At 55.2% G+C, this 115,343-nt stretch carries 96 protein-coding genes, 1 tRNA gene and 1 CRISPR repeat array (2 of these 98 only partly in view); of the genes, 53 read left to right on the forward strand and 44 right to left on the reverse strand.

The genetic code is table 11. From position 1 onward, the window contains the following. The 6 genes from H6F57_RS18585 to cheB all read right to left on the reverse strand — a co-directional run. Nucleotides 1-1,064 carry the start of a hybrid sensor histidine kinase/response regulator gene (locus H6F57_RS18585; RefSeq protein ID WP_190626220.1) on the reverse strand. 1,915 nt of this gene lie to the left of the window's left edge, so the window shows 1,064 of its 2,979 coding nt (coding positions 1-1,064); its start codon is at nucleotides 1,062-1,064; its stop codon lies beyond the left edge, outside the window. A 117-nt stretch (nucleotides 1,065-1,181) separates the two neighbouring features. Further along, nucleotides 1,182-2,585 (reverse strand): methyl-accepting chemotaxis protein, encoded by a 1,404-nt coding sequence (locus H6F57_RS18590; protein ID WP_313933580.1) that lies wholly within the window; start codon nucleotides 2,583-2,585, stop codon nucleotides 1,182-1,184. Between the two features lie 138 nt (nucleotides 2,586-2,723). Then, entirely contained in the window at nucleotides 2,724-3,737 is a 1,014-nt protein-coding gene (locus H6F57_RS18595) for a chemotaxis protein CheW (protein ID WP_190626222.1), read from the reverse strand. A 355-nt stretch (nucleotides 3,738-4,092) separates the two neighbouring features. Next, entirely contained in the window at nucleotides 4,093-5,631 is a 1,539-nt protein-coding gene (locus H6F57_RS18600) for a protein-glutamate O-methyltransferase CheR (protein WP_190626223.1), read from the reverse strand. Nucleotide 5,632: 1 nt separating this feature from the next. Beyond that, the gene (locus H6F57_RS18605; RefSeq protein WP_190626224.1) at nucleotides 5,633-6,472 is read right to left on the reverse strand and encodes a pentapeptide repeat-containing protein; all 840 of its coding nucleotides are present in this window, start codon (nucleotides 6,470-6,472) and stop codon (nucleotides 5,633-5,635) included. Between the two features lie 349 nt (nucleotides 6,473-6,821). Next, complete coding sequence (gene cheB / locus H6F57_RS18610) at nucleotides 6,822-7,892, reverse strand: chemotaxis-specific protein-glutamate methyltransferase CheB (protein ID WP_190626225.1); 1,071 nt, start codon at nucleotides 7,890-7,892, stop codon at nucleotides 6,822-6,824. 23 nt (nucleotides 7,893-7,915) lie between these two features. On the opposite strand from cheB, the gene H6F57_RS18615 reads away from it, so the two are divergent. The 6 genes from H6F57_RS18615 (at nucleotide 7,916) to H6F57_RS18635 (ending at nucleotide 13,248) form a co-directional block, all read left to right on the forward strand. After that, nucleotides 7,916-8,068, forward strand: coding sequence for a hypothetical protein (locus tag H6F57_RS18615; protein ID WP_190626226.1), 153 nt, complete (start codon nucleotides 7,916-7,918; stop codon nucleotides 8,066-8,068). Between the two features lie 691 nt (nucleotides 8,069-8,759). Then, entirely contained in the window at nucleotides 8,760-9,875 is a 1,116-nt protein-coding gene (locus H6F57_RS18620; RefSeq protein ID WP_190626227.1) for a PAS domain-containing protein, read from the forward strand. Beyond that, nucleotides 9,842-10,279 carry a response regulator gene (locus tag H6F57_RS18625; protein WP_190626228.1) on the forward strand — a complete coding sequence of 146 codons (438 nt, stop codon included), beginning with the start codon at nucleotides 9,842-9,844 and terminating at the stop codon, nucleotides 10,277-10,279. Before H6F57_RS18620 ends, H6F57_RS18625 begins: the two co-directional genes overlap by 34 nt. A gap of 33 nt (nucleotides 10,280-10,312) precedes the next feature. Beyond that, entirely contained in the window at nucleotides 10,313-10,957 is a 645-nt protein-coding gene (locus H6F57_RS28410; RefSeq protein WP_190626229.1) for a cold shock and DUF1294 domain-containing protein, read from the forward strand. 33 nt (nucleotides 10,958-10,990) lie between these two features. Then, on the forward strand, nucleotides 10,991-11,125 hold the full coding sequence (locus H6F57_RS28085) for a hypothetical protein (protein WP_277873718.1): 135 nt from the start codon (nucleotides 10,991-10,993) through the stop codon (nucleotides 11,123-11,125). A 305-nt stretch (nucleotides 11,126-11,430) separates the two neighbouring features. Beyond that, nucleotides 11,431-13,248 carry an ABC transporter ATP-binding protein gene (locus H6F57_RS18635; protein WP_190626230.1) on the forward strand — a complete coding sequence of 606 codons (1,818 nt, stop codon included), beginning with the start codon at nucleotides 11,431-11,433 and terminating at the stop codon, nucleotides 13,246-13,248. An 81-nt stretch (nucleotides 13,249-13,329) separates the two neighbouring features. On the opposite strand, the gene H6F57_RS18640 is transcribed toward H6F57_RS18635, so the two are convergent. From H6F57_RS18640 to H6F57_RS18650, 3 genes are all read right to left on the reverse strand, one after another. Then, nucleotides 13,330-13,581 carry a hypothetical protein gene (locus H6F57_RS18640; protein ID WP_190795024.1) on the reverse strand — a complete coding sequence of 84 codons (252 nt, stop codon included), beginning with the start codon at nucleotides 13,579-13,581 and terminating at the stop codon, nucleotides 13,330-13,332. 64 nt (nucleotides 13,582-13,645) lie between these two features. Then, a complete protein-coding gene (locus H6F57_RS18645; protein WP_190626232.1) occupies nucleotides 13,646-14,131 on the reverse strand; it encodes a MerR family transcriptional regulator in 486 nt (161 codons plus the stop codon). Nucleotides 14,132-14,356: 225 nt separating this feature from the next. Then, nucleotides 14,357-14,614: a MoaD/ThiS family protein gene (locus H6F57_RS18650; protein WP_190626233.1), complete on the reverse strand. Its 258-nt coding sequence runs from the start codon at nucleotides 14,612-14,614 to the stop codon at nucleotides 14,357-14,359. Between the two features lie 183 nt (nucleotides 14,615-14,797). On the opposite strand from H6F57_RS18650, the gene H6F57_RS18655 reads away from it, so the two are divergent. Together H6F57_RS18655 and H6F57_RS18660 are read left to right on the forward strand one after the other, a co-directional pair. Next, a complete protein-coding gene (locus tag H6F57_RS18655; RefSeq protein ID WP_190626234.1) occupies nucleotides 14,798-15,751 on the forward strand; it encodes a DUF4349 domain-containing protein in 954 nt (317 codons plus the stop codon). Between the two features lie 86 nt (nucleotides 15,752-15,837). Next, nucleotides 15,838-17,175 carry an FAD-binding monooxygenase gene (locus H6F57_RS18660; protein WP_190626235.1) on the forward strand — a complete coding sequence of 446 codons (1,338 nt, stop codon included), beginning with the start codon at nucleotides 15,838-15,840 and terminating at the stop codon, nucleotides 17,173-17,175. A 20-nt stretch (nucleotides 17,176-17,195) separates the two neighbouring features. On the opposite strand, the gene pheT is transcribed toward H6F57_RS18660, so the two are convergent. Continuing rightward, complete coding sequence (pheT, locus tag H6F57_RS18665; RefSeq protein ID WP_190626236.1) at nucleotides 17,196-19,634, reverse strand: phenylalanine--tRNA ligase subunit beta; 2,439 nt, start codon at nucleotides 19,632-19,634, stop codon at nucleotides 17,196-17,198. A gap of 387 nt (nucleotides 19,635-20,021) precedes the next feature. Here pheT and H6F57_RS18670 point away from each other — a divergent pair, with 387 nt between their 5' ends. After that, the gene (locus H6F57_RS18670; RefSeq protein ID WP_190626237.1) at nucleotides 20,022-21,614 is read left to right on the forward strand and encodes a serine/threonine-protein kinase; all 1,593 of its coding nucleotides are present in this window, start codon (nucleotides 20,022-20,024) and stop codon (nucleotides 21,612-21,614) included. Here the strand turns inward: H6F57_RS18670 and H6F57_RS18675 are convergent. After that, nucleotides 21,611-22,801, reverse strand: a complete 1,191-nt coding sequence (locus H6F57_RS18675; RefSeq protein ID WP_242024833.1) for an AI-2E family transporter — start codon at nucleotides 22,799-22,801, stop codon at nucleotides 21,611-21,613. The two genes, H6F57_RS18670 and H6F57_RS18675, sit on opposite strands and share 4 nt — an antisense overlap. 216 nt (nucleotides 22,802-23,017) lie before the next feature. Here H6F57_RS18675 and H6F57_RS18680 point away from each other — a divergent pair, with 216 nt between their 5' ends. Both H6F57_RS18680 and H6F57_RS18685 read left to right on the forward strand, forming a co-directional pair. Then, a complete protein-coding gene (locus H6F57_RS18680) occupies nucleotides 23,018-23,728 on the forward strand; it encodes a GDSL-type esterase/lipase family protein (protein WP_190626238.1) in 711 nt (236 codons plus the stop codon). A gap of 28 nt (nucleotides 23,729-23,756) precedes the next feature. Then, nucleotides 23,757-25,175 carry a DUF2252 domain-containing protein gene (locus tag H6F57_RS18685; protein WP_190626239.1) on the forward strand — a complete coding sequence of 473 codons (1,419 nt, stop codon included), beginning with the start codon at nucleotides 23,757-23,759 and terminating at the stop codon, nucleotides 25,173-25,175. A gap of 4 nt (nucleotides 25,176-25,179) precedes the next feature. Here H6F57_RS18685 and H6F57_RS18690 read toward each other — a convergent pair whose 3' ends face one another. Then, the gene (locus tag H6F57_RS18690; RefSeq protein ID WP_190626240.1) at nucleotides 25,180-25,686 is read right to left on the reverse strand and encodes a RidA family protein; all 507 of its coding nucleotides are present in this window, start codon (nucleotides 25,684-25,686) and stop codon (nucleotides 25,180-25,182) included. Between the two features lie 224 nt (nucleotides 25,687-25,910). Between H6F57_RS18690 and H6F57_RS18695 the strand changes: the two genes are divergently transcribed. From H6F57_RS18695 to H6F57_RS18715, 5 genes are all read left to right on the forward strand, one after another. After that, complete coding sequence (locus H6F57_RS18695) at nucleotides 25,911-26,891, forward strand: sugar ABC transporter permease (RefSeq protein ID WP_190626241.1); 981 nt, start codon at nucleotides 25,911-25,913, stop codon at nucleotides 26,889-26,891. A 39-nt stretch (nucleotides 26,892-26,930) separates the two neighbouring features. After that, nucleotides 26,931-27,788, forward strand: a complete 858-nt coding sequence (locus H6F57_RS18700) for a carbohydrate ABC transporter permease (protein WP_190626242.1) — start codon at nucleotides 26,931-26,933, stop codon at nucleotides 27,786-27,788. Nucleotides 27,789-27,927: 139 nt separating this feature from the next. Next, nucleotides 27,928-29,031: an ABC transporter ATP-binding protein gene (locus H6F57_RS18705; RefSeq protein WP_190626243.1), complete on the forward strand. Its 1,104-nt coding sequence runs from the start codon at nucleotides 27,928-27,930 to the stop codon at nucleotides 29,029-29,031. A gap of 120 nt (nucleotides 29,032-29,151) precedes the next feature. Continuing rightward, nucleotides 29,152-30,771 carry a diguanylate cyclase gene (locus H6F57_RS18710; RefSeq protein ID WP_190626244.1) on the forward strand — a complete coding sequence of 540 codons (1,620 nt, stop codon included), beginning with the start codon at nucleotides 29,152-29,154 and terminating at the stop codon, nucleotides 30,769-30,771. A 157-nt stretch (nucleotides 30,772-30,928) separates the two neighbouring features. Next, nucleotides 30,929-32,224 (forward strand): ABC transporter substrate-binding protein, encoded by a 1,296-nt coding sequence (locus H6F57_RS18715; RefSeq protein WP_190626245.1) that lies wholly within the window; start codon nucleotides 30,929-30,931, stop codon nucleotides 32,222-32,224. 209 nt (nucleotides 32,225-32,433) lie between these two features. On the opposite strand, the gene H6F57_RS18720 is transcribed toward H6F57_RS18715, so the two are convergent. Next, nucleotides 32,434-32,856, reverse strand: coding sequence for a thioesterase family protein (locus tag H6F57_RS18720; RefSeq protein ID WP_190626246.1), 423 nt, complete (start codon nucleotides 32,854-32,856; stop codon nucleotides 32,434-32,436). A gap of 95 nt (nucleotides 32,857-32,951) precedes the next feature. Between H6F57_RS18720 and H6F57_RS18725 the strand changes: the two genes are divergently transcribed. Beyond that, complete coding sequence (locus tag H6F57_RS18725) at nucleotides 32,952-33,563, forward strand: TetR/AcrR family transcriptional regulator (RefSeq protein WP_190626247.1); 612 nt, start codon at nucleotides 32,952-32,954, stop codon at nucleotides 33,561-33,563. Between the two features lie 92 nt (nucleotides 33,564-33,655). On the opposite strand, the gene H6F57_RS18730 is transcribed toward H6F57_RS18725, so the two are convergent. Together H6F57_RS18730 and map are read right to left on the reverse strand one after the other, a co-directional pair. Further along, nucleotides 33,656-34,198 carry a Uma2 family endonuclease gene (locus H6F57_RS18730; RefSeq protein ID WP_242024834.1) on the reverse strand — a complete coding sequence of 181 codons (543 nt, stop codon included), beginning with the start codon at nucleotides 34,196-34,198 and terminating at the stop codon, nucleotides 33,656-33,658. A 59-nt stretch (nucleotides 34,199-34,257) separates the two neighbouring features. Then, a complete protein-coding gene (gene map / locus H6F57_RS18735; RefSeq protein WP_190626249.1) occupies nucleotides 34,258-35,064 on the reverse strand; it encodes a type I methionyl aminopeptidase in 807 nt (268 codons plus the stop codon). Between the two features lie 338 nt (nucleotides 35,065-35,402). On the opposite strand from map, the gene H6F57_RS18740 reads away from it, so the two are divergent. Together H6F57_RS18740 and H6F57_RS18745 are read left to right on the forward strand one after the other, a co-directional pair. After that, on the forward strand, nucleotides 35,403-35,573 hold the full coding sequence (locus tag H6F57_RS18740; protein ID WP_190626250.1) for a hypothetical protein: 171 nt from the start codon (nucleotides 35,403-35,405) through the stop codon (nucleotides 35,571-35,573). Between the two features lie 27 nt (nucleotides 35,574-35,600). After that, nucleotides 35,601-35,978 (forward strand): GNAT family N-acetyltransferase, encoded by a 378-nt coding sequence (locus H6F57_RS18745; RefSeq protein ID WP_190626251.1) that lies wholly within the window; start codon nucleotides 35,601-35,603, stop codon nucleotides 35,976-35,978. Here H6F57_RS18745 and H6F57_RS18750 read toward each other — a convergent pair. Together H6F57_RS18750 and H6F57_RS18755 are read right to left on the reverse strand one after the other, a co-directional pair. Beyond that, a complete protein-coding gene (locus tag H6F57_RS18750) occupies nucleotides 35,975-37,102 on the reverse strand; it encodes an aldo/keto reductase (protein ID WP_190626252.1) in 1,128 nt (375 codons plus the stop codon). The genes H6F57_RS18745 and H6F57_RS18750 overlap by 4 nt on opposite strands. Nucleotides 37,103-37,191: 89 nt before the next feature. Then, nucleotides 37,192-37,716 (reverse strand): bifunctional nuclease family protein, encoded by a 525-nt coding sequence (locus H6F57_RS18755; RefSeq protein WP_190522910.1) that lies wholly within the window; start codon nucleotides 37,714-37,716, stop codon nucleotides 37,192-37,194. A 310-nt stretch (nucleotides 37,717-38,026) separates the two neighbouring features. Between H6F57_RS18755 and ribE the strand changes: the two genes are divergently transcribed. Together ribE and H6F57_RS18765 are read left to right on the forward strand one after the other, a co-directional pair. Next, complete coding sequence (gene ribE / locus H6F57_RS18760; RefSeq protein ID WP_190626253.1) at nucleotides 38,027-38,686, forward strand: riboflavin synthase; 660 nt, start codon at nucleotides 38,027-38,029, stop codon at nucleotides 38,684-38,686. 80 nt (nucleotides 38,687-38,766) lie between these two features. Beyond that, nucleotides 38,767-39,261, forward strand: coding sequence for an ATP-binding protein (locus H6F57_RS18765; protein ID WP_199289643.1), 495 nt, complete (start codon nucleotides 38,767-38,769; stop codon nucleotides 39,259-39,261). A 5-nt stretch (nucleotides 39,262-39,266) separates the two neighbouring features. Here H6F57_RS18765 and H6F57_RS18770 read toward each other — a convergent pair whose 3' ends face one another. After that, on the reverse strand, nucleotides 39,267-40,676 hold the full coding sequence (locus H6F57_RS18770) for a phospholipid carrier-dependent glycosyltransferase (protein WP_190626254.1): 1,410 nt from the start codon (nucleotides 40,674-40,676) through the stop codon (nucleotides 39,267-39,269). An 11-nt stretch (nucleotides 40,677-40,687) separates the two neighbouring features. Continuing rightward, nucleotides 40,688-41,350: a glutathione S-transferase family protein gene (locus H6F57_RS18775; RefSeq protein WP_190626255.1), complete on the reverse strand. Its 663-nt coding sequence runs from the start codon at nucleotides 41,348-41,350 to the stop codon at nucleotides 40,688-40,690. Nucleotides 41,351-41,432: 82 nt separating this feature from the next. Between H6F57_RS18775 and hisC the strand changes: the two genes are divergently transcribed. The 3 genes from hisC to coaE are packed head-to-tail and all read left to right on the forward strand — an operon-like array spanning nucleotide 41,433 to nucleotide 44,701. Further along, complete coding sequence (gene hisC / locus H6F57_RS18780) at nucleotides 41,433-42,491, forward strand: histidinol-phosphate transaminase (RefSeq protein ID WP_190626256.1); 1,059 nt, start codon at nucleotides 41,433-41,435, stop codon at nucleotides 42,489-42,491. A gap of 6 nt (nucleotides 42,492-42,497) precedes the next feature. Further along, entirely contained in the window at nucleotides 42,498-44,117 is a 1,620-nt protein-coding gene (gene cobA / locus H6F57_RS18785; RefSeq protein WP_190626257.1) for a uroporphyrinogen-III C-methyltransferase, read from the forward strand. Next, complete coding sequence (gene coaE / locus H6F57_RS18790) at nucleotides 44,093-44,701, forward strand: dephospho-CoA kinase (RefSeq protein ID WP_190626258.1); 609 nt, start codon at nucleotides 44,093-44,095, stop codon at nucleotides 44,699-44,701. The genes cobA (H6F57_RS18785) and coaE overlap by 25 nt, the downstream gene beginning before the upstream one ends. On the opposite strand, the gene H6F57_RS18795 is transcribed toward coaE, so the two are convergent. From H6F57_RS18795 to H6F57_RS18805, 3 genes are all read right to left on the reverse strand, one after another. Beyond that, the gene (locus H6F57_RS18795; RefSeq protein ID WP_190626259.1) at nucleotides 44,645-46,720 is read right to left on the reverse strand and encodes a DNA methyltransferase; all 2,076 of its coding nucleotides are present in this window, start codon (nucleotides 46,718-46,720) and stop codon (nucleotides 44,645-44,647) included. The genes coaE and H6F57_RS18795 overlap by 57 nt on opposite strands. A 5-nt stretch (nucleotides 46,721-46,725) precedes the next feature. Further along, nucleotides 46,726-47,175: an SRPBCC family protein gene (locus H6F57_RS18800; RefSeq protein WP_190626260.1), complete on the reverse strand. Its 450-nt coding sequence runs from the start codon at nucleotides 47,173-47,175 to the stop codon at nucleotides 46,726-46,728. 213 nt (nucleotides 47,176-47,388) lie between these two features. Continuing rightward, entirely contained in the window at nucleotides 47,389-48,336 is a 948-nt protein-coding gene (locus H6F57_RS18805; protein ID WP_190626261.1) for a class I SAM-dependent methyltransferase, read from the reverse strand. A gap of 103 nt (nucleotides 48,337-48,439) precedes the next feature. Here H6F57_RS18805 and H6F57_RS18810 point away from each other — a divergent pair, with 103 nt between their 5' ends. After that, complete coding sequence (locus tag H6F57_RS18810; protein WP_190626262.1) at nucleotides 48,440-49,234, forward strand: class I SAM-dependent methyltransferase; 795 nt, start codon at nucleotides 48,440-48,442, stop codon at nucleotides 49,232-49,234. Nucleotides 49,235-49,316: 82 nt separating this feature from the next. Here H6F57_RS18810 and H6F57_RS18815 read toward each other — a convergent pair whose 3' ends face one another. Together H6F57_RS18815 and H6F57_RS18820 are read right to left on the reverse strand one after the other, a co-directional pair. Beyond that, nucleotides 49,317-49,925, reverse strand: coding sequence for a heme-binding protein (locus H6F57_RS18815; RefSeq protein ID WP_190626263.1), 609 nt, complete (start codon nucleotides 49,923-49,925; stop codon nucleotides 49,317-49,319). Between the two features lie 67 nt (nucleotides 49,926-49,992). Beyond that, entirely contained in the window at nucleotides 49,993-50,667 is a 675-nt protein-coding gene (locus H6F57_RS18820; RefSeq protein WP_190626326.1) for an HAD family hydrolase, read from the reverse strand. A gap of 223 nt (nucleotides 50,668-50,890) precedes the next feature. On the opposite strand from H6F57_RS18820, the gene H6F57_RS18825 reads away from it, so the two are divergent. Further along, a complete protein-coding gene (locus H6F57_RS18825; protein WP_190626264.1) occupies nucleotides 50,891-51,595 on the forward strand; it encodes a TVP38/TMEM64 family protein in 705 nt (234 codons plus the stop codon). Between the two features lie 37 nt (nucleotides 51,596-51,632). On the opposite strand, the gene H6F57_RS18830 is transcribed toward H6F57_RS18825, so the two are convergent. The 4 genes from H6F57_RS18830 to H6F57_RS18845 form a co-directional block, all read right to left on the reverse strand. Continuing rightward, nucleotides 51,633-52,385 carry a glucose 1-dehydrogenase gene (locus H6F57_RS18830; RefSeq protein WP_190626265.1) on the reverse strand — a complete coding sequence of 251 codons (753 nt, stop codon included), beginning with the start codon at nucleotides 52,383-52,385 and terminating at the stop codon, nucleotides 51,633-51,635. A 252-nt stretch (nucleotides 52,386-52,637) separates the two neighbouring features. Next, nucleotides 52,638-53,048 carry a VOC family protein gene (locus H6F57_RS18835; protein ID WP_190626266.1) on the reverse strand — a complete coding sequence of 137 codons (411 nt, stop codon included), beginning with the start codon at nucleotides 53,046-53,048 and terminating at the stop codon, nucleotides 52,638-52,640. 105 nt (nucleotides 53,049-53,153) lie between these two features. After that, nucleotides 53,154-54,902, reverse strand: coding sequence for an ABC transporter ATP-binding protein (locus tag H6F57_RS18840; RefSeq protein WP_190626267.1), 1,749 nt, complete (start codon nucleotides 54,900-54,902; stop codon nucleotides 53,154-53,156). A 215-nt stretch (nucleotides 54,903-55,117) separates the two neighbouring features. Further along, nucleotides 55,118-56,281 (reverse strand): ElyC/SanA/YdcF family protein, encoded by a 1,164-nt coding sequence (locus H6F57_RS18845; protein ID WP_190626268.1) that lies wholly within the window; start codon nucleotides 56,279-56,281, stop codon nucleotides 55,118-55,120. Between the two features lie 224 nt (nucleotides 56,282-56,505). Here H6F57_RS18845 and H6F57_RS18850 point away from each other — a divergent pair, with 224 nt between their 5' ends. Further along, complete coding sequence (locus tag H6F57_RS18850) at nucleotides 56,506-58,170, forward strand: iron ABC transporter permease (RefSeq protein ID WP_190626269.1); 1,665 nt, start codon at nucleotides 56,506-56,508, stop codon at nucleotides 58,168-58,170. A 58-nt stretch (nucleotides 58,171-58,228) separates the two neighbouring features. Continuing rightward, entirely contained in the window at nucleotides 58,229-58,840 is a 612-nt protein-coding gene (locus H6F57_RS18855) for a Uma2 family endonuclease (protein ID WP_190626270.1), read from the forward strand. Here H6F57_RS18855 and H6F57_RS18860 read toward each other — a convergent pair. Then, nucleotides 58,817-58,957, reverse strand: coding sequence for a hypothetical protein (locus H6F57_RS18860; RefSeq protein ID WP_190626271.1), 141 nt, complete (start codon nucleotides 58,955-58,957; stop codon nucleotides 58,817-58,819). The two genes, H6F57_RS18855 and H6F57_RS18860, sit on opposite strands and share 24 nt — an antisense overlap. 211 nt (nucleotides 58,958-59,168) lie before the next feature. Here H6F57_RS18860 and H6F57_RS18865 point away from each other — a divergent pair, with 211 nt between their 5' ends. After that, complete coding sequence (locus tag H6F57_RS18865; protein ID WP_190626272.1) at nucleotides 59,169-61,274, forward strand: leucine-rich repeat domain-containing protein; 2,106 nt, start codon at nucleotides 59,169-59,171, stop codon at nucleotides 61,272-61,274. A 159-nt stretch (nucleotides 61,275-61,433) separates the two neighbouring features. On the opposite strand, the gene H6F57_RS18870 is transcribed toward H6F57_RS18865, so the two are convergent. Further along, entirely contained in the window at nucleotides 61,434-62,507 is a 1,074-nt protein-coding gene (locus tag H6F57_RS18870; RefSeq protein WP_190626273.1) for a Fe(3+) ABC transporter substrate-binding protein, read from the reverse strand. A gap of 306 nt (nucleotides 62,508-62,813) precedes the next feature. Here H6F57_RS18870 and H6F57_RS18875 point away from each other — a divergent pair, with 306 nt between their 5' ends. Beyond that, nucleotides 62,814-63,569, forward strand: a complete 756-nt coding sequence (locus H6F57_RS18875; protein ID WP_190626274.1) for a hypothetical protein — start codon at nucleotides 62,814-62,816, stop codon at nucleotides 63,567-63,569. 239 nt (nucleotides 63,570-63,808) lie between these two features. Here the strand turns inward: H6F57_RS18875 and H6F57_RS18880 are convergent, their stop codons facing one another. Beyond that, on the reverse strand, nucleotides 63,809-64,027 hold the full coding sequence (locus H6F57_RS18880; RefSeq protein WP_190626275.1) for an NblA/ycf18 family protein: 219 nt from the start codon (nucleotides 64,025-64,027) through the stop codon (nucleotides 63,809-63,811). A gap of 294 nt (nucleotides 64,028-64,321) precedes the next feature. On the opposite strand from H6F57_RS18880, the gene H6F57_RS18885 reads away from it, so the two are divergent. Both H6F57_RS18885 and H6F57_RS18890 read left to right on the forward strand, forming a co-directional pair. Continuing rightward, on the forward strand, nucleotides 64,322-65,056 hold the full coding sequence (locus H6F57_RS18885) for a GAF domain-containing protein (protein WP_190626276.1): 735 nt from the start codon (nucleotides 64,322-64,324) through the stop codon (nucleotides 65,054-65,056). A gap of 316 nt (nucleotides 65,057-65,372) precedes the next feature. After that, on the forward strand, nucleotides 65,373-66,719 hold the full coding sequence (locus tag H6F57_RS18890) for a D-alanyl-D-alanine carboxypeptidase (protein ID WP_347279976.1): 1,347 nt from the start codon (nucleotides 65,373-65,375) through the stop codon (nucleotides 66,717-66,719). On the opposite strand, the gene H6F57_RS18895 is transcribed toward H6F57_RS18890, so the two are convergent. Together H6F57_RS18895 and H6F57_RS18900 are read right to left on the reverse strand one after the other, a co-directional pair. Next, entirely contained in the window at nucleotides 66,689-67,948 is a 1,260-nt protein-coding gene (locus tag H6F57_RS18895; RefSeq protein ID WP_190626277.1) for a lipid-A-disaccharide synthase-related protein, read from the reverse strand. The genes H6F57_RS18890 and H6F57_RS18895 overlap by 31 nt on opposite strands. Before the next feature lie 129 nt (nucleotides 67,949-68,077). Then, a complete protein-coding gene (locus H6F57_RS18900) occupies nucleotides 68,078-68,713 on the reverse strand; it encodes a DUF2726 domain-containing protein (RefSeq protein ID WP_190626278.1) in 636 nt (211 codons plus the stop codon). 206 nt (nucleotides 68,714-68,919) lie between these two features. On the opposite strand from H6F57_RS18900, the gene H6F57_RS18905 reads away from it, so the two are divergent. Then, the gene (locus H6F57_RS18905) at nucleotides 68,920-73,074 is read left to right on the forward strand and encodes a PAS domain S-box protein (RefSeq protein ID WP_190626279.1); all 4,155 of its coding nucleotides are present in this window, start codon (nucleotides 68,920-68,922) and stop codon (nucleotides 73,072-73,074) included. A gap of 144 nt (nucleotides 73,075-73,218) precedes the next feature. Here the strand turns inward: H6F57_RS18905 and H6F57_RS18910 are convergent, their stop codons facing one another. Continuing rightward, nucleotides 73,219-73,998: a hypothetical protein gene (locus H6F57_RS18910; protein ID WP_190626280.1), complete on the reverse strand. Its 780-nt coding sequence runs from the start codon at nucleotides 73,996-73,998 to the stop codon at nucleotides 73,219-73,221. A 452-nt stretch (nucleotides 73,999-74,450) separates the two neighbouring features. Here H6F57_RS18910 and H6F57_RS18915 point away from each other — a divergent pair, with 452 nt between their 5' ends. Further along, a complete protein-coding gene (locus H6F57_RS18915) occupies nucleotides 74,451-75,413 on the forward strand; it encodes an alpha/beta hydrolase (protein WP_199289645.1) in 963 nt (320 codons plus the stop codon). Nucleotides 75,414-75,514: 101 nt separating this feature from the next. Here H6F57_RS18915 and H6F57_RS18920 read toward each other — a convergent pair whose 3' ends face one another. From H6F57_RS18920 to H6F57_RS28090, 4 genes are all read right to left on the reverse strand, one after another. Then, nucleotides 75,515-75,862 carry a DUF5615 family PIN-like protein gene (locus H6F57_RS18920; RefSeq protein ID WP_190626281.1) on the reverse strand — a complete coding sequence of 116 codons (348 nt, stop codon included), beginning with the start codon at nucleotides 75,860-75,862 and terminating at the stop codon, nucleotides 75,515-75,517. Next, the gene (locus tag H6F57_RS18925) at nucleotides 75,859-76,140 is read right to left on the reverse strand and encodes a DUF433 domain-containing protein (RefSeq protein WP_190626282.1); all 282 of its coding nucleotides are present in this window, start codon (nucleotides 76,138-76,140) and stop codon (nucleotides 75,859-75,861) included. The genes H6F57_RS18920 and H6F57_RS18925 overlap by 4 nt, the downstream gene beginning before the upstream one ends. A gap of 157 nt (nucleotides 76,141-76,297) precedes the next feature. Further along, nucleotides 76,298-77,608 carry an SGNH/GDSL hydrolase family protein gene (locus H6F57_RS18930; protein WP_190626283.1) on the reverse strand — a complete coding sequence of 437 codons (1,311 nt, stop codon included), beginning with the start codon at nucleotides 77,606-77,608 and terminating at the stop codon, nucleotides 76,298-76,300. 600 nt (nucleotides 77,609-78,208) lie between these two features. Then, nucleotides 78,209-78,343 (reverse strand): hypothetical protein, encoded by a 135-nt coding sequence (locus H6F57_RS28090; RefSeq protein WP_277873717.1) that lies wholly within the window; start codon nucleotides 78,341-78,343, stop codon nucleotides 78,209-78,211. Nucleotides 78,344-78,353: 10 nt separating this feature from the next. On the opposite strand from H6F57_RS28090, the gene H6F57_RS28095 reads away from it, so the two are divergent. After that, nucleotides 78,354-78,485: a hypothetical protein gene (locus H6F57_RS28095; RefSeq protein WP_277874301.1), complete on the forward strand. Its 132-nt coding sequence runs from the start codon at nucleotides 78,354-78,356 to the stop codon at nucleotides 78,483-78,485. Between the two features lie 56 nt (nucleotides 78,486-78,541). Here H6F57_RS28095 and H6F57_RS18935 read toward each other — a convergent pair whose 3' ends face one another. The 3 genes from H6F57_RS18935 to H6F57_RS18945 all read right to left on the reverse strand — a co-directional run bounded on the left by H6F57_RS18935 (nucleotide 78,542) and on the right by H6F57_RS18945 (nucleotide 81,871). Continuing rightward, nucleotides 78,542-79,855, reverse strand: a complete 1,314-nt coding sequence (locus H6F57_RS18935; RefSeq protein WP_199289647.1) for a peptidoglycan-binding protein — start codon at nucleotides 79,853-79,855, stop codon at nucleotides 78,542-78,544. Between the two features lie 79 nt (nucleotides 79,856-79,934). Beyond that, nucleotides 79,935-80,750 carry a uroporphyrinogen-III C-methyltransferase gene (cobA, locus tag H6F57_RS18940; protein WP_190626285.1) on the reverse strand — a complete coding sequence of 272 codons (816 nt, stop codon included), beginning with the start codon at nucleotides 80,748-80,750 and terminating at the stop codon, nucleotides 79,935-79,937. Between the two features lie 101 nt (nucleotides 80,751-80,851). Continuing rightward, nucleotides 80,852-81,871 carry a sirohydrochlorin chelatase gene (locus tag H6F57_RS18945; RefSeq protein ID WP_190626286.1) on the reverse strand — a complete coding sequence of 340 codons (1,020 nt, stop codon included), beginning with the start codon at nucleotides 81,869-81,871 and terminating at the stop codon, nucleotides 80,852-80,854. Between the two features lie 249 nt (nucleotides 81,872-82,120). Here H6F57_RS18945 and H6F57_RS18950 point away from each other — a divergent pair. Further along, nucleotides 82,121-82,191, forward strand: a tRNA-Gly gene (locus tag H6F57_RS18950). Between the two features lie 311 nt (nucleotides 82,192-82,502). Continuing rightward, a CRISPR array of direct repeats spans nucleotides 82,503-82,832; the repeat unit is 37 nt; unit sequence CTTTCAACCTCCCCTAGCCAGGGTGGTTGATTGTGAC. A 526-nt stretch (nucleotides 82,833-83,358) separates the two neighbouring features. On the opposite strand, the gene cas12k is transcribed toward H6F57_RS18950, so the two are convergent. Beyond that, nucleotides 83,359-85,248: a type V CRISPR-associated protein Cas12k gene (gene cas12k, locus H6F57_RS18955; RefSeq protein ID WP_190626287.1), complete on the reverse strand. Its 1,890-nt coding sequence runs from the start codon at nucleotides 85,246-85,248 to the stop codon at nucleotides 83,359-83,361. 121 nt (nucleotides 85,249-85,369) lie between these two features. After that, nucleotides 85,370-85,582 carry a helix-turn-helix transcriptional regulator gene (locus tag H6F57_RS18960; RefSeq protein WP_190626288.1) on the reverse strand — a complete coding sequence of 71 codons (213 nt, stop codon included), beginning with the start codon at nucleotides 85,580-85,582 and terminating at the stop codon, nucleotides 85,370-85,372. A gap of 96 nt (nucleotides 85,583-85,678) precedes the next feature. Between H6F57_RS18960 and H6F57_RS18965 the strand changes: the two genes are divergently transcribed. The 8 genes from H6F57_RS18965 (at nucleotide 85,679) to H6F57_RS19000 (ending at nucleotide 95,138) form a co-directional block, all read left to right on the forward strand. Further along, nucleotides 85,679-85,984: a hypothetical protein gene (locus H6F57_RS18965; protein WP_190626289.1), complete on the forward strand. Its 306-nt coding sequence runs from the start codon at nucleotides 85,679-85,681 to the stop codon at nucleotides 85,982-85,984. Nucleotides 85,985-85,986: 2 nt separating this feature from the next. Next, nucleotides 85,987-86,232 (forward strand): hypothetical protein, encoded by a 246-nt coding sequence (locus tag H6F57_RS18970; RefSeq protein WP_190626290.1) that lies wholly within the window; start codon nucleotides 85,987-85,989, stop codon nucleotides 86,230-86,232. 203 nt (nucleotides 86,233-86,435) lie between these two features. Beyond that, nucleotides 86,436-87,914 carry a restriction endonuclease gene (locus tag H6F57_RS18975; protein WP_199294819.1) on the forward strand — a complete coding sequence of 493 codons (1,479 nt, stop codon included), beginning with the start codon at nucleotides 86,436-86,438 and terminating at the stop codon, nucleotides 87,912-87,914. Nucleotides 87,915-88,041: 127 nt separating this feature from the next. Continuing rightward, entirely contained in the window at nucleotides 88,042-91,260 is a 3,219-nt protein-coding gene (locus H6F57_RS18980) for a DUF499 domain-containing protein (RefSeq protein WP_190626291.1), read from the forward strand. A 38-nt stretch (nucleotides 91,261-91,298) separates the two neighbouring features. Beyond that, complete coding sequence (locus H6F57_RS18985; protein WP_190626292.1) at nucleotides 91,299-91,727, forward strand: hypothetical protein; 429 nt, start codon at nucleotides 91,299-91,301, stop codon at nucleotides 91,725-91,727. A gap of 35 nt (nucleotides 91,728-91,762) precedes the next feature. Further along, nucleotides 91,763-92,503, forward strand: a complete 741-nt coding sequence (locus tag H6F57_RS18990) for a hypothetical protein (protein WP_190626293.1) — start codon at nucleotides 91,763-91,765, stop codon at nucleotides 92,501-92,503. A 1,403-nt stretch (nucleotides 92,504-93,906) separates the two neighbouring features. Continuing rightward, a complete protein-coding gene (locus H6F57_RS28415) occupies nucleotides 93,907-94,284 on the forward strand; it encodes a transposase (protein ID WP_190626294.1) in 378 nt (125 codons plus the stop codon). Between the two features lie 32 nt (nucleotides 94,285-94,316). Beyond that, nucleotides 94,317-95,138 carry a hypothetical protein gene (locus H6F57_RS19000; RefSeq protein WP_190626295.1) on the forward strand — a complete coding sequence of 274 codons (822 nt, stop codon included), beginning with the start codon at nucleotides 94,317-94,319 and terminating at the stop codon, nucleotides 95,136-95,138. A gap of 18 nt (nucleotides 95,139-95,156) precedes the next feature. On the opposite strand, the gene H6F57_RS19005 is transcribed toward H6F57_RS19000, so the two are convergent. Continuing rightward, nucleotides 95,157-95,438: a hypothetical protein gene (locus H6F57_RS19005; RefSeq protein WP_190626296.1), complete on the reverse strand. Its 282-nt coding sequence runs from the start codon at nucleotides 95,436-95,438 to the stop codon at nucleotides 95,157-95,159. A gap of 357 nt (nucleotides 95,439-95,795) precedes the next feature. On the opposite strand from H6F57_RS19005, the gene H6F57_RS19010 reads away from it, so the two are divergent. From H6F57_RS19010 to H6F57_RS19050, 9 genes are all read left to right on the forward strand, one after another. Beyond that, complete coding sequence (locus H6F57_RS19010; RefSeq protein ID WP_190626297.1) at nucleotides 95,796-98,615, forward strand: DUF1156 domain-containing protein; 2,820 nt, start codon at nucleotides 95,796-95,798, stop codon at nucleotides 98,613-98,615. A 102-nt stretch (nucleotides 98,616-98,717) separates the two neighbouring features. Next, a complete protein-coding gene (locus tag H6F57_RS19015) occupies nucleotides 98,718-100,418 on the forward strand; it encodes an ATP-binding domain-containing protein (protein WP_190626298.1) in 1,701 nt (566 codons plus the stop codon). Between the two features lies 1 nt (nucleotide 100,419). Beyond that, entirely contained in the window at nucleotides 100,420-101,403 is a 984-nt protein-coding gene (locus H6F57_RS19020; protein ID WP_190626299.1) for a hypothetical protein, read from the forward strand. Then, nucleotides 101,403-103,061 (forward strand): RecQ family ATP-dependent DNA helicase, encoded by a 1,659-nt coding sequence (locus H6F57_RS19025; protein WP_190626300.1) that lies wholly within the window; start codon nucleotides 101,403-101,405, stop codon nucleotides 103,059-103,061. The genes H6F57_RS19020 and H6F57_RS19025 overlap by 1 nt, the downstream gene beginning before the upstream one ends. Nucleotides 103,062-103,091: 30 nt before the next feature. Then, nucleotides 103,092-106,256 (forward strand): helicase-related protein, encoded by a 3,165-nt coding sequence (locus H6F57_RS19030; protein ID WP_190626301.1) that lies wholly within the window; start codon nucleotides 103,092-103,094, stop codon nucleotides 106,254-106,256. A gap of 163 nt (nucleotides 106,257-106,419) precedes the next feature. Continuing rightward, nucleotides 106,420-107,631, forward strand: coding sequence for a WYL domain-containing protein (locus tag H6F57_RS19035; RefSeq protein WP_190626302.1), 1,212 nt, complete (start codon nucleotides 106,420-106,422; stop codon nucleotides 107,629-107,631). 166 nt (nucleotides 107,632-107,797) lie between these two features. Further along, on the forward strand, nucleotides 107,798-110,281 hold the full coding sequence (locus tag H6F57_RS19040) for a hypothetical protein (protein WP_190626303.1): 2,484 nt from the start codon (nucleotides 107,798-107,800) through the stop codon (nucleotides 110,279-110,281). A gap of 14 nt (nucleotides 110,282-110,295) precedes the next feature. After that, nucleotides 110,296-111,231, forward strand: coding sequence for a hypothetical protein (locus H6F57_RS19045; RefSeq protein WP_190626304.1), 936 nt, complete (start codon nucleotides 110,296-110,298; stop codon nucleotides 111,229-111,231). A gap of 19 nt (nucleotides 111,232-111,250) precedes the next feature. After that, nucleotides 111,251-115,343, forward strand: the 5' portion of a protein-coding gene (locus H6F57_RS19050) for a DEAD/DEAH box helicase (protein WP_190626305.1). 2,177 nt of this gene lie beyond the right edge of the window; the window shows 4,093 of its 6,270 coding nt (coding positions 1-4,093); it begins with the start codon at nucleotides 111,251-111,253; its stop codon lies off the right edge, out of view.

Consider the following 115,343-nt stretch of genomic DNA (forward strand, 5'->3'; position numbering starts at 1 on the left):
GGGATGGGGGCAGGGGAATCTAGGAATAATTCTATGGAGTGATTGAGTAACTCAGAGGCTGGGGGAGGGGCACTAAGGGCTTCAGTCGTAGGGCTAGCGGGTTTGGGGCTGGAAGGTGCGCCCATGAGTTCGGCGAGAACGTAGAACAGGTTGACGCCGGTGGGTTTGCCAGTGGTGGCTTCGTGCACTAGCTGCTTCATGGCAGTTAGGCCATGGGAGAGGCGATCGCATAGCTCCGCCGAGAGTGTGATTTCGCCGCGCAGGAGGTTGCCGAGAATGTGCTCGATGTGGTGAGCGACCTTGCCGAGATCGGTGACTCCGAGCATGTTGCCATCGCCCTTAAGGGAATGGGCCTCGCGCATGAGGGCTTCGAGGGTGGCTGAGTCGTCGGGATGCTTTTCAAGGTGGAGCAGCCCGTCGTCGAGGGCTTGCAGGCGCTCTTCGCTGGCGGTCTTAAAAATATCGCGCAGTTCGCCGTCGGTAATGTAGCGATCGCTGAGGCCAGGCGCGACTACAGAGTCATTGGTTGGTGCCGTACCGCTTTGACTGCTTGACTCCCAGATCTCCAACAACTGAGCTGGGGCGGCTTGGTTAGCGCTGACACCATTGGTGCTTATAGGGGCGATCGCGCGATCGAAAATATCATCGTCCACATCTAGGGCCAGTGCGGGAGCAGGTAAGGCGGCTTCCGCTCCCATCAGCTGAGCCAGCACATAAAACACCTCCACCTCGGCGGCTTCTCCCGTCACCGCTGCGTGGACGAGCCTGCGCATGGCCGCTACGCCATGGGCGAGGCGGTCACACAGATCAGTGCAAAGGGCTTGCTCGCCTCGGCCGATCGCCCCAAAAATGTGCTCAATTTGGTGAGCGACCTTACCCAAGTCGGTAACATCGAGCATGTTGCCGTCGCCCTTGAGGGAATGGGCTTCCCGCATGAGGGCTTCGAGGGTCGCTGAGTCGTCGGGGTGCTTTTCAAGGTGGAGCAGCCCGTCGTCGAGGGCCTGCAAGTGTTCCTCGCTGGCGGTTTTAAAAATGTCGCGGAGTTCGGTGTCGTCAATCATCATGGCAGAGCGCTTCTCTCCGATGGGGGCGTGGGTTGCAGAGGCAGGTGAGTAGGCACAACCTATGGAGATGTCTTCTCCCCAGCCCTCGACGTTTATCCTCAGGGAGGGGAAAGCAGCTTAAATAGCCACTTTGAGCTGTAGGGCACTCTCGTTGAGTTGATGGGTGCCAACCTTAATTTGGGTAATGCCGTGGGCGGTTTCTTGGGCTCCGGTGTTGAGGCTGTTCATGGCGCTCACCACCTGCTGAATGGCAACCGCCTGCTGCTTCACGTTGAGAGAGATCTGCTGGCTGTTGAGCACCACGTTGTTAACCGCCTCGGCCACCCCTGCAAATGCATCGGCGGTTTCCTCAGCAATCTTGACTCCCTCTTCGACGGTTTTGGTGCCCTCGTCGGTGACCATCACCGTCGAGTTGATGGCGGTTTGAATGTCAGCTACCAGGGCGTTAATCTTCTCGGCCGATTTTTTGCTTTGATCGGCCAGCTTGCGAATTTCGCCAGAGACGACCGCGAAGCCCTTGCCGTGCTCGCCTGCGCGCACCGCTTCAACGGCGGCATTGAGGGCCAGCATGTTGGTTTGATTGGCCAAATCGCTGACCAAGCTAGAAATACCGCCAATTTGATTGGTTTGCGCGCTCAAACGGAGGATTTGATCGGCGATCGCATCCACTTTCTCTCTAAGGTCGCCCATGCCATCGAGGCTACGCTCAACAGCGCGAGTGCCACCTTCGGCCAAGGCTAGAACTTGTTGGGCACCGGCAGCGGCGGCTTCAGCCTGCTCTGCTGACTGCCGTGACGAAGCCCCTAGCTCATCCATTGTGGTGCTGGTTTCGCTCACCGAAGCGGCCTGTTGGCTGCTGCTGCGCTCCTGCTGCTCAACACTGGTGGCGATTTCGCTGGCTGAGGTAACAATGTTGCCTGCCGCCTGGTTCATAATGCGTGAGGCTTTGATGATCACCAAGGTGCCAATTAGAGTCGACAGCAGTAATGAGAGGGTGGCTGCTGTCAGCAGCGTAAATTGCAGCCGTCGCAGGGCGGCCACCTGAATCGCTTCTTCTCGAGCGACAATCCCACCTTCAAGGTCTTCCATATCGGTCAACAAACTGGCGATATCGGCAGTTAGAGCGCGCCCGTCGCTTTCTCGCCAAAATTGCACGCCTGCTGTGGTCTGATTTTGGTTGACCAGGTCGATCATGCCTTGATGGAGAGTAATAAACTGATTGATTAAAGTTGTAAGCCGAAATAGGTTTTGCCGCTGTTCTTCATTTGCGACTTGAGCATCTAGCTCAGCAACCACAGTCAAGTAGTCTGTTTTAGCTGCATTAAAGTCTAATAAAGAGGTCGGATGTTTCTGAAGTAAATAGCCACGGGTAGCACGGGACATAATTTGAACGTTGAGGTTGAGATGGTCAACCTTTTCGTGAACTTCCCACGCACGTTTGAGTTCTCCAGAGATAATGACAAGCTGGCGCACGTTAACCACGGCTATGCCCGCAGATACGATAAGCGCGAGTACTGGCACAGCGTAGCCTAATACAATCCAGTGACGTAGCTTCCAAAACTTGCGTTTGTTCACGATATCTCTCTGTAGCGCGGATGAAGAAAAAAGGCCAAACGGATTGAGTTTAGAGTTTAATTCTAAGGAGTTTTTCATGATTAACTAGTCTGAATAATCGACAACGAGTTCGTCTGCAGTCAGCAGTTTTGGCAGATCTATAAGGGTGAGCATAGAGTCGCCGTGTTGAGCAAATCCTTTGAGGTATGGGTTGTTGCTAGAGTGAACGGTGGTGGGCGTTGCTGCTATCTCCGCAGCATGCAAATAAATCACATCGAAAACATCATCGATAACAACTCCCGCCACTAGGGAGCCTATCCGCATAATCACCGCTGTTTTAGGTTGGATAGGGGCTGCTGGTGCCAAATTCAGAAAGTGACGCACATCTATTAGGGTTAAAATTTCACCGCGCAGATTTATGTTTCCCACAATGTGCGCCGGGCAGCAGGGAATGGAAGTAATTTGAGGCACTTCAGTAAATTCGTGCACGCTCTCCAATCCCAGGGCAAAGCGCTCGCCTTCTAGGCCGATGACTGCTAGGGCTGACAGATCCGACGTGTTTTCGCTGGCAATTAGCTGAGTTAACCCAGCGGCGCGAGCCTGGAGCACCTGTCGATCGGCAGGGCTAAACTGCTCTATGAAGGGGCTGGTCTGAACCTCTGCAACTGCAGAAGACGGGGCCAGACTGTGGGAGCCTTGCCCCAGGGCCACTGGGTCGATCAAGATAATGACGGTGTCTCCCCGGCGGGCGAACCCCATTGTTAAAGGGTGCTCCCCACAGCCAAAGTAAGAGGTTTCTTGGGCCGCAGTGATGCTGCTAGGGTCGATCGCCTCTACGTTTTGAATTTGGTCTACGACTAGACCAAGCTGTCGACGGCGGCCCTGCACCACAATGACAGCCTGGCTGAGGGCGTTGGGCTGCTGGGGATAGCCCAGGCACACCCTGAGGTTGATGACCGGCAGCAACTGACCGCGCAGATTTAGCATGCCAGCGACTTCTGGCCCCGATTCAGGTACCGAGATCAGGGCGGGCAGCAAAAACATTTCTTGTACGGCCTCAGCGGCTAGCCCGTAGTGGGCACCGTCTAGCGTAAACAAGAGGTAGGAGGTTGGGGTCATCACGGGTTACTGCCCAGAGGATAAAGCACGGCAGGGTAGAATGCAGATCCCTTCAGCCGACCCGATTAAGTCTGGGTTAGAGAGAAATCAATGCTTCGGGCTTAGCATTCCCCCATGGAATGAGTTATCCGCAATTCAGAGAAAATGTCTGGGCTACAGCCGTTGCTAGAACAATGAGGACATTGCATATACTCTTACAGCGATGGCGATACGCCGCTGTGCCGTGCCAGTTTTCGCTAATGGGAGTTGGTATTTTTAGCATGTAACCATCGCTATATTTTCAGCGCGCCGCTCATGGCGCAACTATTGAGCCATCTTACAAAAACCGTGATTTTGCTCTGTGATGGAGACGAGATCACTCTTGAGGTGACTGGCGATCGCCGCCTGCGATCTGCTGCTTGAGATGCGCCTGCCATTGGGCAACGGTGGCATCGCTATGGTCATCTAATACGGTGCTGGGGGGCAGCTTTGCCAATAGAGTGAGAGCATGCTCACGGGTTGTTTTAGCTTTTTCAGGCTGCCTGGCGCGCGCGTAAATGCTAGCTAGATCGAGATAGGCTTTAACGAAGTCAGGGTCTAGATAAATAATTTTACGCAGATGCTCTTTAGCAATTTCTAAATCATTTTCATCTTCAGCAATTTGGGCCAGCAGATAGTGCATGTCGAGGCTGAGGGGATGGTCACGGATCACCCGCTGGCAGAGTTGTTTGGCCTGGCTGTAGCAGCCAGTGTTGGCGTAGGCCCGAGCGGCAATCTGGTGCGCGGCGGTGCAATCTGGATGGGTAAGATAGAGCTGTTTGGCGGTGCGAATGGCGCTGGTGTAATCGTTTTGTTGGAGAAATGTGGTTGCCGCTTGCAGGGCTGCTGTCAAGCTGTCATCAAGACTAGCATCAACACTGGGGGATGCGGCTTTAGGGGCAAGCCGAAGGGGCTGTGGGCTGGCTGTGCTTTGCCATTGAGCGGCTGGGAGCGATGCCGTGGGAAGAGGTAGAACGGTCTGGGGTGGTTTTTGATAGACCACGGTTTCGGGGAAGCTAGTGACCTCAAACGGGCTGGTGTTTTGGCCATAAAGCTCGGTGTGGCCAGTGAGCAAGTAGCCCTGGGGAATGAGAGCGCCGTGAAATTTTCGAATAATTTGACCAATTGCCTGGCGATCGAGATAAATAAATACGTTGCGACACAAGATTAGGTCTAGGCCGCCTGGCCCTTGCCCGAAATTAGGACAAGGGTCTTTGAGCAGATTGCCGACCTCAAAAACCACATGCTGCTGAAGGCGATCGCAGATCCTATAGGCCTGGCGATCGACCTGAAAATAGGTTTGCTGTAGAGCTGCGGGTGTTTGCCGAAAGGACCAGCTGCTGTAAAGCCCCTGACGAGCGCTATGGACAGCGGCGGCGCTGATGTCGGTGCCAATCAGCTGCACATCCCACTGGTGCCACGCAAAGTTGAGCTGGTCGAGGGCGATCGCGATTGAGTATAGCTCTTCCCCAGTGGAGCAGCCGGCACTCCAAATGCGCAGGCTGGGTTTGGAGCCCAAGGGGGCCGCGGCCTGCTTGCGCTGCATGATTTCGGGAAGGAGGCGATCGCTCAGTAGCCTGAGCTGGTTGCTGTCTCGAAAGAAATAGCTCTCATTGATAGTCAAGATAGAGTACAGCTCTTGCCACTCAGACTGCTGCTGGGGCAGGCTAGGTCGAGCTTTGAAGCTATCTAGGCCGCGAGAACTGTAGTCTAAGGCCTTGAGGTAGTCATGGTAGTCAGCTAAGGTCGTTAACCCCAACGCTTTGGCCCGCAGCCAAACCTTGTCTGACAAAAGCTGAAAATCTTGGGGACGAACATATAGACCAGAATGGTCGGCGATGAGATCGCTAATGCGCTTTAGGATCAGATCGTCCATGCTAGTTGAGGGCGCTAGAGTCAATGGTGATGGCATCTCTGTCATGGCCGGGGTGGGTCAAAATTAGCTGACCCAGGTTGACGCGCCATAGGTTGGTCTTTTTGAAGTTGGCCCCCGCCAACTGAGCATAGTCGAGGCAAGCCTCAGAGAGGTTGGCTCGAAACAGGTTGGCATTTTCTAACGAGGCGTTGCTCAGATCGGCTAGCCGCAGCACCGCTTCGCGCAGATCGGCTTCGGTTAGGTCGGCACCGCTAAGCACCGCTCTAAACAGATTCGTGCCTACGCAACTGGCCCGCCTGAGGTTGGCTTTAGCCATATTGGCTCCCATCATGCTGGCGCAGTTCAAATTGGCTTGACACAGGTTAGCGTTGCACAGATTGGAGTAATAAAAAGTGGTTCTGACCAAGTTGGCCGATTGCAGAATGGCCTCTCGCATATCGACTTCGTAGAAGTTAGACTCGCCCAGATCGGCATCGTTGAGCAGCGTCTCTTGCATATCTGCTTTGTAAAAGTGTGAGTGGCGCAGATTGGCGTGACTCAGATTGGCGGTGTAAAGGTTGGTTTTATAAAAGTCGACCATGCTGAGGTTCGCCCGCCTCAAATCAGCCATGCACAGATCACAGCGGTAGAGGGTTGACGACTCAAAGTTGGCCCGAGTGAATACACTTTCTCTTAGGTTGGCTTCGTAAAAATTGGCGTGGCGGAAGTCGATGCCAGGCAGGTGCAATTTGCCTAAATCTGCCCCCTGAAAGTCTGGCCTAACACCGGGATTGTTGAGTCGCCAAGCATTCCAGCTTTCTACCCCTTTATTGAGAATGTCTAAATGTTCCGCATTTGCCATAGATAGGTGCTCCCGAAGTTACGCATGGAGGCCGCTTGACTAAAGGACCTTGCGCCAGGTGACGATGCTGAAAGAGGCGTTAACTAAGGGGGTAATGCGTTGGTGACTAAACTCAATACAGCCAAGGGCCGCTAGGTAAATTTTTGCCAAACCAAAAAATGCCTCAGCCCTTGGGCCGAGCAGTAGATCTATGACGAGCTCTGTAGCTAGCCTATAACCGTGCACAGCGGCCTACCCCAGTCCCAATTTGCCCCAGAGAGAGTGCTGGTTAACGCTTGTTCATATAGTTGGGTAATTTCCTCAGTCGTTAACGGCTAAAAAAACGGTAATAAAGTATCAAGCAATACTTCTAGGGATTAGCTGAGCCATTCACAAAGACCTGGCTGAGCAAAAATGGGGCGATCGCGCTTAGGGGTAGCACCTGCTGGGCAGCCCCTAGGGCGATCGCCTCCTTGGGCATGCCAAAGACCACACAACTTGCCTCGTCTTGGGCAATGGTGATCCCCCCCGCCTGAGACAGGGTCTGGAGTCCGTCGGCCCCGTCTCGGCCCATGCCCGTGAGCAGCACGCCCACAGCTGACCGGCGGTAGTAGGCGGCTACCGACCGAAACATCACCGTTACCGAGGGGCAGTGTCCGGCCACCGGCTCACCCTGAGAAAGTTGAATGCGCCCCCCCGCGTCGATTTCTAAGTGATGGCGCTCTGAGGGAAAGTAGACCACACCGGGCTGGGGCACAGTGCCCGGTGTGGCGATGGTGACCCGTAGGGCACAGCTGCTGTCGAGCCAGTCGACTAACCCCTGCAAAAACCCATTGCTGATGTGCTGTACGCACACAATCGGCGCCGGAAAGGTCTTGGGCAGCTGCTGCATAACCGCCAGCAGAGCCTGGGGGCCGCCTGTGGATGCACCCAGGGCCACCAGTCGGGGGCGTCTATCTGACGAAGCGGTGGACAGGGTGGGTACTGGCGGGGCCATGGGAACTGGGCTGCGCCGTCGGTGAGTGAACACCGACACCCCCGCCAAGACTCGAATTTTTGCCAGCAGCTCAGCCTTGGTTTTCTCATACTCTGAGGCTAGGCCGGTGCGGGGCTTAGGAAAGATGTCCAGCGCCCCTGCTTCTAAAATGCGAAAGACGGTTTGGGTATCTTCTTTTTGTACCGAAGCGCTGATCACCAAAATAGGGCAGGGGCAGCGGGCCATAACCTCTTCGGTGAGCTCTAGCCCATTCATTTTGGGCATGTGCAAATCGGTGCAGATCAGAGATGGCTTCACCGTTGCCATCATGTCTAGGGCCTCTTGGCCGTTGCGGGCCACCCCCACAACCTCCATATCGGGTGCCTCCCGCAAAATGCGCTGCAACAGGACTAAGGCAACGGGTGAGTCTTCTACTAGCAAGAGGCGAATGGGGCCAGAGGGCATCTAGGTCTTTCTCGGAGTCGTGGATGGTTGGGTTTAGCGTAATCTATGGCGGCATTGCCAGGGCGCTGTTGCTCAAAGACAGCGGGCTTAACAGCGCAGGACTGGGCAAGAACGCAGAGGCAGACGATCAGCGTGTGGATGTCAGCGAGTTAATCAGCGCTGTCCGCGAGGGGTGATGCTCTGGGCTGGCACTTTCTATTTCACATAGGTGCCCTTGGGCTGGGGTGGTGCCGCCATTGATGTCAAAGCAGTGGAGAGGCATTTTGCCTAGGCAGGCTGAGCGATTGAACCTACAGTACTGCGATAGCTTACTGATACTTAAATTTTCCCGCTTAGCGACGATGGCTATCGCCTAGTTGAACAACTACGCAATGGCCATGAGCCTTAGAAAATGGCTAGTTACCCAGAGAAAACGTTGTATAAATAAATACTTTGAGTAGAGGTTAAGACCTAGGCTTAACAATTTGTGAAAGGTTTTATTACCTGGGGTTAAAGCTCTAGGATAGAGCTGGGCCAATCGCCCTGTCACACCTTACCTTTGGGTCGTTTTTCCCCGGTCAGTGATCTAAAGAGCAATTCTTAAAATTTAGGCGGTGTAATTAAGCCCTGTATTAGCCTTGTAAACCTAGTGAGACGATGGTAATGGGCTTTATCTAATGTTTGGTGAAGGAGTGTTTTGCCCATGGGTTTAGGGCTGAATCACCGCTTAACAGGGTGCAGCATTTGGTTCCCAATATGATTAGTTTGCTGATTAGGCGTGTGCAGTAAAGAATGGCATTATCTAGTGGGCCGGCCTTTTTAAGCAACGGAGGAGAGACAGGATCTCTAATTCGCGCCCTTAATTGGTCAGATACGTCTTTAGGACCAATGGAAGCTTGGCCGCAAAGCTTGCGCATTGCGCTGCAAATTCTGCTTTCGTCTCGGTTTCCCATGCAGATTTTATGGGGGCCAGACTATATTCAATTTTACAACGATGCCTATATTCCCATCGCGGGGAACAAGCATCCTGCTGGTATCGGCCAACGAGCGGAGGAATGTTGGCAGGAAGTATGGGATTTCTCGGGGGTGCTTCTGGCGCAGGTTAGGGCGACGGGAGAGGCCACCTGGTCTGAGGATCAGCTCATGATTCTCAACCGCAACGGCCAAGCTGAAGAGGGGTATTTCACGTTTTCCTACACGCCAATTTGGGATGAGCCGGGCCAGGTGGGTGGTATTTTTATTGCCGTCAATGAGACCACTCAAAAAATTTTGGGAGAGCGGCGCGAGCGAGCTTTGCGAAATGCAGCTCAAGCGGCTGCCGAAAATTTGGAAAATCTCATAACTAGCATTAGCGATGAGCTCATGATGTTGGACTCAAACTGGTGCTTTACCTACGTGAACGATCGCGCTGTAGGCGCTCTGCAAAGATCTCGCCAAGATTTGCTGGGGCAGTCGATTTGGGCAGTGTTTCCGGAAGCGATCGCCACTCCCTTTTATGAGCAGTTACACCGGGCCGTTGAGGCTCAAACCGTTACCAGTTTTGAGCTGTTTTCTGCCACTGAGGGGCGTTGGCTTGAAAATCGGGTGTATCCCTTGAACAATGGCGTGTCACTGCTGCGGGTTGACATCACAGAGCGCAAAAACCTAGAGCAGGCTCTGCAAACCTCCCAAGAAGAGCTCCATAGCCTGCTCAACACCGCCCCAGCCTCGATCGCCCGCTGCCGCTTTTTTGCCGATCGCACCTACATCCTTGACTATCGTTCCGTGGGCTGTGAGGCGTTGACCGGCTACACCCTGGCCGAGATTACCCCCGACCTCTGGATGGCGCGCACATTTGCGGAGGATCAGGCCATAATTGCTGGTCCGGGTTGGCGATCGCCCACCAGATTGTTGAGCTGCACCACGGCACTATTGACGCCGAAAGCCCCGGCGAAAATCAGGGAGCCACCTTTACGGTGCGGTTGCCGATCATGTTTGATGCGGCAGAAACTCCAGCAGATGTAATCCCCCTTGAGATTCAGGGCAACTTACAAAATATTCACGTTTTGATTATTGAGGATGATGCCGACAGCCGCGATCTAATCATCACGACGCTTCAGCAATTTGGGGCTAGGGTAACGGCGTTTTCCTCAGCCGCCGCTGCAATTAAGGCCCTCTCCCAGATGAAACCCGACATTTTAGTCAGCGATATTGGCATGCCCGGCATGGACGGCTACATGCTCATGGAGCAAATTCGAGCGGTGACTGCCAATCAGCCTATTCCTGCCATTGCCCTGACCTCCTACGCCAGCGCCGTCGATCAGCAAAAAGTGTTAGCCGCTGGTTTTCAAAAGCATTTGCCAAAACCGATGGAGTCGGCCCAGCTGGTGGAGGCGATCGCAGCCCTAGTGCAACGTCGCCCGGTGTAGCCGAAGGAACGGCACTGAAGTTAGAATTCACCTATGAAATCTGACCTTCGCAGCGGCAAACTCACAAAATGGAATGACGATCGTGGGTTTGGCTTTATTCAACCGGCTGACGGAGGTAAAGATGTTTTTCTCCACGTGTCTGAGCTGAAGAACGCAACCCGTCGCCCTCGGGAGAATGACACGATTTACTACTATTGCCTGGTTAACCCAGACGGCAAAACCCGCGCCGTTGGAGCTTTTATTGCTGGTGCCAGGCAGCGATCGGAGTCTTCACTAGAGGCTTCAAGGGGCAACCGCATTGACAAAAAGTCGTACTCCCGAATGCCAACTGCTGAGCTATTGCTGCTGTTGGCTTTTCCTTTGGCGGGTGCAGCTCATTTTACCTGGCTGACGGGTAACCCACTGCCGTTGGTGCTTTACCCTGTGATGAGTGTCGTTACTTATTTTGTGTATGCCAACGACAAGAAGCGGGCTAAGCAGAAAGGGTGGCGAACCTCTGAACAAACCCTGCATTTCTATGAGTTGATTGGCGGTTGGCCTGGCGGGTTTGTGGCTCAGCAAGTATTGCGCCACAAGAGCCAGAAACAGTCTTACCAAACTGAGTTTTGGGCGATCGTTGTAATTCACTACCTGGCTTGGATAACCTGGCTGGTTTTAGGCAGAACGCTTATAGGTTAGCCAGCAAGTAGTCTGCTGCTGAACGGTGGGGCATTGCCGTCAATTTTTGGGCCGGAGGATGTCAACCAATTTGGCCTGCTCGATCATTTTGCCCGTGCCGTAGAGATTGCTCGTGGCCTGCGTCAGCTGTTTCCCGACGATTTTCACTGCGGCGATTGTCGAATTTGAGCGATCGTTCGGTATAAAAATGCTACATAGCTATTTTGATTTGGTAAGTGTAGGCATTGGTAGATGAACCTCAAAACGACATGTCTGATTCAAAAAAACCGAGTTTTTTTGAATCAGACATGTCGCCTATTGCGCTAGCGGAACGACACCGACATTTTCAGGAAGGTATTCCTTCGGGCAGCGTTGAACCCATACGGCAACTCGGCTAACCGCACGGCTTCCCTGACAAAACCCCTTGCGGAATCCAAGAACCTGTGTTGTAGTATTTATACTACAAAGTACTCGATCGCAGCACGGTTACCGTCATGGCCTCCTTTCAGCATGTTCTTCGATACTACAGTCGCTACCGCTGGGCCGCGATCTGGAGTATTACCGCCAGCAGCCTGTTTCAGGTGATGGATTTGGCGGTGCCCTACAGCATCGGCCAGCTGCTCAACGTTCTCTCAGACCAGCCCATTGACCCACTTAGTCAGGGGATGGTCGATCGAGTGGCGGCTACGGTGGGTTATCCAGTGGGGCCGGGGTTGGCGATCGCCCTCTTTCTGGCCATTATCTTTTTGGTCACCGTAGTACGCGCCCCGATTCAGCCCTGGCTGGCCGACTGGTTCCACTGGGATATTGCCCTGCGCACCCGGCGCGACCATACCCACTCGGTGATTCGCAAGCTGCTGACCCTGCCCCTAGGTTTCTACGATCTGCACAACCCCGGCCGCATTTCGGGTCGGGTAGCGCGGGGTCTGTCTAACCACACCTGGACCTACCCCGACATCGCCGGGCAGCTAATTCCTAAGTTGGTGCGCATTGCCGGCATTTTTATCATCATCTGGTGGATTGACTGGCGCATCGCACTGATTTTTTTAGTGTCCTTCATTTGTATTCTCAGCTTCAGCCTGAAGGATTTGATTCGCCTGAACAAAAAGGAGCAGGCCCTCGACACTTATATGGAGAACACTGAAAGCCGCACCTCGGAGATCATCACCAACATCAAAACGGTGAAGGCCTTTGCGGCGGAGAGTGACGAACTGCGGCGGCAGAGCCAGCGCTTGCAGCGCGAGTTTGCTGTGGTGATTCGCGTCATTCACAGGGGCTACGTCATTCTGGGCACTTGGCAGGATCTAATCATTCAGAGCTGTGTGTTTGGGCTGCTGGTGATGACCCTACTGGCTACTCTACAGGGTCACATCTCGCTGGGACACTTTGTCACCACCCTGACGGTTTCGAGCATGGCCTACTCGGAGCTAGAGCCGATTAGCGACATGGGCGAAGTCTTTGCCCGCCGCTACGCCTCAATGCTGCACTTCCACGAGTTTATGGAAGAGCCTCTAGGCACCGACGCGGTGAATCTGACCGATGCCCCTGAGAGCCTGCCCACCTACCAGTTCACCGGCAAGGTGCATTTTGACCAGGTGAGCTTTGGCTACGACGCCGAGAGGCCGGTGCTGCAAGCCATCGATCTGCTAATCGAGCCCTACCAAACGGTGGCCCTGGTGGGGCGATCGGGTTCGGGTAAATCGACTTTGGTGAAGCTGCTGTTTCGCTACTTTGACCCCCACAGTGGCCGCATTCTGATCGACGGGGGAGACATTCGCCAGCTGGATGTGACGGGGTATCGGAAGCGGCTGGCGATCGTGCACCAGGAAGTGGATGTGTTTAACGGCACCCTGCTCGACAACCTCCGGTACGGCAACCCCACCGCCACGATGGAACAGGTGAACGAAGCCTGCCGCATCGCTCGGGTTGACGAGTTCATTTACCGTTTGCCTAAGGGATACTACACCGTGGTGGGCGAGCGGGGCGTGCGGCTCTCGGGTGGGCAGCGGCAGCGGTTGGGCATTGCCCGTGCCCTACTGGTCAACCCCGACGTGCTGGTGTTTGACGAAGCCACCTCTAGCCTCGACTATGAGTCGGAGCGATCGATTCAGCTGGCGATGCGATCGATTCTGGGTACGCGCACCACGATCATCATTGCCCACCGCCTGAGCACCGTGCGGGAGGCTGACAAGATCGTGGTGCTAGAGGAGGGCCGCATTACCGAAGTGGGCAACCACGAGGAGTTGCTGGCCCACGGTGGCATTTACCACCGCCTGCACGTGCTGCAAGAGACCGGCGAAATGGTCAGCTAACCCAAAGCCGCTGGATCAAACGATCCAGCGGCTTTTTCATTCATTAGCCTAGAGTCATCAATCTAAATTGGCCTGAATGTCTCAAGGTAGATGGCCAATGCACGACAGGAGCGGTCGGCGGTTGCGAGTGGGGCTCACTAGAGCGTCGCCACCGAGACCTCCGACGATGAACGCGGTTAGCGCGGCTTCCAGGTTGTGATAGCTGTCGGTGGTGAACAGGATGGCGGCAGCTAGAGCAATAAACAATAGGCCAACCGCAGCGGTAACCCATCGGTAAGGGCGCGATCGCATACCCCTAGTCAGTTCAGGCTTTTCTATAGCTTGACCAGTCAATAGGATGACTTCCCTGACGTACCCATGGGTCGCAAAGAAGTGGTTTCTCAGCCCTCAATCGGTGCTAGCTGAGGCGCACCTTTTGCCTAAAGTGCTCAAGATCTACCACTTTAGGAGCGGTAGATGTCGCCGTAACACTAGAAAATCCGAAATCTGGCGCGTCCGCCTCGACGAGGGCCAGCACAAACTGACCTATGCAGCTGCACCCATGGCTAACCAAATGAATCACCTGGGGGGAGATAGTTGTACTGGGCTGTACCCAACTGACCCCGTGGCGGTTGATGACCAGGTGCTTGTCACGTAGGGTGCGGCTGACGCCGTGGTCGTCAAAGTACTGTAAAATTTTGCGGATAGTCTGAAACGACAGGTGCTGGCGCAGCCGACTGATAGCGCGAATTTCAAGAATCTGCTCCCAGGAGTAGAACACCTCCAGTCGGGAAGAACCCCCAGACCGCTGGGGTACAATAATTCCTGTTTTTTCGAGATAAGCGAGTCGACCGGGGCTGCTGCGGGCTAAGACAACGGCATGGCGGCGAGAAAACCAGTCCATAGCGGGCGCTCCTACACAAACGCTAGATATGGAGTTAACAAGATCAACTCTACGCTATAGGTATGGAAATATCTGGGGTGCGATGAACATTTCTAGAACTTTTGCGATCCCCTAAAAAACAAAAAAATGGGGATCGCTCACCCTGCCTCGAATGTGGCAACTCTAACGTTATTTGAAGTTTTCTTGGCAAAGCGGTAAGGTTTCGCTAGTTCGCCTGCACTATATCTAGCCGCCACTCACGGGAGGAATCAGCACCACCTCGTCGCCGTCGTGTAAGGGGGTATTGTCAGCTACAAACTGAAGGTTGAGGCCCAGGCGGGTGCGATCGCGCCAAGCCTCCAGCTTGGGATGCTCGGTCAGGGCGCGATCGCGCACCGCCCCCACCGTGGCCCCCTCTGAAAACTGCCACTGTATCTCTGGCTTGCCGTAGGCTTCCTGATAAATAGCAAACAGTTTAACGGTGATGGTGATGGGTTCTGGCACTGGGGGCGATTCTCCTTTGAAGAGGCTGCGCCAACGCTCCTCTGCGTCAACCGTGCGATCCTATCAAGAATTACGGTGCGATCGCCCTTGATCGCTTTACCGGTTTCAGTATCGGTAACTTGGACAATTGCCGCGCTCGTTCAGGCCATAGTTAAGCCATCCGAGTTTGGCTTAGGCGACCCGATGACCCGTTCTGCATTCCTCCGTGTCCATCGTGCTCAGTTTTTAGCGATCGCCCTGGGGGCTGCCTTGATAGGTGGCTGCGCCCAAGCGTCCGACGTTGAGCAGCAAGAAACTCTGTCTGCCGAAATTGGCGCGGTGGCAGGCGATGCTGCGCCGGCTGCCAACCAGGCCTCTCCGGTGGCACAATCTGCGGCCTCTGGCATGGCCAAGACTGGCGAAATCGAGCCTGCCCCAAGCGATATTGGACAGCCTGCGCCTCAGCTGGTGAAGCAGGCCAGCCTGGTGCTGGTGCTGGCCGATGTTGACGCTGCCGTAGACCAGGTGCAAGCCATCCTTCAACGGACTCAGGGAGATATGCTGAGTCTGCAAGATCACCGCTCTCCTGAGGGAACGGCTCAGCAGGTGATCTTGACCCTGCGGGTACCCCAGGCCGAATTAGATTCAGTAATGAACGCCCTTCGTCCCCTGGGAACTGTGCAGCAGCAGTCGCTGACGGCTGAGGATGTGTCGAGCCAGCTGGTAGATCTCGATGCTCGGCTGAAGAATCTGCGCCAGTCTGAAGCCGCCCTGCTGAAAATCATGGAGCGATCGGGCGAAATCTCTCACGTGTTAGAAGTGGCGCGAGAACTCAGCACCGTGCGCGAGTCGATCGAGCGCATGACGGCTCAGCAGCAAAACCTCAAACGGCAAGTGGCCTTTTCACAGATCTACCTAACCCTACAAAGCCCAGTAACCCAAGTCACCCCGCTGCGACCGGTTGGTGAGACCCTAGACAACACCTGGGAATCGGCAACTCAGTCGGTAAAAGCATTCACCGTTAGTGGGCTAAAACTAGGCCTGTGGCTGCTGGCCTTTAGCCCCTATTGGGTGCTAATTGCGGCGACAGGCTACGGCGGCTATCGGCTGTGGCACCATCGCACCACCCAACCCGACGCTGAAGCTGAGAATAGCTAAGCTAAGGGCAGGGGTTCTGACCGCTGCTAGGTCTGTGGCAGTTGGGAGATGTCTGCTAAAACTGTGATCGCTTCTGGACCAATGCTGTGACAGATCAAACTGGGCAAAACGCAATTGTCATTGGCGGCAGCATGGCAGGGTTGCTGACGGCTCGGGTGCTCAGCGATCACTTTGCTCAGGTCACTCTCTTTGAGCGCGATCGGCTGAGAGACCAGCCCGAAGCCCGCTTTGGGCAGCCCCAAGCCAATCATCTCCATGGTTTGTTGGGCCGTGGCTTACAGAGCATGGTTAGCTATTTCCCGACTCTAGTGGATGCTCTTCGCAGCGGTGGGGCGACGGTTACCGATATGGGGCGCACCATGCGCTGGTATTGCGACGGCGGCTATCGCCTGCCCTTTGAATTCGGCCAAGACTGCGTCATCGCTAGCCGACCATTTTTAGAGTGGCAGGTTCGCCAGCAGGTGGTGGCTTTGCCCAATGTCACTGTGCTCGATAGCTGTCGCGTCCATCGGCTGCTGACGAGCGAGGAGGGGCAGCAAATTGCAGGGGTGCAGTTTACTCGTTCAGGCACCGATGCTCAGTCTGAAACCCGGTACGCTGATCTAACTGTGGATGCTACCGGGCGCGGGTCGCGATCGCCCCAGTGGCTAACAGAACTCGGCTATAGTCCCCCGCCCGAAAGCAAGGTGGTCTGCCACACCAGCTACGCCACCCAGGTTTACCGCCGAGCCACCGACGGCCAACCCAGTGACTGGATTTTTATTACCCCCACTGGGCCTCAAGAAAAGCGAGGCGGCGTTGCACTCCCCATCGAAGACGGGCGTTGGATTGTTACCCTCAGCGGTCGCCAGGGTGCTCCCGCCCCCACCGATACAGCGGGCTTTCTCTCCTTTTCTCAAGGCTTGCCAGCCCCAGATATTGCCGTTATTGCCAGCCACTGTGAGCCGCTTTCGGCAGTCTATAACTACAACTTTGCCGCGAGCTTGCGCCACCACTATGAGCAGCTAAAACGCTTTCCGGCGGGGTATCTGGTGCTGGGCGATGCAGTTTGCTGCTTCAACCCGCTCTATGGACAGGGCATGACCACGGCGGCGCTACAGGCAGAGGCGCTAGATGAGCTACTGCACCACCCGGGCGACCCATTACAGGACATTGCGCGTAAATTCTTTAGGCGTGCTGCTGAGCTGATTGACATTCCGTGGCAAACCGCCGTAGCCGAAGACTTTCGCTATCCAGAAACCCAGGGTAAAAAATCCCCAGGCACAACGTTGATTAACGCCTATATCACCTGCGTCAATCGGGCCTCCCACCGTGATCCCTTGATCGGGGCGGCCTTTCTCAAGGTGATGAATATGATGGCACCTCCTACCAGCTTGTTTCAGCCTCAAATTTTGTGGCGAGTGCTGCGATCGCAACACCCGTAACGGCCATACCCAGGCTGAGGCTAACTCCGCAAGGTCACCCCAAACTGTTTTTCTAGGGCGGCGCGCACCTTTTTGTGAACTGGGTCTACAGTTTCATCGGTGAGGGTCTGGTCAGGGGAGCGGTAGACCAGACGAAAGGCCAGGCTGCGCTGCCCCTGAGGGACGCTTTCGCCGCGGTATTCGTCGAATAGGGCAACCGACTCCAGCAATTTACCCCCGGCTTTGGTCATGGTTGTCGTTAGGTCGGCGACAGTGAGCTCTAGCGGAGCGTAAAAAGCCAGGTCGCGATCGCTGGCCGGAAACGTCGAGTACGCCGCAAACTTCACCGACTTTTGCAGCACTGGCACCAGGCAGGTCGCCAGCGCCGACCAGTTGAGCTGAAACACATACACCTCGGCGGGTAGCTGCCGCTGCTGGCGCAGCTGGGGATGGAGCTGGCCAAAGCGGCCCAGCTCTAACCGCCCCCGCACCCACAGCGATGCGGTACGACCGGGGTGAAAACGCGGATCGGTGCTGTCGGCGCGGTAGTCAACCGCTAGACCCAGACGGCTAAAGACGCCGTCGAGAATGCCCTTGGCTTCGTACCAGGTGAGGGGCCGCTCTTGACCACTGGTCACCCACTGGCTCGATCGCCCGTCGCCGCCGACAATGCCGCCCACGGCCTCAGCCTCGTGAATGCCTGCATCATCTTGCCAAAAGATATGGCCGATCTCAAAGCCGTTGAGAGGGCCGTTGCCCTGGTTAAGGTTGAATTCGTAGGCATCGATCAGCCCGTCCACCAAATCCTGTCGCAGGGCTGAATATTCAGGAAAAAGCGGGTTGGCGAGGGTGACCTGGCGATCGCTAATCGGCTTAGTCAGCGAGTAGTGCAGCAGCTCCGTCAGCCCAGCGGCACGAAACGTCTCCCGCAGCCTGCGACGCAGGGCCGCCTCGACCGATAAAAAGCCGCCGATCGCCTTTTGGGGCAGGGTATCGGCAAAGTGGTTGTAGCCGTAGAGGCGTGCCACTTCTTCAATCAAGTCCACCTCGCGCTCCAGGTCACGGTAGCGGTAGGGGGGCACCGTCACGGCCCACACGCCTGCCTCATCGGTCGGGGCTACTTGGCAGCCCAGGGTTTCCAGCAGCTTTTGAATGGTTTCAGGCGGCAGATCCTGGGGCTGATCGCCCAGATTGGTGACTTGACCCAGCAGTTGAGTCACCCGGCTCAGCCGCAGGGTAATCACCCGCTCGGGGATGGCCGCCCCAAGGGAAGTGGTGCCGGTTGCTTGGGCAACGACGGTGGCTCCAGCCAGTTCTTGCAGCAGTTGGAGGGCGCGATCGCAGGCCAGCCCCAGCTCCGCCGGGTTCACACCGCGCTCGTAGCGGGCCGAAGCCTCGGTGCGCAACCCCTGGCTGCGGGCCGACTTGCGAATCGCCGCCGCGTCAAAAAAGGCGGCCTCTAGCATGACCGCTCGGGTGCCGTCGTGCACCTCAGTAGCTTCACTGCCCATCACCCCCGCCAGAGCCACGGGCTGGTCATTGGCAGTAATTAATAGAGTCTCGGGCTGAAGCTGGCGCTTTTGGCTATCCAGGGTTACCAGGGTTTCTCCGGGCTGGGCATAGCGAACGCCGAGGTTGAGGGCGTCCCCAGTGGTCAGTAGGCGATCGCGGTCAAAGGCATGCAGTGGCTGACCCCACTCCAGCAGCACGTAATTCGTGACATCCACCACATTATTAATGGGGCGAGTGCCCGCCGCCACTAGCCGCTGCTGCAACCACTGGGGCGAGGGGCCGAGGGCAATGTTCTCCAACACCGTGCCGATGTAGATCGGGCAGGCCTTTTCGTCCGGTAGGGCGATCGCCGGAGCTGCGATGCTCTTCGCTATTGCAGGTGCTTGGGTAACCGGCAGATGCAGCTCGGCCCCCGTAATCGCCGCCACTTCGCGGGCGATGCCCACCATACTCAGGGCATCGGCCCGGTTGGCGGTCGAGGTGACATCGAGAATCACATCGTCTAAGCCGAGCAGGGGGCGCACGTCCTGTCCCAGCTCCAGGCTCTCAGCCGCAAAAATATGGATGCCCTCAGAATCCTTCGCCAGCCCCAACTCTGCCAGGGAGCAGATCATGCCCGCCGAGGGCACACCGCGCAGCTTGCGGGGCTTGATGGTCAAATCTACCACCGGCAGATAGGTGTCAACAGTAGCCACCGCCACGTAGATGTCAGCTCGCACGTTGGCGGCACCGCACACTATAGTTGAAGCATCGGCCTGGCCAATATCGACCCGGCAGACGCTGAGCTTGTCAGCATCGGGGTGCGGGGTACGCTCTACCACTCGGCCAACCACCACGCCATCGGCCCAAGTGCGTCTATCTTCAATGTCTTCGACCTCAAACCCGGCCATGGTCAGGGCATCGGCTAGCTCTTCGGCGGAAAGCTGGACATTGACGTATTCATTGAGCCAGTTCAGAGATATGCGCATGGTGGGGCTGTCTTGACCGTTAGAAAATCTAGAATGCTGTGGTTTATTGCCCAAACATTCTACCCTGTGGGCATTGCATCTACCCAAGGGTGGCCTAACCGCTCCACTGCAACCCTGGCTCATTACTGAGAGTAGAGGTCAGGAGTTCATCGACTTTTTACATTTCCCTTAGATTTGGGGCGAAAGTATATATCCCTTTGGGTGAATGCTATAACCCCCCTCTGAAACAGGGAACAATTGGGGTAATGTGGCATTACCGAAAGGGGTCAGCCCTCACAACTGTCGCGATCGCGGCCTGGGGGCTGCCCGGTCACTGCCCCGCTGCTGGTTAACTACCGCTTACCGTGGCCTTCGGGCCTCGTCTAGATATCCACCATTCTGGGCCGCATGAGCTACTGCATCAACCCTGATTGTTCTAAGCCTAAGAACCCCCCCACGGTTGACGAATGTCAAACGTGCGGGGCAGAGCTAATGCTGCGGGGCCGCTACCGGATGATTCGGGCCCTGGGCCGCGGTGGCTTTGGGGCAACGTTTCTGGCTCGCGATGAGCTGCTGCCCGGCAAGCCTCCCTGCGTCATCAAGCAGCTGCGTCCCTCCGCCGAAGCGCCCCAGGTGCTCGAGATGGCACGCGATCTATTTAAACGAGAAGCCAAGATCCTAGGGATGATCGGCAACCATCCCCAGCTACCCCGCTTGCTCGACTACTTTGAGAGCGAGCAGGAGTTTTTCCTGGTGCAGGAATATATTAATGGCCTCACCCTACAGCAGGAGGTCAAGCGCGGTGGCCCCTTCACCGAAGCTGGGGTGAAGCAGTTCCTCAGCGAAATTTTGGCGATGGTGCAGTACGTTCACGACAACCACGTCATTCACCGCGACATCAAACCCGCCAATATCATTCGCCGCGACCAGGATAAAAAACTGGTGCTGATCGACTTTGGAGCCGTAAAAGACAAGGTGAATCCGGCTCAGGCGGCTAGCTCTGACCAAACCGCCCTCACTGCCTACGCCATTGGCACCCCTGGCTACGCGCCCCCCGAGCAGATGGCCATGCGCCCCGTCTATGCCAGCGACATCTACGCCCTGGGGGTGACCTGCATTTATTTGCTATCGGCCAAGGCACCTAAGGATCTCAATTACGACCCCAACAACGGAGAACTGCTGTGGCGCGAGCACGTGCACATTAGTGACCACTTTTCTGGCGTGCTGGAAAAGATGCTGGAGATTTCGGTCAAGCATCGTTATCAGAGTGTGGAGGCCGTCCATCGCGACCTAGACCTCGAACCCTACATGGAAAGCCTGGCTCAAAACATGGCATTTCCAACCTCACTGGGGCCGGCTACCAGTGGATATAGCAATGGCCACGGGTCAGTGAGTAGTGCTTTACCTCATCCCGCGATCAGCAACTCAGGGGGAGGGTCCCCGTCTTCTCGTATGGCGGCCGCGATTCGGGCACGGCGGGAGCGATCGTATTCAGGGGCCAAGAGCATGGCTCCCCTGGTGCCGACTCAAAACGGCTCGCCCACGCCGCGGAAAGCCACCCCCGCCGCTGCTGCGCTGTCTTCTGAAGATGTTAAGCAAAAGTACACCAAAGGGCGGCGCGACTTTTCGCTGCAAACCTTCAAGGACCTTGATTTGCAGCGCACCCTGCTGGTCGAAGCTAACTTTAATCAATCAAAGCTGCCCAACGCCAACTTTCAGGGCTCTGATCTCAGTAACGCCAACTTTGGCCGCGCCAACCTGTCCAAAGCAACTTTGCGCAACGCCAAGTTGATCAAGGCCTACTTCCACTATGCCAACCTGGAGGGGGCCGATCTGCGGGGGGCCAACCTAGTCAATGCCTGTCTGTCGAACGCTAACCTGCGGGGGGCTAACCTCTGCGGAGCTGACCTGACGGGAGCGCTAGTTTCTGCCGACCAGCTGGCGTCGGCTCGCACCAACTGGTCTACGGTGATGCCTAACGGCCGCCGGGGCGTCCTTTAGGGCAGCGCTGCCGCCTGGGCCTGGGGTGAGCCTGCGCCTGGGGTGACGGCGGCTTCGGCCTCCGGAGCGATCTCACGGGAGTTGCGCAGCGCCACTAAAGCCTCTTTAATAATCACGGCCGCGGGGACAGCCACAATTACTCCCAGCAGGCCCCCTACCCTCGCCCCCGACAAAATGGCGATAAAGACCCAGAAAGGGTTTAACCCAGTGACGCTGCCCAACACCCGGGGGGCAATGCCGTTTTCGACCAGCTGCTGCACAATCACGGCAGAAATCAGCATGGGGATGGCAATTTTGATATCCCGCAGAGCCACCAGCAGGGTGACGATGATTACCCCGACGGTGCCGCCGAAGGGCACAAGCGCCAGCAGACCCACGGTGAGGCCAAACAGTGAGCCGAAGGGCACGTTTAGCAAGCCAAAAATAATTGTCAGGGCGGTGCCAAAGCAGCTAGCGACAATGAACTGTCCTAAAAAGTAGTTGCGAAAGCTCTGCCGCAGGGTCTCTGAGAAGGGCTGTTGCAGACGGGTCGGTAGCAGCCCTACCACCCCTTCCCACACCTCTTCGCCATGCTGAAGCAGGTAGAAGGTGAGCACTACGGTGAGCACGACGTCGAGCAGCTTGTTGGCGGTAAAGACCGCTACGTTGATGGTAAGGTTGAGGGCTTCCCCAGCGATGGACTGGATCTCGCGCTTAAGGCGATCGCTGGTTTGGGTAATCAGCACATCGAGGTTAATCGGCCAACCCCACTCGGCCATCTTGCCATCGAGCACCATGAGCTGGGTTTTGCCCGAGTCAAACCAGTCGGGCAAGCGCACCACTAGCTGTTGGCCCTGGTCGATGACAAAGGGCAGCACCACAATGGCCAAGCCCGAAAACCCCACCAGGGCCAGCACCAGCACCAGGGTTGAGGCTAAGCCACGCTTGAGGCCGAGGGTCTCAAGGCGACCCATGGGGTAGCTGAGCAAAAACGCCAGCAGACCCGCAATCAGCACCGTGACTAAAATCGAGCGGAAATAGCCAAAGATAACCGCCACCGCCCAGACGTTGAGGACAAGCAGCGGAGTGGCCAGCAGCACTAGCGCTGACTGCGCCATGGGGCTTAGCCCTTCCCACCAGAGAGCTAGCCAGCTTTTGGCGATCGGTTCATTACCATGTGCTGCACCGTACTCCATACGTCTGCTCATGTGGGCCAGGGTCTATCGGGGCGCGGCCGTTGTGGCCATCTACAGCCTAAGTCAAAGCAGCGGGTTTCAAGCTTGGGCGATCGCGCTTTTTTGCCAGTCAGATAAAGGTCTGCCTCTAGCACTAGGCACCTCAAAGGGTAATATGTAAACAATTTAAAACAAATCCCTCCATAGTCCAGTTTGATTGGTTCAGCTTATTCCCTACGTTGATTACTTATGCTGGCTTCCCATCCCGTCCCGACCTCAGGCATTCTTCTCAAGCAGCCCCATCCCCAAAAGGTGCTGGTGCTGGGCGATAGTCTGGTGTATGGCTTTGGCGACCCCGAAGGCGGCGGTTGGGTTGAGCGCCTGCGTCGCTTGACCATGGCCCCAGGCCGTGAGGGGGCTGTGTTCTACAACCTTGGGGTGCGGGGGGATGGGGTCAGCCAGGTGAGACAGCGCCTTGACCATGAGTTTCGCAACCGGGGAGAGCTGCGTAACCGAGTGCCCGACTTGCTGGTGTTGTCGGTGGGGCTCAACGACTCGGCGCGGGTAAGCAATACCCTGGGCCGCAACCGCACCGACTTTGACGAGTTTCAGGAGCATATGGAGGCGCTGCTGGACCAGGCGCGACGGCTGTGCCCGGTGCTGTTTGTCGGCATGACGCCGGTCAACGAGCAGGCCATGCCCTTCTCAGAGGTGTTGTATTACACCCATAGCGACCAGTGGCGCTATCGCGAAGCCACCCGCTTGGCCTGCACTAGCCACAATATTCCCTACCTGGATGTGCTCAACCTGTGGATGGGCCGGGGCGAAGCCTGGTGGCAACCGCTGATTTCTGTGGATGGCCTGCACCCCAACGTGGCCGGTTACCGGGCGCTGTTGCAAGACATTCTCACCTGGGATGCCTTTCAAACCACTGTCGATGTGCCTGTTGGTCAAGCTTAGCTACGCTGCTGTCTCTGGTCTTATTGCTATGGTCGCCGTTAACGAACCAGTGTCCTCAGTCGCTGACACCGATATACCTCAGTCGGTGGCCGATCGCATGGCGGCGGGCAAGGTCTTGCGGCAGCGGGTAAAGCGCTCTGACCTGGGCGAATATCACCCCCCTACCAATCGCCCTGACCCGGTAGACTTGCTGCAGGCCCAGGCGACAACGCGCCTGCAATCGCTGGTGCCGCTGCGCTATGGGCGGATGCTGGCGTCGCCTTTTGCCTTTTTGCGGGGTTCGGCGGCGGTGATGATGGCCGATATTGCCCCAGCGCCGACCACCGGCATTGAGGTGCAGGCCTGTGGCGACATGCATGTGTCTAATTTTGGAGTGTTCGCCTCGGCTGAGCGCAACCTGGTGTTTGCCATCAACGATTTTGACGAAACCTACCCCGGTCCCTGGGAGTGGGATCTGAAGCGCTTGGTGGCCAGCATTGTGGTAGCGGGGCGGTATTTAGGGGGCGATCGCTCCCTTTGCCATAACTCGGTGCGAGCGGCGATCGAATCCTACCGTCAGCACTTGGCCATCTACGCCGACCTGCCTTACCTTGAGCTGTGGTACGACAACATTACTGAAGCCGAGCTGCTCGAAAAACTGCCCGACAGCGCCGAAAAGTATGCCCTGCGAGTTTTGGATAAGGCGCGCGATCGCAACCACCTACAAGTGCTCGACGAAATGACCAACCTGGTGGACGATCGCCACCACATCATCGAGTCGCCGCCGCTGGTGGTGCGAGCCGAGACCCTGAGCGATGGCCCTACGGTAATATCTGCCGTGAAGTCGCTGCTTCAAGACTATTTGGCGTCTCTGAGCGGCGATCGCCGCTTTTTGCTGTCGCGCTACCGGCTGCTGGATGTGGCTCGTAAGGTAGTAGGCGTGGGCAGTGTGGGCACCCGTTGCTGGGTGCTTTATTTAGAGGGCAAGGACGCCAGCGACCCGCTGTTCTTGCAGGTCAAAGAGGCCCCGCCTTCAGTGCTGGCTCCCTACTCCTCGGTGCGGTGTGACCATCGATTGCCCGACCACCATCAGGGGCGACGGGTGGTAATTGGTCAGAAGTTGATTCAGGGGTCTCCCGATATTTTTCTGGGTTGGGGCAGCTTTAACGACACCCATTACTACATCCGCCAACTGCGCGACATGAAAGGCGGATTTAAGCTCGAACCCGACAAGTTTCAGGTGTCGAGACTGCCTGACTACTGCACTCTCTGCGGTTGGGCGTTGGCCCTGGCCCATGCCAAGTCGGGTGATGCCGCCATGCTGGCTGGCTACATCGGCAAAGGCGACGCGCTAGCTGATACCCTGGTTCTCTTTGCCGAAGCCTACGCCGACCAAACTGAGCGTGACTACGATCGCCTGGTGGCCGCCGCCAAACGGGGACAGATTCCCGTTGACTACGAAGATTAAGGGTCTAGTCGAGGCAGCCTTCATCTAGATCTGACCCGTTGATTGGCGGCAGGCCAGAGGGTTGAATCGGGCGACCCAAAATCATGCTCTGGGGTCGCCTGAGCGGTAGCCGCTGGGGTGGGGCTGCTTCGCACAGGGCCTCGACCTCGATCTCGACCAGCATGTCGGGGTGCATGAGGGCCGGAATTTCGACGGTGGTGTTGACCGGCGGGTGGTCGGCGAACAGCTCGTAGTGGGCCTGGGCGACGTCTTCCCAGCGGCTCATATCGGTGATGTAGATGCGGGTGCGCACCACATCGCGGAGGTCGGCATCCAGTTCTGCTAGGGCCTGCTGAATGATCTCAAAGCAGCGCTTGGTTTGGGCGTAGGCGTCGTTGGGGGCAAAGGTGCCCCCTTGTCCATCGCTGGGGGCGGTGCCCGAGACAAAAATCTGCTGGCCTACCCGCAGCGCTCGGCAGTAGCCAACCTGCTCTTCCCACGGGGTGCCCGAAAATGCTCGCTGCCGCGCCATTGCCCTGCCTGAGGTAAAATCAGCCCCAGCATAGCGTTATTCCTGGGTGGTGTCGGGCATTGCACCCCGATGGTGGCCCGGAGCATTTCTGGGATGCCTGCCCTTAACCATTAAGAGCGCTGAAGGTGTTTCAGAATGGGGCATTGACCCTGGGCTACGAACTGGGAATGTCTGGGCCTAGGGCAAGGCAACGTCAAGACTGGCTGACAGCTAACCGCACGTCTATGGTCGTTTTCTCGAAAATAGGAATGGCGGTGCTGGCTATTTTGGTCGGTAGCGGTGGGGTAGTGGCTCTGTTTTATGGAGCGAACGCGCTGGTGGAGCGCTTTGTCCCAAGACGGCTCAAAGGTCGCATTCTGCCTTGGGTTTATTTAGCCCCGGCGCTGCTGCTACTGCTGGCTTACCTGGTCATCCCGACGGTTTTGACAGTGTACGTCAGTCTGCTAGACGCGCGATCGCAGTCCTTCGTCGGTCTCAGTAATTACCTCTCCCTCTTGACCGACCAGGGTATGGGCGAGGCCTTTCGCAACAACATTTTTTGGCTGGTGGGGGTAACAGGGGTCAGCGTCAGCCTGGGGCTGCTGATCGCGGTGCTGGCCGATCGGGTGCGCTACGAGCCATTGCCCAAAACGCTGATCTTTTTGCCCATGGCGATCTCCTTTGTTGGGGCTAGCGTGATTTGGAAATTTATCTACGCCTTTCGCCCAGCAGGAACTGCCCAGATTGGCCTGCTCAACGGGGTGATCACCAGCCTGGGCTTTGAGCCGGTGGGCTGGCTGGTGGAGCGATCGCTCAATAACTTCGCTCTGATCGCCATTATGATTTGGCTGCAAACGGGCTTTTGTATGGTGCTGCTCTCGGCGGCGGTGAAAGGCATTCCCCAGGAGATGATTGAAGCCGCCCGCATCGATGGGGCCAATGAAGTGCAGATTTTTTGGCGCATTGTTGTACCCATGATTCGCTCCACCATTCTGGTGGTCTCAACTACCACCGTGCTGCTGGTGCTCAAGGTATTCGACATTGTGTATGTGATGACGGCGGGCAATCAGGGCACCGAGGTGCTCGCCAGCCGCATGTTTAAGGAGATGTTTAGCTTTCGCCACTACGGCCGGGGCAGCGCGATCGCCGTCATACTGCTGTTCGCTGTCATCCCCATCATGGTTGTCAACATCCGCGAATTCCACCACCCAAACCCCACCCGCTAGCCATCCCCCCTCCCTCACCTTCCCCATCTCCCCTATCTCATGGTCCGCCTCACCTCCTGGCTCACCCGCACCCCCGTCCACCTCGCTCTAGTCACCCTCTCCCTCCTGTGGACTCTCCCTAGCCTGGGTCTGCTGATCAGCTCCCTGCGGCCCCCGTCTGACGTGATCTCCAGCGGCTGGTGGACGGTGTTTCAACATCCCTTCGAGTTCACTCAGTACAGCCTGGAAAACTACCGCGCGGTGCTGGGCGCAGCAGGGATGGGGCAGGCGTTGCTGAACAGCTTTACCATTGCGATTCCGGCGACGGTGATGCCGATCGCGATCGCCACTTTTGCCGCCTATGCCCTGGCCTGGATAGAGTTTCCCGGTCGCCAGTGGCTGTTTTTGGCGATCGTGGCGCTGCTGGTGGTGCCCTTGCAGATGACGTTTATTCCACTGCTGCGGACCTATGGCGATTTGGGACTGACGGGCACCTTTGCCGGGGTGTGGCTGGCCCACACGGGCTACAGTCTGCCCCTGGGCATTTATCTGTTGGGCAACTATATTCAGGCGTTGCCGAGGGATTTAGTTGAAGCGGCGGCGGTGGATGGGGCAACCCACTGGGCAATTTTTACGCGGCTGATTGTGCCGCTGTCGATGCCTGCAATCGCCTCCTTTGCGGTGTTCCAGTTTCTCTGGGTCTGGAATGATCTGCTGGTGGCGCTGGTATTTTTGGGTGGCACGCCCACCGTCGCACCCCTGACGATTACTCTGACGAACCTAGTCGGCTCGCGGGGGCAAGACTGGCACCTGCTCACTGCCGGAGCGTTTGTCACCATGACGGTGCCGCTGCTGGTGTTTTTTGCCCTCCAGAGATACTTTGTGCGGGGGCTGCTGGCGGGGTCGGTGAAGGGGTAGATGGGTGGATGGGTGGGAGGGTAAGCAGGTAGGCGAGTAGATGAGCCTAAAAACTTCACCCCCTTACTCTTTTCCCTCACCCATCCACCCTCCTACCCATCCACCCTCCCACTCATCCACCCATCCACTCCCCCACCCTATGGCCTCGGTCACTTTCAAGTCTGTTACTAAGCGCTACGGCGAGTTTGTGGCCCTGCGCGAGCTGGATATTAAGATTGGCGATCGCGAGTTTCTCGTCTTTGTCGGCCCCTCGGGCTGCGGCAAAACCACTACCCTGCGGCTGCTGGCGGGGTTAGACAGCGTGACTGCGGGGGATATCTACATTGGCGATCGCCGGGTGAATGAGCTGGCTAGCCGCGATCGCGACATTGCCATGGTGTTTCAGTCCTACGCGCTGTACCCCCACATGACGGTGTACGACAATATGGCCTTTAGCCTGGAGCTTCAGGGTTTGGGCAAGGGCGACATTCAGCAGCGAGTGCAGCGGGCGGCCCAGCAGATGGGGCTGGAAGATTTGCTCCACCGCAAGCCTAAGGAACTCTCAGGGGGGCAGCGGCAGCGAGTGGCGGTGTGTCGGGCGATCGTCCGCAACCCGGCGGTGTTTTTAATGGATGAACCCCTCTCTAACCTCGATGCCCAACTGCGAGTGCAGGCCCGCACCGAGATCAGCCGCCTGCACCGCGAGCTAGAGAGCACATTCATCTATGTCACCCATGACCAGGTCGAGGCTATGACCATGGGCACCCGCATCGCCATTTTGAACCAGGGCGTCTTGCAGCAGATCGACACCCCTCAGGCAATCTACAGCACGCCCAAAAACAAGTTTGTGGCCGGTTTTATCGGCAGCCCCGCGATGAATTTTTTCGACGGCGCACTGGTGCAAATGGTCGATCAGCTTTGGTTCAAATCCGATGCGCTGAGTTTGCCTCTACCACCGACAATCCCGGCCCATTGCCAGCGCTACGTCGGCCAGCGAGTGACCTGCGGCCTTCGCCCCGAAGATATTCACGATGCCCGCTACCTGCCCCCTGGCATGGTCACCGCTCCCCTCAAAGGCACGATTACCCACACAGAAAGCATGGGCCATGAGGTGATTGTCTATCTCACTTTAGGCGACGGACAGAGCTGTGCGGCCAGGGTCGATCGGCGCTCAACTCTAGCCCTGGGCGACAGGGTTGAACTCGCTGTGAACACCACCGTCCTACACCTGTTCAATCCCTACACTGGAGAGGCGATAAGTTAACCCCTTGGATGGGCATGTTTAGGTACGGCTTTTGTTACCTTAACTAAGAACAACGCTGAGCAGGGAATAATTCGACTCTGGCACCTGTTCTGCTCACTCCACCACCAGAGGATTTTCTCTATGGCAAAGGTGCCTAGAGGTAAAGGACAGTCTCCCCGCTTTTGGAACGAGATTACTCCAGAGTCATCGGAGTTGCACCTCTCCCCGACGGCGTGGCGGCATGAGGAGACCGTGAATAGGCAGATTCAAGTTTATGCCCAGCTGCATTTGCTGCAGCAGATAGTGGATTCGATGCCCGCCTGCGTTTCTTACGTAGACAAAAATCTCTGCTATCAATACGTCAATGCCACGTATCAAGAATGGTTTGGCATCAAGTCAGAGGATCTCTATGGCCGCTCTGTGGAGACCATTATTGGCACTGCCGCCTACGAAAAGGCCAAGCCCAATATTGATCGGGTTTTGGCGGGCGAAAAGGTGATCTATGAAGCCACCCTGCACTATGCTCTGGCAGGGAAGCGCCACGTGCAGGGTACTTTGGTGCCTGACTACGATATTGAGGGTGCGGTGAAAGGCTACTTTGCGCTGGTGCAAGACCTGAGCGCTCGCAAGGAGGCAGAACTCGCCCTTCAGCGCAAAGTCGAGCAAGATCACACGCTCTGGCAAATTACCCAACGCGTTCGCCAAACCCTTGACCTGCAAGAGATCTTGGCCACTGCCACTGAGGAGGTGCAGCGTTATCTGCACGTCGATCGCACCCTGATTTTTCAGTTCATCTCAGGTGATGGCGGCGAGGTAATTCAGGTCACGGCTCAAGCCGACTGCCCTATGGCCGTCGATACCCACCAGTGGCAGGAGCAAGGGCTACGGTCAACCTGCTATCAATACTACAGTCAGGGCACCGTGAGCACCGTCGCCGACCTAGCCTGCCAGGATGCCGATCTCTGTCTCAGCCCCTGGATGCGGGCGATCGCGGCCAAGTCGGCCATTATTGCCCCGGTGCTACAGGCGCAAGACGAAGGAGAAAACCGTCTCTGGGGTTTTTTGATCGCTCAGACGTGCAACGACTATCGCCAGTGGAGTACGGGAGAAGTCGAGCTGCTGGAGCAGGTGGCCGATCAGCTGGCGATCGCCGTGCAGCAGGCCAACCTATTGGCGTCATTGCAGTGCCAAGCTGAACGACTGGCCGAGACTAACCATGCCTTAGAGCGGGCTAACCAACGCCTCAATGAACTGAGTCGCCAAGATGCCCTGACTAAAATCGCCAACCGTCGCCATTTTGATGCTGTTCTCCGGCAGGAGTGGAAGCGCATGAGCCGCAGCCAGTTACCCCTTTCACTAATCATGTTTGACGTTGACCATTTCAAGCAATTCAATGATCACCATGGGCACCCAGCTGGGGATATCTGCCTGACCACCGTCGCCCAAACCAGCCAGCAGGTGGTCAATCGCCCTACCGATTTAGTCGCTCGCTACGGAGGTGAGGAGTTTGCCGTCGTCTTGCCCCATACCGACCTGGCGGGGGCGCTCACCATTGCCGAAACCCTTCGCCACAGCATCTGCGCTCTCAACATCGTGAATTTTGAAACGGCAACCGAGACGGTCTATGTCACCGTCAGCGTCGGAGTGGCCTGCCAGATTCCTGCCGTCGGCACGTCGCCCCAACGTCTGATCGACAGTGCTGACCAGGCGCTCTACCAAGCCAAGCAAACCGGACGCAACCGCGTAGTCTGTGGGGAATAAAGTATTCTTTTCGCAAGGCTGGCACAGTAGAGTAACCTGGTTTTCTAGAATTGCTGTGGTCTAAGACAAGTCCACAGAACTCTTTCCCGCCCTATTTAGGCTTTGGCTCTGGGGTAAGGGCAGGGCCATTCATGCCAACTGATCTCAGGCCAGCACCATGAAAAAACTTCCCCAGTTTGTCGGGCTTACTCTCACCGTTAGCGTTTTGATGTTGGGTTGCAGGTCGCAGTCAAACGCCCCCCAAACTACCGAAGTTCGCTCCGGCGATACGATCACCATTCTAGGCACCCTGACCGGCGTGGGCGAAGACAAGCTGCGGGCCGCTATGGCTCCCTTTACCGCCGCCACCGGGATTGAAATCATCTACGAGGGCAGCGACGCCTTTACTACTCTGGTGTCGGTGCGAGTCGACTCGGGCAATCCGCCAGATATGGCCCTGTTCCCCCAGCCGGGGCTGATGATGGATTTTGCTGAGGCCGGGCAGATGGTGCCCCTGACCGACTTTATCGATCGCCCTACCCTGAGCGACGCCTACGACGAGTATCTGCTGAACCTGGTCAGCTTAGAGAACGATGTCTACGGCCTGTGGATGCGGGCCGACGTGAAAAGCCTGGTGTGGTACAACCCGCAAGCCTTTGAGGCCAAAGGCTACATCGTGCCAGAGACTTGGGCGGAGATGGAAGCGCTGAGCGATCGCATGAGCGCTGACGGCAGCAAACCCTGGTGCATGGGTATGGAAAGCGGCCAGGCCACCGGTTGGGTTGGCACCGACTGGGTTGAAGATATTTTGCTGCGCCAGGCGGGGCCAGCGGTGTATGACCAGTGGGTCAGCCATGAGATTCCCTTTGCTGACCCGCAGGTAAAGGCAGCGTTTGAAGGCTTTGGGGCGATCGCCCTCAACCCCGATGCGGTGCTGGGCGGCACCACCGGCATTCTCAGCACCCCCTTTGGGGAGGCCCCACTGCCCCTATTTGCCAACCCACCAGGCTGCTACCTGCATCACCAGGCCAGCTTTATTGTCGAATTTTTGCCCGAAACCATCGAACCCGGCGTCAACCTCAGCGTATTTCCGCTGCCGCCAATGGACCCAGCCCAGGGCGATGCGGTGATTTTGGGCGGCATTGTCTTTGGCGTATTTAACGACACGCCAGCGGTGCGCGCCCTGATGGCCTATCTAGCCACTCCCGAACCCCACGCGATCTGGGCCGGGCTGGGCAGCTACATCTCGCCGCACCAGCAGGTGAGCCTCGACGCTTACCCCGATGACCTCACCCGCAAACAGGCCGAGATTTTGCGCGATGCCGATGTGCTGCGCTTCGACGGTGCTGATTTGATGCCGGGCGCGATCGGTACGGGCGCATTTTGGTCGGGCATTGTTGACTATGTCGATGGCCAGGATTTAGACACCGTTCTCAGTGACATTGACGCCGCCTGGCCCCCAGAATCTGAGTAGGGGCGCATAGCGTGCGCCTGCCGAGGAATTTGGTTTTCCCTCAGGGGTTGCTGACTAACAATATGATTTGAGAGCGCAAACCCCCATGCCAGAATGCTGGCCGGCGTCGGCAAACTGCTCAAAAACACCCCGGTCATGGATGGGTCAGCCCGCACTAAGGGTGCCGTAGCCCCGAGTGAGATAGGGAAGCTAAATTGATGTGCCAAGACTTAGACTTCCGCCGCCACAGTTAAATAGGCAGAAAACAAAGCTCTTTCTTCCGATGAAAGGCGTTTGGGACGCATGGTTTTGACGTCTACAAATAAGCCCTTTTGCATGCCCTCAGCGGCCAGCACCTGGTCACCGTTGTAAAACCGAAACTGCATGACCGCTGAGGCATTGCGCAGCTCAGACAGCCACATCTGAGCCTGAACGCGATCGCCCAAATACAGCGGCAATTTATAAATAATGTTGGTTTGAGTTAAAACGGGCGCAATTCCCTGTTTGAGCACCTCATGGATCGGCATGCCAATGGCTTCTAGTAGCTTGAGGCGACCAATTTCCATCCAGTGAATATAGACAGAGTTATTCACATGGCCAGCGAAGTCAATTTGATAGGTATAAACCTCAAGATCAAACAGAAGTTTGTGCATAGTTTGCGCTCAGCCAGAAAATGATCGACCTAAGTCACCGCCCAGTGACACGGTATCATGGTCACCGAGTGGTGACAAGCTGACGAGAGGACTTTATGGCGCGCGACAAAGAAGAAACTAAGGCCCGCATTCTAACCGCCGTCGGCAAGCTCTTGGCCGAATCGGGCTTTAAGAGCTTAGGGGTAAATGCGATCGCCCGCGAGGCTGGAGTCGATAAAGTCTTGATTTATCGCTATTTTGAAGGGCTACCGCGCTTGCTCCAGTGTTTTGCCCAGGAGGGAGAATATTGGCCTACGGTGAATGAGCTAGTTGGGGATGAGTCTGCGGTAAACGCTGAAACCCTAGCCGATTGGATGGCTTATCTACTGTCAAGATTTACAGACAATTTGCAAGAGCGCCCCATGACCCAAGAAATTCTGCGGTGGGAGCTGCTAGAAGGCAATGAGCTAACCCGCGAACTCGCCAATGTGCGCGACCGATTTGCCCTAGACAGCCTGAAATTTCTTGAGGCTAAAGGCTCGTTTCCCTCAGACAAAGATATTCCGGCCATCAGTGCTGTTTTGGTGGCCGGGGTAGTTTATTTAATGCTGCGCACTAAATCTAGCAGCACGTTTATGGGTATCGACTTTAGCTCGCCCGATGGCTGGCAGCGCATCGAAGCCGCCCTCAACTCTATTGTTCAACTAACGGTTGAAGGCAAACCCTAAAGTCCATTGGCGAGTGTTGACTGGGCCTTCGTCAAGCTTTGATTTGTAGGTTGGGGTAAGCGCTAGCAGAAACCAACAAAGCTAACTGACAGTTAAACAAAGGGCAGCACTACGCCCTCGTAAATATGCTCGATAGGGCAAGCAACCCCAATGCTATCGAAGGAAATACGGTCTCCAGCTTGATAGGGGTAATATAACCACAGCCGCCCCTCACCGCGGCGATAGATCTCTACTGTCATTGCTGCAGAGTCAATCAACCCATACTCTTGCAGACTGGGTAGCGTGCGATATTCCTCAAACTTTTTGCCCCGATCCAACGCCTCTGTGCCAGGAGATAATACCTCTACAACTAAGCTCGGATATTGAATCGCATCTACAGCTTGAATATCGCGGCGATCGCAGCTCACCACTAAGTCAGGGTAACGGTAGATATTGGCCGTAATTTTGACCTTGGCGTCAGCGACATTGCCTCGACAGCCCCGTTGTTTCAGGTGCGGTCTAAACAGGGTATAGAGGTTGAGAGCGATGTCGTTATGGGGCAGAGCCCCCCCCGTCATCGCTACAACTTCGCCGTTGACGTATTCGTAGCGCCGATCTTGGGAGGGCTCCCAGGTCAGGTAAGCCTCTACGGTCATTGCAAAAGAATGACTTGATACAACCATGACGTTGCCCTAAAACCGGCAAATTTAATTTGCTAAGCCAGCACCTTGGCGGGCGAAAGCGTCAGCACATCTACCCCATCTTTGGTCACTGCGACGGTGTGCTCAAACTGGGCCGAGAGGGAGCGATCGACGGTGATTGCCGTCCAGCCGTCAACGAGCACTTCAGCCTCGTAGCTGCCAATATTGATCATCGGTTCGATGGTAAAGACCATGCCGGGGCGCAGCTTTTTGCCCTTGCCCTTTTCGCCGTAGTGGGGAATCTGCGGTGCGGCGTGGAAAATGCGGTGGACGCCGTGGCCCACAAAGTCGCGCACTACTGAGAAGCCTTCGGCCTCAGCGTATTCTTGAATGGCAGCACCAATGTCACCCACCCGAGCACCGGGCTTGACCGCGCGAATGCCGCGCCACATGGCTTCTTCGGTGACTTCAACCAGACGGCGGGCAGTGGGGGAAGGCTCACCCACAAAAAAGGTGCGAGAGGTGTCGCCGTGGTAGCCGTCCAGAATGGGGGTGACGTCGATATTGATAATGTCGCCGTCGCGCAGCACATCTTCGCCGTTGGGAATGCCGTGGCAAATAACTTCGTTGATGCTGGTGCAGATCGAACGAGGGAAGGGCATCACCGTACCGGCATAGCCCAAGGGAGCGCTTTTCGCGCCGTGCTTTTGGGTCCAGGTTTCGGCCAAGTCGTTGAGTTCTTGGGTGCTAACGCCGGGCTTAACGTGGGGAGTCAGGTAGTCGAGCAGCTGAGCGGCGAGCTGGCAGGCTTTGCGCATTTTTTCTAGCTCGCGGCTAGAAAGGAGAGTAATGACTTCGGAGGGTTGCTTTTGTTCTTCCACGGTATCTTTGGCTCTGGGTGAATGGCTGGGGGGTGAGTGCCTTAGCTATAGAGTAGGCATTTTCTCGGCGATAGGAACATTGAGGGTCTAAACTGACCGCTCTTTCCCAGCAGTAATTCCCTGGGTGATGATGCCAAAAATGCCATCTTGTTAGTATAGCAACCGACGTTCTACTGCTCATGGTTTGCTAAGTGCTTGCGCATCTTAATGCAGGCTATTTTTTGACCAGAGGCAGGTCGATGCTTACCCTGCTCGATGACGTTGAATCCCTGTTATAGCGATGGGTTATTCATCGTTACCCTCGCGGGTTATGGCGGTGGTGCGCTCTGCATTGCACAATGGTGCTCACTAAAGCCTATTTCTTGGACAGCGAGGATGGTTGGCTTATGCCTTACCAGGTGCGCCCTGCAACCTTAGATGATCTGCCCAGTCTTACCGCCCTGCTAGAACTGTACATGCAGGAGACCTTTCAGCGCCCTTGGGGTGGCACTCCTCAAAGGCTTGCTTAGGACGGGTTTGGGGCTGAGTTTGAGCTAATGGTGGCGGAGACAGAATCGCTAACGCCGATCGCATTTGCCGCCTGGGGCTCTCACTATGACCTGCACCACAGCATAAAGGGTGGCGTGATCATCGATTTGTTTGTCGATCGGGGGCACCGCGGCCGGGGGGTGGCGGCGCAGCTGATGATTGCGATCGCGGCTCAGGTTCAGCAGCGAGGCGGTGAATATATTACCGGTGGAGCCGTCAATAACCCTAGCGCTCAACGGTTTTATCGGCGCTGTGCCCACAGCTTTCCAGCAGTTGAATGCTACGTGTCAGGCCGCGCGTTTCGGCGGTTGGCAGAACTGTCGGGCCAGCCCCTAGGCGAAATAGTGAAAAACTTACCGGAAGTCTCCTGGAACTATGACCCCTAGTCGCCCCAGAGGCGGCGGCGGGTGGGGCCTTGGAGGCGATCGTGGGTGTCGCGCAGCAGGGTAGGAATATCCAGCTTTTCGGGGCAGCGGGGCAGGCAGTCGCCGCAGTCGGTGCAGCGGTTGGCCTTGCGACCGGGGAACCAGTGGCCCGCGTTCTCAAACATGCGGTAGCGGTAGGTGCCAAAGGCCTGCATGTCGTAGGCCACTGCCAAATTCCTGAGTCGCAGCACTTCTGGAATATTAATGGCTTCGGGGCAGGGGAGGCAGTCGTAGCACTGAGCGCAGCGATCGCTCCCCAAGGCAGCAGATTCCTGCGCCGAAAGTCGTTCGAGAGCGGTAAGTTCTGCGGTGGTGAGGGGATGGGTGCGATCGCCCAAGCTTTCTAAAGCGGCGAGTTCGGCAGGGATGGCGGGGCCGGTGCTGAGGGTGGTGATGCGCGGGTCGGCCAGCAGCCAGCGATAGGTCAGCTCCAGTGGGGTAAACGGCGCGCAGAGTTCCTCAAGCTGGGCGGGCGGGGTGTAGAGCATGCCGCCCTTGTCGCCGGGGGAGATGATGAAGATGCCCATATCTCGCTCAGTAGCGAGGTCGAGGACAGAGGCGTGGCGCTTAAAGAAATAGTAGTAGTGCAGGTTGACGAAATCAAACTGGTCAGTGGCGATCGCCCCCTCGATCACCTCCTGACTGCCGTGGGTCGAAAACCCCACGTGGCCAATGCGGCCCTCGGCCTGAAAGCGCCGCACCGCCGCCATGCAGCCCTGGGGATCGCTCACCCAGGCCAGGTGCTCAGGCGTGTTGAGACCGTGGATGGCGAGACAGTGAATCTGGGTCAGCCCCAACCGTTCTAGGGATTCCTCAAGGCGCTGAGTCATCGTGGCGGCATCGGGCTGGGGCGTAACTTTGGTGGTGATTACCAAGTTGTCTGGCACCGCCGCCGTTTTGAGAAAGGCCCCTAACCAGCGCTCGCTAGTGCCATAGGCCTGGGCAGTTTCGATGTGGTTGATGCCCAGCGCCAGCCCAGCGGTCAGGGTGTCGCGAAACACGGCCTCAGACGCCAGAGCGCGCATGGTGCCGAGGGACAGCACTGAAAGCTTAAGGTTGGTGCGACCGAACCGCCGATAGTCCATGGATGGGAAGGGTTAAGGGTGCAGGGTATAGGGTTTAAGGGGTGGCCATAAACCCTGAACCTTGTACCTTATACCCTAAACCCCATGCCCTACGAGTCAGAGCTTTCCAGCGTGTCGTTGCTGGTGGAGGACTTGCCCCGGTGGGTGAAGTCGGAGGGGTTGATGTTGGCCAAAAAAGCCTGGAATGCCTTCTTCTCAGCCTCATCGGCATCGGTGTCGACGGGGATAGAGGCCTCGGCAACGACTTCTTCCATCACCCAAATGGGGGCGTCGAGGCGCAGGGCGATCGCGATCGCATCGCTGGGGCGCGAGTCTAGCTCACGGCGAATTTCGCCCTTGGAGAGGGTGAGCAGGGCAAAGTAGGTGTTGTCTTGCAGGGAGTGGATGACCACGCGCTCCAGGGTCATATCCCACTCGTCGAGCAGGTTGACGAACAGGTCATGGGTGAGGGGACGGGGGGCGGGCTGGTTTTCAAGCACCGCGATGATGGAATTGGCCTGCTCGCGGCTGATGTAGATTGGAACCTGACGGCGATCGGTGGTGTCTCGCAGCAAAATTACCGGAGTTCGCGACATCGCATCTAGGGCAATCCCGGCGACTCTCATTTCAATCATTGGTTTGGCCTCTTGGATCCGTTGATTGGCGTGCTCTAGGGTTGTTCGTCAGCCTGGAACCGATACTACTACCAGTGTACTGGGCGGTTTGCGTACCGGGCGATTCGCTTGGATGGCAGGCCAGGGGTTGCAAAATGTGGCGATTCTAAAGCGACTGTGGGCGGGGTTTGCCCCTTTAGTCTACCTAAGCTTATCTATCAGCAGATGGAATACGGGATACTCTAAAGAAAAAAATTATTGATTTAAGTATGCCCTGATCGGGCCCTGGGTGGGTCGCAGTTTCCCTGAGAATTTTTTTAAGGTCGCAGCCATGTTTACTGGATTGATTCAAGCGACGGGAACCCTCTTTCACAAGGGCGATACCCAAACCTATATACGCTGGGAGACTGCGCCCTTGCCTCACGCCCTCACTGATGTCGAACTGGGCGATAGCATTGCCGTAGACGGCATTTGCCTGACGGTAGAAACCATTTTGCCCGATGGTTTTGTGGCAGCGGTTTCGCCGGAAACCCTCGATCGCACCTCTCTAGGCAGTCTCCCCGACGGCAGCCGGGTCAACCTGGAGTCGTCGCTGCGGGTGGGCAGCAAAATTGGTGGCCACTTTGTCACCGGCCATATCGACGGGCAGGGCCATCTAGAAGCGGCGATCGAAACCGACAACGCCTGGAAGCTCAGCTTTACCGTGGGCGATCGCAGAATTGCCCGCTACATCGTGCCCAAGGGTAGCATTGCGGTAAATGGCATTAGCCTGACGGTGGCTGACTGTAGCCCCAGCGGCAACTGGTTCGCCGTGGCGGTAATCCCCGTGACCTACCGCGAGACCACGCTGCAACACCTGCGCCCTGGCCAGGCGGTGAACCTGGAGGGCGACGTGCTGGGCAAGTATGTAGAGAAGTTTACGGCTCCGGGGGACTCTGCGGCGGGGGGAGATGGGCTGTCGCTAGAGTTTTTGACGGAACACGGCTACTGAGGCGATCGGCCGATTCAAGGCGTTTCGAGGCGGTTTGTGCTACTAAAGTCAGAGAAAAAGTTGGGATCAGCACAGGCTAAGTGACGGCAATAATTGGCGCTACCCTTTACCTACTCTGCGGCAAGATTGCGGCGGGAAAGTCTACCCAGGCACACAGGCTGGCCAGCCAACCGGGTACGGTTTTAATCAGTCAAGACGAGTGGCTGTCCAGCCTCTACCCTGACGAACTGAACACGCTGGCCGACTATATTCGATGTAGCACGCGCCTCAATGCTGTGATGGGAACCCATATCGAGGCATTGCTGAGGGCGGGTCTCTCTGTTGTTCTCGACTTTCCTGCCAACACGGTGAAAAGCCGCCAGTGGATGAAGGCCATTGTTGAGCGAGCTGAGGTTGCCCATGTTTTGTATTACCTGAACGTGCCAGACGCCGAGTGCAAGCAGCGGCTGCGCCAGCGCAACGAAAGTGGCGATCACGAATTTGCGCCCACTGAAGCTGATTTTGACCAGTTCACTAGCTATTTTGTGCCGCCTGCACCGGAAGAAGGCTTTAACGTGATCACTATCAAGGGCTGAAGTGACTAGATCCACCCTGGCAATAGCCAGCGGCGGTGGAGCGATTCTAGCGAGAGGGGCATGCCGAGGTAAAGGGGAAGCCAGAAAAGAAAACTGAGGGCGATCGCGCCCAGCAACACTAGAGCCAGCGGGCGATCGCGAGGGTTCTGCCACCACTGCGCTATCAGCCAGGCTAACCCCAGGGTGCTAACCGCCGCCATCCCCATGGCGTGGTACAGAAACGTGCAGCGGCTCACCAGCGCCCAGGGCAGCCAGTTCGTCAGGTAGTTAAGCAGAATAAACGGCACCACGGCACTGTTTGGCGACCCAGCCCAGCGATTTTCACCCGTAACTCGCCGACTCAGCCAGCCTAGCCCCAGGGCTAAAACCGCCGCTGTTCCTAGCCACCACAGCACCGGGTTCCCCATAGCGTGAATGGTCGTTGCTGTAGCCGTTGATCCTTGGCCAGCGCGTTCGTAGAAGTAGGCCACTGGGCGCACCATCAGCGGCCAGCTGTGCCACGGCGAGCAGTAATCGTGGCCTGCCCCCGCCCCGATCGACTGGTGGGTAGACCAAAGCTGTCGGTGAACGCTCAACAATGATTCACCCGTCAGCGCCAGATGGGGCAGCCACAGCAGCATATAGGTCGCCAGGGGAATTACGCCCAGGTAGGCCACCTGCCTGGGCCAGGGGTTGGCCCTCATCCCCCAGCCCCTTCTCCAGGGAGAAGGGGAGCCAGAGGAAACGTTAAAGTCCCTCTCCCCTAGGGAGAGGGATTTAGGGAGAGGGCTACGACTGCGGTGTTCACCGTAGATTGTGAGAACTTCCCACAGCAGCAGGCCCAGCCACAGCCCCGCCCAGTTCCACTTCACGTTGATGGCGGCTCCTAGGGCAATGCCTGCTGCCCAGCGCCAGCGCGAGGGATGCTCAGCCTGCCCCGCGCTGACCCAGGCCCACTGCCCCAGTAGCCCCAGCGCCAGCCCGTAGATGTTGATCAACGCCAGGCGCGACTCCACCAGCGTCAGCCCTTCCATGGCCATCAGCAGTCCGGCCAGAAGGGCGAAGCTGCGCCGACGTTGAGGCAGATATCCCCGGCTGAGCGCAAAGGCCAGGGCGGCCAAAAGTATCGGAATCGTCGCGCCCACGATCGCATTCAGCCAGCGAAAGGCGAGGGGACTGACCAGAGCACCCTCTACCTCCACCGTGGGCCAACCCAGCCAGGCGGTGGGCCACTGAACGAGCCAAATGCCCAGGGCGATGAGGTATTTGGCTAGGGGCGGGTGGGCATCGAAGCTCGGCGTTCCCTGCAAATAGTTGAGGGCGAAGGGGACGTAGTAGACCTCGTCGAAGACTAGCCCATGGATGCGGCCCAGGCCAGCCAGGCGCAGGCTAAGGGCGATCGCCCCCAACCCCAGCATCCAACTCCAGAGAGGCACCCGACGAATCACTACTGCCCTTGGGCGGCCATGCGCTGCTGCATGCGATCGCGAAACGCCGCCAGCTCGCTAGGGGTAGGCTGGGTCGTGGCCCAAGCGGGGCGCTCCATTAGGAGGTCGGTCCAGGCTTGCAGGGTGGGGTAGTGGGCCATGGGCAGCCCCAGCTGCTCAAACCAGGGGGCAAAGGTGCCCGCCACCACATCCGCCAGAGTGAGCTGCTCGCCGCAGAAAAAGGGGCCATTCCCCAGCTTGTCGGCATAGAACCTGAGCACCACCTCGGCCTTTTGCTTGGCCTGGGCGATCGCATCCTTAGACTCTTGGCCAAAGCCCATCATCTGTTTGATCAGCGGATTGATGGCGGGCACCAACTCATTCACCGTCACCATTTCGACCATGCGCATGGTAGCTATGCCCTCTGGAGTTGTTGCTAGCAGCGAGGAAGTTGGGTATTTCGCTTCCAAATAATCCAAAATGGCGAAGGATTCGATTACGGTGAAGCCGTCATCAACCAGCACAGGAATGTGGTGGAAGGGGTTGAGGCCTAGAAACTCGGGCTTGAACTGGTCGCCCCCCAGGTCCATCACAATCGCTTCAAAGGGCAAATTCTTCTCTAGCAGCGCCACCCAGACTCGGCGGGAGTTAACCGACAGCGGGGTATGGTAAAAGGTCAGCATGATCAAACCTTGCCTCAATAGGCTGAATTTCTGTGATCCAGCATTTCACAGGAAGCACTCTGATCCCCATGATTTATCTGCAATGAGTTACGTTCGCCCCAACATTGCTGCGATGGCCGCCTACGTGCCGGGAGAACAGCCTCGCCCCGGCACAAGCATCATCAAGCTCAACTCTAACGAAAACCCCTACCCGCCGTCGCCCCAGGTGATTGAGGTGCTGCGGCATTTTGAGGATGAGCTGCTCAGGCGGTATCCTGACCCTTTTGCCCACAACTTTTGCCAGGCGATCGCCGAGGTTCTTGGCATACCGGCGGACTGGGTGATTGTGGGCAACGGGAGCGATGATCTGCTGAATCTGTTAGTGCGTGCCTGTGCAAACGATGCGGCCCGGCCAATTGTCTACCCCACCCCAACCTACGTGCTGTATCGCACCCTGGCGGCGCTGCAACCTGCCACCGTGGTTGAGGTTCCCTATCCCGACGACTTTCGGTTTCCGCTCAAAGAGTTGGTGGCCGTCCAGGGGGCGATTACGTTCATCGCATCTCCAAACAGCCCCTCGGGTCACGTCGTGGCGCTGACCGACCTGCGAGACTTAGCCCAGCAGGCTTCAGGCCTGGTCGTGGTGGATGAAGCCTATGTGGATTTTGCCGAGAGTTCGGCGCTATCGCTGGTGCAGGAATTCGACAACGTGGTGGTGCTGCGCACCCTATCGAAGGGCTATGGGCTGGCGGGGCTGCGGCTAGGGTTTGGTGTGGCTAATCCGGCACTTTTAGCTGAGCTATTTAAGGTCAAAGATAGCTATAACGTGGATGCCCTTGCGATCGCCTTGGGCACAGCGGCCATGCGCGATCAAGCCTACAAAAATACCTGCGTAGCCAAGATCAAAGCCTCGCGGACGGCATTGACACGAGATTTGCGAGAGCTAGGGTTTACCGTGCTCGATTCTCACGGCAACTTTGTGTTGGCCATGCCACCCCAGGGCAACGCAGAGTACCTGTATTTGGCCCTAAAAGAGCAGGGCATTTTGGTACGCTACTTCAAACAACCCCGGTTAGACGATAAGCTGCGAATTTCGGTGGGTACAGAGGAGCAAAACCGCGCCCTGATCGCTGCCCTCGCCGGTTTAACTAACGCTGCATAATGCGCCATGACTGAGCTAGGGACTGTCTATGTTGTTGGGGCCGGGCCAGGGGCGATCGACTTCCTCACCGTGCGAGGGCGAAACCTACTGCGGCGAGCGGAATGTCTGGTGTACGACGCGCTGGTAGATGAGGCGCTGCTGGAGCTGCTGCCGAAGGGGTGCGATCGCATCAATGTTGGCAAGCGCGGCGGTCAGCCCAGCACCGCCCAAGCCGACATCAATCAACTCTTGGTCAGGCTGGCTTTAGAAGGGCGTCAGGTGGTGCGCCTCAAAAGCGGCGACCCCTTTATCTTTGGCCGCACCGCCGCCGAAGTGCAGGCGCTGCGCGAGGCCGGCTGCCCTGTCGAAGTCGTGCCCGGTATTTCTTCGGCTTTGGCGGCCCCGCTACTGGCGGGTATTCCCCTCACCGACCCGGTGTGGAGCCACGGCTTTGGCGTCTTTACCGCCCACGATCTTGACTTGCTCGATTGGCCCACCCTGGCCCGCCTGCGCACCCTAGTGCTGCTCATGGGCAGCCGCCACCTCGAAGAAATCGTTCACCGCTTGCGCCAAAACGGCTGCCGAGGCGACATGCCCGTCGCCATCATCCGCTGGGGCGGTCACCCCCAGCAGCAGGTGTGGGAAGGCACCCTGCTCACCATTTGCCAGGTGACGCGCGGCGAAACCCTTTCCCCCTGTGTGATTGTCTTCGGCGAAGTCGTCCGCCTGCGTCGGTATCTAGCTATGGCAGAGCCAACTCAAAATTTCTCCTCCGGAGACGCTACGCGAACAAAACTCAAAACTCAAAACCCTCCACCCCTCACCCTCCCACCCCCCCACCCCCTCACCTCCTCACTCCCCCTCTCTCAAAAGACCATTCTCATCACCCGCGCGACCGAACAATCCAGCGCTTTTGCCGACCTGCTCACCGCCCAGGGGGCCACGGTGGTCGATCTCCCTGCCTTAGAGATGCGGCCGCCGTTGAACTGGGCCGGGCTGGATGGGGCGATCGCCGCTCTCCCCACATTCTCTTGGCTAATTCTCTCCTCGGCCAATGCGGTGAATTTCTTTGTGGATCGGCTGCTGGAGCAGGGGAAGGATCTGCGCGCCCTGAGTGCTCTCAAAATCGCCGTGGTGGGCCGCAAAACAGCGGCGGTGCTGAGAAAGCGGGGGCTAGTGCCCGACTTCATCCCGCCCGACTTTGTGGCTGACTCCCTGGTGGATCATTTTCCTGACGCGGTGGTGGGGCAGCGACTGCTGTTCCCCCGAGTGGAAAGCGGCGGTCGGGAAGTGCTGGTGCAGGAGTTCACCGCTGCCGGGGCCGAGGTGGTGGAGGTGGCGGCCTACGAGTCGGGCTGTCCAGAATCTCCCGACCCCGACGCCCTGGCGGCGCTGAAAAATGGCAGGGTGGATGTGATCACCTTTGCCAGCTCAAAAACCGTGGTGCATACGGCTCAGCTTTTAGAACAGGGCTTGGGCGCAGGCTGGCTAGAGGTGCTAAAGGGGGTGGCGATCGCCTCCATTGGCCCCAAAACCTCAGACAGCTGCCGAGAGATTCTGGGCCGAGTCGATATTGAGCCAGCGGAATATACCTTAGATGGACTGACGGAGGCGATCGCCGCATGGGCCAGCGCATTATCGGGCTAACTGGGGGCATTGCTACCGGCAAATCAACCGTGTCGGATTACCTAGCGCGAGTACACCATCTGCCTGTGCTGGATGCCGACATCTACGCTCGCCAGGCCGTGGAGCCGGGATCGGCGGTGTTGGGGGCGATCGCCGCCCGCTACGGAGCATCTCTGTTTCACCCCGACGGCACCCTGAACCGGGGCAAGCTGGGGGAAATTGTCTTCAGCCAGCCCGCTGAAAAAGTCTGGCTAGAGCAGCAGATTCACCCGGTAGTGCGCCAGTGCTTTGGGGCGGCAATGGCTGAACTGAGCGAGGCTCCTGTCGTGGTGCAAGTCATTCCGCTTTTGTTTGAGGCCAACCTGGCCGATCAGGTGAGCGAAATTTGGGTGGTGACCTGTCCCCTTGAGCGTCAGCGTCAGCGCCTGATGGAACGCAATGGTTTGACTGCTGAGCAGGCCACCGCTCGCATTCAAAGTCAGATGCCCCTGGCAGACAAGGTAGCCCTAGCTGATGTGGTGATTGACAACGCCACCGACCTGCCTGCCCTATTCCGCCAGGTGGATGAGGCGTTGCAGCACGCCCCCGAGGGCTTCCGGCGTTAGAGCCGTATCGGGCTTGGCATAGACGGCGTAGGGGCTGCCCTGGGTTGGCCCCTGATGCCGCAGCCACAGCGCACAGAGCGTTGTGCGAGAGGGCACATCGGGCCAGAGCTTTTGGTGATTTGATAGGTCGAGCACGGTAGCTAGATTGGTTTGGCGCTGTAACCAGTGGCGCAAGGGAGCACTGTTGCTCTGCGCCCAAAAAGGGTCAAGCAAAGCCCCACAGCGACCACCGGGCCGCAGGAGTTGCAGGCTGCGTTCTAAAAATAACCGCGACCAAGAGAGTCGACCCTGGCTCAGCCCCTCAGGCCCCGAGCTGCTGTGGGGATATTGGTCAGAGCGGCGTAGGTAGTTGTTCAGCCAGGTGAACTGGCCCCGGTACTCGGCCCAAGCTTGGGTGAGGTCGGGGTCAATGGTGAGCACCGGCTGGCGGTTGTGCTGAAAAGTAGAGGGAGCCACGTTTTTTTGCTCAAACAAAGTGGCATAGCGTTCCACAAAGCCTGCCTGGGTTGCCTCTACAGCCCCACGAGGGAAGTGGCTGAGCACAATGTCGAAGCCGCCCTGGTCGCGCAGCTGCTGGTGAAAATAGAACCCCCAATGGAAGGGCTGGGCGGCATCGACGTCGGTCTGGCTAAGGGGGCGAGTGGGGCGATCGCCCGCTGGATCGGGCACCCGCAGGCCCAACTGCTGGCTGCCTTCGCTCCACAGCAAGTGGGTGAGCTTGCTTTGGGCAATGCCGTTGAGTTCGTCGAGGCGATCGCGCAAAAAGTCGGTCTGGGCGTAGGCGGGCACACTGCCCACCTCGGCTAACAGCTGGGTCTGGCTGCGGTAGTGCTCTAGCCGCACCTGGCGATCAACTAGCACAGACTGATAGCTGTCGGCGATCAGGGGTTGGAGTAGATTTCCCTGGAGCGGGGCGGTTTGTTCTGGGTCTTTGGCGCCGCGCCGGGGCTGCACCTGGTCGAATCGTTCGTCATCGACGCGCACTAGACCGATCAGAGCATTGCCCTGGAGCACGGTCAGGGTCAGGTCAGGCAATGCAGTGAGTTCTGCCGGTTGGCTGGTGTGCTGCATGCCCTGGAGCCACAGCTGCAGCCGAGCTAGCTCTACCGCCGGGGGCCACAGGTCAAGGCCGTAGAGGACATGGGTGGTCAGGTGTTGGTAGAGGCCTAGAGTGGGGTTGTTGGGAGACGGTTTGGCCCAAGTGGGAATAGTTTTGGCAGAATTTTGGGTGGCGATCGCCCGCAATCCCAGGGCCAATTCCACCAGCTGATTGAGCGCCGCCACGAGAAAGCGCCCTGAACCACAGGCGGGGTCGAGCAGGGTGAGCTGCCCCAGCTCCGCCAACAGCGCTCCGGCTTCGTCAGGGGAAAGCTCCTTTAAAAGCTGCTCGGTGGAGCGGTGGCGACGCCCGATCAGCGCCTCGGCTCGATCGAGCAGCGTGGCGTGGATGGTGCGATCGCACAGCGCCTTCAACAGCGGCTCTGGCGTTGCCATCGCGGCCCCGTCATGACCATTGACCGCCTGCTCTAGCAGCATGCCCAAGCCCGTGTCTAGCCCAGTGGGAGCCGCCGCCAGGTCGGCCAGCCAGTGCAGGGCCGGCTCAAAGGCGGCATCGGGCAGGGGAATATGGCCCCAGCGCTGATCTAGCTCGGTGAACCGAAACGGACCCGTGGGCAAAAAGGGCAGCGGCCCAAACCGCTGGTGCAAAGCTGAGGGGCGTTCCTCGACGGGTAGGGTAAATCCCTGCTGGCAGAGAGGTTGCAGCACTTGTGAGAAAAACCCATCCAACGCGAGCTTCTGGCTCTGGCCAAACTGGTTGTGCAAATACCACTCGTCACCGCTCAGGTAGCCCCGCTGTTGCAGCGCCGCCACGGCAATTAAGCGGGTGAGCAGCAGCGTGGCGTAGGGCAGGCGTTGATCGCCAGGCAGAGTTTCCAGGACGCTAGTCAGCGCCTGCCAGCTGTGGTGAAAGCCTGCTGCTAGGGCTGGAGTGGGGAATTGCTCTACCGTAAGGCCCATAGTGCCTAGGCCGCAGGGGGCTGTTTGTTCGTTATAGCGTAGTCGCGAAAGCGGTTGAGGTCGTCTTGCAGCGTGGCTTCGACCAGCCGGCCCAGAAACAACCCATCCATCCACTTAATGACGCCGGGCACCGAGTAAGACACAGTGAGCTTAACCGTGGACTGGCCGTCTTTGCCGTAAAAGCGAATCGCTCCCCGGTTGGGCAGCCCGTCGATCGCTTCCCACTGAATGATTTGGTGGGTGACCAGGTTAGTGATCTTTGAGCGCCAGGTGAACTCAAACCCGCGGGAGGCCAGCTTCCACTCTGAAATTTCGGGGTCGGCATCGGATACTTTGACCGAGTCGATCCACTTCATCCAGCGGGGCATCTGCTCCAGGTCAGACCACAGATTCCAGGACGTTTCTACTGGCACATCGACATCTATCGCTACGCTGTGATCGAGCCACTCACCCATGGTTTACCCCTGCCGCTAATTAAGGCTGTGCCGCTGGCGCTTGCGAAGGCCATTGCAAAAGACAGGTGCGATCGCAAACTCAGTGCCAATGCGGTATTCTACGCCAGCACTGAGCTTATTCTACCCGCATTTCTACGGGCGCACTTTATCTCAACTGTGTTGTCGGTGCTAGATGAGCTGCACCGGGTGCAATACTTGCACCCCTACCCTCACTTACCCACCCTGGCGCGCCACCAACGTGCGGTGGCGGGGGTCGCTGGGCACTACCACCGGTGGTTCAAAGCCTGCCTCAACCAGGGCTACTTCTAAATCAAAGGTGTAGTAGTCGTCGCTCCAGGGTTCAGTGCTTTTCATCAGGGTGAAAAGCACTGGAGGAAGCGCTTGAATCACTGACGATTTGGGGTTGTTGTCGACAATGGCCAGAACTCCGCCGGGCCGCAGCACTCGCCGAGCTTCGGCAAAGATGGCCTGGGTAGCGGTGCGGGGCAGTTCGTGGGCAACAAACTGCATGGTCACCACATCAAAAGACGCATCAGGGAAGCCGGTAGCTTCTGCCGCCCCATGCACCCACTGGGCAATTTCACGGTTGGCATCCTGGAATTGAGCCACCGCCAGCATATAGGGCGACAGATCGAGGCCCACGGTGCGTACCGGATTTCTCTGAGCGTAGTGGCGGTGCAGGCTGAGGGTGGAAATGCCCACGGAGCAGCCCACATCTAGAATGTCGGTCACCTCGGCTGGGCCATGCTGGTCGAGCACCTCTAGAAAGCTCTGGCGCAGGCGAACTTGGGCTTCTTGCCAGGAGATCTCTTCTTGAGGCCAAACGCGTAGGGCCATGGCGTAGGTGGCGGGGGCGGCCTCAAAGGCAGCCTGCCAGCAGAGGTTGCCCTCGCTGTAGGCGTGGAAGGGCACCTGATAATAGTCGGGGTAGACCACCGCCGGATTGGTTAGCTCGGTCAACCGCTGGCGCATCTCGGGGGTGTCGAGATCGAGGCAGGTCTGCCGCCAGGGCACGCCATTTTTCTCGGCAGTTTTGATTAGCACCTGGCGGGCTTGGCGTTTCATTAAACTATAGAGGGCCGGGGTTTGAATGGCGCGGTTGACGAGGCGAGAGAGCAGGTCATCGCCGGCCCAGTCGGGTTTGAGTTTGGTCGTAGTCATGGACACAGTGGGGAGGGTTTAGGCTTACTGTACTGGATTGGCAGGTGCGCTGGTAGGGCGTGGCCTGACTGCTGCGCTGCTGGGTTAGGATAGCGGCGTAGCAGTGTGGCGATCGCTCTATGGCCCCAATGTCTTACCGCTTCATACGCTAAACCCGCTGGGGCGCTTTTCTGACCGCGCCCAAGACTACGCTCGCTATCGGCCTGGCTATCCCGAGGGGGCGATCGCCGCCATTTTGGCCAACCTGGGTGACCCGCGATCGCTGGTGGTAGCTGATGTTGGCGCAGGCACGGGCATTTCGAGTCGGCTGCTGGGCGATCGCGGCCCTCAGATAATCGCGGTTGAACCCAATGACGCCATGCGCGAAGCGGCCGAGCCGCATCCCCAGGTGGTTTTTCACCTCGGTACTGGCGAGCAAACGGGGCTGGCGGATGAGTCTGTTCACATTGTGACCTGCTGCCAGTCGTTTCACTGGTTTAACGCACCGCTGGCGCTGGCGGAGTTCAGCCGCGTTTTGCAGCTGGGAGGACACTTGGCCCTGCTTTGGAACGATTGGGATCTAGAGGACTCGGGCACGGCGGCCTACTATCAGATCATCCACGCCGTAGCGACGCGCGCCATTGACCACCGCGACCATACCCAGGCGCTTAAAGCCATCGAGCAGCAAATTGGGTTTTCGCGGGTGCGGCACCTGAGCTTTGCCTACGGTCAGACGCTGACGCTGCCTGATGTGGTGGGGCGATCGCTCAGCTCGTCCTACATCCCTAAGGAAGGGCGTGCCCACCTACAGTTTCTAGACACCATTGCCGCTTGGCATAAGGCCTGGGCTGCGGTCGACGGTACGGTGACGCTGAAGTATGTCACCAACCTGTATCTGAGCGAAAAAGTGGCAACCTGACCTTGAGCAGCGACATCATTCAGCTTTCATAGCTAACAGAGGAATCGCCGCTGCCAGAGCTAGATGAGCAGAAATGGTGCTATCAGTTCTGCCGAACTGGAATTTGAATATCGCTCCGCTTTAGGGCATCGGGCACATAGGGGCCATCGTAAAAAAAACGGCGGGGTGGCCCTGCCACTGCATACTCAGGATGCGCTGCCAACCAAGCTTTCAGCTGTTGAATGCCGCTGGTGTAGACCTCGTAGCCATAGCCGCCCCTAACGCCAACACTCACCACTGTCATGGGCGGAATGTCTTCTACTTGCACGTTTTGGGCGATTTCCTGGGGCACGATATCCAAACTGCGGTACAAAAACGAAACCGATGCGTCCCCTTCGACCACCGCACCAGCCTCAAGGGTCGCGGTCGGGTAGCGCGTTTCTACCGGAGCCGTCATTGCAATATCGTTGCTGCTGATGTGGCGAAAGAGCGGCGAGAAGCCCTGGGAGGGCGCGTTAGCTAAATTTCCCATCACCTGCACCGTAGCGGCCCTATAGTCGGGATACTGCTTGATTTCGATTTCCCCATCCGCCGTTGGTGGCGGAAAGCCTGCGGGCAGCGGTGCCGAGGCTGCACTGTAGGCCCAAAAGAGCAGCGCCCCCACTCCGATTACTACAACCCCCACAATTAGCAGACTCTGGCCCAGTTTCATAAAAGACTGCTCGATACAGCTATAGCTTGAGTGTAACAACCTCCTCGAAGGCCTTCCTCGATAGGGGTTAACCCGCTGCGGCTTGCCCCAGGGGAGAGCGATCGTAGTGGTGAAGCAGGTCGGCGGGGTCGTCGTAAATGGCGATCGCACCCTCCAACTCTTCATCGCTAAAGCCGCCGGAGCGCACGGCAATCACTTTCACTCCAGCTTTACCCGCCGCCTCAATGTCGTAGGGGGTGTCGGCTAGCATAACCACGCGATCGGGGTCGAGTTGGGCTTTGCGCAGGGCGGCCTCAACAATGTCGGGGGCTGGCTTAGAGTTTTCGGCATCGGCTGACGTTGTCGTTTCGTGCAGCAAATCTTTTACATCAGCCACTTCGAGCATGACCGCCAGCTCTCGCTCGCTGGCAGAGGTGGCAACGACGACGTGCAGCCCGTCTGCAAACAGTTTTTCCACCAGAGCCCGCGCGCCGTTGGTTGGTTTTAGCTGCGGCCGGTATTTGGTTAAGACCAGCTCTTTGTGGCCGCTGGCGATCGTCTTACCGGGTTCTTCTTCATCGTTGAGTTCGGGAATCAGCTTGGGCATAAGCTGATCGCCCCCCATGCCCATCAGCGGGCGCACCTGGTCGTAGGGCACCTCATAGCCGTGGCTAGCAAAGGACTCAACCCAAGACTGGGTGTGGGCATCATTGCTCAAAACCAGCGTTCCATCAATATCTAAAATGACGCCATCGAGTTGCATGTCGACTCCTTCCATAAGTTAAGTTGTCCAAGTTTGACAGCAAAGCAATAGGCTCACATCTTCCAAGGGAGGAGTGTCAGGCATCTTCACTTGGATGGTGTCAGTCTTTGGATGTCCGAGCTGCAACGCTTACGCTTCTCAAGGTAGACGGCGAAAGTTCCGATCGCTGATTAAAGTTAACTATTCCCCCAGCCTGTCCCTGTTGGCATGGGATCTGACAGGTATGAAATTGACAATTTTGCGGAGCCGAAGGTTTTGGCTGTTTGCCTGCTGCGGCGTAGTTGTGGCGCTGCTGAGCAGTCAACTGCCGCTGCAAGACTGGTTTGTGAGCACTGAAAGCTGGCTTAACTCGCTGGGTTGGGTGGCAGCTCCGGTCTTTGTGGTGGTGTATTTGCTGGCGACCGTGTTAGGTCTACCTAACATTGTGTTGATTTTGGTGGCCGGGGCGGTCTTTGGTTTAGTGCAGGGCATTGTGGTAGCTTCGGTGGCCGACACCCTGGGGGCGATCGCCTGTTTTTGGGTAGGGCGTACCCTGGCCCGCGATCGCATCAAGCGCTGGATGACCAAAAACCCCAGCTTTGCTCGCCTCGATCACGCCGTCGGCCAAAAGGGCTGGAAAATCTTGCTGCTGACGCGGCTTTCACCCTTGGTGCCATCCAACCTGCTCAACTATGGCTTTAGCTGCACCAAAGTAAATTTTTGGCAATACTGCTTTTTCTCCTGGGTGGGTATGCTGCCGGTGATCACGCTCTACGTCTATTTGGGCTCCTTTGGCGTTGCCCTGTTTCAAGAGGGCCTCACCGCTAGAAAACTGGCGCTGCAAGGCGGTGGAGCGGTGCTGGCACTTTCTGCTGGGTGGTACGCCACCAACCTGACCCGCAAGGCGCTAAACCCCAAGTGCCCCAATGAGCCGCCCAAGCCAGATTAGACGATGCCAGCGGCTGAACTCCCCATACCTGGATTGTCTACTTTTGCACGGCGGTGAATCCCCCATCTATGACGAGGTTGTGCCCAGTCACAAACCCGGCCCCTTCAGAACACAGCCAGACGACGGCTTCGGCAATATCTTCTGGCCTGCCAATGCGCTGTAGCGGAATGCCAGCGGCGACCTGATCGAGCATTTCAGGCGGGGCTTCGGCCCACAGATCGGTTTTGATGGCGCCGGGGCTAACGGTGTTGATACGAATGCGATCGCTAGAATATTCTGCCGCTGCGGCGCGCGACAGGGCAATGACTCCCGCCTTGGCGGCTCCGTAGGCACCATACCCAGCCACCCCCAGCAGTGCGCCTTGGGAAGAGGTATTCACGATCGCCCCACCGCCTGACTGCTGCATGGCAGGAATTTCATACTTCATCGACAGCCAAACCGATTTGAGATTGGCGTTGATCTCAAAATCCCAGTCGGCTTCGGAGAGGTCGGCAAGCTTGCCCGAGGTGCCCGAACCGGCGTTGTTAAAGGCGTAGTCGAGGCGACCGTAGGTTTCGACGGTTTGGTTGACCATCGCTTCGAGGGCGGACGCCTGGGTGACATCAGCCTGGATAAACATCGCCTCTCCCTGGGTCGCTTTGATCTGTTGGACGGTTTCCTCGCCTTTGTCGGGGCGGCGAGCGACCACCACAACGGTTGCGCCCGCTTGGCCAAAGGCGATCGCGGTGGCTCGACCAATGCCAGAACTTGCCCCAGTCACGATCGCAACTTTGCCTGCCATCGAAGCCATGTGTTAACTCCTCGGTACAGCATATTCAACTAAAACTAGCCGAGCTAACGCTTTCGTTCTGTCTGCTAGGTTGCTAGATAGGTAGCTCTAGAGGGTGTAGGATGCGCTAATTAACTTAGCAAAATAAAAATATTTAGCTTAAGGTCAAGCTTCGATAGCATTGAGATCAACGCCCAACTCTCGTAACTTGGCGGCTAGCTTTTCGCTGCGCTGACACTCTGCGCTGGCCATTTCGTTAGCCGCATGGACGCATCATTGCCCATGTGGCGCATCAACTACAGGCTGGCGGGCATAGCTGACCGTCAACACTTCCCACTGATGCCCTTCGGGTTCGTTCCAGTAGATCAGTCTGCCACCGTGGTCGGTGTTAATTTGCCCATCGGTAGCCCCGCGAACCGTGCTGCGATAGTCAATTCCAGCGGCTTCAATTCTTGCCAAAATGCGATCGAACTCCGCTTCCTCGACACGAAAGCAGTAGTGCTCAACGGGAAATGGCTGATCGGTTTCAATAAAATCAAAGGTTAAGCCATCGTTGATATATACCGCAAAAAATGGCCCTTCCGGTGCCGCACCGCAGGGAACGCCCAGCAGATCGGCGAGTAGCCGCGCTGATTCATCTCTGTTGTGGGCCGACACGATTGTGTGGTCAAGCTGAATGGTCATAGTGAGTCCTCCTGTGGGCTACTACAAGCCGCGCACCGATGCAATGAGTCTCTATTCTCGCAAGCGGATAGAAACTCATGGCTGCCGGGGGCCAACAGCCTGACGCTACTGCAACACAGACTCTAGCTGGTGCTGTTCCCAGAGGTTGCGGTAGAGGCCGGGCTGCTGCACCAGGTCGCGGTGGCGGCCCTGCTGCACAATGCGCCCCTTGTCCATCACAAAAATGCGATCGGCGGTGGCAGCAGCAGACATCTGGTGCGAGATAAACAGCACTGTCTTTTGCTGAGTGCCTTCCGAGAGGGCGTTGAGAATGGCGGTGGCGGTGCGATTGTCCACGCTAGAGAGGGCGTCGTCGAGTACCAGAATGGGGGCATCAACCACCAGGGCGCGGGCCAGGGCGGTGCGCTGCCGCTGCCCCCCAGAGAGGGTGATGCCGCGCTCACCCACGACGGTGTCGTAGTGGTGGGGAAAGTTCTGAATTTCTTCATCCATCTGGGCTTGCTTGGCGGCGTATTGCACCTCTGGGAACTCCATCATGGGTTCGCCGTAGCGGATGTTGTTGTTGATGCTGGTGCTAAACAGAAAGCTGTCTTGGGGCACGTAGGCGATCGCTCGTCTCAAATCGGCCAGCGGCAACTCAGTTACGTCGTAGCCATCCAGATAGAGCTGGCCGGGGCCGATGTCGAGCAGGCGGGGCAGGGCGTTGGCCAGGGTCGATTTGCCCGAGCCAATCGGGCCGACGATCGCAATTTGTTCCCCTGGCGCAATCTTAAAGTTCACCTCATCCAGCGCCGGAACTTTGCTGTCGGGGTAGGCGTAGTTGAGGTGACGGGCCTCTAGGCTGCCCTTGACCTGTTCCAGGGGCAGGGGGATGGCGGTGGCGGCTGTCTGCACCTCAGGTTCGGCATCGAGGATTTCTTCAATGCGGTTGATGCTGACCTCACCGCGCTGGTAGGCGGTGATGGTGAACCCCAGCAGCGCGGTGGGAAACACCAGCCGCTCTACATAGAGCAGCAGCGCCACAAAGTCGCCCACGGTGATCACTCCCTCGGCGATCGCCCCCGCCCCCGTGGCCAAAATCACCAGCAGGCTCACACTGGCCAGCCCCCCCAGCAGCGGAAACAGCATGTTGCGGGTGCGGGCCAGCTTCAGGTTGGCATTGAGCAGGCTGGTGTTGCGGTGGTTAAAGGCGCGGCGCTCATTCTCTTCTTGGGCGTAGATTTTGATCAGCGCAATGCCGCTCATGTCTTCTTGAATCAGGTCGCTGAGGTCGGAAATGCGCTCTTGCACATGGAGCTGCTCGTTGCGCAGACGATCGCTAAAGGTCTGCACCAGCACCAGCATCAGCGGATAGACAATCAGCGAAATCAGCGTCAGCCGCACGTTGATCGACAGCATCACCGGCACCGTTAGTGCGTAGGCAAACAGGGTGTTGGCCAAGCTCAAAATCGCAAAACCCAGCAGGCGGCGAATGTTGTCCACATCGCTGGTGGCGCGACTGATCAGCTCTCCGGCGGTGTTGCGGCCAAAGTAGGCAGGCTCCATGCCCAGCAGGTGCTGAAAGATGCGCTGCTTGAGGTCAAACTCCACCTGGCGACCCACTCCAAACAGGGTAATGCGCGACACCATGCGAATCACCCACATCACCGAGGCCAGCACCAGCACTAGCAGCGCGTAGTACATGATCCGGTCAAAACTGAAGGTGACCTGAAGCTCGTCGATGCCGTTGCGAATCAGCAGCGGTATCCATACGCCGACCAAATTCACAATAAATAGTGCAACAACCCCCAGGGCAGTCTGTCGCCAGTGGGGTTTGAGGTAGGTACCCAGTTTTTGTAGCTGCGATCGCGCCATAACATCCGCCCTAATTGCCCCCCTATCCTAGACGAATTTTGGGGGACGCATTGGAGGCATATCACGGGCTACAACGCCAGAGAGGTATAGGGTATAGGGTTTAAGGTCTAAGGCAAAGCCCTGGACCCTACACCTTGAACCCTGTACCCTATACCCCTGACCCTAACTGTTGAAGGATCTGGCGAGCCGATTCCTAACTGTCAAAACTGCTTCCACTAGATCGTCTCAACCACCTCATCCCACTGCATGCTGAAGGGAGGCAGCCAGCCCCGCAGGTAGTAGTAGATGGCGCTCAGCAGCTCGCCCCAGTAGCGCGTGGTCAGCGCCAGGGCGTTGACGTTGGGGGCCAGGTCGGCCAGGCTGGCCAGGGTATCGCGGTTTTCTTGGTTGGGGGTGCTATACAGCTCGGTGGGGGCCGCCACCACCTGAATGCCCTCATTTTCAAAGGCCAGGGCGGCGCGGCGCATGGTTAAAGCGGGGGCCACCAGCACCACTCGGTTGGCGTTGCGGTTGTTGCGGGCCGTTTCAAATCGGCCCGAGCGAGCAGGCGCAGTAAACAATCCCTGCTCGGTTAAAAAGTTCTTTTGGTCAACCACTGTGTTGCGAACGTCGGTGCCCGTGGCCTCAACCCGAATGCTCTCTGAGGGCACGCCCCGACCCACCAGCTGCTGACGAATCGCCTGCCTGAGGGGTTCTTGCTCCTCGCCCGTGCCAAACCGAGGCCCGGCGGTGACGGTGACGTAGGGGCGGGCCGCACTAATGCGGCTGTAGACGTTGGCGGCGCTGTTGAGCTGGGCCACCAGCGCCGGGTCGAGGGGGTTGTCGGCGTCAATGCGGCTGTTGAGGGCGTTGGTCAGGCGGTAAGCATCAGCGTTCTCGCCAATCACCACAATCGATACGGCCCGGTCTACCGGCACCTGGTCGATCGTGGGGCAGATGTCGCTACACAGCCGCTGCTGGCTGGCGTAGGCCCGCTGCACTGACTGTTCAGAATGGTTGACTAAGGCCCGCGCAATCAGCGGCATGCTGGCAAAAAATAAAATCAGCAGCGCCACGGTCACCATGCGCCCATTCACCTTGTTCATGCCGTTGCTGAGGGACAAGGCCAGTAGCGTAATCGCTCCGCCCAGGGGGGTGAGCGGAAACACCAAAAACTGCCAAAACACCCCAACGGTGCTGTCGTCGGGGAACAAAAACGCTGCCGCAATCAGCGCCAAGATCATGGCTCCGCCAAACCAGGTCAAAAAGTTGGCGGGAATGAATTTTTTGAGCACCCACCACAGAAAGTAGCCGATGCCAAGCCACAGCAGCAGACGAGTTAATAGATTGAGAATATCCATAGTCAGATCGGCAACGGGCAGGTGGGCGCTGTAGGGCAAGAAGCGAAATTCGCCCCTTGGTCTGGGGTGGCTTGGCGGGGGCTAACCTGGCCCCGCAGGAACTCTCTGCAAAGCATACTTCAGTAACGAAAACTCGGGCTATGTGCGGCCCCAATCAGCCCCAAAGTCGTTCTTTGGCTATAGAAGACTTTTTAATCGTGACGTGGTGGGTGGGCGGGGTTTCGTTCTGTGCTAAAAGGAATGGGTAGCAATAATTGCCGGTTATGAAATCCCTCGGTGCCCCCTGGAAAGCCTCACTGCCACGGCCCGACGGCTGGACGCTGGGCGTGGGACTAATCGCCCTGGTGATGCTGTTACCGGTGGCAATCATTCTCGCCAGCCTGTTTACTAACTCCAGCGATGCTTGGGGGCACCTGGCGGCGACGGTGCTGCCCGAGTATGTTCGCAACTCGCTGGTGCTGATGGTGGGGGTGGGGCTGGGGGTGCTGGCGATCGGGGTGAGCACCGCCTGGCTGGTGAGCACCTGCCAGTTTTGGGGCCGCCGCTGGTTTGAGTGGTTGCTGCTGCTGCCCCTGGCTGCGCCCACCTACATCCTCGCCTACGTCTATACCGACACGCTGGAGTATTTTGGCCCGGTGCAGACGGCGCTGCGCGGCCTGTTTGGCTGGCAGCAAGCCACCGACTACTGGTTCCCCAATATTCGCTCGATTGAGGGGGCGATTCTGCTGTTTAGCCTGACGCTCTACCCCTATGTGTATCTGCTGGCGCGGGTGGCGTTTTTAGAACAGTCAACCGCGACGCTGGAGGCGAGTCGCTGTTTGGGCTGTGGCCCCTGGCGCAGCTTTCGCACGGTGGCGCTGCCCCTGGCTCGTCCGGCGATCGCCGCTGGCACCGCCCTGGCCCTAATGGAAACCCTGAACGACTTTGGCACTGTGGCCTACTTCAGCGTTTCGACGTTTACTACAGGCATCTATCGCACCTGGTTTGGCATGGGCGATCGCCCGGCGGCGGTGCAGTTGTCGGCGGTGCTGCTGCTGTTTATCTTTGCGCTGGTGGTGCTAGAGCAGCGATCGCGCCGTCGGGCTCGCTACTACCAGGGCATGGCCCGCACGATTTCGCAGTCGCGCTACGAGCTGGGTGGGCTGCGGGCGGTGGGGGCCTGGCTGGTCTGCGCTGCGCCCGTGCTGCTGGGGCTAATCATCCCCACTGGGCTGCTGCTGGGGATGACGATTCGCAACGCCGAAGACACCCTTGATGGCGACTTTGTACTGCTAAGCATCAACAGCCTGATATTGGCAGTGCTGGCGGCTCTACTGGCAGTGCTGCTGGCGCTGGTAATGGCCTATGGCCTGCGGCTCAACCGCACGCCGTTTCTCAAGCTCTCGGTGCAGGGGGCCAATCTAGGCTACGCGGTGCCGGGGGCGGTGATTGCGGTGGGCACGCTGATTCCCTTGGCGCAGTTTGACAATGCGATCGATGCCTGGATGCGACAGACGTTTGGCTTTTCGACTGGGCTGCTGCTGAGCGGCACGATTATTGCGCTGCTGTTTGCCTACCTGGTGCGGTTTTTGGCGGTGAGCTTTGGGGCGATCGAGGCGGGGTTGGGCAAAATTAAGCCTTCGCTGGATGATGCGGCCCGCAGCCTGGGCCAAACCCCCAACCAAACGCTGATGAAAATTCATCGTCCGCTACTGGGCAGCAGTTTGCTCACCGCCACCATGCTGGTGTTTGTGGATGTGATGAAGGAGCTGCCCGCCACGCTGATTATTCGCCCGTTTAATTTTGACACGCTGGCGGTGCGGGTTTATCAATATGCCGCCGATGAGCGGCTGATTGAGGCTTCGGCCCCGGCGCTGGCGATCATTTTGGTGGGGTTGCTGCCGGTGCTGTGGTTGAGCAAGCAGATCGCCAACGAGGGTAAAGCCTAAGCTACAGGGCAGTTCGCTAAGATATCAGGCATATCCGTGAATGGGGCCAGGTTAACTCATGTCTAGCCTGCTGGTTAAATCCGTTCAGACACTGTTGCCGATCAATCTTTCATCGCTCCTCGCTGTGCCGCAGATGAGTGATGAGCAGTTTTATGATTTTTGCCGAACGAATCCTGACTTGCGGATTGAGCGGAATGCAAACGGAGAAATTGTGGTGATGCCGCCAGCCTTTGCTGATACTGGAAACCGGAATGGCAGGGTTTTTGGACAGCTTTATGTCTGGGCAGAAGCCGATGGCACTGGGGAGGTCTTTGACTCTAGCTCGGGCTTTACGCTGCTAAATGGTGCCATGCGCTCCCCTGATGCCGCCTGGATTTTGTCTGATCGCTGGAACAGGCTGGAACCTGAGCAGCAGGCATCGTTTGCACCGATCGCGCCTGATTTTGTTGTAGAGCTACGGTCGAGTAGTGATACGTTGGCGAGTTTGCAAGACAAGATGGCTGAATATATCGCCAATAGGGTGCGGTTGGGAGTGTTAATCGATCGCAAGCAGCGTCAAGTTCATGTCTATCGGCCCGAGCAAGCGCCGGAGATTTTAGATAATCCTGAGTTGGTTAGTTGCGAACCCGAAATGCCAGGGTTCAGGCTAAGGATGGCAAAAGTTTGGTAACTGTAAGAGACCATTTATAAAGAGGTATCCTCGCACGAGTTCGTAGCGGGTGTCGGTGCGATCGCTGTAGTGCAGGTATTGCTCAAAGCTGAGGGTGGTGAGGGCGGTCTGGGTCATGGGGGTCTCTGGCTATGCCTGGAGAGCTGAGATCATGATGGCATATAGGGCCGAGATCGGTTTAGGCGTAGATTTCGGCGCATACGCTGGATGGGTTGATCGCAGTGCTGACGGGAGTTTTGTTGCGGTAGCGAGCCGGGATGGCCCGAAAGCGGAATGGGCAGGCTATAACTCAGGCGGTAGGTGGGTTTTGCAATGTAAGGGCAAGCCGATGGCACAGGATGAGGCATACCGGATAGCGGAAGAGCGGATTGCAGCTGCGCTGAAGGAAGGGACCACTGAGCTGGATTTGAGTGAATTGGGGCTGACTGGGGTACCTGATAGCGTCGTAAATCTGTTGAATCTCACAACGCTTGACCTTTCCCACAATCAACTCACGGTGATTCCCGATGCGATCGCCCAGCTCACCAATCTCACAGAGCTTGATCTGGGGGGTAATCAACTCACGGTAATTCCTGAGGTGGTAACTCAGCTCATCCATCTGACAAGGCTTGAACTTTACGAGAATCAACTCACGGCAATTCCCCAAGCGATCGCTCAGCTCACCAATCTCAGAATGTTTGACCTTTGTGCCAATCAAATCACTGAATTTCCCGAGGCGATCGCCCAGCTCACCAATCTCACAGAGCTTCACCTTTGTATTAACCAAATCACGGCGATTCCCGAGGCGATCGTTCAGCTTAGCAAGCTCACTACGATTAACCTTGGGGGCAATCAACTCACGGCGATTCCCGAGGCGATCTTGAGACTGACTAATCTCACTACGCTTAACCTTCCCAGCAATCAAATCACTAAGATTTCCAAGGCGATTATCCAGCTTACCAAGCTTACAATGCTTGACCTTTCCGGAAATCCAATCACGGAGATTTCCGAGGCGATCGCCCAACTCACCAATCTCACAAAACTTAACCTTGCCTTCAATCGAATGACGGAGATTTCCGAGACGCTCGCCCAACTTACCAATCTCACAGAGCTTGACCTATCCTTCAACCAAATCACGGCGATACCCGAGACGCTCGCTCAACTTACCAATCTCACAGAGCTTCACCTTAACGACAATCAAATAACGGCGATACCCAAGACAATCGCCAATCTTACTAATCTCAAAACCCTTTACCTTGGCGGCAATCAAATTACGGCAATTCCTGAGGCGATCGCTCAACTCACTAATCTCAAAACCCTTTACCTTGGCGGCAATCAAATCACGATGATACCTGAGACGATTGCCCAGCTTACCAAGCTCACATGGCTTTACCTTGCCTTCAATCGAATCACGGCAATTCCCGAGGCGATCGCTAATCTCACTAATCTCACAGAACTTTCCCTTGGGGGCAATCAAATCACGATGATACCTGAGGCCATCGCCCAGCTTACCAAGCTTACAATGCTTGACCTTTGCGGAAATCGAATCACGGCAATTCCCGAGGCGATCGCTAATCTCACTAATCTCACACAAATTTCCCTTTCTGAGAATCAAATCACCGAGATACCCGAGGCGATCGCCCAACTTACCAATCTCACACGGCTTGACCTATCCTTCAATCAAATTACGACGATATCCGAGGCGATTGCCCATCTCACTAACCTCACAGGGCTTTGCCTTAAGAGCAATCAAATTACAGCGATTCCTGAAGCGATTGCCAATCTCATCAACTTCCCAATGCTTGACCTTTCTGAGAATCAAATTACGGTGATTCCCGAGGCGCTCACCCGGCTTACCAAGCTTACAAAGCTCAACCTTTCTTTCAATCAAATCGCCGAGGTACCCGAAGCGCTCGCCCAACTTACCAAGCTTACAGAGCTTGACCTTTCCTTCAATCAAATTACTGATATACCCGAGGCGATCGCCCAGCTTACTAGTCTGACAAGACTTGACCTTAAGGGTAATCAACTCATGGCGATACCCGAGGCGATCGCCAATCTCACCAGTCTCAACGAGCTTTACCTTTGGGACAATCAAATTACCGAGATACCCAAGACGATTGCTAATCTCACTAATCTCACAGAACTTTCCCTTGGGGGTAATCAAATCACAGCGATACCTGAGGCCATCGCCCAGCTCACCAATCTGACAGGGCTTTATCTTCGCAACAATCAAATCACGGCGATACCCGAAGCGATCGCCCAGCTCACCAATCTTATAGCACTTGACCTTTCTGAGAATCAAATCACCGAGATACCCAAGGCGATCGCTCAGCTCACCAATCTTACAGGGCTTGACCTTTATCGCAACCCTCTTGATCCTATTTTGCAAAGCGCCTACTCGGGAGGCATTGAGGAGCTTTTTGCTTATCTCAGAAGTTTGCAAAATTCTTAGGAGGTTGAAACCTGCATAGAGCCAAGCTGGAGTCTCTGAGCTTGGCGGTCAAGCTCTCCAGTCTCCATTAGCAATCCTCAAACCCTTTAAACGATAAATGCCCTCTCAAACATTGAGAGGGCATTCGTCAGTCAGCAAATGGGGCTGGCTACTCTAGCCCTACTTCCAACCAGCGCGATCGGTGATGCGCAGGGCTTCAGGGTTGTTGCTGCCAAACACGGCGGCGCTGAGAGGGTCGGCCTTAAATTCGCCGAAGCCTTCCACCACAGAGTCAACCGCTACACCTTCCACCACAGGGTACTCGTTGTTGCCCTCGGCAAAAATGCGCTGAGCCTCAGGGCTAGCCAAATACTCCAGGAACCGCACAGCCGCCGCAGCATTGGGCGCAGTCTTAACTACCCCACCACCGCTGATGTTGACGTGGGTGCCGCGCCCGTTGGGGCCATCGCCCTGGTTGGGGAAAAACACGCCCATCTTTTCAGCGATCGCCTGCTCCTCAGGCTTGTCAGATTTGGCCAAGCGAGCAAGGTAATAGGTGTTCGAGATGGCAATATCACCCAGCCCAGCCGCAACGGCCTTGATCTGATCGGTATCGCCCCCTTCTGGGTCGCGGGCCAGGTTGGCCACCAGGCCCCGCGCCCATGTTTCAGTTTCTTCGACCCCGTGGGCCGCAATCATCGACCCCACCAGCGACTGGTTGTAGATGTTGGTCGAGCTGCGAACGAGAATCCGCCCGCGCCACTTGGGGTCAGCCAAGTCTTCGTAGGTCGAGAGTTCAGAGGGGTCAACGGTGTCTTTGTTATAGACCAGCACCCGCGCCCGCTGGGTCAGGCCAAACCACAGCCCGTCGGGGTGGCGCAGATTTTCAGGAATCGCCTCGTTCAGCACCGAAGAGGTGACCGGCTGGAACATGTCTTCTTGCTCAGCGCGCCACAGGCGACCGGCATCCACAGTCATGAGAATGTCGGCGGGGCTGTTTTGGCCTTCGCTCTTGATGCGCTCGATCAGCTGGTCGGCCTCGGCCTCAACCAAGTTGACGCGAATGCCCGTGGCTCGCCGAAAACCGTCGTAGAGCTGGTCATCGGTGTCGTAGTGGCGAGCAGAATAGAGATTAATCACCCGGCCACGGCGAAGGCCAAACTGGGCGTTGGCGGGGCGCTGACGTACGTAGCCTGTGGCTACAGCGGCGGCGGCGGCACTGGCCCCCAAAAATGCGCGTCTTCCTAATTTCATAGGGTTTTTACCTCCAAAAAGTTAAACCTCAACTAGGTCTCTAGGCAACTCCAGCCGGATAGCCCCAGATCATTGAGATGTCAGGTTGCATTGTATCGCTTATTGCGACCACCTCTTGATAATGCCGCATTAAAGCTGAGCCCTATGGCAGATGGTTGCAATACTGTTGCGCTGAGTCAATGTCTCTGCTAAAGAGCCAGTGCCCTAGCCATAAGGGCTTGAGGCCAGAGAAGAATAGCTTTAGAATGGCCAATGAGAAATAAATCCTGTTAGCTTAACCGCATCTGCGATCGCAACCTTTCGACAATGGCTCCTAGACTCACTACCCCGCCGTTCTCCCTGCGCCGTTCTGCATCAAAGCCCCAGGGGCGATCGCGGTCGTGGCTAGGGATGGGGTGTGCGATCGCCTCCCTCGCCGCCCACGGTGTCTTGCTGGCCCTGGTCATTCCCGACTCAAACCCGGCTCCCCCGTTGGCAGAAGATTTAGCGGAGACGCCTCCACCGCTAGATGATGTAACCCTAACCGTGTTGCCGCCTACCGTAGAAGCACCTTCACCGGTAGCCCCAGCAGAGCCTGTGCCAACTACCACCACTGCACCTCCTCCGGCCGCGCCCCAGGCTCCAACAGCGCCAATTCCCGCTGCTCAGCCCCAACCCTTGCCTCAGCCCGTAGCGGAGACTCCCGAACCAACCGTAACTCCTCCCCCCGAGCCTGTACCAGAATCGCTAGCCCCTCCCGCGCTTTACGCCAACTTTCCCCATTTAGATGGGGCTCAAGCCGCCTGCGAAGGGCTGGCCGACTGCTGGCGCAGCCCCGTAAGCAGCAGCTGGCGCAGTGCTGCAAGCGATTTGCAATCGCGATTAGAATCTCAGGGCTACACGGTGAGCAATATCACTGGCGAAGTCTTGTCGAGCGACTCTGGAGTGCGGGTGTATGCCGTCAGCAAGCCTGGTGAACCCGATTACTACTTAAATCTGGTCTCGGTGCGGGAGGGTGTGCTCTACACCATGACCGCCGAACCCATGACCTCTGACCAGGTACTTGCTTTGCAGCGATCGTAGGTAATTCCTAAGTTATTGAGCTAGTCCAAGTTCATGCGGGCATTTCGACAACCACCTCTTCCAATTGCCGCTGCGGAACTACTGATGCCAATGTGAACTAGCGCTAAAGACTGTGAATGTTCGCCAAAACGTTAGCCCGGCTTTTCCTGGTTGAACGTTTGGAAAAAGCCGGGCTAATTGTTTGTCTGAGCGCTAAGCATGAACTGTCTTAAGGTCATTGGCGTTTCTGGCAGAGGAAATTATCCTTCTGCTAGTGCTTCGCGCAGGGAGTCGGGGCCTTTACCAATGTCCCAAGTGTTCTTCAAAATTTCCCGAAACGTGGTGGTCTGGTACAGCATTGCTTCTTTGAGCTGCACGAGTAGAGTTTGAGCGTCTTCTGGGGAAAGCGATTGAACTTGCTCTTCAAACACCCGAAGCTCGAACTGCTGCTCAAGGGGTAACTCTTGACGAATATTCATGATGATGTCTCTTCTAATGTGACTTCATGTTTAACAATGTAACACTTTGTTAAAGGTTTTGTGGATATCTCTGCCTTGCGTGGTAGTCAGATTGATTATCGTTTCCCATTCAAGGCGTTCGACTCGATCGGCGTCACTCCGTGTCCGGCTCTCTAGGCGTATAGCTCCGTAGCGCCAAATTTTTCTAAAAGACACACGTTAAGCACTGTCAAGTCTTCGCCCGTAAGTTACATGCTCTTTGGTCAGCTTTTTAGAATGATTTATGCAATCGATTAAGGCCATCGCAGCAATCTGATGCAAGCCAACACACCTACCCAAGAAGCTGATCGGCTTGAGGCGCTCAGGCAATACAAGGTTTTAGATACGCCCGCCGAGCGTTCCTACGACGACATCACCTCGCTTGCCGCCTTTATTTGCGATGTACCCATTGCGCTAATTAGCCTGGTTGACGCAGAGCGGCAGTGGTTTAAATCTAAGGTGGGTCTTGTGGCGCAAGAGACTAGCCGAGATGTCTCATTCTGCGCCCATGCCATTTTAAGCCCAGCGATCATGGTTGTGAATGATGCTGCTGGTGATGAACGGTTTGCCAGCAATCCGCTGGTGACTGGCGAGCTAGGCATTCGGTTCTACGCTGGGGTTCCTCTAATTTCTCCTGGTAGTCAGGCACTAGGAACGCTGTGTGTGATTGACAAAAAACCTAGGACTCTAGACGTTCGTCAAATTAAGGCTCTAGAAGCTCTGTCGCGCCAGGTGGTGACGCAGCTAGAGCTACGGCGGGTGTCTTCGCAGTTAGCTGAGGCGCTAGAAAAAATGGAGCTGATGGCTGGATTGGTGCCCATTTGCTCCTATTGCAAGGGTATCCGAAATGATCAGGGCTACTGGTCAACCGTGGAGTCGTTTATTCAGCAATATTCGGATGTTGGGTTTACCCATGGGGTCTGTGACCACTGTATGAAACGACATTTCCCAGAGGTAGCAGAAATTTTGCTCCCAAATCTGGAGTCAAAAGATATCACCCTAGAAGACTAGGCATAACGCGCAGCCTGCGCCCTACTCAGCCCACTGGCTCAGCAGGTTGGCGGTGGTTTTGGTCAGTAGATTAAACTCTGAGGTCTTACCGGTTGGGGCAAACGTGAATTGAGGAGGGTATAGGGTTCAAGGTACAGGGTAAAGGTCGGGGGACGACTCGGAAACGGACCTCGGAGTTGCCGTCTTGAATTAGAGGTGAGTTCGCCCTTGGTATTCCCCTCGCCCCCTGCCCATCTCTCCACCCACTGCTAACCTGGTGTATCTTAGTCGGGTATCGCCCGAGATTGGGCTACACTGCGTGGAGGATTCGCAATCGGTGGCTTCCCTATCGCTAATGGCCCTGCCCCTGGGCCTGTTCTCAATCCTTTTAGGTACGGGAGAACCCAATCCCCTACAGCCGTCTGGGTTCAACCCCGCCGCTTTGCACATTGAGTGGCAGTCGCCGTGGATTGTGGAGCTGGCCCGCGACCCGGTGGTAGATGCGATCGTGGCCGACTATGTGGCGAGGCTGCAGCGGCAGGGCTGGTCGGTGCCCGACCAGGGCGTTTGGATTCAGGTGGGCCGGAGCGCGATCGCTGAGCACCGGGGCGACGTGCTGATGCCCGCTGCCTCGCTAACTAAGCTGGCGACCACCCTGGCTGCTCTTAAAACCTGGCCCCTCGATCACCATTTCGAGACTCGGGTGGGCATGCGCGGCACCCTCCAGCCCGACGGCGTGCTCAACGGCGACCTGGTGATTCAAGGCAGCGGCGACCCGCTGTTTGTGTGGGAAGAGGGCATTGTGCTGGCCAACCGCCTGCAAGAGCTGGGCATTCGGCGGGTGACGGGGGAGATTCTGGTGAGCGGCTCCTTCACCATGAATTTTGAGGAGGAGCCGGCAGATTCTCTGGCGGATTTGCAGCAGGCAATGTCGGCCTCAACCTGGAACTGGGCGGCGCGCCAAGCCTACGCCAGCCTGCCGCCGGGAACGCCGCAACCCAGCCTACAAATTGACGGTACGGCCCGCCGAGTACCAGCGGCAGAGCTAGAGACCAGCGACGTGGAGTGGGTGGTGCAGCACCAGTCGCTGCCGCTGGTGGCCATTCTCAAGGCCATGAACATCTACAGCAACAACGTGATGTCTGAACTGGTCGCTGACTTGGCGGGCGGGCCGGGGCCGGTGATGACTAAGGCGACAGCAGCAGCAGAATTACCGCCGGGTGAACTCAGCCTGGTCAACGGGTCGGGGCTGGGGGTAGACAACCAGATGTCGGCGCGGGTGGCGGTGGCCATGACAACGGCGATTCAACAGGAACTGAGTGCCCAGGGCTTTTCGGTGGCCGACGTATTGCCGGTGTCGGGAGAAGACATGGGCACCCTCATCGATCGCCGCATTCCCCCCACAGCGGCCGTTAAGACCGGTAGCCTAGCGGAGGTCAGCGCCCTGGCGGGGATGGTGCCCACCGCCGAAAAGGGACCAGTGTGGTTTGCGATTATCAATAAGGGGTGGGATATCCCTGATCTGAGGGTGCAGCAAGACCAGCTGTTGCAGGCGATTCAGGCCCACTGGGGTGCGGCGGCAGCGCCCGCCGAGCTGAGGGCGAAGGTGGTTATGCAGACGGGGCCGTTTCGCTATGGCGACCCTAGCCGCAATCAGTTGGCCGAGAAGGTAGCGTCGGAGTAGGGCTTGGCGTAGTGCTGGTGCAGGGTTTTGGCGATCGCCCGAGCCGCCCCCGGCAGGCCCATGCGGCGGCGACCGTTCTCGGCAATGCGCTGCAGCCGGGAGCCATCGGCGAGGCAGGCTTGCAGCGCCGCTCCCGTTTCACTGGGCTGGCTAAGCAAAATTATGGATTGCCCCAGCAACCTTGACTGAGACTCGGCAAAGGCGTAAGTGAACTGCGGCCCCGGTCCAGGGAAGGTGAAGACGGGCTTGCCCAGGCCGACGGCTTGCTCGGTGGCGGTGCCAGCGGTAGCAATTGCCGCATCAGCCAAGTGCAGGCATTCGGCAAAGGCATTGGTGGTCAGCACCAGCACACCATTGTTTCGCTGAAACGTGGGGTATTTTCCAGCCACAGGCTGCCACCCAGCGTCTAGCAAGACATCTTTAAATGCAGCCAGGTTGAGGGAGGGGGCAAGGGCAGCGAGCAGACGCACTTGGCGATCGCCGAAGGTTTGCATTACCGATGCGATCGCGCTCACCATCCGCTGCCAATTGTCAAAGGCCTCGGGCGCGCGGGAGCCGGGCAGCAGAGCCAGGGTGAGTTGAGCGGCAGCCGTAGCAAAGGTGGCCGTAAGCTGGGCTAGCTTGTCGGCGCCGGTGTTCAGGTCATCCATCATCGGGTTGCCGGGGTAGAGAGCCGGTACGCCGTGCTTTTGCAGCAGGTCAGCGGTGAGCTGGTCGCGCACAAAGGCCCCCTGGCAGCGGGGGCGAGCCATCAGCCATCGCTCCCAGGGCACATAGACCGAGCCCGACCAGCCTTCCAGCGGGGGGCGGCCGGGCAATCGCTCCGTTTCGTTACGCAGATAGTATTCTGACTTGGCGGTGCCAGTGAAGAAATACTCAGCACCGCTCTGCCAGGCGATCGCCAGGGGCACGATATCCCCCACCGCCAAAATTTTGCCGCCGCTCTTGGCCCACTGGCGGGCGGTTTTGAGCTGGGCCAGGGTCAGCCCCACCAGCCCCCCCTGCAAATCGCGCCACAGCTGATAGCGATCCATATAGATAAAGCCGCCGGAGGGCATGGTCTGGGTCGGCCCCTGGATGGCAATACCCGCTTTTTCGTAGGCGCGACCCTCACCCACAATCGGCAGCGCGGCCAGGCTCGGCGCACCGGGCAGCTGGCGCAGCTGCTTGAGAATGCGAACCGCAATGCCGTCTTCACCGTGGCCGTTACTAATGCAGAGTAGCTTCATCGTTGCGGATTCAATGCTATCGGTGAGGATTCAACCCCAATGTTGAAAACTCAACACCATTGCCAACCCTAACAGAAAATGCATGAAGCACACCTGGAGGAATCGGGCCGCAGCGGAAGGCACTGTCGCCTAGGGTTTGGTGGGAGGCACTTTGGATTTGGGCTTTGGCTTTGGTTTGGCGCTGGGCTCAACTAGCTTGGCCTTTGGCTTGATCTCTGGCTTGGTCTCGGACTGAGGCCGTCCCAGCGTTTGGGCAATGTGGTGCTGCATGTCTTCGCGATCGTAGGCGGTCTGCACCGGAAAGCGAATTAGGGGTAGCCCAGCACTCTTGACGGCCTGGTTGAGGAAGTCGTCGCGTTTGACCCGGTCTACACGCTGGTGGCTGCTGTCGTCGAGTTCGACGGCGGCTAAAACTTTGAGGCTAGCTGGGTCACAGAGCACAAAGTCGAAGTGCTTGGCCGAGATCTTGTTGAAGGCCCGCTGCCAGTCGCCTCGGTTGTCAGTTTGGGGTTTGAGCACATCGGCGACGCGCACTTTGCCAAAGACTAGATACTGACTTTGGGTAGCCTTCTGCAAGGCGTGATAAAACGTGGTCTCCGCCTGAGTGAACAGGCATTTTTGACAGCTGTAATGGTAAGCCTGAGCTGCATCAGCCCTGTTTTGGGTCAGCTTAGACGAGGTGGAATTAGTCTGGCGGCTGAGGATGGCGATCGCTCCAACTCCCACCCCAGCGCAAATCAGTAGTAAAACAATCAGCGATGACACTTTCTTAACGACCTTTGACGGAGGCTGACGCCAGCCTGCCCAACTTAACCCTCCTGTGCTCAGATCGTTAAATTATTGCTAGAACGAAAAACCTCAATGTTTCTTTGTGAAGGAACCGGATTTCGTTGCGAAACGGGCTTATTTTCCCTACACCCCCTTTGATTTCCTTAGGATCTGGGTTGGATCGTTTGCCGCTGGAATGCCCAATGAAACTGCTGGTCATAGAACCCGAACCGCTGGTCGCCCAGGCGCTGAAGCTGCTGCTGGGCAGCGTAGCCTGCACGGTTGAGGTAGCCTGTGTCGATGCCCGCGTCACCAGTGGCGACATCGCCAGCCTCATCGTCAAAGGCCCCTATGACTTAATTATTCTTGATGGGGCTTTGGGACAGATGGGGCCAGAGCTGCGTGCCCAATTGCCCCACAGCCCCATACTGCTGTTGATGAGTGAGGCCCTAGACACTCCGCCGTGGGCTACGGCCACCTTGGGCAAACCCGTTGAGGCGGTGGATCTCGTCGCTCGGGTGGGTGCTCTGGTCGGCAAGCCCACCGCTGTAATTAGCCCCGTGGCCGAGCTGAGCCGCCGCGAAGAACGCTTTCGCAATATAGCCGACCACGCGCCAGTCATGGTGTGGGTGAGCGACGCCGGGGGTAGCTGTACCTACCTGAGCCAGAGCTGGTATGAGTTTACCGGGCAGTGCGAGGCCACGGGGCTGGGGCTGGGCTGGTTGGGGGCGGTGCATCCCGACGATCGCGCCACCGCTCAGTCAGTCTTTCTCACCACCACCAAACGGCAGGAAGAGTTTCGGGTGGAGTATCGCCTGCGCCGCCGCGACGGCGAATATCGCTGGGTAATCGATGCAGCCTGCCCCTGGCTGGGGGTGGGGGGCGAGTTTGAGGGCTACATTGGTTCGGTGCTGGATATCAGCGATCGCGTGCACGGCGAAGCCGAACGCCGCCAGGCCGAAGCTACCCTGCGCGAGTCGGAGGAAAAGTATCGCCTGCTGTTTTCCACTATTGACGAGGCGTTTTTGGTGGGCGAGACCCTGCGTCTCGATGACGGCACCTTCGACTTGTTATATATCGAGGTGAACCCGGCCTTTGAGCGGGCGACGGGCCTGGCCCGCCAGGATGTGCTCGGTCGCCGCGCCCGAGAGGTGCTGCCGGGGCTGTCGGAGGTGTGGTTTGACGCCGTGGGGCGGGTGGGGTTTGGGGGCGAGGCCTTGCACCTAGAGGACTACGCTGCGCCGATCGATCGCTGGTTTGCCACATCGTTTAAGCCGATGGGCGAAAAGGGCAGCGGCAGGCTCAGTGTTACCTTTAGCGATGTCACCGATCGCAAACGGCTAGAGCTTTCCCTCAAGGCGTCGGAGGCGAAGCTCAGCGGTATTTTAGACAGCGCGATCGCCGCGATTGCCAGCTTTCAAGTCTACGCCGACGGCAGCTTTGAGCATGTATATTGGTCTGCCGGGTGCGAACAGCTGTTTGGCTACCCCCGCAGCGTCTACGACGACAAACAGTTTTGGCTGGCCCAGGTGCACCCCGACGATCGCGATCGGGTGATTATGCCTCTGTTTAGCAACTTTTTTGCCGGCGACCAAACCACCGCTGAGTACCAATTTCGCCATCAGGATGGCACGATGCGCTGGTTTCGCAGTGACTTTGCCTCGCGCGAAATTGCCGAGGGCTGCTGGGTGGTGACCTCCGTCAACTACGACATCACCGAGCGCAAGCAGCTAGAGCGCGATCGCGATCGGTTTCTGGCGGTAGGGTCTGACCTGCGCACGATTAGCGATCGCAACGGCTACTTCCACTGGGTCAGCCCCACCTTTGAACAAGCCCTGGGCTGGACCGCAGCCGAAATGACTGCCATTCCCTGGAGTGACTTTGTTCATCCCGATGATTTGGCGGCCTCCCTTAACGAAACTACTGCGATCTTCGAAGGGCACGACACCTTTGCCTTTGAGAACCGCTACCGCCACAAAGACGGCTCCTACCGCTGGCTGCTGTGGAAGGCGCGCCTCTACCCTGACGACAATCGGGTCTACGGCGGAGCGATCGACATTACCGACCGCAAACGCTCTGAGGCGGCCCTGCGCGACTCAGAAGAAAAGTATCGCCTGCTGTTCAACTCGATGGACGAGGGGTTTTGCGTCATCGAGATGCTGTTTGATGAGCGCGATCGCCCCATCGACTATCGCTTTCTCGACATTAACCCTACCTTTGCCCAGCAGACCGGCCTAGTCGATGCTCAGGGTAAACGCGCCCGCGAGCTAGTGCCCAACCTCGAACCCTACTGGGTTGAAATCTATGGCAGCGTGGCTCTGACCGGCGAACCCGTGCGGTTTGAAAACCACGCCGAGGGCATGCATCGCTGGTTTGACGTCTTCGCCTTTCGCTTTAGCCGCCCCGAGCAGCACCAAGTGGCGATTTTGTTTCGCGATGTCACCGAGCGGCGTGCCGCCGAAGCGGCCCTCAAAGAGAGCGAGCACAAGCTGCGGGCGATCTTTGACAGCACCTTTGAGTTTATTGGCCTGCTCAAAACCGACGGCACCGTGCTCGACGTCAACCGCACCGCCTTGAGCGTGATTGCGGCCACCCCCGAGTCAGTGATTGGCCAGCCCTTCTGGCTCACCCCCTGGTGGGATCACTTTCCTGAGCAGCGGGAGCGCCTGCGGCAGGCGATCGGCCGCGCCGCCCTGGGCGACACCATCCGCATGGAAAACCAGCACATTTGGGCCGATGGCTCTACCGCCTGGGTCGACTTCTCCATTAAGCCAGTCTTAGATGAGCAGGGTCAGGTGATTATGCTGGTGCCCGAGGGGCGCGACATCACCGGGCGCAAAGCCGCCGAGCGCAAGATTCGCGAACAGGCGGCCCTGCTCGACATCGCCTCCGACGCCATCACCGTGCGCGACCTCAACCACCACCTGCTCTACTGGAACCGGGGGGCTGAGCGCCTCTACGGCTTTACCGCGGAGGAGGTGGTGGGCCAGGTCGCCTACGACCTGCTGCGCAGCGAAACTGTCCAGCACAACGAGATGATGCCCACCCTGATAGAGCGCGGCGAGTGGCGCGGCGAACTCGACCGATTGACCAAAACCGACCAGGCGGTCACCGTCGCCGCCCGTTGGACGCTGGTGCGCGACGAGGCCGGGCAGCCCAAGTTTATTCTCACAGTCGAGACCGACATTACCGCCAAAAAGGCTCTAGAGGCACAGTTTTACCAGGTCCAGCGGGTCGAGAGCCTGGGGCGACTGGCCAGCGGCATTGCCCACGACCTCAACAACGTGTTTACCCCGATTGTCACCATTGCCCAACTGCTGCGCCTCACCCAGCGCCAGCTGAGCGACAAAGCTCAGGATCATCTGCGGCTGCTTGAAGAGAGCGCCAAGCGCGGGGCCAGCATGGTGCAGCAAATTTTGTCGATTACTCGCAGCAGCAGCGGCACGCGCACGGAGGTTAACCTGGGGCCGCTGCTGCAAGATCTGGGGCACATTTTGCGGCAGAGTTTGCCCAAACACATTGACCTGCACCTGCCGGAGTTAGCCACGGCCAAGGGCCAGGAGCTGCGGGTCAATGTTGACCCGACCCACCTGCACCAGGTGCTGATGAACCTGTGCGTCAACGCCCGCGACGCCATGCTGGAAGGCGGCAGATTGACCCTGACGGCGGAGCTGGTGACGGTGGATGCAGCCCAGGCCCAGGCCCACCTCGATGCCCAGGCGGGTCAATATGTGCGGCTGACGGTGGCCGACACGGGCACGGGCATTGACCCTGGGCTGCGCGATCGCATCTTTGACCCTTTCTTTACTACCAAGGCGCCGGGCCAGGGCACCGGACTGGGGCTGGCCACAGTGTTGGGCATTGTCAAGGCCAGCGATGGCTTTGTGCACGTGGTCAGCGAGATGGGCCAGGGCACCCAAATGCAAGTTTATTTGCCCGCCCTTACCCAGCCCTCGGCCAGCGATGCCCCCGAGGTTGACTGGCCCGATACCCCCCAGCAGGGGCAGGGAGAACGGCTGCTAGTGGTGGAGGACGATGCCTCGGTGCAGCAATCGGTGCGATCGCTGCTGAGCAACTACAACTACCGCATTGTGATGGCCAACAATGGCTTTGAGGCGCTGGACTGCTTTGTTCAGCAGCCGGCCCCTCTGGTGGTGGTCGATATGATGATGCCGGGTATGGATGGCCTCACCCTGATTCGGCGGCTCAGGGCGATGGAGCCCAGCGTCAAGATTATCGCCACCAGCGGTCTGCCCACTTACCAGGAAGAGGCGCTGGCCGCTGGTGCCAGCACCTTTTTGCTCAAGCCCTATGACCTCAGCGATCTGCTCGACGCGATCGCCCTGCTGCTGCATTAGCTCCCTGAGGGAAACTCACTCTATGAGCAGGGTTTTGATCATGATCACCATCCACTGGTTGGGGGGCGATCGCGCCCCTCAACCGTAGATCAATGTCTTTAGTACAAAAACGCTGCCATCAGCCGGGCGAGTTAGCCGACGCCTTTAACAGCCTCTCGGCGGTACTCGGCTACCCGCATTAATGCGGTTAAGGTTGTTGAGGTTTAGTAAGGCGCTGCCATAGCGCACTACGCTGGAGCTGGCTTGGCGCCCTCGACGCACTTGCAAATAGCCGCTGGGGCCAAAACTTTGAAATGTTTCTCCAGTGCTGAGGACTTTAGCCCCCTGCAAATTTTGAACCGCAAAGCCCGATACCGTATTGCCACTCACCTGGCCTTGTATACAAATCGCTTCCCCATCAACATAGCCAAAGACCCCTGTAATAGCGCTGCCCCGCTTGCTAAAGGTAAAGGTGACGCCGCCGTTTGCAAGTAGTGCAGCATCGGAGATAACACTGCTGCTAGGGGTACCGTTCCAGTAGCGGTAGGTACCGTCTGGCAAATCTTGCACTCGGCTGAGGGCAGGCCGTGGTGCTGGGTTAGGTTCTGATATAACTTGGGCTTGGGTAATCAGCATCACCCTTTCTGTGTCAGGGCACTCAGGGTTGCCCTGGCACGAAACCGCTTGAATGTTGTCCAATTCATAGGTGAACTGAACACGCTTGCCGACTAGATTTTGCTCACAAATATCAAAGTCCGCAAATTCTGTAAACTGTTCTCCCTGATTGTTTACTACTTCGACATAACAGGCGCGATCGCCCATATTTAAGCCTTGAACAGTACCTATGGCGGGCTGTTGAGCTTTGCTAAGCTGTACTAATAGTAGGGGTAAGCTCAGAGCTGTTAATGCGATCGAGAGCAAGAAGCTTGTTTTTTTATTCAGCATAATTTGGTAGTTGTAATAGCTTCTGACAAGTAGGTATCCCCAATTAAACGGTACTCTGATTGACTGAAAGCATTGCTATGCCGTTTGAAACAGAGGTGATTAAACAGGATAATTCACTATCAAAAAAAATCTAGAGATTAGTTAGAACACAGTACAGGCAAGATGGTTTGACTGCAAGATGCCTTGACCTAGACAAGGCTGTAACTCTGCTGTGATGCAGTTGGCCAAAATTTGGTGATTAGCCTATTGGAGATGAATCTATTTGAGCATACGTCTTGGTAAGCAGACACGCGTGTCTCAGAAAGCGCAGGATGCGTTGCAGCTTCAGGGATGTTGCAATCTTTAGCTTTCCTTCTGATCACAACGCACCATTCTACTCATAGGGCGATCGCCTAGAAGTGCCATGTAACTAACAAGCAGCGATTGTTGGCATAAATGTGAGAGTGTAGTCGTTGCTGACGGCGATCGCTAGACAGAAAGGACTACAAAAACAATTTGTAATTAGGAGTAGCATCTCTCTTGAGAGAGTCCCATGGAATATTAAGGCTTGTTACAGTCACAGAAATGGTGAGAATGGCAAGCGCATGTTTTTCAACCAAGCTTCTACCTCGCAATCCCAATTGAGTGAGCATTCTGTTGATCTGGGGGATTGCAGGATTTTTTATACTCAGGGTGGGCTGAAGTCAGATTCAGCCCCTATCGTGCTTCTGCACGGTTGGGGAATCTCTGCTGTGCCTTATCACGAAGTTTTGAACCTATTAGCACAGCACCATTCTGTAATTGCTCCTGATTTGCCCAGTTTTGCCCGCTCGCCCTACCCTAACCTCATTCCAGACTACGATGGCTACGCTAAATTTCTGCTTTCGTTTCTGGACGCCTTAAATCTTCAACAAGTACACCTAGTAGGGCACTCCCTAGGAGGAGGAATTGCGATTGCTTTATCTGCTCTTGCTCCAGATAGAGTGAAAAGCGTAGTTCTAGTAGATAGTACCGGCATCCCGACTGTATCTATCCCAGAGCTAATACCAAGAAGGGCAATTGAAATGATAGCCCAATTACTTCTCCCAAGGCAAAGACTAAAATTGGTTGATATTCCTCTGGTCTTCTCCTATAACCTTTTGTTCAATACGGGAAATATTATTCAAGCATTATTGCTTTCATTACGGGTAGATCTGAAACATCTATTGCCAAAAATTAAAGCTCCTTGCTTGTTGTTATGGTCAGAAAAAGATCTGACTGAACCAATAAGTATCGCGCGCGAAATGATTGCAACAATTCCGGATTCCAGACTAGTTACCGTAGAGGAAGGTTGGCACGAATGGGGGCTCTGGTATCCCGAAAAATTTACGTCGATCATGCTTGATTTTATTCATCAAGTCGAGCGTACCAACGCAGTTACAATAGGTCTTTCTTAAATAGGGAGCGATCGGCAAGCGTAGGTTGCGTTAGCGCACCATTCTTCCCATAGGGCGATCGCTCAACTGTGCTTCACGCTGCGCAATAACACACCCTACTGTTAAATGTATCGAACTTGATTTCGTATCTCTTCAGCAGTCACATGATTAAGAATAGCCAGTAGTCGCAGGGCAATATCCTGAGGCGATCGCCGAACCGCAAGAACTATCCCATAATGAATCTGCCCGGAACTAAAATAACTCTGCACCAGCGCTTCAAAGTCGGCTCTATTGTGCGTCACTAGAGTTCTTTGTTGGCTGACAGCATAGATGAGTTGCTCTGCATCCGTCGCCCGAAGCTGCCCCGCATCTCGTACAGTGATTGCATCAAAACCCCGCGCTCGTAGCAAATCTGCTACCAAGACATTTACATCTTCATCTAGGTATAGGCGAATAAATAAATTGTTCACAAACCTCGAACCAATGGATCGATTAAATCATCAGAAATATAATTTTTCTCAATGTATTGGTTGATCTCGTCTTGATGATCGCTGTAGTAGGTTAATGCACCAAAAACCTGCCCCAGAGTCAAGTGGGGCATCCCTTGAAAAATTTCCTCCGGTGCAACGCCCATGCGCCAGGTTTCGACAATTGCCCTAATCGGTGTACGGGTACCTCGGATAATGGGTTCTCCGCCGAGAATCTCGTCATCCCGCACCACATAAAGGTAGTCTGTCGCCTGAACCACGTTCACCTCCAAGGCAGCCAGCTTTTATTGTATCGTTATGTCAGAAGGCACCTCAAAACGTGAACTGCTCAAGGTATATACTACTGATCAGCCAATGTTATTTTCCCGCGAAAAGCTGGCTCCGAGCAAAGGCTTTCTCTGCATGAGAAACAATGCTTTAAAGCCCATAGGGCTCGGGTTGAAGCGCCACCTGGCTGGCGATCGCCTCATAAAGCCGGTCTGATATGAGCGTATAGGCCTCATCGGTTAGACCCGCTGGGCTTTGAAACGCCTGTCCAGCGAAGTTTTCATAGAGTGGGTAGAAATTTAACACCTGAGCATTGGCCGACTGTGTACTGGCTTGGTTGGCGACGGCGGCTAGGCCAGCAAACCCGGTACGCATTTGCTCCAGGTAGGCATTGTCTAGCTCGCCTAAAATTGCCGATTCTTCAGGAGTCAGGGACTCTGGCTTGCGGCTAGAGATTTCTGGCTCAATGCCAATGATGAGGCGCTTTTTGTTGGCCGCCGCCCAGTTCACCATCTGTCGCATGTGGCGACCATAGCGATCGATGCGCTGTTCGAGTTCGCCCTGGTCGGCGGGCATGCGATCGCTCAGGGTGGCATCCAGAGTGGGCGAGTAGAGATTGAGCGGTGCTGTCAGGCGTGGCTCTGCTTGCTGCCGTTGCAGCCCGTAGCGTTTAATGCCCTGCACTACATAGAGCTGGTCGAACCAAGTCTGCGTCTGCTCACTCAGCTGAGCACCAAGCGACTGGCTTTCGCCGGTCAAATATTGCTCTAGTCCCGGCACATCGCTGCCCCGGTCAGCGCTGGGCAACATCAGGTCGGCGTAGCCCCCCATCACCACCACGAAGTCTGGGTTGTAGGCGGCGACCCGCTGGGTCAACATGGCCAGCGCATTGCCCGATGCGTAGCCGGGTACCGCCGCATTCACCACTCGGTATTGCCCATCGCGAATGCGCGGTGGCAGCGCCAGGGCTTTTTGCACCTGGTCGGCCCGAAAGGGCAGCGCGCTGGGCTGAAACTGACCAGGGTTAGCCCGCTGCTGAGCGACTTGATCGTTGAGGCGGGCTTCTAGCTTGTTGGCAAAGGTGGTCTGGTTGTTGGAGCTGAGCTGGCCAAAAGCCGTCGAACCGCCGAGCACAAAGATTCTAATCTCCCCCGCCGCCTTAGCGCTGGGGACGGCTTCTTCGTCTCGAAAGCCGCTGTCGTTGATCTGCCAAAAATTGCTCTGTTGATTGCCCACCAGCCGATAGCCCAGCAGGGGGTCGCGCAGCGCGCTCAACTCGCCGTCGTCGGGCAGACCCGCATAAGGTTGGCCATCCCGGCTGACAAAGCGCAGGTGGTAGGAATTGATCACATCAGAGGCCGGATTGGCGGTGAAGCGATCGCTGGTACCTGTGGCGTGGGCCACCAACCGGGTTAGCAGCTCAATGCCAACAGGAATGCCAATTAGCAGTAGAAGAAACATCGCCAACCGTAAACGGCGACGCGATGCTTTCTTTCTGTATTGGTAACTGCTGTACATAAATTCGGCCACGCTCAAGTCCTACAGATCACTGGGCAAATTAGCAGATCGATTGTAGGCGATCGCTGCCCATTCACCTCAACGGCCCTCAAATTACATTAAAAAGCCTAGTTAGTCCATCAGTGCTGAGCTGCGCCCTATTCTAACCCCTTACTTTAGAGGCCAAAAGGGCAATGTATGTTCCGCAGCGGCCCAATTTTCTCGGAATCCTCACAGAACAGGTGCTTTAAGCCCACCTGAAAGCTATCGTGTAGTGCCAATTTACTCCAAACGGAGGATTGTGGAAATCTCTTAGGTGCAGTTGGGGACAACAAGCATGAACTTTTCGGTAGGCATCAGCTCAGGCAATTCAATTTTTTAAGGTTCTAAAAACAGTGTTTGGTCAGCCACGATCTCGCGACTTGTAAACGGCAACGGGTGAGTTTTTTGCGAGATTTTGGCTAGGGTCGATAATTTGTTCTACGCTGTTTTGGCTTGCAAACTACGGTTTGGAAAAAGCGGGTGCTGCGGAAGTTTGAGCAGTTGGTGCAGGGCGGCGATCGCTCAGCAGACGGTAGGCCGAAGGAATGTAGTAAACCGCCGGCAGGGTGGCTCCACCAGCAGCAGCACAACGCCGACTATCGTAGCCCTAATGGTGGCAATCACATGGTGGTTGCCCTGCAACACGACATCTTCCACGGCCTAAAGAATGACCCAGGTAAGCCTTGGGATGCTCTCGCAACCCCGGCTCGACCTGCTGCACACCTTGCCCACCCTGGGTCTACGTCTGCCCAAATTTCTAGCGGGAAGCACTCTAGGGCGGGCACTGGCCACCACCTAAAGCAGCCACAAACAGCTACAAGCCGTCATTGCCATTCAGGGCTGGAATAAATAGCTTCAAACCCCCAGGCTGGTGCGGGTGCGGGAGCCGACAACGCCATCGGCGGTTAGGGCTCGGCTGGCCTGATACTGGCGCACGGCGCGATCGGTGCCGGGGCCAAACACGCCGTCGGCTACTACCGGAATACCGGCGCGGGCGATCGCCTGCTGCACGGCCCGCACATCGTCGCCTCGTGTGTAGGGGTTGGCCAACCGCAGCACTCGGATAAAGGAGGGTGACGTTGGGGGCGGCGGGGTGCTGGGGGTCTGCTGTTGTAGCCTCGTCCAGGTTTCGGGGCCAACGACGCCATCGGCGGTTAGGGCTCGGCTGGCCTGGAACTGGCGCACGGCGCGATCGGTGCCGGGGCCAAAGATGCCGTCGGCGGTGACGGCGATGCCCTGGCGGCTGAGGGCCTGTTGTAGTGTCAGCACATCGCTGCCTGAAGTGAGCGGGTTGGTAAGCCGCAGCAGTCGGTTTTGGGCCGGGGGCTGGGCCGGGGGCGACTGTTGCAGCCTCGCCCAGGTTTGGGGGCCAACGACGCCATCGGCAGGGAGGCCCTGCGATCGCTGAAACTGCTCGACCGCGATCGCCGTCGCCGGGCCAAAGTAGCCATCGGCCACTACATTTGCCCCCCAGCGCACTAGCGCCTGTTGCACCTGCTGCACATCCTGACCGTTGGTGTAGGGGTTGGTGAGCGATAGCAGCCGCGCCTCTGGGGCGGTTGGCACCCCGCCGCCGCTCGACACCGTGGGCCGATTGGCCAGATAGGCCTGGGCCTCTTGACTGAGGTAGCGGTTACCGCTAGGGGTACGGCCACCCGCCAAATACCGCTGCCCAGCGGTGCTGAGGGCTACCCCCGGCGTGCCCGCCAAAAACACATTGGCTTCCGACAGGCGACGGCGCAGCAGCCCTTCTTCCACATTGGTGCCGGGGTTGCGGTAGAGAATGAGTGCCGCTTCCAGGTTTCGCCACTCCTGGTTGCGCAGCACCCGCGAAAGGGTTTCAAAGCCGCTGGCCCCGAAGAAGTTGGCCCCCAGGTTGTAGGCAAAGCTGAGAATTGCCCCCCGCTGGTTGTCATTCATGGTTGACCAGGCGGGAATGCGCTGCTGAGGCGGCAGGTAGGTGTTGGCGACCTGCATCATCAGCAACTCGTCGGCCTCTTCTCGGGTGATGCGATCGCCCAGTTTGAAGGGCTGGCCATTCTTATTGCGGGTTGAACCCCAACCAATGGTGATCGGCAAATTCCCGGTCTTGGGGTCTGGGTAGGCTTGCAGACTCAAGCCCTCAAAGGTTTTGATCAGGTCTAGACCTGGCGTGGGCACCCCGGCCATAGCAATTACCTCACGGAAAACGTTAGAACTTACCGCAAGTGTATCGATCTGGGGTGCCCTATAGATTTCTGCCGTAGGGTTAGGGCCAAAGGGTGCCGGTGGGGCGACAGTGGCCAAAAACCTCATGCCAATTCACCACTGAGCCGATGACGGCGATCGCCGGAGCTTCAAAGCCTGTCTCTGCCACCTGAGCCACGATGGTGGTCAGGGTGCCAATCAGCGTTTCTTGCTGCGGGTAAGTGCCCCAGCGAATCAGTGCCACAGGGGTGTCGGCGCTGAGGTCGGCAGCCAGCAGCTCGGCGGTAATTGTCCCCAAATTGTGAATACCCATGTACACCACAATGGTCTCAGACCCTTGGGCTAGGGCGCGCCAGTTCACCCTCGGGCGATACTTTCCTGCCGACTCATGACCAGTCACAAAGGTCACCGACGAACTCTGGCTGCGATGGGTCACCGGAATGCCCGCATAGGCCGGTACCGCTACTCCAGCGGTGATGCCCGGCACTACCTCTACCGCGATGCCTGCTTCTACCATGGCCGCCATTTCTTCGCCGCCGCGCCCAAACACAAAGGGGTCGCCTCCTTTGAGACGCACTACCACAGCGTGAACCCTGGCCTGATCGATGATCAACTGATTGATTTCCTCTTGCCCCAAAGAATGTCGACCGCGCCGCTTGCCCGCGTTGATCACCGTGGCCTGGGGGTTGATCATGGCCAGAATAGGAGCGCTCACTAAGGCGTCGTGGATGACCACGTCGGCGCACTCTAGCAGCCCCTTGCCCCGCAGCGTAAACAGGCCCGGATCGCCCGGCCCAGCGCCGACCAGGTAAACCATGCCGTAGGACTGACCCCCATGGGGCGGAAAGGCTATAGGCTGAGATGCTGCCGACACCATAGGCGTGATCCAATCCAAACAAAAAACAAAAAGGCTAGCTCAGGAAACTTGCCATCCCCTAGGGTAGACCGTTGCCGACCCGTCGTCGCTAGTGGCCCTACCTAGGACACTAGCGACGACGGATGAACCGCGTGGCGAAAGGCCACCCGTTGCATCGGTACCAGCGCCTGCGGGGGCTTGGTCGGTGTGCGATCGAGGGCGAGGTCAATCACTAGGCGGGCCAGCTCAGGCGACGGCCCCAACGGCGGCAGCAGGTGAAACCCCATCTGCGGAAAGCGCTCGGCCAACTCTTCGGTATGGTGGGTAATAGCATCGGTGGTGCTGCCCGCAAACAAGAAGTAGGGCAAAATCGCCACCCGCTGCACCCCACTCTGTATGTAGTGAATCACCTGAGTGTCTAAGCTGGGGGCCACAGCCCAAAAGGCAGCGGTGCCCCCTAGCCCCTGGGCCAGGTCGCAAATGGGAGCATTACCCCCCGGGCGGCGGCTGCCGTGGCTCAGCACAATCAGGGCTTCGGTGGCGGTGGTGCGCAGCTTGTGGCGCAAGAGATTGATCAGACCGGGATGACTTCCTAAGTGCGGGCAAACCTCTAGGCTTAAACCCGGCAATGCTTGGCAGGCCAGCTCAACCTCCGCTGGAATGTCTTCCATTACGTGGACGCCAGCCAGCAGAAACAAAGGGATCACCCGCACTCGGTGCACCCCTGCGGCCTGGGCCCGCTGGCTAAAGGCGACAATTTGCTGATGTAGCGGCACGGCTCCAACTTCGAGGCAAGCGGTACCCACCAGTGGGCCACTCACCTTCTCAGCCTGAGAGACTCGACTGCGAAAAATGCCGGCTTCTTCCTCAATGAGGCCAGTCATGCTGGGTCGCAGCCAGTCTAACGCTGGGGCCCGTCGCAGAAATGATGCCGCCTGGCTAGCCGCCGATCGCCCTGTTGTTGCCCGTTCGACAGGCTCCGAACGACTATCGGAACGGTTTGGGGGGCTGGGGTGGTTCCCTCTCCAGCCAGTTTCGTGCGATCGCACGAAGCTGGCTAACCGCTCCATGCCCTGGGCGGGTCGAGGGTCACGGCTACCGTGAGACACCAGTAGATAAGCTGTCGATGCAGATGCAGACACAGGCAAACTCTAACTCTCTAGACAACAGCAGCAAATCATCCACACACCGCTCAACACCTGGGCTAGCACACTACAGAGGGTAAATCTTGCTGTCTTGTAACAGGTAGTGCTGGCTCCTCATTATAAAGATCTAGTTCAGAGCATCTGGTATCGTATCCATCAAAAGGGGTGAGGGTTAGTCACCTTGATACTTGAGCGGCCCAGGTAGCTCAACTCCTAGGCCCATTGTGGTAGAGTAAAAATTGGTTTGCGGGTGTAGTTTAGTGGTAAAACCTTAGCCTTCCAAGCTAATGATGGGGGTTCGATTCCCCCCACCCGCTTTGTACTGTTGAGCGACAGTTTATTTGTCCGTAGCGGCAACTTGGCTGTCACAGCGTCAATTTGAATGTCTCTCCGATCTTCTGTAACCTTTCCTTAGCGCAGGTTACAGAAGATCTGTGCAGTGCACATTATTTGTCAGCAGTGACACAATGATGTCGCCAGAGCTATGTTTCTGTCATCGGGACACAACTGTGTCGTCAACCCACTGGTAACACATTATTATCTTCTAAGAAGCCTGTAGAAGGCTAAGGTTTTACCTTTCAACTCGCTTATACCTTACAGTCAGCGCTGGTAGCGCTTATTAGGATTTCCTTCAACTTCCATTGGCTAATGTGGTTGATTGTGACAGTGTTACAGCCTTGACAGGCCGAGGCTTGGAAAAACTTTCAATCTCCCCTAGCCAGGGTGGTTGATTATGACGGCCTGGCTGCGCAGCCGCTACCCTGGAATCAGTGGCTTTCAACCTCCCCTAGCCAGGGTGGTTGATTGTGACGCCACATCGACCACTACCGGCTAGTCATCGACTGCTTTCAACCTCCCCTAGCTAGGGTGGTTGATTGTGACGTGCGATCGCAGCGTGAACCCTGAGTAGTCGAGCAGGGTCTTTCAACCTCCCCTAGCCAGGGTGGTTGATTGTGACCGCAGGCTCCTCAAAGGCTCTTAGATTAAGGCTTTCAGAAGTCATTTGCGCGGATCGGCACATCATCCCGACTTTACTGGTTAAGTCGTAGGTCTTTTGACCTTTACAAAAGTCTGAAATACCTGTCAAGCGGGCATTTCAGACTTTGCGCGAATCGCTCAGGATAATTCCACCCTGAAAAAGACCCTCAAACCCAGTATTGGAGCGAGTTCCCCCTTGCTCGGGGGTGATTTGGTAGCCGCTACAGCAGTACATCCGCACCCCTATTGCTGGGAGCGCACCTACGCCATAATTGAAGTTACTAGCACATCAACTATGACTTAATCTCTTCGGAGAAGCCTAAGCCTCTCGTCCGACAGCATCAGGGCGAGTAGCTACCAGGGCCAGAAAGCACGGCTGTCATCCGACAGCCAAACTAACCCTTATTTCACACGACTCAGAGGCCAAAGCATGAGTCGCGGCGCTATTGAGATATTCAATTTTCCAGGTTCAAAGCTTTTGGCCTATTGTAGTGCAGACTTTAGTTCTAAGATACTACTGCCTGTCTGGATTCATAGGCTGCGATCGCAACTGCCTTCGCCATCTCACTGGCATTCTGCTGCCAGGGCTGTTTAACAGCCTCTATGGCCAACCCGTTCTGGGCGGCTTTGCTCGCAATTTGAGCGAGCAGTCTGCCGTAGCTCCACTTGTGGATGCTGCTTTTATACTGCTTGGCATAGCGTTTCTGACCTTCTACGCAGCCCGGAGCCTTTTGCTCGGCCTTGGTCTGAATTTCGGCCTGTAGAATCTCTCGAATGTTATCGAGCTTAGGAATTGCTATGCTGCCCGCCCCGTATTGCTGTGCTGTCGCTATCACAGCCTTCGCTAGGAGTCGGTCTACATGCTCCCCGAGCTTAGAAGTGCCAAATTGATTGTTTTTGCCATGACGCTGGGTTTTGTGGCGACTATGGGATTGTTTACCTTGTTCTCGCCGTTGCCGAAGAAAGAGGGCATAGTCTTTCCCCAGTAGCTGCCGGAGGTTTCGGTACACCAGCACTTCCTGGGTGCTTGCATTCCAGATGACAAGAGTTAGGGGATGATCCCAGCCCAGGCTGAGGCCAGCAATAATGTGGGATTGGCCTGGAGATCGTGGTTGGCTGAGTCGGTCAAAGGGGCTGTTTAGTCGCTCTAGGGTAGAGGTGAGCCGCTTGGCGTAGCTTTGCTGGGTATCCGATAAGGTGCTCTTCTCGCTCAGCCGGGTGAGCACCTTGGCGGTCTCTGCGGCTTTCTCCTGGCGCACTTCCTCGGTGCCCTCAGCGCTCCAGAGGCGGACATCAACAGTGCAGGAGAGGGTGAGGTAGTGGGTATCCCAGGGTTGGCCCTTGCGATCACTTTCTTGCCAGGAGATGCGGGCTGAACGCAGGGCAAAGAGGGCGCTGGAATGCTGGTTTTTGCTGGCTCGTTTGGTTGTTTGATCTTCTAGAAAGCGCTGAAACCAAGGAAGCTGCCGCTGGTCACAGTAAATCTGGAAGGTGTGCTCGCTGAGCCCGTTAAAGCGCACACAGAGACGACCGGCTTGGTTTTGAGACCAGACCAGGTCTTCGTTGGTTTCAAACAGGATGGGGAAAGGGATGGTGCGAGGCTGGGCCAGCAGCTTGTCTTGCCACTGCTTGTGCTCGCGGTTGTCCCTGGGCACGGTGGTAGTGGCGGTGAGCAGGGTCGAGAGCCAGGCTTGCCCGCTCAGGTCGCGACCTTTGGGGATGCGGGCTTCGAGTTGATTTTGGAGGCGTTGCACCTGAATTTCGGCTTTGCGACGGCGATGGGCAAATTTTTCGAGATCTTCAGGCTTATCAAGAAGTTGGCCACCGTTTTTGAGTAAATAGGCAGTGGCACAGCGGATTAGGGCTTGTTTGGCACCATCGTGCTTCTTGAAGAGTTGCGCCCTGATCAAATCTTTTTTTGATTTGCCTTGGCTACTCTCGGCCTTATCCATCTCAACAGCTTTTTCAATCTGAGCCAGAATTTGAGCGGCTTTTTTCTGGACAGCGCCTAAATCTTGGCCGCACATCTCGGTTAGCTCCTCATCACTTTTGAGGATGGTGAGCCACATCTGCTTGCCAGATATTTGGTGCTGGAGGCGACTCTGGAGGGTAAACCAGGACTTGAAGATATAGTTGACGGCTTTTTCAGCAGAGGCGTAAAACCGAGCAGGCTGGCCGGAGAAGGGAGTCTCAGTCTTCAGGCTTTTACAAAGCTGGGTGACGACATCGGCGGGGTGTCTGCCTTTAAGTCGCCAGATTTCAAAATCCTCATGAGTGACGACAGCTTGAATGAGAGCGTTGATTAAGGGAGTGTTTTTCTCTGCGGCCAGCATCCACAGGTATTGCCGGGTTGTGGGTGAAGCGACAAGGCGGCATTGAATTGTTTTTTGAGCCATGAGCTTTCGCTGCTACGGATAGTGCAAATGTATCATTTGCTGCCCGCTAGTTCAAGCCCTGCTTAGCCATTGAAGTAACCCGCTATGCTTACCTGATTGCCAGGGAGCAACGGAAGGAGAGCTAAGACTCATCTGGCTCGTAGATGATGAATTCTCCCGGTTGCCAGCCGTAGGCCCGGCAAATTTTTTCGATCACATCGCCAGTGGGGATGTAGCCAGGGTCATCGCACAGCCGATAGGCGGTTGCTCGACTGAGCCCGGTGTCTTGCCAAAAGCGATACCGGGTGATGCCTTGCTGGTCAATTAGGCCTTTGATGAGGTTCTTTGCTCCCATCTCATCATATTGCCAGCATTCCCATATTGCACCTATGTCTAAAAAATGAGAATAATAGAGTTGAAAGCCACCGCATCAGCTTGGTCGACAAGAGCGGTGGCTGACCCCTTACATGAAGCCAAAACCATGATGACAGACAATACCCGTTACCAAACGGCTTACCGGACGGCGAAAGCCTGTGCTGGCGAAGCTGTTGAGGCGCTGTACTCGGTTTACTGGGCAGACAGCTTTGATGCTGAACGGCTGGAGTCGAGGCTGGCTGAAATGATCGCCTTCTTTACCCGAAATGCTCGGAGTCTCTCAGAGCCACACCCGCATCCTAAAGAGTTGGAGCAGCAGGGCGACGAAATTGCTATTCCCTCAGCACTGCTGCTGGTCAGCACTGAAGTGGGGAGGAAGTAAGTATGTCTTCAGAATCCTCGAACCCGCCGCTAGCTGGGCTGCCCAATCGCACCCCGTCCGATCATCTCCGGTTGCTGGCCATTGGCAACCCTGATGTGGTGAACTCCTGTGTGATGTCGCTGTTCCGGCTGGGCTATGCTCGCCCGGAGGAGTGGTCAAGGCTGTTGCCGGGGGCTATGCCTGGTGAGGTGATGCGAATCTTGACTAAGCGAGTGACGCCCTCAGATCAGGTTGAGAGCGTTTTATAAAGACTGTTTAAACCCGGTAGAGCCTGCCGGGTTTTCTTTTCCCCCAGATCAGCAGGGCTACGTCTTTTTATTCTTAGCTTCGCAAGGAGGCTTAAGGCGATCTGAGCTAGATTCCTATTTTTGGGATGGCGCAGTTAGATTAGGGGAATATTTAAACTACCAGCAAGCTAAATCTGCCCTTATTGCCTCTGAGGAGAATAATATTGGGCATTCTAACCAATATGCTAAGTCCTAGCCTGTCATTTGCTGATGCGACCGTTGCAGTACTGACTGCAGAGGGCAAGCCGCTGCATTATAGGGAGATCACTCAGCGAGCCCTGACTCAGGGGCTAATTCGGACTGATGGCAAAACTCCTGAAGCGACGTTGAATGCCATTTTGGCAGTAGATATTAAGCAAAAGGGCCAGACCAGCCGATTTGCTCGGGTGAAGCCTGGCGTCTTTGGTCTTAGAGAATGGGGCCTGACGGGCATTAATGGGCAGATTGGCGATGTTTTAGCGTCTGAAGATGATCGACGGGTTAGGGTTCCTCACTTTCCACTCTATTCCGAAGTTAGGTTGGTGCTGCCGATCTGGCACGGGCGGTTGCGATCGCAAATCACCGGCCTCCGCTCCACCATTTCTTCCCTGTGGGGTAGTCCTCAATCCCCTGTAAACTGGACAAATCCTGATGTCTGGATTCCGGAGCGGTTGCAGGCGCAAGACCGTGAACTGGCTGAGGCAATTTGGCGGAAAACTAATAAGTGTGTGAATCCACGCCATGTATATGGACACTGGTTGTTGGCATGTACCTATAGCTTGCTGACTGAGGCTGATGATGGCCGGATGCTGTTAACTGATGTTGGCCAAGACTTTATTGACTGCCTACTAGGCGATACGGTTACGTCTATTGACGAACAGGAAGGAATTCTCAAGATTCTGACTATTGCAGCTGAGAAGGGCACAGGACGAAGGGGAGACTTTGTGCCAGAGTGGGCCGACTATCTCAATCGCTATTCTCGGTTTGGGACAGATAGCACCATTAGAGATACGCTGACCCGTCGCTTGCAGAATATTTTGGAGAGAGGGTTGCTGGACAAGGCTGGAACTACATACAGCATCACCGATGAAGGTTTGGGCTATTTGGGCAAAACCGGAGGGGCAGAAGACACAGGTATCGTTGGAGAAGTCCAAGAAATTTTGGAACTGGTGAAGCGGCAAAAGGCTGGAGTCCGAGCCAGTATGCAGGAGGTCTTAGAAATGATGGATCCCTATGCTTTTGAGCATCTAATCAAGCAGCTCTTAGAGGCAATGAACTATCAGAAGGTGATGGTCACCTCACCCTCAAATGATAAAGGGGTCGATGTGGTGGCTGATATTGAGTTGGGCATTACTTCTGTACGAGAGGTTGTGCAGGCGAAGCGCCAGAAAACCAATGTTCAGCGTCCAGTACTGGATGCTCTGCGAGGGTCGTTGTATCGGTTCCAAGCGGTACGAGGCACCATTATCACGACTGGAAATTTTTCGAAGGGTACAGTGCAGGTGGCGTTTGAGCCGGGTGCTCCTCCCATCACTTTGATTAATGGAGAAAAACTAATTGACTTGTTAATTGAATACGGTTTAGGAGTCCGAAACCGCACGATTGAACTGTTGGAGCTGGATGCGGATGCCTTTGTGCAAGTACTTAATGAAGATGCTACTTAATTTTCTACCCGCAGGTCATCTGACTGATTTCATAAGCAATCCTTAGAAGTAATGAGTAGGGTTTCACCCTAACCCCGCATCTCTAACTTAAACCTCTAATTTGTATAACGCCTAAAGAGAACGTTCTATGCTGTCATCCGTCTTCGATACCTGTGTCCCGAGAGACGAGATTCGTGCCGGTGACCTTTCTCTTGACCTGTTCGCAGCCAAGCTCCGACCCGTGGTGGAGGGGAAGGCTCCTCAGATTTACCAGCAGCCTGCGGTTTTTCTGGCCAATACCTTTCCAACCGATGGTCTGAAAACCCTGATTACCGAGGTCTTTGGGCGGCTGACCGGGAGGTTGATCGGCTCCCCAGTCATTCGGCTAGAGACTAGCTTTGGGGGCGGCAAAACCCACGACGAGATTGCTCTGTGGCACATGGCCAAGCAGGGGCGGCGGATCGATGGGCTCAACCGCTTTGTGGACGATATTTCGCTGATTCCAGATCGCCCGATCCAGGTAGCGGCGGTGGATGGACGGGATTTAGACCCAGAGGCGGGGGTATACCACCCTGAAACGGGCATCACCACTTATACCCTCTGGGGCGAAATTGCCTATCAGATCGGCGGCATTGACGGCTACCAACTGCTGCGGGGCGCGGACGAAAATCGCATCAGCCCTGGCACATCGGTGATTGATCGCCTAATTGGCCAAGAACCGACGCTAATTATCTTAGATGAGATTGCGCGCCACCTGCGGGCGGCCAAGGCCAAAACGGTGGGGCAGAGCACCCTGGCCGAGCAGGTGGTGGCCTTTTTGTTCTCGCTGATGGATCAGGCGGCCTCCTGCAACAACCTGGTCTTCGTCTATTCCCTGGCCTCGGAGTCCGACACCTTTGCTAAAGAAACGGCGGAGATTCAGCAGGAGCTGATTCGGGCTTCGGCCCGACAGGAGCGGGTGCTGAGCCCCAGTACTGACATCGAGGTTTACAACATTGTGCGGCAGCGGCTGTTTGCCAGCATCAGCGCTGAGGCGGCGGAGAAAGCCGCTGAGGAATATCTGCAAGCCTTTCGGGCTAGCCGGGTAAACCTGCCCGATGGCTGTAAAGATGCGACCTACGCTAGGGCGATCGCCAACAGCTACCCCTTTCACCCCGAGCTGTTTAACCTGCTGACCAAAAAGATTGCCTCCATCCCCGAGTTTCAGCGCACACGGGGAGCCCTGCGCCTGTTCGCCCGGCTGGTGCGTTACCTATGGCAGCACCAAGATAGTCGCATGCTGATGATTCACCCTCACCACCTGCCCGTGGGGCTAGAGGAAGAAATCACTAGCGACCTAACCTCACGCCTCCAGCGGCCCCTGATGCGCATGCCGATTGGAGCTGATATTTACAACCCCACGGGTCGCGAAGCCCATGCCCAACTGCAAGACCAGGAATGGATCAGTGCCGGCAAGCCGCCATTCTCCACCTGGGTAGGCCGCACAATTTTTCTCCACTCTCTCACCCAGGGAATCTCATCAGGCATTCGCCGCACTGAGCTGAACCTGTCGCTGCTGACTCCAGGAGTAGACATTAGCTTCGTAGACCGTGCCCTAGAACGGCTGAGCGGTGTGGCCTGGTATCTCGATGTAGACCCCATCACCTCCGTGGCCCGGTTCAAAGAAGAACCCTCGATTAACAAAATCATTGCTGAGGAGAAAGAGCAGGTTGGTGTCACCGAGGCTAAAGAAGAACTCCGCACCCGGCGCGATACCATCTTTGCCACCAAGTTCTTTCAGCTGGTGACTGGCCCTGAGGGTGCCCATGATGTGGACGATGACCCCAACACCATTGCCCTATGCATCATCGACTTTAACGAGGCGAAGATCGGCAGCTCCACCGACGGCCCGCCAGCGCTGATTGAGCAAATTTTTAACAACACAGGCGAGTCGGGTAAGTTTCGCACCTTTCGTAATCGGCTGCTGTTTTTGCTGGCTAACGACCAGGAACTAGACCGGGCGATCGACATCACGCGGGAGTTTAAGGCGGTGCGGGCGATCCTGCGCAGCCAAAACCGCATGGATGACCTCTCGGAAAACCAGCAACAGCAACTGAAAGGGAAAGAAGGGAGCATGGATTTGGATGTGCGTATTGCCTTGACTAACGCCTACCGCCACCTGTTTTACCCGGCTAATGACCCGGTGAAAGCACCCAAGGGGTTGATGCACTATCCTTTGCCCGCCCAAGATGCTAGCACCGTCAAGGGCAACCAGCAGGATGTGGTGCTGAAGGCGCTGAAGGACTGCGGCAAGGTGCGCGGCGAAGATGCGGCCCCCTACGCCCCTGCCTACCTGTTGCAAAAGGTGTGGCCCACGGGGCTCGACCACTGGACGACCAAAAGCCTGCGGGAGCAGTTTGCTAAGGATTTAGCTCTGAACATGTTGCTAGATGCGGAGGTGGCCAAGCTGCGGGATACCATCCGCAAGGGCTTAACCGAAGGCCAGTGGGATCTCAAGGTGGGCGAGCAGCTCTACATCAAAACTGATGGGGCGGCGGTGGGGACGCCCACCACCATCGAGTTTTCTGAGCGGGCGGAGCTTTACCGGCGGGGACTGCTGAAGCCCCCCGAGCCGAGGGTGGTGGAGCTGAGTGCCCAGCTGTTGGCCGGAGGTGACGACGAGCGGACGGTACAGGTGCGCTGGCGGGCCAAGGAGGCGTTGAAGGTCAGCCTGTACCAGGATGGTGAGATTCTCCAGCAAGAGTTCTTGCCGTCTGATTCTTACGAATGCCAGGTTGCCCGCACAACTCAGTACCGACTAGTGGCAGATTATGGCTCTGAAGAAACAGCAGAGGCAAGCTGTAGTGCGGTCATCTATCCCCGTGGCGGTGATCCAAAACCGGACAATGGTAACGATGGCAAAGGAATATATCCCCCGCTGCTGCTGAGGCCCACGGAGCATGAGCTCGATGGTAGTCTCAATAAGGTTTTCAACGACCTGAACGATTGGACAAGAGATAAGCAAGTCAGTGCCATCACAGATATGACGCTGACCGTGGCGGATATAGTGGACTACCGCAAATTTGGGACGACTCTGCCGCTGCTAGTACGTTACCAATTAGAGGTTGAGCAGTTCATCACTATCCAAACGGGGCAACAGTTCGTGCGGCTGGAGTATCAGGGAGATGTGAAAGGCTTTCAGAGTTTCTTCAGCACCATCAACGGTTTGCTGAACCAACAGAATGCTCAAGCAATGCTCAATCTCAAGATCAAGTTCAGGTTTGATCCAGCGATCGCGCCTAATAGCCCAGAACTCAAAGCTCTTCAGCAGGCGCTGTCCCGAAACCCGGTCGAACGTCTGAATCTCCATGTGCGAGTAGAATATTAGACCGGTGACGCTCTCTCGTTTTGGGATTAGCTAGGGCTATGCAAGAGTTTCAGCTTCGCGTTGTACCCCTGAGCAACAATGACTTTGCCCTGGAGCTGTACCAGTGTGCCTACAAAAAGGCAGGAGAAAAGAAGCGCCCAGCGGCTAAGCGAGTGGGACGGCTGAAGGGCAAGCCGCTGGTGCAGGCTCGGCAGGCGATTTACCAGGCGCTGAAGACGAATAACTATGACCCTAAGACGCTGGGCTATAAGCGGCAGACTCCCTATGTGCTCAGTGAGGCCTCGGGGGTGAATCTGGCGCTGCTGTTTCAGGCGTTGCAGCCGTTGTCGAAGCCAGAACGAATTGCCAATGTGACGGAGGGTATTGCAGCGATGAGCAATGAGGAGGCACATTACTGGTTTGGCAAGGTTAGCAATGGCAAGAAGCGACCAGCTCTAAAGGCCATGCGAGTCTTGTTAGGAGAATAAGTACGTATATTTTAAACAAGGTTAATAGAAGTGTTATGGGGTTTAATCCTGAGGGCAGAAAGATTAATAATCCTTGGCAGCAAGCAGAAGACTTTTTCGATCAAAGATTAAAACTTCTTGGGCTTTCTAAGGAGCAAATTGAAGCTTATGTATCTGTTGAAGAATTGCGCGATGCACTTCAAAGAGTAGATGATTGCATTAAAAATATAGATCAATTTGCCAAGTTCAGTATTAGTGCTGAGATGGGTCTGATAGCATCTTCAGCAAAATCCACTGCTGAATTTGGAGCCTTGCCGATACTCTTAGAAAGAAAAAAACTCATTACTGATCGTATTAGAATTCTGACTCAAGGCAAACAGATTGATAATCTAAAAGATCTGATTTCTGAGATACCTAAGGAGTTTCAGCCAAAAGTCTCCTCATCTCTTGAACAAATAATATCTGAATTCCAGAAGCAAAATAAGGAGAAAGATGAAATTGATAAGCAAGTTAGAGAAGCTGAAATAGAGGCGATACGAAAAAGAGAAGAATTTGAGCGTGAAATCACAAGACTTAAAGAACGCTCAAAAGTATGGCTTTCTTTTTTGGCTAGAGAGTCAGTCGCATCAATAGTCGGAGCAATCTTATTGATTGTAATAACAATCGCTCAACTGATTGCAATGCATCCTAATGTAGAAACGACGGAAATCTTAAATAACAGCTTCCTCGTAATTTTAGGATATTTTTTTGGCCAAGCTGTCAATAAAAGCACTGCAAAGCAAGATACGGAGGAATAGCTACGCAGTCATCATCACAGGATGAGTGTTTCTGGCACTGGTCTCTTAACAGGTGATGAATCTCTATAATCAGTGCTGCACAATAGTTATAGTCAATTAATCCTGCAATCTCAAAAGTGCTTACTAGGCAAGGCTGTAGCTGACTATCATCTGCTAGCAGACCAGTTCCCAGGATGAGAGAGCCTGTCATGGCTATGAAGTTAATTGTGAAGTCATACAGGAGAATCGTTTCATGTGGGTGCTGAGATTTTTAGCCCCCACTACCTTGCCACAAGAGGGGCAAACACGCTTTCCCCCTGACTTACTAGACTTCTGTGAAACACCCGAATCCCGCGCAAACTGCTTTGCGAGGCGAGTCACTTCCTGATGATGATAACGTTCGAGGTGAGAAACGAAACTGCAACTTAAGACATGTTTTTCGCAAAATTGACAGGCTACAGTTCGAGAGCCTGCTTTGTCGGCGTCACCTCCAAGCCTGTTAGGCTGAGGCAGATTGGCTGTGATGTTGATGCAGCCATAGATTGTCAGTGAGTAAAGGTGCCCGTAATCGCGCTTCAGGATTGCCTTAGTAATTCCCATGGCTCTTGCAACACGTGCTTCTGATATATCGAATAGTAGGCCCTCACTCTCAGTTTTACTGAGACTACGCAAGATACCCAATAGAACCACTAGCTTTTGCTGATCTTGCTTACTACGGCTGCGGAACAGTGCCAATGCTTGGCGGCGTTGCTTGGCGTCTTGCCAGTAGCGCTGCCAGCATCCGTGTACCTGCCAGGGGTAGCCTAGGCTATCGAAGTACACGCAGTCTCCGTTACCGTTTGTGTGATAGTAAACGTGATCGCGGCACCACTGGCAGCGCGTTAGGTAGGTCTCAGCTTTGGATAAATCGATCTGGACATTGGCATTGCTACTAGTTTGGCGACTACCGCAATGATGCCTGCCTCCTTCAAAATCCCATGGCTGCCAATTGCCGGGCGACATTTCAGATATCAGAATTGGCTGGCTACAGCTACGGCAGAGGCGAGGGTAGGCAACCATAAATCAAGACATCTCTGAGCGATGAGGATTACTGCTGGATCGGCCTTACTTCTTAAAGCACATAGGCAATGAATTTTGCATAAGCGCCTATCGAGTTAATGTGAAATTTCTGAACAAATCATTTCCAAGCTTGAGAGTGAAGATCTGTGACAGACAAGGCCCACTTATGAAGGGTAGACCGTTGCTTCCCGGTTTAAGGGATCACCACACTTCTCGGAAGAGGACGCTTAGCAATCATACGGATTAAGTCATGACCGGTCTGAAAGGTGGAGCAGAGACGATATCCACCCTATAGGCCTACAAGCTTGTGGCATTAACGCACTTCCTGTTTGACAGTAAGGCTCAGGGTTAACCGGCTTTACTCCATGGAACTGAGCCGTCGGGAGTGCATCGAGTTGCTAGAGCAAATCAGATGGGGAGGAGAGCCACAGTGCCCGTACTGCGGCTCTAGGCGGGCTTCGCCTATAGAAAAAGGGCTGCGACACCACTGTAACGCCTGTTTTACGTCATATAGCGTTACAGTTGGGACGCTGTTCCATCAAACTCATGTAGATTTACAGAAATGGTTTAGAACGATTTTGCTTGTTCAGGCGTCTTCAGGTAGCATTAGTTCGAGAAAATTGGCGTGTGAGATAGGGGTAAGCAAGAATACTGCGGCCCAGATGCTCAAGCGCCTACGAGAGGTTGAACTTCAAGAACGCAGGTTGTTGAGGGTCATTGCTAAGGCAGTAGATAAATTATAGTAATTCCATAACGGCATATGGACAGAATCAGGGTGCTCTCCAAGCCTTCGGTCAATATTACTCTGCTATTGATCGTCGTCGGTACTGTGGGCTTTGTTGGTTTTTCGCTTCCATATTTAAACTTCTTAAGTACGCAAGGGCAACTCTTAGAAGGGATTAGCCTTTTTATAAGTGGCTTAAGTCTATTAGTGCCATTAGGCTTTAGTGCTTATGAAATAAAACAATCGGCTCTAGAGCAGAGTGAAAAAAAGCAAAATGAGCTTGGCATACAAATCATTCAAAATAATCTTATTCAAACCCTCAACAGCCAAGAATTTATTTTAAGAGAACAAAACCAACTGGGGCCTCGTGATCATTTACTTGCCTCTAACTTTGGGAGTGAGGAAATTAGGAATATGATTCCGCCTATTCTGGCGGATAAAGCTGATGTATTGCTTAGCGAAGCCTATCGAATTACTACCCAAGTAGATTTCCTCAGAAGCATTGTTGCTCATCTTGAAGGGAACAAAGAAACACTTAAATCTATTGCTGTAGAATCTTCCAATGAAGTCCTGAGTCGATTAACTGAAGACAGGCTGAAAAGTTTAAGCCTTAATGAACTAAAAGATCGCAGTTCATTTTATGGCGACATTTACAAGTACTTAATGGGCTGGCTAAAGAAAAGTATAGAGTGCGATTTTCCAATGCCGGAGAATCGTATTGTCCAGGCAAGCCTAGATCGGAAATTGTACTTGGATACTTTAAGCAATATCCGGGACACAAAAATCGGTAAATTTGGTTTCTCTGATGAGCGCCAAGAAAATGTTGTAAGACGATATCTCAACATTCTTATCGATCATTTAGGAGCGTCATAGCCCTACCTAACTAGAGCCTCAGTAGGAAGGATTTTGATACTTGCTCCAATCTGTATTTTGAACGTCTTCCTCAAGTTTGATGAGTTCTTCCTCATAGTTGGTTATGGCAAGCTTTTGAATATCTTCAAGAGATGAAACTAATTCCTCAACAGTTTCTGTCGCTTGCGCTGCTTGAGGGGTAAGGTTGGGATCTTGCATAGTTAACTGTTGTTCCACTAACTTCAAGAGAGCTAAAGCCTTGCGAGCAAGACTTTGAACTGTTCCCTCCTGACCTAGAACCGGCTTCCAATTGTCAACCATGGTTAACCCCAGTTTTGAGTTGTTTAACTCAAAGCGCTAAGAATTACTTCAAAAAAAAACTGAAGCAAAAACGCCTTGAGCTATGCGCATGGTAACTATTCCAGCTTTTGAGGGTCTACACCACAAACTGGGACACTTTGACAACTTCTGCCGAGAGATCGTAAGGGGGTTTTTCAAGGACGCCTCTCAATATAGTACAGACGAACTATCATGGCAAGCAAGCGTTGAGTTTCATTGACTTGCTTTGTGAAGGGTCTGTAGTCCTTGCTAAATGGGCATCTTGCGGATGAAGGTGTAACTATACTGAAAAGCTATTACCACTCACCTGCCAGTACTCCCGCACCTAGATTCGTCAGTATGACTACCCCCACCCGCCCTGCTGTCTTTATTGAGAAGATTTTTCCGGTGACGCTGCTGAATAAGCAGGTGTATTACGAGCATGGGGGCAACCCATTTAAGGGGCTGCATCGGTGGTATTCGCGTAAGCCGCTGTCGTTTAGCCGGGCGAGTGTGTTGGGCTCGCTGCTGCCGGATACGGTGACGATGGAGGAGTTTGAGTATCTGCTGGGGCTAAACCGGCGGGTGGCGGGGCACTCGGATAGCACGACGAAGCTATATAAGACGCCGCCGAGCCCGGAGCGGATTAAGCAGGTGCATGACCTGTGTGAGCAGACTTGGGGCACGCGCATGCCGACGGTGCTGGATGCGTTTGCGGGGGGTGGCAGCATTCCGTTTGAGGCGGTGCGGTATGGGTTGAATGTGCTGGCCAGCGACCTGAACCCGGTGGCGGTGGTGACGATGAAGGCGGCGATGGAATACCCGCTAAAGTTTGGGCCAGATTTGCAGCATGAGATTGACAAGTGGGTGAAGTGGGTTGGCGATGAGGCGGAAAAGCGGTTAGCGGAGTTTTTTCCGTCGCAGGAAGGGGAGACAACAATTAATTATTTATGGGCACACACTGTCAAATGTCCCAATTGCGAATCAGTTATGCCTTTGAGTCCAAATTGGTGGCTTTATAGGCGTTTAGGTGAATCTAATTATCGATACTGGTGTGCTGTTAAGCCTATCAAAAATGTCTTGAACAAGAAAATTGATTTTCAGCTAGTTGCAGGGGGGAAGGGACATGGAAAAACCGTTAAATCTGGCGAAGGAGATTATGATCCTGATATTTTGTCGACTATAAGCAGGGGAGTGGCAAAGTGCCTCAATTGTGGAGAGGTTGTTGAAGAAGAACTCATTAAATCATTTGCCCAGTCTTATGGCCTAGGAAGTCAGTTATACGCAGTTGTCTTCAGAAGGCATGATAAATCGCTGGGTTTTAGAATACCTGACGAATCTGACCTTAAAGCCTACAAATGCTCTATAGAGCACTATTTGGAAAGACAGTCTTTTTTGGAAATAGAGAATTATATTCCCAATCAATCAATACCTTCTAATACTCAACGTGGCCCTGACCTATTTCTTTATGGAATTAATCGATGGGTAGAAACCTTCAATCAAAGACAGCTTTTAACTCTTGCTACGTTCTCTGAAGTGATTGATGATGCTAGGAAAAAGATAGAAGAAGAGTTGCCTAATGAACTAGAAGCAATAATCACTTACTTGTCGCTGATTATTGATAGATGCGCTGACATGAACTCTAGGCTATCTAGGTGGAGAGGTAATCCACCTGTTCCCGCTGGCGTTTCATCTTCGCATTCACTTAATTTGATGTGGAATTATCCAGAAACGACTCCACGCAAATTATGGGAGTGGTGCTCAAAAACGGTCTCCTCAGAGTATATGGAACTGACGAAAGACTATTTGGGCAAAAACTCTCAAGGATTAGTTTTTGATGAGACCAAAGAAGATAATTTAGGGATCATTAGTATCAATGTGGCATCGGCTGACAATCTAACGCATTTGTCCAAAGGATCTGTTGATGTAATCGTGACAGATCCTCCGTACTATGATTCAGTTCGTTATGGAGAAATATCGGATTTCTTTTATGTCTGGCTGCGCGTAAATTTACTAAAGATTTTACCTAATTTATTTTTAAATGATTTAACGGATAAAGATAATGAGGCGATAGCTAATCCAGGGCGCTTCCGGAACATGGGCGAAAGCCCTGAAGAACTTGCCAACCGCGACTATGAAGCCAAAATGGCCCTCGCCTTTGCCGAATACTTCCGCGTCCTTCGCGACGACGGCGTCATGACCGTCCAGTTCAACCACAAAGACTCCGGTGCCTGGGACGTGCTTGCCAAATCCCTCATCGATGCGGGCTTTGAAATCACCGCCAGTTGGGCCGTCAGCACCGAGAATCCGCAAAACCTGCACCAGGCCCAGAAAAACTCCGTCTCCAGCACCGTCCTCCTCGTCTGCCGCAAGCGCGACCCCAACGCCGGTTCCGCCTGGTGGGATGACCTGCGCCCCGAACTCGCCAACCTCGTCGAGCAACGCGCCCCCGAATTTGAAGCTAACGACATCGGCGGCATTGACCTCTACCTCAGCGCCTTTGGCCCTGCCCTCAACGTCTTTAGCCGCGCCTGGCCCGTGCTCGACAGCTCCGGCGTCGAAATGCGCCCCGAAGTCGCCTTTGGGGAAGCTCGTAAGGCGATCGCCAACTACCGCTTCCGCAAACTACTCGAAGCCGACACCGCTGGGTTCGACCCCCTCACCCAGTGGTACATCCTCGCCTGGGATGCCTTCCGCGCCCGCGAGTTCCCCTTTGATGAAGCGCGGCAGCTCGCCCTCGCCGTCGGCGGCTTCAACGTCCGAGACTTAGATAAAACCCACAAGCTGCTCGACTCCGCCAGCGGCACCTGTAAACTGCTCACCCCACAGCAGCGCCTCAAAAAACGAGCCTTCTCCACTAATCCCGACGAGTTTACCGCCGCCGCCCTGGTCGATGGCCTCCACGCCATCATTGCCCTCTACCTCGAAGAACAAAGCATCGACCCCGTCCGCCGCTTCCTCAAAACCACGGGGCTGCTCAGCAACGACCTCTTCATGCGCGCCTGGGAAGTGGCTCTCAAGGCGATCCCCCACATCGGCGACGAGCGCAAGCGCATGGTGGAAGAGAAGGCTCTGGCCGACCTATGGCTAGCAATGGATGAAATTCAGGCCAAGGTGCTCTACGTGCAGCCAGAGCTGGAGCTTGAAGGGGGGCAACAATCGCTAAATCTAGATTTTTAAGTTCTCAAGAAATATGATTGCTGTCCCATAACGAGAAAATGTTGGTATATCAATGGTTTGGGGCATTTATAAGGTGATACAGGGTATGCGAGCATATTTCCTATGGCTGTAATGGTTCCAGAAGCCCCTGCTGATTTCAACAACAGCCAGGGTGAGCTAGACGTTTTTAATGCCCTCAGGGGGCTAGATGACAGATGCTACGTCTTCCATTCCCTAAGGTGGCTCGGTAATCCCAAGTATGGTCGCAAGAAGCCCCAAGGAGAAGCCGATTTTGCGATCTTTGACCCCCAGCGTGGGCTGCTCATTATTGAGGTCAAGTCTGGACTAATCCGCTTTGAGGCTGGTAGCTGGTATCAGACTAATCGGGCAACAGGGGTCGAAAAGCTCATGAAAGACCCAGAGCAACAGGCCTCTAGTACGAAATTTGAGTTCCTGCCGCTCTTCAAAAACTCACTTCCACCTGCTGAAAATTGCCTAATTGGTACTGCGGTGTGGTTTCCGTCAGGAACCTTTCCCAAACAGCCCCTACCGCTCAACCTACATTCAGATATTGTTCTAGATGAGGAGTCGCTCAACTCCCCGAAGGCGGCTATCTCAGCAGCCTTTGATTACTGGGGACAAAAATTTGGCCATCATCTGTCTCAGAGAGGGCAGGAGAGGGTTATCAGCATTTTGGCTCCTACCTTCAAGGTCATTCCCTCTCTAAAAGCCGGTTTTGCCAAACGTGCTCAGCAGTTTATTCAAATGACTCGCCAGCAGGCCAGCATCATTGATTTCTTGGACGAGCAAGAAGTTGCCGTCATTAGCGGTACTGCTGGCACTGGTAAAACCGTTGTGGCGCTAGAAAAAGCTCGCAGACTTTCAGAGTTTGGTGAAAGCATTCTATTCCTCTGCTATAACAGCGCCCTCCGCAATTTTCTCAAGCAGGAGCACCACCTACCTGGTGTAGACTTCCACACCTTCCATAGTGTCGCCAGGAAGTTGGTCGGAGATGCCCCAACTTTCGACCTGATGGCAGAAAAGTTTCTAGAGCATCTTTCTAACCCCACAGAATTTTGGCCATACCAGCATGTCATCATCGATGAAGGGCAAGACTTTTCAGATGAGTGGCTAGAATGGCTGACGGAGCGCACGGACGGCTGTAAATACATCTTTTATGACAAGAAGCAGCTCATCTTTAGGGATACATTGCCTAACTGGGTTGTGAATGCCGATTGTCGCCTAGTACTGACTAAAAACTGTCGGAATACCCTTCAAATTTCAAGAACGGCCTATCGCTTTGCCAACCTTTTTCCTGGTAAACCTGGCGAACTAGTTGCCGGCTTCCCTACTAAGCTTCATGACTGTGGCAGTTCAGCAGGCATTGGTAAGCGCATCAAGCGCATCGTCGGGGAATTATTGAACCAAGATGCGGTACAGCCAGAGGATATTGCCATTCTTACAATGAGCACCGTAGAAAACTCCCTGCTCGCGAATCTGCACTTCATCCACTCCATTCCCCTAGTTGAATCCTTTGAAAAAGGCAAAATCTGCTTTACAACTGTCCGCAAATTCAAGGGCTTGGAAGCGCGAGTCATCTTTATTGTTGATTTCGCCTTGGCAGAGTTCGCTGAACCAAACTTTTCACAAAGGCTGTATGTGGGTTGCTCAAGGGCTAGAGATGAACTCCACCTTTTTGTAGAGGGATGCGATGATGTAAGCATAAAGTTAGCGCTAGAAGCAATTCAGCCTGGTACAAAGCTCATCTCTAACCGGAAAAATCTTTCAAAACTACTCGATGCCGAATGGCATAAGGAACATTAGAATGTTGCGATCTGAAGCAATTGACAGAGCTCGTGAATTTGACCTGATCCAAAAACATAACCACGTCACCAAAGTCGAAGAACTAATTGACAAGAACTTTGTTAATTGCTTTGAAAAAATTCTAGAGATGGCAAAAGATTCGAAAAGTGCTCAAGATTTGGCTGCTGCATGGAACTCCAAGCCCACTAGCATAGATAAAAGTAAGTGCATTAGACTTCTATTTGCCCAGAAAATTGAAGACTATGAGAAAGAGGCGGAGAAGTATCGCTCAACTTTTGACGAGGAAGCGCTTGACGAATTCATGTTTGATGAGAATGCATTCAAGGGCTTCTTGACAAAAGAATGTCCCGTTATTATGCATTCTTTTCATGCTAGGTCGGAGGAACTGAGAGAATGGCAAATTTCATATGCTAAAACGGCTTCCAGTGATCTTCTAGGAATTTTTAGTAATCTTGTCCAATTCGCAAATGAGTATGCCAATTCTTATGTGGAGGCAGATTATTTACAATATTCTGAATCAGAGGAATTCAATTTTGATCAGATAGAAGATGAAAATTTTGGAATCGTAGGAGTCATTGGAATGGGTATCAAGTCCTTTGTGACTTATTACCTGCATCCCAATATTTTTCCGAAGAGAGGAAAGATGGATCTATTTGGACTTTATTTCTTGACTGATAGATCATTCCTTAATCTGCCAACTAAGACATCGGAATTTATTATGGTTAATGATAAGACTCATAGTAATGAAGGGGTTTATAAGATTGACCAGAACTATTGGTATCCCTATGGCTTATTCTCGGCATACGCCATGAAGCTATACAGGAAAATTTCCGAATACTGTGAAAAGCACGGTGTCCCTCTTGACCCTCATTACCGATACGTGTACGTCAACACATTTCTCGAAGGAATTGCTCATTGTCGCAAAGAAGATATACAAACCCTGACGAAAAGTAGTAATCCGAAGTACGCTACGAGTCACATCTAATGCGTAATAAACAAACAGTCCTTGAACAATACTTCCCTGGTTACGAATTTAGAGATGTTCAGGCCTCGGCGATCGACAAAGTAATCTCTAGTCAGAGTACTCTATGCCTTATGCCAACAGGAGGCGGTAAGTCGCTTATTTTTCAGGTGGCTGGGCTAGTGCTAGATAAAGTCACCATTGTCGTGTCTCCACTGATTGCATTAATGGAACAGCAGACAATGAGGCTCAAGGAGCAGGGAATTGGAGCAATATGTCTGAGTGGTCTTGGTAGTCAAGATTTTTATAATCTCTTGCGAGACTTTTCATTTATAGAAGGCGGTAAATTTATTTTTATGTCGCCAGAGAAGGCTGCATTTGATGGATATATCGAATATTTGCTGAAGCAAAATCGCGATCATATTGGCCTAATAGTTTTAGACGAAGCTCATTGTGTTTCTCAGTGGGGACATAGCTTCCGTCCTGCGTATAAGGTAGTGCCTCACTTCTTAGATCGTACCTTTGGGTCATTTAACTGGCCCAAAGTTCTGGCTTTGACTGCGACTCTCAACCCTCAAGACCGAGAGGAAGTTTGTAGAGACTTCCGTATTGCTCCTGAGGATATTGTTGAAAGTTCATCCTTGCTTCGCGATAACCTAAAACTCACTGTTGAAACGCTTGCAGATGAAGCTGCCAAGAAAATCCGACTAAAGGAACTTCTACACGAGTTCAGGATAAATCAGGAGGGAAAGCCTAATAAAATTATCGTTTATACTCACCGCAAATCAGGTAAATATGGCACGAGAGCCTTCTCTAAGGAATATCAGGATGAGGGGTGGAGCTGTGATCACTTCGATTCTGATTTGCCTGACAACCGAAAAGATGAAGTTTTAAGAGGTTTCGAGACAGGGAAAATCGACATCATCTTTGCGACTAATGCCTTCGGCATGGGTATAGATATTCCCGATATTCGAGGTGTCATCCACTATCTAATTCCTGAGTCTATCGAGCAATACTACCAAGAGGTAGGTCGCGCGGGGCGAGACGGAGATGCCTCTTTTGGGCACCTATTGTACTCAGAAAGAAATATCAGTGTCCGCCAAGATATGCTCAAATCTAGCTTCCCAAACTTCGAAGAGGTTCAGAATGCTTGCCTCTCATCGCCACTAGCAATTCAGGGTGAAAAACCCATCAGTTCACTTTCTCCATTGCTGGATTTTCCTGAAAAATCATCTCTCCCGATGATTTTCTACGAGCTAGTTGAACGAGGATTCCTCAAGGTATTAGTTAAAGGGATGCGTAGAATTGCCTGCTTTACGCCCTATCAAGATGCTGATCTTCCTGAATTCAATAAATTCAAGCAAGCATCCAGGACAGAGCAGGTGCTTCTCATCACTCACAAATTAGGACAGTCACTACCTTCGGTTATAGACAAACTCTATGAAGCTTTCACTCAACGTCAGCTTAGATTAACCAGTGCTCCTGAAAAGGTGATTTTCTACGAGTATCCCAAGCAACCAAGTGAGGATGAAATTAGGGAGATCACTCAGGGCTTTGAAGAAAAGAAACAATCAAAGCTGGAAGCTTTTCAACAGTTAGTGGATTTGGTAGAGACGAATTCAGATCCGACAGCGGCGATTTGTAAACACCTGGGCATTCAGATGGAGTCCCAAAGTTCTTGAAGTCTTGAGTATTCCAACTTCAGTTAAACCATGCCGCAGCCCCTGAAGACCTACAACTGGAAAATCAGCTATGCCAGCGACACCAGCAACCCCGTCGCCGACTTCTACATCCCCGCCCTCGAACGCTCCACCCAGTACGATCGCAAATCCGGCTTTTTCAACAGCGCCATCCTCAGCCAGGTCGCCGGGGGGCTGGGGGCCTTCCTCCAAAACGAGGGCCGCATCCGGCTAATCATGAGCTGCCACCTCAGCAAAACCGACCTCCAGGCCATCCAGCAGGGCTACACTCTCCGCGATGCCGTCGCTGCCCGCCTTGATGCCAACCTCACCCCACCCACCAACTTCGCCCAGCTCAAACGCCTCGAAATCCTCAGCTGGCTGATTCAGAGCGATCGCCTCGACATCCGCATCGCCATTCCCCTTCGCCACGACGGGCAACCCCTCGACCCCGACGAGGCCATCAACACCCACTACATCTATCACGAGAAAGTCTGCCTCTTCACCGACGCTGACGGCAACCAGATCGCGACCACCGGCTCCAACAACGAGTCCAGCGGCGGCTGGAACTTCAATGTCGAATCCTTCCACGTCTTCTGCTCCTGGGAGGGCGATCGCGACCTGGCCCGCGTACAAGAAGAAACACTGCGGTTCGAGCAGCACTGGCATAACCAAATCTCCAGCGTGCGGGTGTTTGAGGTGCCCGAAGCCGTCAAGCGCAAGCTGATCCGCTATGCCCCACCCCAAAAGCCGGCCTGGAACACCGATGACGAATTTAACCATCGCCCCCTCACCCACCAGGAGCGAGAACAGCTAGCCATTCCTGACCCGGAGCCCGTTCAGGAGGAGAAGCCAGAGGTTCAAATTGATGAAGCCAACCTGGCGAGGGAACAGGAGATGTTTCGGGCGATCGCCAACATCCACCAAGACCCCGGCTGCCTCAGCGCCTGCCTCAGCTCCATCCCCATCCAGCCCTGGCCTCACCAGATCAAAATTCTCAAACGCGCCGCCGCCGAGTTCCCCCGCAGCTTCTTAATCGCCGATGAAGTGGGCCTGGGCAAAACCATCGAGACCGGGCTGATTCTCCGCTATCTGCTGGTGTCCCAGAAGGTCAAGCGCGTCCTGGTGCTGGCCCCCGCCAGCGTGCAGCCCCAGTGGCACGAAGAACTGCGCGAAAAGTTCAACCTCCACTTCTGGAGCTACACCCAAGGCGAGTTCAAAGATCCCTACGGTCAAACCACCCAGCCCACCGGCAACCCCTGGAATACTCAAAACCTGATCCTCGCTTCCAGCCACCTGGTGCGCCGAAAAGAGCGGATGCAAGAACTGCTCGACGCCGAACCCTGGGATCTAGTCATTCTCGACGAGGCCCACCACGCCCGCCGCAAATCGCCCCAGGCCCGCAAAGATACCCCCAACCGCCTGCTGCAACTGCTAGAGCAACTGCGTGAGAGAACCAAAGCGCTGATTTTGCTCTCGGCCACGCCAATGCAGATCGACCCCATCGAGGTCTTCGATTTACTGCATGTGCTGGGGCTAGAGGGCCACTGGGCCTACGGCGATACCTTCTGCGACTACTTCTCGTCGCTGGATAGCAAGCCCGATCGCCACCTGCTGAACTTCTGGCAAACGATGTCTGCGGACTACTTTGCCCGTGGCGGCCAGCCCTGCCCCCGGCTCCAGCAGCATCTCCACCAGCAAGACCGGATGCTGGCCAGCACCGTCGAAGATCTGTGGCGAGGCCGCATCAAAATCATCCACGAGCGCACCTACCTGCAAGACGAAGCTTTTATCGCCGCCTCCCTGCAATTTCTCTCCACAAACACTCCGCTCAAAGACATGATGTTCCGCCACACGCGGGATACCTTGCGGGAGTACTACCGCCTCGGCCTGTTAGAAAAAGACGTCCCCCGCCGCGAAGTGTGCGACAACGCCATCACCCTAGAGCCGACCCGCGAAGCCGACCTCTACCGCCAGGTGAGCGACTACGTGCGCCACTTCTACCGCCTGGCCCAAAAGGAACAGCGCAAAGCCCTGGGCTTTTTGATGACCCTGTATCGCAAGCGGTTGACCAGCTCCTTCTATGCCATCCAGCAATCGCTCCAGCGACGGCTCGATTCCCTGCTCACCCAGCAGGGCAGCGGCCTCACCGCCGATGACCTGGCCGACCTCGACGATGCCGACGATGCGGTAATCGAAGGGCTAGAGGGCTACATGGAGCCCGTAGACCCCCGAGAGATCGAGCACCTAGAAGCCCTGCTGCGGCAGTTTGAGAACACCGGAGAAGACACCAAGCTGGCCCACTTCATCGCCACCCTACGGCAGGAGCTGGTGAACCGGGAAAGTGCGATCGCCTTTACCCAGTACACCGACACCATGGACTTTCTGCGCGAGCAATTGCGGGAACTCTACGGCAACCAGGTGGCCTGCTACTCGGGACGCGGCGGCGAACTGTGGCGCGAGGGCCAGTGGGCGGTGGTGCCCAAGGAGCTGATCAAAACCCGGTTCCGCGATGGCGAAATCAAAATCCTGCTCTGTACCGAATCCGCAAGTGAGGGTCTCAACCTGCAAACCTGCGGCGTGCTGTTTAACTACGACCTGCCCTGGAATCCCATGCGAGTGGAGCAGCGCATTGGCCGCATTGACCGGATTGGCCAGCGCTATCCGACTGTCACCATCCACAACTTCTACTACGACGGTACGGTGGAAGCGAAGGTGTATAAGAAATTGCGCGATCGCATTGGGGCTTTTGAATCTGTAGTCGGTAACCTTCAACCCATCCTGGCCCAGGTACCCACTTTCATTGAGCGAGCCACCATGAGCGTCGATGCCGAAGAAGAAGACGTGCTGCTCTCTGAGTTTGACACCGTTCTATCGGCTCCGCCCCAGCGGCCAGCCCTCGATGACATGGTGAAGCGCGATGTGGAAGCCGACCTGCAAGAAATTCAGCGACCGCTGCCTCCTACCGCCATTACTCCGGAGGTTGTAGAGGCAACGTTCACCCAGTCAACCCTCCTTAATGCAGAAGGAATTCACTTTACCCAGGCCGATCAAGGCGTGTGGCAACTGGGCTGTGGGGGGCAAACCTACCGGGTAACTTTCCAGCCAAAGGTCTTTGAAGAAACACCATCTCTACGACTACTGCTTTGGGGAGACCCCCTGTTTGAGGAACTTTTGGTTGATATGGGGTTTCTTTGAGCAAGAGGTTTGCCCTCAATACCCTCTTATTGGCAATGTTGAAAACTGTTGCTGGCATTGTAGATATGTCCCCTTCGCGCACCCATAAATCTTAACCTGTAGCTGTTTCAGAGACTGCTCACGTTAAAGTTCAAATACTGGCTTTAGAGCAACCGCCAACAGAATGCCCACAAAACAGTCGCAGTCGCCGCAGTCTAAGTATTTCAATGACGGTGCCTTTACGCGGTTATTACTCTTGATCGCTACGCTGCTGCGACATCCCGGTGTAGGGCACCTAGAGAAGCCTGAACACCCAGAGAAGCATCACAACGCCCTTGAAGAGGTACAAGCCTATCTGCTAGCGGTTGCCCAGGAAGAGGGCGTCACGATTAAATGTTCCACCCACAGCATTCACAAAGACCTGGCATTTCTGCGTTCCATAGGCATTTTGGGAAAACAGATGTACCGCTGGGGCTATTTCCTGGGCACTGGGGTTATGGGAGAACAAGAGCTAACAGCGGCCCTCAACGCCATCCACTCTCAGGCCGAGTACCAGCGAGACGTGCAAACCCAGGAACTCTATAACCGCCTCATCCGCCGCCTGAAAGGAATTGAGTCCAAAGAACAGTTGTTTTACCCGGTGCGAGCACAGCTCAACCGCTCCATTGTAGAAACTGACCCAGTTAAGATTGCCGAGGCCTTTGGCGATCGCAACCTCTTCGATTGTTTGGATACCGTTGAATCTGCCATCACCGAAGGACAGAAGATCCGGCTACACCGTAAGCCTAGCCCCTGGTTCGAGAACAGGGCTGAGTCCTTTGATGTCTGGCCCCTACAGTTGCTCTACTATGACATCGCTTGGTACCTCATTCATCAGACCTGTGACAATGGCCACCTGGCAATTTCGCGTATCGACCGGTTAGAAGACCGCTGCACCATCCTTGACCCCCGAGGCCGTAGTCTGACCACCCAGCGTCGGAACCTAAAGCTAGCCCACGAGCTGCTAGAAAGCGGGTGGGGGCTATTTCTCGGCGATCCTGAGGCGCAACAGCAAGAAATCTTAGGTCAACTGGAACTGGTTGAAGTCAGGGTGCGATTTTTCCCAAAGGTGATGGGGTTTATCGCTGAAGGCCCCCTACGGCACCCCAGCCAGCAAATTGAGCCCCATCCCCCCGGCCACCTCAATCGCAAAACTGAGTATGTGGACTACGTAGTGAAGCTGCCGCCCCGGTCATTGAGAGAATTTAGCTTTTGGGTCTATCGATTTATGGGGCAGGCCCAGGTGCGATCGCCAGACACCCTGGTTGAGCAACACCGGCAGGCCGTTCAACAGCAAGTAGATTTGTACGCTCACTCTAGCCAGCCAAAAGAAAGTATTGACCGGAAAGTTGACTAAAGCTTCAGAAAGCCTTGATTAATAAGACCTTGGGATATTTTCAACATGAAGATCTCAATCTTGTGATTTCTTTGGAGCTACCGGGCACTCTTCAATAAGATGAAGCAACCGATGGAACCCTGATTTTTGCTACAGAGTCGTCGGCCAGCATTTTTTGAGTGCCACCATGACTCTTTCTACGTCTGTCGCAGCAAGACCTTTCATCAATCTCTCGAATAGGGCCAATGCTAAGCGCTTTTGGGAGAGAATTCAAAACCACTGGGGTCACCAACATTTGCCGTCAGGGCAACGTTTTCTTGGCAGTGTTGGAATTGAAAGAGAATCTACAGAAGAGATCTTAGACATCGTTGGAGAAAATCTCGGCAGATTAGAGTCTGTAACATCAACTCAACTCCGCCGCTATTTCGGTGAGCATGAGACCAACTGGATAAAATTTTTGACCTTTGCTCTCTCAGAGTATGCTTACTACGATGACGGGAATCATGGTTATTGGCAGGGACTTTGCGATCGGCTAGATATTTATTATAGCCAAGGCACTACTCAAGCTTTGCAACAAGTTGTCTGGCAAGGCATTAAAGAGCTGGGTTTAGTTAAATCTAGTAAAGCTAATCGTTATGTATCTAGCCTCTGGCTACAAAGTGGTATTCCCTGCCAGAACTTAGGACACTTCGCAGACTTACTTCAAGTCTTGGATTATGACTGGTGGGATATAGCCCACGCAGACCCGGTTGACTTAGCTCAACTGCTTTGTGATGTATGTCAGCATAAGTTTCCTTACAGGGGTCGTTTGCTAACTTTTCTAAGAAGCAGCTGTCCTGAAGACCATGAGGAAGAAACTGACCCAATTTCTGGCACCTTGTTACAAGGCTTGGCCACCGTTGCCCATGAACTTGAGCGGCGGGGCGAATCCCCAGAGATTCTTCGAGATGAAGTCCAGCGAACACGAGTCCTTCAGAACTATTCACTTCCCAATACCTTCTTTCTCCGCAGCTGGGATAGTCTGATTAATGTACTAACCCCTCGCAGCAAAAAAGGCTCCAGTTCATCCATCATAAGCCAACGCAGAAAACCTTTGTCTCTCCTTCTGGATATTACTGATTCTTTCGATATTCAACTTGTGCTTCCAGAGCAAGAAGTTTATCGAAAAGAGTGGAAACAGCTACAGGCAGAATACTGCACGATCCCTGAAGGAAATTGGGAAGGGGTAATCAATATAGGATCTGGGGTTGTTAAAATCCCTGAACTACGGCAGACCCTTACTGAATCTGCTGAGCAATGGGCCTGGCAGTTACGGTCTCACAATGATACGGTCTTGCTCGAATGGCATCATCCTGGCATTCAACCAGAACAACTTTGCTTAATTTTTGATGCTGACACGGGAGAGTTGCGATCTCCCCAACAGTTGGCCTTATCCCCCGAAATTATCCTCTTTACTCCGGAGACCGTCCAGCGTCAGTACAGTGATGGTCTTGAAATTATCGATAGTTTTGTGCCGTGCAGCTTGTCAGGATGGCGAGGTCACTGGTTACAGCGCACCGGAGCTAATGCGTCGATACGACTGAATCAAGGCCACCAGGAACAAACCTTGTCCTGGCAAATGGCTTCCCAGCAGCCGCAACTTCAAGGTGTCAGGCTCAAGGGTAGGCAACCTACATTCCTAGCTACTCCTGCTCTTTGGTACCCTCCTCTGCCCATTGGTAAAACCCTAAACCTGCTGGTTGAAGACATGGATCAGCGCCAAACCCTGACGGAGCCTAATCAACAGACCTCGCTGCCCCCCCAAAACGATTGGCAGGCAGTGGACTTAAGTCCCTGGATTGCGCAACCCGGCACGTATTCTGTGCGTCTGTGGACAACCACAAGCCAATGGTCAGCCCTCTTTACCGTTCAGAACCAATTTCAACTCACTGCACCGCCTCCTCAGCAAGATTTAGACCTGCTGAATCGTCAGCAAATTTTTGTACAAACGCTGCCCATGAAGTGCTTAACAGCAGCCGATTTCTGGTTAGAGGAGTTGACCCTAAAAGGTCTCTGGCCCTTAGAAACGGCCACTTTTGAACTCACAAACGGCCAAGAGACACACCGGATTGCCCGCTCAGCTAGTCATTCAGGTGCAGCATTGTTGGCCCTTGCAGCTTTACGAGATGTTCTACCTGAGACTGATCGTTATGCTCTCCACCGGCTTGACTACAGTCAGAGGCAGAGCTTGATTTCCTGGAATTTCCCTGAGACAGAAGCAGCCAGCGATCCCCCTCAGCCAGGCGATTCCCCACCAATACCAAAGACTAAGCCTTCACCTGAACCTTTGGGGGCGACCTATTGGATTCAGTTAGACAAACGCAAAGTTAAGCGATTTCTCCAATTAATTGACAAAGATATTAAACAAGAATCGATATCAGAATTCGTCTCATTTTCGGTGGATCCATCTCTTAAGGAGTACGTTCAAGTTAGGTTAGAAGATCAAAGCTATAAGCCCATTTTGGATGATATTTGCATCAAGATTGGACGACAGCTAAACCAATCAGTTCAACTGATACTTAAACAAAATAATTCCAAAACCAATTCTCGAAAACCGCATAACCCTTCAGTCAGTAGTCAACGCAGCGTTTCCGCATCCAATATAGTGCGGATACATCACCGCACCTCTTAAAAATCCCATCAGATATGCAAAACCAAGACATCATTCAACTGCTTAGCCATCACCGAGTGCCGGGACGGCTTCATTTGCCTCAGGCATTGACCTGTTACCAACTATTGGGATTGTTACGGGCTACGGTGCCCCCATCGGCTTTAGCCAATGCTCTGTCCCCTTCCCGGCTAGATCAAGCTTTGCACAATTTAGAAGCACAAGGAGAAGTGCTGCTGGGAGTTGGCAAACGAGTCTGTATGGCTCAACCCACAGTTTATACGAGCGACGAAGAGTCGGTTACGGGCATACAGTTTTTAGGCGATCGCGCCTATCTGCGGTTAGCCCATCAAGCCTTGCAAACTGGACAACCGGTAACTCAAACCCTGCTAAGACCCAAAAATAAGCGATTGGAGTGGATTCAAACTCAACTTGGAGCCAGCAATATTGGATGCCATACCCCCGATCAACTTGTCTCTCAACTACCGACGCCACAGTTACCCGCTAATTGGCAGTTGAGAGAGCAGCATCGGTCAGACAATCCTTTTTTCACTTATCAAGGCTTTGAGAGCATTCTGGGCTATCGTCCAGAACCAGGCAGGCAGTGCGATCGCTGGCAGCCAATTATCGGCTTAGAGCACTTAGGTAGCATTGCGTCTCTGCGCCTGCTAAAAACTCCTGAGGGCGAGTTCCTTTGGTTTCAAGATGGGCAATTCTTCGGGATTACCCCAGATACTGCTTACCTAGCTATGTTCGAGTTAGATCTGCAGATCAACCAGCCTCTTCAAATCGCCCTGGATGAAAAGCCTGGCCTCTTAGATTTGCGGGACACGTTTTTCCCGAAGGCATATGCCCAGCTAATTTGGCGCTTGTCAAAACCCAGTCCTGATCACAATCGAATTCGTTACGTTGACGCTCAAAACCAACCACGGGTAAAAGCTGCCCTCGAACGGTTGGGCTGTGTACTGGTTTAGTTAACAAGGAAGTAAAGTCATGTATCTGAATCCAGTAGAGGCGGCACAAACCCCCCGTGAGGATCTAATTCGCTACCTGCTGACAGCCTACCCATTGCGCGATCCTCATCTTCGTCTTGGGTTTAGGAAGCTGCTTGAAGCACCCGGCAATATTTATCAGCAGCCTTACCTAGAAGGGGCACAGCCTTATAGGTCCACCTGTTCCATCAAGACCCTGGTGGACGATGGGTTACTGCACCCCGAACTAACAAAACTGTTTAACCCTACTCGATTCCTCTACCAGCACCAGGAGCAAGCCATTGAGAAGGTGGTAGGAGAACACCAAAACATTGTGGTCGCCACCGGCACGGGTTCCGGGAAAACAGAGTGTTTCCTGATTCCTATGTTGGATCGCCTTTTGAAAGAACATGCCCCAGGGGTACAAGCTCTCATTTTGTACCCTATGAATGCGCTAGTTAACGACCAGGTAAAACGCCTGCGGCAGCTGCTTTCCCAACAGAGCGATGACCAGGAACTAATCCGCTTTGGGTTTTACACCAGCCGCACACAAACTGAGCCAGCCCAGGCATTATCTGCCCTGAAAGAAGAATTGCAGGCCACCGAGCGAGAAGAACTGCTGAAATTGCTGCCAGAGGGCCAGCGAGAGGCGATGAAGCGCTGTCGTTTGGATGATCTGATCGCAGCCGTAGTCGAACGAGTCCAGCGTATTCAAGCCATCTCTCGCAGGGAAATTTGGGAAAATCCACCCCAGATTCTGGTGACCAACTATTCCATGTTGGAGCACATGCTGATTCGCCCGGTGGAGCGCGAGCAAATTTTTGAGCGATCGCCCAACTTCAAAATGCTGGTGGTTGACGAAGCTCACACCTATAGCGGATCCACTGGTGCTGAAGTTTCCATGCTGCTCAAGCGGTTTAAAGCCGCTATAGGATTGAAGGCAAAGGGGCAAATCCGCTGCATCGCCACCAGTGCCACCTTAGGAGATCGCAATGACGCAGCAGCCTTTGACCAAATCACTGGCTTTGCCGAAGAACTCTTTGGCGAGCCCTTTGGGCAAGTCATTTGGGGAGACCGGGTCACCGTTGCAGAACGGCTGGGCGATGCCTACGCCTTACCAGAAGGGCTCGCCGAAGAAGATCTGTACGAACTCCTATGCGATCTGGAGTTACCGGCCCTTGAAGACTCCCTAGAAAACTGGAAAGACTGTCTGAGCTACTTAGCGCCCTACGATGTCTTACAACAGGCTGAGCAGAATGCTGAGGGTGATGCCCATCAGTTCCTTTGGTTTGCCCTGAAAGGTCATCCGATAGTCCACCGCTTGATCAATTTACTCAGTCAGGGGCCAAAGCCTTGGAACTGGCTGGCACGATCGCCCCACCTTTGGCTGCTTCCCACTCATTTGGATGGCAGTCTAGATGCTCAAGAGGAAACCAGGGTGGAACAGGCTCTGGCCCACTTAGTGCAATTGGGCACCTTGGCCCGTTTGGATCCAGAAGATTTACCGCTCTTGCCTGTTAGGCTTCATCTGCTGTTTCGCAGTGTAGAAGGGTTGCACGCCTGCATTAATCCAGATTGTCCTGGGGCCATAACCGATGAGCGGTTTAAGGATCGCCCTCACCGCTACGGCAAGTTATTCCTCAGCAGCAAGACTGAGTGTGATGCGTGCCATGCTCCCGTGCTGGAACTCTCTAGCTGTCGTAAATGTGGGCAAGGTTATGCGCTGGCCTTTCAAGGTTACCAAAAAGAACTACTGCCGGTTCCTCGTGCGTTAGAAGCGGCTGAAAATAGTGATCGCATCTATGTTTTGACCTCAGGAGCACTAGACAGCGTTACTGACGATGAGGGCGAAGAGGTCACAGAGGACAGCGAAAATTCTGAAAATGCTCTGATCGGCAGTTTCTTGATTCAGGGCAACCACACCGATGGGTGGCTTGGTGGTGCTAGCAACAGTACCCCGGAGGCATCCTCCCAGGCTGAAAACACATATAGATTGCACTGGCACATACCCCCCAAAGCTAAGAACCTAGAGGGAGGTTATTTAACTAAATGCCCTGCTTGTAGTGCGGGGCGATCGCAAATGTCAGCCATTGGGCGGTTTATTTCCTATACCGATGCTCCGCTGGAGGTGATGCTCGACAGTCTATTTGAGCTATTGCCAGAACCTGGGGAAGCTAATGGTACCTTCAGCCAGCGTAAGCTCTTAACCTTCTCAGATGGTCGTCAAGATGCCTCTTTCTTTGCATCGGATTTTCAACGAACTCACACCGAGACCCTTTACCGACAGGTGGTTTGGCAGGCTTTTGACGAAGTCCAGCAAGATGGCAGCGCCTCAGTCACTGAAGTTCAGGAAGAATTAGTTCGTTGTTTTTTAGCAATCTCTATTCCCCATCCTGACCGCCTAGCAGACTTTCACCATCGTAGTTATGTAGCCAAAGATCCTGTCAATGAGGAAACCCAAAATAAACGGGATTGCGAAAATCGAGCTCGTAGTCGGGCCAAAGAACTTATGCTTCGTGAGTTTGGGTTGCCCTCCGCCAAGCGGTTTTCTATCGAGGCTCTAGGATTGCTAGCCTGCTATATCGATTGGGACGACGATCTAACCCTGGTGGCGGAAACCGCACAAAAGTTTGGGATAGACGAGGCTGAAGCCAAAATTTTCCTAACTGGTCTGACCAACATTATCCGGTTGCTAGGGGCCACTGATCTGGAAGGGGCATCTCGTTACTTCCCTGAGACGGGAGGGGTTGAAGGTGGCCAACCCGCTCGACTGAGTCCCCAGGGTCGTTCGAAACGATACATAAAACTCAGACGCGATCCAAATGACTCACCTGATGCCCTTGGCTTTCTCTGGCGAAAAACTAAGCAGGGGCAGCCAACCAAAGTTCAAAATCAGATTGTTTCGTTCTACTTCAATTTTTTCAAAGGCAATTTTCCCGCTGAGGAAAACTTGCTGTGGTTATTTGATGAGCTAAAACGCCAAGGCTATCTCAAGGGGTTTGGAGATGGTCGGCAGCTGAATTGGGAACTGTTTTCTTTGTACCAGACCCAGACAGACTGGTATCAGTGCGATTCCTGCCAACAGACCTTTCATGTACCAGGCCTGACTGAGGTTCGACAATTTTCTGATCTAGCGTTAGATCACTGCCTGGCGTCCCGCTGTGGAGGGCAGCTACAACCCTGGGGTACCGCTTCAACGAAGGCGTCGACCTTTGAGGAACATCACTACCGCCACATCATTCAAAACCGAGAGATTATTCCCCTCCGCGCCCAGGAGCATACTGCCCAACTGGGCACTGGGGAACTGGCCCATCGGGAAAGCCGCTTTCGACAAGGCAAAATTAATCTCCTAAGTTGTTCAACCACACTTGAAATGGGGGTTGACATTGGAGAATTGCAGGCCGTGGCAATGCGTAACTTCCCGCCCCATGTGAGCAACTACCAACAACGGGCCGGGCGGGCAGGTCGCCGCACCGATGGGGTGGCCATTAGCCTCATGTACGGTCAGCGTCGCCCCCATGATCGTTATTATTTTGACCAACCTGCTGAGTTGATCAATGGCCGTAATCAAGTGCCTCGGCTAGATACGGGTAATTTTCAAATTCAGCAGCGCCATCTGCGAGCAGAGCTTTTGGCTAAGTTTCTAAGATCTGAATGCCAAACGGGGGCCGAACATGTCAAAATCGGTGCCTTCCTAGATCTACCTGATGAAGAAAGCAACAATGCCTTTCAACCCATCACTGCGCTATCAAGCAGTGCTCTTAATGTCCAGTTCCAGGAGTGGTTAAGCAGCCAACCTGCCCGACAACTCTTGGCAGGTTGGCTACAACTGTTGGATAGCCCGCAAACGGTTGAAGGGACTTTGGATGATTTCCGTAGGGAGCTTGATGACTTTCAAGTGGAGCAGCTCAAAGACTGGAATGGGCTGGCGGAGCTGCTCACTACCCTTAAAACCGATATTCTTGGGGAAACCAATTCTAAAGTGCGTCGGGCATTAGAGGTGAAGCGCGATCGCATCGAAGATGAACTTCGCAAAATTCAAAAGCGACAACTGCATGAAGAATTGGCCAAAGCCAGCATTCTCCCCATTTATGGCTTTCCTATCGATGTCGTTC

It is taken from the genome of Leptolyngbya sp. FACHB-60, assembly GCF_014695775.1.
GTDB lineage: Bacteria > Cyanobacteriota > Cyanobacteriia > Phormidesmidales > Phormidesmidaceae > Nodosilinea.

What these genes read in the sequence shown, in the direction of transcription:
- H6F57_RS18595 (WP_190626222.1), bottom strand. Translation starts at nt 3,737, where the DNA reads ATGACCCCAACCTCCTACCTCTTGTTTACGCTAGACGGTGCCCACTAC.
- H6F57_RS18600 (WP_190626223.1), bottom strand. Translation starts at nt 5,631, where the DNA reads ATGGACGATCTGATCCTAAAGCGCATTAGCGATCTCATCGCCGACCAT.
- H6F57_RS18605 (WP_190626224.1), bottom strand. Translation starts at nt 6,472, where the DNA reads ATGGCAAATGCGGAACATTTAGACATTCTCAATAAAGGGGTAGAAAGC.
- cheB (WP_190626225.1), bottom strand. Translation starts at nt 7,892, where the DNA reads ATGCCCTCTGGCCCCATTCGCCTCTTGCTAGTAGAAGACTCACCCGTT.
- H6F57_RS18615 (WP_190626226.1), top strand. Translation starts at nt 7,916, where the DNA reads ATGGTTGGGTTTAGCGTAATCTATGGCGGCATTGCCAGGGCGCTGTTG.
- H6F57_RS18620 (WP_190626227.1), top strand. Translation starts at nt 8,760, where the DNA reads ATGGAAGCTTGGCCGCAAAGCTTGCGCATTGCGCTGCAAATTCTGCTT.
- H6F57_RS18625 (WP_190626228.1), top strand. Translation starts at nt 9,842, where the DNA reads ATGTTTGATGCGGCAGAAACTCCAGCAGATGTAATCCCCCTTGAGATT.
- H6F57_RS28410 (WP_190626229.1), top strand. Translation starts at nt 10,313, where the DNA reads ATGAAATCTGACCTTCGCAGCGGCAAACTCACAAAATGGAATGACGAT.
- H6F57_RS18635 (WP_190626230.1), top strand. Translation starts at nt 11,431, where the DNA reads ATGGCCTCCTTTCAGCATGTTCTTCGATACTACAGTCGCTACCGCTGG.
- H6F57_RS18645 (WP_190626232.1), bottom strand. Translation starts at nt 14,131, where the DNA reads ATGGACTGGTTTTCTCGCCGCCATGCCGTTGTCTTAGCCCGCAGCAGC.
- H6F57_RS18655 (WP_190626234.1), top strand. Translation starts at nt 14,798, where the DNA reads ATGACCCGTTCTGCATTCCTCCGTGTCCATCGTGCTCAGTTTTTAGCG.
- pheT (WP_190626236.1), bottom strand. Translation starts at nt 19,634, where the DNA reads ATGCGCATATCTCTGAACTGGCTCAATGAATACGTCAATGTCCAGCTT.
- H6F57_RS18670 (WP_190626237.1), top strand. Translation starts at nt 20,022, where the DNA reads ATGAGCTACTGCATCAACCCTGATTGTTCTAAGCCTAAGAACCCCCCC.
- H6F57_RS18675 (WP_242024833.1), bottom strand. Translation starts at nt 22,801, where the DNA reads ATGAGCAGACGTATGGAGTACGGTGCAGCACATGGTAATGAACCGATC.
- H6F57_RS18680 (WP_190626238.1), top strand. Translation starts at nt 23,018, where the DNA reads ATGCTGGCTTCCCATCCCGTCCCGACCTCAGGCATTCTTCTCAAGCAG.
- H6F57_RS18685 (WP_190626239.1), top strand. Translation starts at nt 23,757, where the DNA reads ATGGTCGCCGTTAACGAACCAGTGTCCTCAGTCGCTGACACCGATATA.
- H6F57_RS18690 (WP_190626240.1), bottom strand. Translation starts at nt 25,686, where the DNA reads ATGGCGCGGCAGCGAGCATTTTCGGGCACCCCGTGGGAAGAGCAGGTT.
- H6F57_RS18695 (WP_190626241.1), top strand. Translation starts at nt 25,911, where the DNA reads ATGGTCGTTTTCTCGAAAATAGGAATGGCGGTGCTGGCTATTTTGGTC.
- H6F57_RS18700 (WP_190626242.1), top strand. Translation starts at nt 26,931, where the DNA reads ATGGTCCGCCTCACCTCCTGGCTCACCCGCACCCCCGTCCACCTCGCT.
- H6F57_RS18705 (WP_190626243.1), top strand. Translation starts at nt 27,928, where the DNA reads ATGGCCTCGGTCACTTTCAAGTCTGTTACTAAGCGCTACGGCGAGTTT.
- H6F57_RS18710 (WP_190626244.1), top strand. Translation starts at nt 29,152, where the DNA reads ATGGCAAAGGTGCCTAGAGGTAAAGGACAGTCTCCCCGCTTTTGGAAC.
- H6F57_RS18715 (WP_190626245.1), top strand. Translation starts at nt 30,929, where the DNA reads ATGAAAAAACTTCCCCAGTTTGTCGGGCTTACTCTCACCGTTAGCGTT.
- H6F57_RS18720 (WP_190626246.1), bottom strand. Translation starts at nt 32,856, where the DNA reads ATGCACAAACTTCTGTTTGATCTTGAGGTTTATACCTATCAAATTGAC.
- H6F57_RS18725 (WP_190626247.1), top strand. Translation starts at nt 32,952, where the DNA reads ATGGCGCGCGACAAAGAAGAAACTAAGGCCCGCATTCTAACCGCCGTC.
- H6F57_RS18730 (WP_242024834.1), bottom strand. Translation starts at nt 34,198, where the DNA reads ATGACCGTAGAGGCTTACCTGACCTGGGAGCCCTCCCAAGATCGGCGC.
- H6F57_RS18740 (WP_190626250.1), top strand. Translation starts at nt 35,403, where the DNA reads ATGGTGCTCACTAAAGCCTATTTCTTGGACAGCGAGGATGGTTGGCTT.
- H6F57_RS18745 (WP_190626251.1), top strand. Translation starts at nt 35,601, where the DNA reads ATGGTGGCGGAGACAGAATCGCTAACGCCGATCGCATTTGCCGCCTGG.
- H6F57_RS18750 (WP_190626252.1), bottom strand. Translation starts at nt 37,102, where the DNA reads ATGGACTATCGGCGGTTCGGTCGCACCAACCTTAAGCTTTCAGTGCTG.
- H6F57_RS18755 (WP_190522910.1), bottom strand. Translation starts at nt 37,716, where the DNA reads ATGATTGAAATGAGAGTCGCCGGGATTGCCCTAGATGCGATGTCGCGA.
- ribE (WP_190626253.1), top strand. Translation starts at nt 38,027, where the DNA reads ATGTTTACTGGATTGATTCAAGCGACGGGAACCCTCTTTCACAAGGGC.
- H6F57_RS18775 (WP_190626255.1), bottom strand. Translation starts at nt 41,350, where the DNA reads ATGCTGACCTTTTACCATACCCCGCTGTCGGTTAACTCCCGCCGAGTC.
- hisC (WP_190626256.1), top strand. Translation starts at nt 41,433, where the DNA reads ATGAGTTACGTTCGCCCCAACATTGCTGCGATGGCCGCCTACGTGCCG.
- cobA (WP_190626257.1), top strand. Translation starts at nt 42,498, where the DNA reads ATGACTGAGCTAGGGACTGTCTATGTTGTTGGGGCCGGGCCAGGGGCG.
- coaE (WP_190626258.1), top strand. Translation starts at nt 44,093, where the DNA reads ATGGGCCAGCGCATTATCGGGCTAACTGGGGGCATTGCTACCGGCAAA.
- H6F57_RS18795 (WP_190626259.1), bottom strand. Translation starts at nt 46,720, where the DNA reads ATGGGCCTTACGGTAGAGCAATTCCCCACTCCAGCCCTAGCAGCAGGC.
- H6F57_RS18800 (WP_190626260.1), bottom strand. Translation starts at nt 47,175, where the DNA reads ATGGGTGAGTGGCTCGATCACAGCGTAGCGATAGATGTCGATGTGCCA.
- H6F57_RS18805 (WP_190626261.1), bottom strand. Translation starts at nt 48,336, where the DNA reads ATGACTACGACCAAACTCAAACCCGACTGGGCCGGCGATGACCTGCTC.
- H6F57_RS18815 (WP_190626263.1), bottom strand. Translation starts at nt 49,925, where the DNA reads ATGAAACTGGGCCAGAGTCTGCTAATTGTGGGGGTTGTAGTAATCGGA.
- H6F57_RS18820 (WP_190626326.1), bottom strand. Translation starts at nt 50,667, where the DNA reads ATGCAACTCGATGGCGTCATTTTAGATATTGATGGAACGCTGGTTTTG.
- H6F57_RS18825 (WP_190626264.1), top strand. Translation starts at nt 50,891, where the DNA reads ATGAAATTGACAATTTTGCGGAGCCGAAGGTTTTGGCTGTTTGCCTGC.
- H6F57_RS18830 (WP_190626265.1), bottom strand. Translation starts at nt 52,385, where the DNA reads ATGGCTTCGATGGCAGGCAAAGTTGCGATCGTGACTGGGGCAAGTTCT.
- H6F57_RS18835 (WP_190626266.1), bottom strand. Translation starts at nt 53,048, where the DNA reads ATGACCATTCAGCTTGACCACACAATCGTGTCGGCCCACAACAGAGAT.
- H6F57_RS18840 (WP_190626267.1), bottom strand. Translation starts at nt 54,902, where the DNA reads ATGGCGCGATCGCAGCTACAAAAACTGGGTACCTACCTCAAACCCCAC.
- H6F57_RS18850 (WP_190626269.1), top strand. Translation starts at nt 56,506, where the DNA reads ATGAAATCCCTCGGTGCCCCCTGGAAAGCCTCACTGCCACGGCCCGAC.
- H6F57_RS18855 (WP_190626270.1), top strand. Translation starts at nt 58,229, where the DNA reads ATGTCTAGCCTGCTGGTTAAATCCGTTCAGACACTGTTGCCGATCAAT.
- H6F57_RS18860 (WP_190626271.1), bottom strand. Translation starts at nt 58,957, where the DNA reads ATGACCCAGACCGCCCTCACCACCCTCAGCTTTGAGCAATACCTGCAC.
- H6F57_RS18865 (WP_190626272.1), top strand. Translation starts at nt 59,169, where the DNA reads ATGGCACAGGATGAGGCATACCGGATAGCGGAAGAGCGGATTGCAGCT.
- H6F57_RS18870 (WP_190626273.1), bottom strand. Translation starts at nt 62,507, where the DNA reads ATGAAATTAGGAAGACGCGCATTTTTGGGGGCCAGTGCCGCCGCCGCC.
- H6F57_RS18875 (WP_190626274.1), top strand. Translation starts at nt 62,814, where the DNA reads ATGGCTCCTAGACTCACTACCCCGCCGTTCTCCCTGCGCCGTTCTGCA.
- H6F57_RS18880 (WP_190626275.1), bottom strand. Translation starts at nt 64,027, where the DNA reads ATGAATATTCGTCAAGAGTTACCCCTTGAGCAGCAGTTCGAGCTTCGG.
- H6F57_RS18885 (WP_190626276.1), top strand. Translation starts at nt 64,322, where the DNA reads ATGCAAGCCAACACACCTACCCAAGAAGCTGATCGGCTTGAGGCGCTC.
- H6F57_RS18895 (WP_190626277.1), bottom strand. Translation starts at nt 67,948, where the DNA reads ATGAAGCTACTCTGCATTAGTAACGGCCACGGTGAAGACGGCATTGCG.
- H6F57_RS18905 (WP_190626279.1), top strand. Translation starts at nt 68,920, where the DNA reads ATGAAACTGCTGGTCATAGAACCCGAACCGCTGGTCGCCCAGGCGCTG.
- H6F57_RS18910 (WP_190626280.1), bottom strand. Translation starts at nt 73,998, where the DNA reads ATGCTGAATAAAAAAACAAGCTTCTTGCTCTCGATCGCATTAACAGCT.
- H6F57_RS18930 (WP_190626283.1), bottom strand. Translation starts at nt 77,608, where the DNA reads ATGTTTCTTCTACTGCTAATTGGCATTCCTGTTGGCATTGAGCTGCTA.
- H6F57_RS28095 (WP_277874301.1), top strand. Translation starts at nt 78,354, where the DNA reads ATGACCCAGGTAAGCCTTGGGATGCTCTCGCAACCCCGGCTCGACCTG.
- H6F57_RS18935 (WP_199289647.1), bottom strand. Translation starts at nt 79,855, where the DNA reads ATGGCCGGGGTGCCCACGCCAGGTCTAGACCTGATCAAAACCTTTGAG.
- cobA (WP_190626285.1), bottom strand. Translation starts at nt 80,750, where the DNA reads ATGGTGTCGGCAGCATCTCAGCCTATAGCCTTTCCGCCCCATGGGGGT.
- cas12k (WP_190626287.1), bottom strand. Translation starts at nt 85,248, where the DNA reads ATGGCTCAAAAAACAATTCAATGCCGCCTTGTCGCTTCACCCACAACC.
- H6F57_RS18960 (WP_190626288.1), bottom strand. Translation starts at nt 85,582, where the DNA reads ATGGGAGCAAAGAACCTCATCAAAGGCCTAATTGACCAGCAAGGCATC.
- H6F57_RS18970 (WP_190626290.1), top strand. Translation starts at nt 85,987, where the DNA reads ATGTCTTCAGAATCCTCGAACCCGCCGCTAGCTGGGCTGCCCAATCGC.
- H6F57_RS18980 (WP_190626291.1), top strand. Translation starts at nt 88,042, where the DNA reads ATGCTGTCATCCGTCTTCGATACCTGTGTCCCGAGAGACGAGATTCGT.
- H6F57_RS18985 (WP_190626292.1), top strand. Translation starts at nt 91,299, where the DNA reads ATGCAAGAGTTTCAGCTTCGCGTTGTACCCCTGAGCAACAATGACTTT.
- H6F57_RS18990 (WP_190626293.1), top strand. Translation starts at nt 91,763, where the DNA reads ATGGGGTTTAATCCTGAGGGCAGAAAGATTAATAATCCTTGGCAGCAA.
- H6F57_RS28415 (WP_190626294.1), top strand. Translation starts at nt 93,907, where the DNA reads ATGGAACTGAGCCGTCGGGAGTGCATCGAGTTGCTAGAGCAAATCAGA.
- H6F57_RS19005 (WP_190626296.1), bottom strand. Translation starts at nt 95,438, where the DNA reads ATGGTTGACAATTGGAAGCCGGTTCTAGGTCAGGAGGGAACAGTTCAA.
- H6F57_RS19010 (WP_190626297.1), top strand. Translation starts at nt 95,796, where the DNA reads ATGACTACCCCCACCCGCCCTGCTGTCTTTATTGAGAAGATTTTTCCG.
- H6F57_RS19015 (WP_190626298.1), top strand. Translation starts at nt 98,718, where the DNA reads ATGGCTGTAATGGTTCCAGAAGCCCCTGCTGATTTCAACAACAGCCAG.
- H6F57_RS19020 (WP_190626299.1), top strand. Translation starts at nt 100,420, where the DNA reads ATGTTGCGATCTGAAGCAATTGACAGAGCTCGTGAATTTGACCTGATC.
- H6F57_RS19025 (WP_190626300.1), top strand. Translation starts at nt 101,403, where the DNA reads ATGCGTAATAAACAAACAGTCCTTGAACAATACTTCCCTGGTTACGAA.
- H6F57_RS19030 (WP_190626301.1), top strand. Translation starts at nt 103,092, where the DNA reads ATGCCGCAGCCCCTGAAGACCTACAACTGGAAAATCAGCTATGCCAGC.
- H6F57_RS19035 (WP_190626302.1), top strand. Translation starts at nt 106,420, where the DNA reads ATGCCCACAAAACAGTCGCAGTCGCCGCAGTCTAAGTATTTCAATGAC.
- H6F57_RS19040 (WP_190626303.1), top strand. Translation starts at nt 107,798, where the DNA reads ATGACTCTTTCTACGTCTGTCGCAGCAAGACCTTTCATCAATCTCTCG.
- H6F57_RS19045 (WP_190626304.1), top strand. Translation starts at nt 110,296, where the DNA reads ATGCAAAACCAAGACATCATTCAACTGCTTAGCCATCACCGAGTGCCG.